102 protein-coding genes, 1 tRNA gene and 1 riboswitch (2 of these 104 only partly in view) are annotated in these 114,536 nt (G+C 67.8%); of the genes, 50 read left to right on the top strand and 53 right to left on the bottom strand.

Annotated features, from left to right (window positions below; translation table 11 throughout):
• Positions 1–1,101, top strand: partial view of a hypothetical protein gene (locus ACYVLV_RS18885; protein WP_460812783.1) — the 3' portion only. Its footprint begins 1,119 nt before the window's first position; the window shows 1,101 of its 2,220 coding nt (coding positions 1,120–2,220); its start codon lies beyond the left edge, outside the window; it ends in the stop codon at positions 1,099–1,101.
• A gap of 266 nt (positions 1,102–1,367) precedes the next feature.
• Here the strand turns inward: ACYVLV_RS18885 and groL are convergent, their stop codons facing one another.
• A complete protein-coding gene (gene groL, locus ACYVLV_RS18880; RefSeq protein ID WP_460812780.1) occupies positions 1,368–3,002 on the bottom strand; it encodes a chaperonin GroEL in 1,635 nt (544 codons plus the stop codon).
• 286 nt (positions 3,003–3,288) lie between these two features.
• Positions 3,289–4,155, bottom strand: coding sequence for a hypothetical protein (locus tag ACYVLV_RS18875; RefSeq protein WP_460812778.1), 867 nt, complete (start codon positions 4,153–4,155; stop codon positions 3,289–3,291).
• A 138-nt stretch (positions 4,156–4,293) separates the two neighbouring features.
• Here ACYVLV_RS18875 and ACYVLV_RS18870 point away from each other — a divergent pair, with 138 nt between their 5' ends.
• A complete protein-coding gene (locus ACYVLV_RS18870) occupies positions 4,294–4,638 on the top strand; it encodes a YciI family protein (RefSeq protein WP_460812775.1) in 345 nt (114 codons plus the stop codon).
• A 37-nt stretch (positions 4,639–4,675) separates the two neighbouring features.
• Positions 4,676–5,905 carry an RNA polymerase sigma factor gene (locus tag ACYVLV_RS18865; protein ID WP_460812773.1) on the top strand — a complete coding sequence of 410 codons (1,230 nt, stop codon included), beginning with the start codon at positions 4,676–4,678 and terminating at the stop codon, positions 5,903–5,905.
• On the opposite strand, the gene ACYVLV_RS18860 is transcribed toward ACYVLV_RS18865, so the two are convergent.
• From ACYVLV_RS18860 to ACYVLV_RS18835, 6 genes are all read right to left on the bottom strand, one after another.
• The gene (locus ACYVLV_RS18860; protein WP_460812771.1) at positions 5,902–6,039 is read right to left on the bottom strand and encodes a hypothetical protein; all 138 of its coding nucleotides are present in this window, start codon (positions 6,037–6,039) and stop codon (positions 5,902–5,904) included. The genes ACYVLV_RS18865 and ACYVLV_RS18860 overlap by 4 nt on opposite strands.
• 417 nt (positions 6,040–6,456) lie before the next feature.
• Positions 6,457–6,732 carry a MoaD/ThiS family protein gene (locus tag ACYVLV_RS18855; protein WP_460812767.1) on the bottom strand — a complete coding sequence of 92 codons (276 nt, stop codon included), beginning with the start codon at positions 6,730–6,732 and terminating at the stop codon, positions 6,457–6,459.
• 48 nt (positions 6,733–6,780) lie between these two features.
• Complete coding sequence (thrC, locus tag ACYVLV_RS18850; protein WP_460812763.1) at positions 6,781–8,097, bottom strand: threonine synthase; 1,317 nt, start codon at positions 8,095–8,097, stop codon at positions 6,781–6,783.
• A gap of 9 nt (positions 8,098–8,106) precedes the next feature.
• Positions 8,107–8,251, bottom strand: a riboswitch (SAM riboswitch).
• An 87-nt stretch (positions 8,252–8,338) separates the two neighbouring features.
• Positions 8,339–9,184, bottom strand: coding sequence for a trehalose-phosphatase (gene otsB, locus ACYVLV_RS18845; RefSeq protein WP_460812759.1), 846 nt, complete (start codon positions 9,182–9,184; stop codon positions 8,339–8,341).
• Between the two features lie 77 nt (positions 9,185–9,261).
• Complete coding sequence (locus tag ACYVLV_RS18840; protein ID WP_460813088.1) at positions 9,262–9,711, bottom strand: LytR C-terminal domain-containing protein; 450 nt, start codon at positions 9,709–9,711, stop codon at positions 9,262–9,264.
• Between the two features lie 66 nt (positions 9,712–9,777).
• Positions 9,778–10,089 carry a DUF3263 domain-containing protein gene (locus ACYVLV_RS18835; RefSeq protein WP_460812755.1) on the bottom strand — a complete coding sequence of 104 codons (312 nt, stop codon included), beginning with the start codon at positions 10,087–10,089 and terminating at the stop codon, positions 9,778–9,780.
• Between the two features lie 128 nt (positions 10,090–10,217).
• Between ACYVLV_RS18835 and ACYVLV_RS18830 the strand changes: the two genes are divergently transcribed.
• The 5 genes from ACYVLV_RS18830 to ACYVLV_RS18810 all read left to right on the top strand — a co-directional run bounded on the left by ACYVLV_RS18830 (position 10,218) and on the right by ACYVLV_RS18810 (position 17,555).
• Complete coding sequence (locus tag ACYVLV_RS18830) at positions 10,218–11,642, top strand: alpha,alpha-trehalose-phosphate synthase (UDP-forming) (protein ID WP_460812753.1); 1,425 nt, start codon at positions 10,218–10,220, stop codon at positions 11,640–11,642.
• An 81-nt stretch (positions 11,643–11,723) separates the two neighbouring features.
• The gene (locus ACYVLV_RS18825) at positions 11,724–12,908 is read left to right on the top strand and encodes an alpha/beta fold hydrolase (protein ID WP_460812751.1); all 1,185 of its coding nucleotides are present in this window, start codon (positions 11,724–11,726) and stop codon (positions 12,906–12,908) included.
• Positions 12,909–12,987: 79 nt separating this feature from the next.
• The gene (locus ACYVLV_RS18820; protein ID WP_460812748.1) at positions 12,988–14,334 is read left to right on the top strand and encodes an MFS transporter; all 1,347 of its coding nucleotides are present in this window, start codon (positions 12,988–12,990) and stop codon (positions 14,332–14,334) included.
• Positions 14,331–15,806, top strand: coding sequence for a pyridoxal phosphate-dependent decarboxylase family protein (locus ACYVLV_RS18815; RefSeq protein WP_460812746.1), 1,476 nt, complete (start codon positions 14,331–14,333; stop codon positions 15,804–15,806). Before ACYVLV_RS18820 ends, ACYVLV_RS18815 begins: the two co-directional genes overlap by 4 nt.
• A gap of 264 nt (positions 15,807–16,070) precedes the next feature.
• Entirely contained in the window at positions 16,071–17,555 is a 1,485-nt protein-coding gene (locus tag ACYVLV_RS18810; protein ID WP_460812743.1) for a pyridoxal phosphate-dependent decarboxylase family protein, read from the top strand.
• On the opposite strand, the gene ACYVLV_RS18805 is transcribed toward ACYVLV_RS18810, so the two are convergent.
• The 3 genes from ACYVLV_RS18805 to ACYVLV_RS18795 are packed head-to-tail and all read right to left on the bottom strand — an operon-like array spanning position 17,552 to position 19,835.
• Complete coding sequence (locus ACYVLV_RS18805) at positions 17,552–18,520, bottom strand: carbohydrate kinase family protein (RefSeq protein ID WP_460812741.1); 969 nt, start codon at positions 18,518–18,520, stop codon at positions 17,552–17,554. The genes ACYVLV_RS18810 and ACYVLV_RS18805 overlap by 4 nt on opposite strands.
• A complete protein-coding gene (locus ACYVLV_RS18800; RefSeq protein ID WP_460812739.1) occupies positions 18,517–19,173 on the bottom strand; it encodes a class II aldolase/adducin family protein in 657 nt (218 codons plus the stop codon). The genes ACYVLV_RS18805 and ACYVLV_RS18800 overlap by 4 nt, the downstream gene beginning before the upstream one ends.
• Entirely contained in the window at positions 19,170–19,835 is a 666-nt protein-coding gene (locus ACYVLV_RS18795; protein ID WP_460812737.1) for a TetR/AcrR family transcriptional regulator, read from the bottom strand. The genes ACYVLV_RS18800 and ACYVLV_RS18795 overlap by 4 nt, the downstream gene beginning before the upstream one ends.
• Positions 19,836–19,905: 70 nt before the next feature.
• On the opposite strand from ACYVLV_RS18795, the gene ACYVLV_RS18790 reads away from it, so the two are divergent.
• The 5 genes from ACYVLV_RS18790 to ACYVLV_RS18770 all read left to right on the top strand — a co-directional run bounded on the left by ACYVLV_RS18790 (position 19,906) and on the right by ACYVLV_RS18770 (position 25,749).
• Positions 19,906–21,435: a flavin monoamine oxidase family protein gene (locus ACYVLV_RS18790; RefSeq protein ID WP_460812734.1), complete on the top strand. Its 1,530-nt coding sequence runs from the start codon at positions 19,906–19,908 to the stop codon at positions 21,433–21,435.
• The gene (locus tag ACYVLV_RS18785) at positions 21,432–22,496 is read left to right on the top strand and encodes an SMP-30/gluconolactonase/LRE family protein (protein WP_460812732.1); all 1,065 of its coding nucleotides are present in this window, start codon (positions 21,432–21,434) and stop codon (positions 22,494–22,496) included. The genes ACYVLV_RS18790 and ACYVLV_RS18785 overlap by 4 nt, the downstream gene beginning before the upstream one ends.
• A 32-nt stretch (positions 22,497–22,528) precedes the next feature.
• Positions 22,529–23,428, top strand: a complete 900-nt coding sequence (locus ACYVLV_RS18780; protein WP_460812730.1) for an SMP-30/gluconolactonase/LRE family protein — start codon at positions 22,529–22,531, stop codon at positions 23,426–23,428.
• Between the two features lie 39 nt (positions 23,429–23,467).
• Positions 23,468–24,172 (top strand): uracil-DNA glycosylase, encoded by a 705-nt coding sequence (locus ACYVLV_RS18775; protein WP_460812728.1) that lies wholly within the window; start codon positions 23,468–23,470, stop codon positions 24,170–24,172.
• Between the two features lie 89 nt (positions 24,173–24,261).
• Positions 24,262–25,749, top strand: a complete 1,488-nt coding sequence (locus tag ACYVLV_RS18770) for a PAS domain S-box protein (protein ID WP_460812726.1) — start codon at positions 24,262–24,264, stop codon at positions 25,747–25,749.
• On the opposite strand, the gene ACYVLV_RS18765 is transcribed toward ACYVLV_RS18770, so the two are convergent.
• The 3 genes from ACYVLV_RS18765 to ACYVLV_RS18755 form a co-directional block, all read right to left on the bottom strand.
• Positions 25,746–27,065, bottom strand: coding sequence for a flavin-containing monooxygenase (locus tag ACYVLV_RS18765; RefSeq protein WP_460812723.1), 1,320 nt, complete (start codon positions 27,063–27,065; stop codon positions 25,746–25,748). The two genes, ACYVLV_RS18770 and ACYVLV_RS18765, sit on opposite strands and share 4 nt — an antisense overlap.
• Positions 27,066–27,069: 4 nt before the next feature.
• Positions 27,070–28,677, bottom strand: a complete 1,608-nt coding sequence (locus tag ACYVLV_RS18760; protein ID WP_460812720.1) for a succinic semialdehyde dehydrogenase — start codon at positions 28,675–28,677, stop codon at positions 27,070–27,072.
• Between the two features lie 76 nt (positions 28,678–28,753).
• Positions 28,754–30,382, bottom strand: a complete 1,629-nt coding sequence (locus tag ACYVLV_RS18755; protein WP_460812717.1) for a GMC family oxidoreductase — start codon at positions 30,380–30,382, stop codon at positions 28,754–28,756.
• Positions 30,383–30,532: 150 nt separating this feature from the next.
• On the opposite strand from ACYVLV_RS18755, the gene pdxY reads away from it, so the two are divergent.
• Positions 30,533–31,384, top strand: a complete 852-nt coding sequence (pdxY, locus tag ACYVLV_RS18750) for a pyridoxal kinase PdxY (RefSeq protein ID WP_460812714.1) — start codon at positions 30,533–30,535, stop codon at positions 31,382–31,384.
• A 104-nt stretch (positions 31,385–31,488) separates the two neighbouring features.
• Here the strand turns inward: pdxY and ACYVLV_RS18745 are convergent, their stop codons facing one another.
• The 10 genes from ACYVLV_RS18745 to ACYVLV_RS18700 form a co-directional block, all read right to left on the bottom strand.
• Positions 31,489–32,238, bottom strand: coding sequence for a sulfotransferase family protein (locus ACYVLV_RS18745; protein WP_460812712.1), 750 nt, complete (start codon positions 32,236–32,238; stop codon positions 31,489–31,491).
• Positions 32,239–32,312: 74 nt separating this feature from the next.
• Positions 32,313–32,385 (bottom strand) — tRNA-Thr (locus tag ACYVLV_RS18740).
• A 42-nt stretch (positions 32,386–32,427) separates the two neighbouring features.
• Positions 32,428–33,153 carry an SDR family NAD(P)-dependent oxidoreductase gene (locus ACYVLV_RS18735; RefSeq protein ID WP_460812710.1) on the bottom strand — a complete coding sequence of 242 codons (726 nt, stop codon included), beginning with the start codon at positions 33,151–33,153 and terminating at the stop codon, positions 32,428–32,430.
• 98 nt (positions 33,154–33,251) lie between these two features.
• Positions 33,252–33,827, bottom strand: coding sequence for a hypothetical protein (locus ACYVLV_RS18730; protein WP_460812707.1), 576 nt, complete (start codon positions 33,825–33,827; stop codon positions 33,252–33,254).
• Between the two features lie 2 nt (positions 33,828–33,829).
• Positions 33,830–35,503, bottom strand: a complete 1,674-nt coding sequence (locus ACYVLV_RS18725) for a choice-of-anchor P family protein (protein WP_460812704.1) — start codon at positions 35,501–35,503, stop codon at positions 33,830–33,832.
• Positions 35,500–36,207 carry an ABC transporter ATP-binding protein gene (locus ACYVLV_RS18720; protein ID WP_460812701.1) on the bottom strand — a complete coding sequence of 236 codons (708 nt, stop codon included), beginning with the start codon at positions 36,205–36,207 and terminating at the stop codon, positions 35,500–35,502. Before ACYVLV_RS18720 ends, ACYVLV_RS18725 begins: the two co-directional genes overlap by 4 nt.
• Positions 36,204–36,986, bottom strand: coding sequence for an ABC transporter ATP-binding protein (locus ACYVLV_RS18715; protein WP_460812699.1), 783 nt, complete (start codon positions 36,984–36,986; stop codon positions 36,204–36,206). Before ACYVLV_RS18715 ends, ACYVLV_RS18720 begins: the two co-directional genes overlap by 4 nt.
• Positions 36,967–39,054, bottom strand: coding sequence for a branched-chain amino acid ABC transporter permease (locus ACYVLV_RS18710; RefSeq protein ID WP_460812696.1), 2,088 nt, complete (start codon positions 39,052–39,054; stop codon positions 36,967–36,969). Before ACYVLV_RS18710 ends, ACYVLV_RS18715 begins: the two co-directional genes overlap by 20 nt.
• A gap of 113 nt (positions 39,055–39,167) precedes the next feature.
• Positions 39,168–40,673: an ABC transporter substrate-binding protein gene (locus tag ACYVLV_RS18705; protein ID WP_460812692.1), complete on the bottom strand. Its 1,506-nt coding sequence runs from the start codon at positions 40,671–40,673 to the stop codon at positions 39,168–39,170.
• A 91-nt stretch (positions 40,674–40,764) separates the two neighbouring features.
• Positions 40,765–42,240: an ABC transporter substrate-binding protein gene (locus ACYVLV_RS18700; protein WP_460812690.1), complete on the bottom strand. Its 1,476-nt coding sequence runs from the start codon at positions 42,238–42,240 to the stop codon at positions 40,765–40,767.
• A 420-nt stretch (positions 42,241–42,660) separates the two neighbouring features.
• On the opposite strand from ACYVLV_RS18700, the gene ACYVLV_RS18695 reads away from it, so the two are divergent.
• Entirely contained in the window at positions 42,661–43,623 is a 963-nt protein-coding gene (locus ACYVLV_RS18695) for a hypothetical protein (protein ID WP_460812688.1), read from the top strand.
• A 99-nt stretch (positions 43,624–43,722) separates the two neighbouring features.
• Here ACYVLV_RS18695 and ACYVLV_RS18690 read toward each other — a convergent pair whose 3' ends face one another.
• Genes ACYVLV_RS18690 through cysS form a run of 3 tightly spaced genes read right to left on the bottom strand, consistent with a single transcriptional unit; the run spans position 43,723 to position 47,630 of the window.
• Positions 43,723–45,237, bottom strand: coding sequence for a metallophosphoesterase (locus ACYVLV_RS18690; protein WP_460812686.1), 1,515 nt, complete (start codon positions 45,235–45,237; stop codon positions 43,723–43,725).
• On the bottom strand, positions 45,230–46,177 hold the full coding sequence (rlmB, locus tag ACYVLV_RS18685; RefSeq protein ID WP_460812684.1) for a 23S rRNA (guanosine(2251)-2'-O)-methyltransferase RlmB: 948 nt from the start codon (positions 46,175–46,177) through the stop codon (positions 45,230–45,232). Before rlmB ends, ACYVLV_RS18690 begins: the two co-directional genes overlap by 8 nt.
• Complete coding sequence (cysS, locus tag ACYVLV_RS18680) at positions 46,167–47,630, bottom strand: cysteine--tRNA ligase (protein WP_460812681.1); 1,464 nt, start codon at positions 47,628–47,630, stop codon at positions 46,167–46,169. Before cysS ends, rlmB begins: the two co-directional genes overlap by 11 nt.
• A 341-nt stretch (positions 47,631–47,971) precedes the next feature.
• Between cysS and ACYVLV_RS18675 the strand changes: the two genes are divergently transcribed.
• Positions 47,972–49,270, top strand: coding sequence for a C39 family peptidase (locus ACYVLV_RS18675; protein WP_460812679.1), 1,299 nt, complete (start codon positions 47,972–47,974; stop codon positions 49,268–49,270).
• Positions 49,271–49,428: 158 nt separating this feature from the next.
• On the opposite strand, the gene ACYVLV_RS18670 is transcribed toward ACYVLV_RS18675, so the two are convergent.
• Complete coding sequence (locus ACYVLV_RS18670; protein WP_460812676.1) at positions 49,429–50,202, bottom strand: SDR family NAD(P)-dependent oxidoreductase; 774 nt, start codon at positions 50,200–50,202, stop codon at positions 49,429–49,431.
• A complete protein-coding gene (locus ACYVLV_RS18665) occupies positions 50,199–51,785 on the bottom strand; it encodes a molybdopterin-dependent oxidoreductase (protein ID WP_460812674.1) in 1,587 nt (528 codons plus the stop codon). Before ACYVLV_RS18665 ends, ACYVLV_RS18670 begins: the two co-directional genes overlap by 4 nt.
• Positions 51,786–51,948: 163 nt before the next feature.
• Here ACYVLV_RS18665 and ispF point away from each other — a divergent pair, with 163 nt between their 5' ends.
• Genes ispF through ACYVLV_RS18650 form a run of 3 tightly spaced genes read left to right on the top strand, consistent with a single transcriptional unit; the run spans position 51,949 to position 54,109 of the window.
• On the top strand, positions 51,949–52,452 hold the full coding sequence (gene ispF, locus ACYVLV_RS18660; RefSeq protein ID WP_460812671.1) for a 2-C-methyl-D-erythritol 2,4-cyclodiphosphate synthase: 504 nt from the start codon (positions 51,949–51,951) through the stop codon (positions 52,450–52,452).
• Positions 52,449–53,378, top strand: coding sequence for an alpha/beta fold hydrolase (locus ACYVLV_RS18655; RefSeq protein ID WP_460812669.1), 930 nt, complete (start codon positions 52,449–52,451; stop codon positions 53,376–53,378). The genes ispF and ACYVLV_RS18655 overlap by 4 nt, the downstream gene beginning before the upstream one ends.
• Entirely contained in the window at positions 53,375–54,109 is a 735-nt protein-coding gene (locus ACYVLV_RS18650) for an IspD/TarI family cytidylyltransferase (protein WP_460812667.1), read from the top strand. The genes ACYVLV_RS18655 and ACYVLV_RS18650 overlap by 4 nt, the downstream gene beginning before the upstream one ends.
• Here ACYVLV_RS18650 and ACYVLV_RS18645 read toward each other — a convergent pair.
• Positions 54,073–54,696 (bottom strand): 2-C-methyl-D-erythritol 4-phosphate cytidylyltransferase, encoded by a 624-nt coding sequence (locus tag ACYVLV_RS18645; RefSeq protein ID WP_460812665.1) that lies wholly within the window; start codon positions 54,694–54,696, stop codon positions 54,073–54,075. The two genes, ACYVLV_RS18650 and ACYVLV_RS18645, sit on opposite strands and share 37 nt — an antisense overlap.
• A 178-nt stretch (positions 54,697–54,874) precedes the next feature.
• Complete coding sequence (locus tag ACYVLV_RS18640) at positions 54,875–55,360, bottom strand: CarD family transcriptional regulator (protein WP_460812663.1); 486 nt, start codon at positions 55,358–55,360, stop codon at positions 54,875–54,877.
• A 198-nt stretch (positions 55,361–55,558) separates the two neighbouring features.
• On the opposite strand from ACYVLV_RS18640, the gene ACYVLV_RS18635 reads away from it, so the two are divergent.
• From ACYVLV_RS18635 to ACYVLV_RS18625, 3 genes are all read left to right on the top strand, one after another.
• Positions 55,559–56,506, top strand: coding sequence for a UbiA family prenyltransferase (locus ACYVLV_RS18635; RefSeq protein WP_460812661.1), 948 nt, complete (start codon positions 55,559–55,561; stop codon positions 56,504–56,506).
• A 74-nt stretch (positions 56,507–56,580) separates the two neighbouring features.
• Positions 56,581–57,153: a hypothetical protein gene (locus ACYVLV_RS18630; protein ID WP_460812659.1), complete on the top strand. Its 573-nt coding sequence runs from the start codon at positions 56,581–56,583 to the stop codon at positions 57,151–57,153.
• Between the two features lie 11 nt (positions 57,154–57,164).
• Complete coding sequence (locus tag ACYVLV_RS18625; RefSeq protein WP_460812657.1) at positions 57,165–57,908, top strand: phosphoglyceromutase; 744 nt, start codon at positions 57,165–57,167, stop codon at positions 57,906–57,908.
• Between the two features lie 461 nt (positions 57,909–58,369).
• On the opposite strand, the gene phoU is transcribed toward ACYVLV_RS18625, so the two are convergent.
• Positions 58,370–59,026, bottom strand: coding sequence for a phosphate signaling complex protein PhoU (phoU, locus tag ACYVLV_RS18620; protein WP_460812653.1), 657 nt, complete (start codon positions 59,024–59,026; stop codon positions 58,370–58,372).
• A 122-nt stretch (positions 59,027–59,148) separates the two neighbouring features.
• On the opposite strand from phoU, the gene ACYVLV_RS18615 reads away from it, so the two are divergent.
• The 3 genes from ACYVLV_RS18615 to ACYVLV_RS18605 all read left to right on the top strand — a co-directional run bounded on the left by ACYVLV_RS18615 (position 59,149) and on the right by ACYVLV_RS18605 (position 62,181).
• Positions 59,149–60,366: a sensor histidine kinase gene (locus ACYVLV_RS18615; RefSeq protein ID WP_460812651.1), complete on the top strand. Its 1,218-nt coding sequence runs from the start codon at positions 59,149–59,151 to the stop codon at positions 60,364–60,366.
• A complete protein-coding gene (locus ACYVLV_RS18610) occupies positions 60,363–61,040 on the top strand; it encodes a response regulator (RefSeq protein ID WP_460812647.1) in 678 nt (225 codons plus the stop codon). The genes ACYVLV_RS18615 and ACYVLV_RS18610 overlap by 4 nt, the downstream gene beginning before the upstream one ends.
• Before the next feature lie 241 nt (positions 61,041–61,281).
• Positions 61,282–62,181 carry a DMT family transporter gene (locus ACYVLV_RS18605; protein WP_460812644.1) on the top strand — a complete coding sequence of 300 codons (900 nt, stop codon included), beginning with the start codon at positions 61,282–61,284 and terminating at the stop codon, positions 62,179–62,181.
• Between the two features lie 27 nt (positions 62,182–62,208).
• Here the strand turns inward: ACYVLV_RS18605 and ACYVLV_RS18600 are convergent, their stop codons facing one another.
• Positions 62,209–62,937 (bottom strand): FliA/WhiG family RNA polymerase sigma factor, encoded by a 729-nt coding sequence (locus ACYVLV_RS18600; protein ID WP_460812641.1) that lies wholly within the window; start codon positions 62,935–62,937, stop codon positions 62,209–62,211.
• 143 nt (positions 62,938–63,080) lie between these two features.
• Positions 63,081–63,590 (bottom strand): RsiG family protein, encoded by a 510-nt coding sequence (locus tag ACYVLV_RS18595; RefSeq protein ID WP_460812638.1) that lies wholly within the window; start codon positions 63,588–63,590, stop codon positions 63,081–63,083.
• Positions 63,591–63,872: 282 nt separating this feature from the next.
• Here ACYVLV_RS18595 and ACYVLV_RS18590 point away from each other — a divergent pair, with 282 nt between their 5' ends.
• The 4 genes from ACYVLV_RS18590 (at position 63,873) to ACYVLV_RS18575 (ending at position 67,946) form a co-directional block, all read left to right on the top strand.
• Positions 63,873–65,363, top strand: coding sequence for a putative bifunctional diguanylate cyclase/phosphodiesterase (locus ACYVLV_RS18590; RefSeq protein ID WP_460812635.1), 1,491 nt, complete (start codon positions 63,873–63,875; stop codon positions 65,361–65,363).
• Between the two features lie 76 nt (positions 65,364–65,439).
• Positions 65,440–66,003, top strand: a complete 564-nt coding sequence (locus ACYVLV_RS18585) for a hypothetical protein (protein WP_460812633.1) — start codon at positions 65,440–65,442, stop codon at positions 66,001–66,003.
• 177 nt (positions 66,004–66,180) lie between these two features.
• Positions 66,181–66,615 (top strand): response regulator, encoded by a 435-nt coding sequence (locus ACYVLV_RS18580; RefSeq protein ID WP_460812631.1) that lies wholly within the window; start codon positions 66,181–66,183, stop codon positions 66,613–66,615.
• A complete protein-coding gene (locus ACYVLV_RS18575; RefSeq protein ID WP_460812629.1) occupies positions 66,612–67,946 on the top strand; it encodes an EAL domain-containing protein in 1,335 nt (444 codons plus the stop codon). The genes ACYVLV_RS18580 and ACYVLV_RS18575 overlap by 4 nt, the downstream gene beginning before the upstream one ends.
• Positions 67,947–67,986: 40 nt before the next feature.
• On the opposite strand, the gene ACYVLV_RS18570 is transcribed toward ACYVLV_RS18575, so the two are convergent.
• The gene (locus ACYVLV_RS18570) at positions 67,987–68,523 is read right to left on the bottom strand and encodes a type III secretion system chaperone family protein (RefSeq protein WP_460812626.1); all 537 of its coding nucleotides are present in this window, start codon (positions 68,521–68,523) and stop codon (positions 67,987–67,989) included.
• Positions 68,520–69,803 carry a D-inositol-3-phosphate glycosyltransferase gene (mshA, locus tag ACYVLV_RS18565; RefSeq protein ID WP_460812623.1) on the bottom strand — a complete coding sequence of 428 codons (1,284 nt, stop codon included), beginning with the start codon at positions 69,801–69,803 and terminating at the stop codon, positions 68,520–68,522. Before mshA ends, ACYVLV_RS18570 begins: the two co-directional genes overlap by 4 nt.
• 189 nt (positions 69,804–69,992) lie before the next feature.
• Here mshA and ACYVLV_RS18560 point away from each other — a divergent pair, with 189 nt between their 5' ends.
• Positions 69,993–70,790 carry an SDR family NAD(P)-dependent oxidoreductase gene (locus ACYVLV_RS18560; RefSeq protein WP_460812621.1) on the top strand — a complete coding sequence of 266 codons (798 nt, stop codon included), beginning with the start codon at positions 69,993–69,995 and terminating at the stop codon, positions 70,788–70,790.
• Positions 70,791–70,832: 42 nt separating this feature from the next.
• Entirely contained in the window at positions 70,833–71,522 is a 690-nt protein-coding gene (locus ACYVLV_RS18555; protein WP_460812618.1) for an aspartate/glutamate racemase family protein, read from the top strand.
• 307 nt (positions 71,523–71,829) lie between these two features.
• On the opposite strand, the gene ACYVLV_RS18550 is transcribed toward ACYVLV_RS18555, so the two are convergent.
• Both ACYVLV_RS18550 and ACYVLV_RS18545 read right to left on the bottom strand, forming a co-directional pair.
• Positions 71,830–73,074, bottom strand: coding sequence for a M4 family metallopeptidase (locus ACYVLV_RS18550; protein WP_460812616.1), 1,245 nt, complete (start codon positions 73,072–73,074; stop codon positions 71,830–71,832).
• Positions 73,075–73,117: 43 nt separating this feature from the next.
• Positions 73,118–73,792: an HD domain-containing protein gene (locus tag ACYVLV_RS18545; protein ID WP_460812613.1), complete on the bottom strand. Its 675-nt coding sequence runs from the start codon at positions 73,790–73,792 to the stop codon at positions 73,118–73,120.
• A gap of 274 nt (positions 73,793–74,066) precedes the next feature.
• On the opposite strand from ACYVLV_RS18545, the gene typA reads away from it, so the two are divergent.
• The 3 genes from typA (at position 74,067) to ACYVLV_RS18530 (ending at position 78,922) form a co-directional block, all read left to right on the top strand.
• Entirely contained in the window at positions 74,067–75,971 is a 1,905-nt protein-coding gene (gene typA, locus ACYVLV_RS18540) for a translational GTPase TypA (protein WP_460812608.1), read from the top strand.
• A 262-nt stretch (positions 75,972–76,233) separates the two neighbouring features.
• The gene (locus ACYVLV_RS18535; RefSeq protein ID WP_460812606.1) at positions 76,234–77,238 is read left to right on the top strand and encodes a TIGR03617 family F420-dependent LLM class oxidoreductase; all 1,005 of its coding nucleotides are present in this window, start codon (positions 76,234–76,236) and stop codon (positions 77,236–77,238) included.
• A gap of 46 nt (positions 77,239–77,284) precedes the next feature.
• On the top strand, positions 77,285–78,922 hold the full coding sequence (locus ACYVLV_RS18530) for a sensor histidine kinase (protein WP_460812604.1): 1,638 nt from the start codon (positions 77,285–77,287) through the stop codon (positions 78,920–78,922).
• Positions 78,923–78,946: 24 nt separating this feature from the next.
• Here the strand turns inward: ACYVLV_RS18530 and ACYVLV_RS18525 are convergent, their stop codons facing one another.
• From ACYVLV_RS18525 to ACYVLV_RS18510, 4 genes are all read right to left on the bottom strand, one after another.
• Complete coding sequence (locus ACYVLV_RS18525; RefSeq protein ID WP_460812602.1) at positions 78,947–79,537, bottom strand: rhomboid family intramembrane serine protease; 591 nt, start codon at positions 79,535–79,537, stop codon at positions 78,947–78,949.
• Positions 79,538–79,606: 69 nt separating this feature from the next.
• The gene (locus ACYVLV_RS18520) at positions 79,607–81,781 is read right to left on the bottom strand and encodes an arylsulfotransferase family protein (RefSeq protein WP_460812600.1); all 2,175 of its coding nucleotides are present in this window, start codon (positions 81,779–81,781) and stop codon (positions 79,607–79,609) included.
• 140 nt (positions 81,782–81,921) lie between these two features.
• A complete protein-coding gene (locus ACYVLV_RS18515) occupies positions 81,922–82,830 on the bottom strand; it encodes an LLM class flavin-dependent oxidoreductase (protein WP_460812598.1) in 909 nt (302 codons plus the stop codon).
• Positions 82,831–82,895: 65 nt separating this feature from the next.
• A complete protein-coding gene (locus ACYVLV_RS18510) occupies positions 82,896–83,744 on the bottom strand; it encodes a patatin-like phospholipase family protein (RefSeq protein ID WP_460812595.1) in 849 nt (282 codons plus the stop codon).
• Positions 83,745–83,866: 122 nt separating this feature from the next.
• Here ACYVLV_RS18510 and ACYVLV_RS18505 point away from each other — a divergent pair, with 122 nt between their 5' ends.
• Genes ACYVLV_RS18505 through ACYVLV_RS18495 form a run of 3 tightly spaced genes read left to right on the top strand, consistent with a single transcriptional unit; the run spans position 83,867 to position 86,502 of the window.
• Positions 83,867–84,634 (top strand): dihydrofolate reductase family protein, encoded by a 768-nt coding sequence (locus ACYVLV_RS18505; protein ID WP_460813085.1) that lies wholly within the window; start codon positions 83,867–83,869, stop codon positions 84,632–84,634.
• Complete coding sequence (locus tag ACYVLV_RS18500) at positions 84,631–85,527, top strand: dihydropteroate synthase (protein ID WP_460812592.1); 897 nt, start codon at positions 84,631–84,633, stop codon at positions 85,525–85,527. The genes ACYVLV_RS18505 and ACYVLV_RS18500 overlap by 4 nt, the downstream gene beginning before the upstream one ends.
• Before the next feature lie 57 nt (positions 85,528–85,584).
• Entirely contained in the window at positions 85,585–86,502 is a 918-nt protein-coding gene (locus ACYVLV_RS18495; RefSeq protein WP_460812590.1) for an alpha/beta hydrolase, read from the top strand.
• Here the strand turns inward: ACYVLV_RS18495 and ACYVLV_RS18490 are convergent.
• Together ACYVLV_RS18490 and galE are read right to left on the bottom strand one after the other, a co-directional pair.
• Positions 86,471–87,097, bottom strand: a complete 627-nt coding sequence (locus ACYVLV_RS18490) for a TetR/AcrR family transcriptional regulator (protein WP_460812587.1) — start codon at positions 87,095–87,097, stop codon at positions 86,471–86,473. The genes ACYVLV_RS18495 and ACYVLV_RS18490 overlap by 32 nt on opposite strands.
• Positions 87,098–87,223: 126 nt before the next feature.
• Positions 87,224–88,228 carry a UDP-glucose 4-epimerase GalE gene (gene galE / locus ACYVLV_RS18485; protein ID WP_460812583.1) on the bottom strand — a complete coding sequence of 335 codons (1,005 nt, stop codon included), beginning with the start codon at positions 88,226–88,228 and terminating at the stop codon, positions 87,224–87,226.
• Positions 88,229–88,423: 195 nt separating this feature from the next.
• Here galE and ACYVLV_RS18480 point away from each other — a divergent pair, with 195 nt between their 5' ends.
• Complete coding sequence (locus tag ACYVLV_RS18480) at positions 88,424–89,875, top strand: sugar transferase (RefSeq protein ID WP_460812581.1); 1,452 nt, start codon at positions 88,424–88,426, stop codon at positions 89,873–89,875.
• Between the two features lie 327 nt (positions 89,876–90,202).
• Here ACYVLV_RS18480 and ACYVLV_RS18475 read toward each other — a convergent pair whose 3' ends face one another.
• A complete protein-coding gene (locus ACYVLV_RS18475; RefSeq protein ID WP_460812577.1) occupies positions 90,203–90,979 on the bottom strand; it encodes a hypothetical protein in 777 nt (258 codons plus the stop codon).
• 1,261 nt (positions 90,980–92,240) lie between these two features.
• Positions 92,241–93,113, bottom strand: coding sequence for a glucose-1-phosphate thymidylyltransferase RfbA (gene rfbA, locus ACYVLV_RS18470; RefSeq protein WP_460812573.1), 873 nt, complete (start codon positions 93,111–93,113; stop codon positions 92,241–92,243).
• Between the two features lie 23 nt (positions 93,114–93,136).
• On the opposite strand from rfbA, the gene rfbB reads away from it, so the two are divergent.
• Together rfbB and ACYVLV_RS18460 are read left to right on the top strand one after the other, a co-directional pair.
• Entirely contained in the window at positions 93,137–94,135 is a 999-nt protein-coding gene (gene rfbB, locus ACYVLV_RS18465) for a dTDP-glucose 4,6-dehydratase (RefSeq protein ID WP_460812569.1), read from the top strand.
• 64 nt (positions 94,136–94,199) lie between these two features.
• Entirely contained in the window at positions 94,200–95,600 is a 1,401-nt protein-coding gene (locus ACYVLV_RS18460; protein ID WP_460812567.1) for a sugar nucleotide-binding protein, read from the top strand.
• Here the strand turns inward: ACYVLV_RS18460 and ACYVLV_RS18455 are convergent.
• The 7 genes from ACYVLV_RS18455 to ACYVLV_RS18425 all read right to left on the bottom strand — a co-directional run bounded on the left by ACYVLV_RS18455 (position 95,587) and on the right by ACYVLV_RS18425 (position 102,278).
• Positions 95,587–97,410: a polysaccharide biosynthesis protein gene (locus tag ACYVLV_RS18455; protein WP_460812564.1), complete on the bottom strand. Its 1,824-nt coding sequence runs from the start codon at positions 97,408–97,410 to the stop codon at positions 95,587–95,589. The two genes, ACYVLV_RS18460 and ACYVLV_RS18455, sit on opposite strands and share 14 nt — an antisense overlap.
• 107 nt (positions 97,411–97,517) lie before the next feature.
• Entirely contained in the window at positions 97,518–98,996 is a 1,479-nt protein-coding gene (locus tag ACYVLV_RS18450) for a tyrosine-protein kinase domain-containing protein (protein WP_460812560.1), read from the bottom strand.
• Positions 98,997–99,092: 96 nt separating this feature from the next.
• Positions 99,093–99,467, bottom strand: coding sequence for a phosphomannose isomerase type II C-terminal cupin domain (locus tag ACYVLV_RS18445; protein ID WP_460812556.1), 375 nt, complete (start codon positions 99,465–99,467; stop codon positions 99,093–99,095).
• A gap of 111 nt (positions 99,468–99,578) precedes the next feature.
• Positions 99,579–99,860 (bottom strand): DUF2516 family protein, encoded by a 282-nt coding sequence (locus ACYVLV_RS18440; protein WP_460812554.1) that lies wholly within the window; start codon positions 99,858–99,860, stop codon positions 99,579–99,581.
• 192 nt (positions 99,861–100,052) lie between these two features.
• Positions 100,053–100,679, bottom strand: a complete 627-nt coding sequence (locus tag ACYVLV_RS18435; protein ID WP_460812550.1) for a hypothetical protein — start codon at positions 100,677–100,679, stop codon at positions 100,053–100,055.
• Positions 100,680–100,702: 23 nt separating this feature from the next.
• Positions 100,703–101,113: a helix-turn-helix domain-containing protein gene (locus tag ACYVLV_RS18430; protein WP_460812547.1), complete on the bottom strand. Its 411-nt coding sequence runs from the start codon at positions 101,111–101,113 to the stop codon at positions 100,703–100,705.
• A 178-nt stretch (positions 101,114–101,291) separates the two neighbouring features.
• Positions 101,292–102,278 (bottom strand): asparaginase, encoded by a 987-nt coding sequence (locus ACYVLV_RS18425; RefSeq protein WP_460812543.1) that lies wholly within the window; start codon positions 102,276–102,278, stop codon positions 101,292–101,294.
• 41 nt (positions 102,279–102,319) lie between these two features.
• Between ACYVLV_RS18425 and cysC the strand changes: the two genes are divergently transcribed.
• The 10 genes from cysC to ACYVLV_RS18375 all read left to right on the top strand — a co-directional run.
• Entirely contained in the window at positions 102,320–104,209 is a 1,890-nt protein-coding gene (gene cysC / locus ACYVLV_RS18420; protein ID WP_460812539.1) for an adenylyl-sulfate kinase, read from the top strand.
• Positions 104,206–105,219 (top strand): sulfite exporter TauE/SafE family protein, encoded by a 1,014-nt coding sequence (locus ACYVLV_RS18415; RefSeq protein WP_460812537.1) that lies wholly within the window; start codon positions 104,206–104,208, stop codon positions 105,217–105,219. Before cysC ends, ACYVLV_RS18415 begins: the two co-directional genes overlap by 4 nt.
• 9 nt (positions 105,220–105,228) lie before the next feature.
• Positions 105,229–106,464 carry a mannose-6-phosphate isomerase, class I gene (manA, locus tag ACYVLV_RS18410; RefSeq protein ID WP_460812535.1) on the top strand — a complete coding sequence of 412 codons (1,236 nt, stop codon included), beginning with the start codon at positions 105,229–105,231 and terminating at the stop codon, positions 106,462–106,464.
• Between the two features lie 185 nt (positions 106,465–106,649).
• On the top strand, positions 106,650–107,564 hold the full coding sequence (cysD, locus tag ACYVLV_RS18405) for a sulfate adenylyltransferase subunit CysD (protein WP_460812532.1): 915 nt from the start codon (positions 106,650–106,652) through the stop codon (positions 107,562–107,564).
• A complete protein-coding gene (locus tag ACYVLV_RS18400) occupies positions 107,564–108,850 on the top strand; it encodes a sulfate adenylyltransferase subunit 1 (protein WP_460812529.1) in 1,287 nt (428 codons plus the stop codon). Before cysD ends, ACYVLV_RS18400 begins: the two co-directional genes overlap by 1 nt.
• A gap of 152 nt (positions 108,851–109,002) precedes the next feature.
• Complete coding sequence (locus ACYVLV_RS18395) at positions 109,003–109,611, top strand: acyltransferase (RefSeq protein ID WP_460812525.1); 609 nt, start codon at positions 109,003–109,005, stop codon at positions 109,609–109,611.
• Between the two features lie 321 nt (positions 109,612–109,932).
• Complete coding sequence (locus tag ACYVLV_RS18390) at positions 109,933–111,024, top strand: DegT/DnrJ/EryC1/StrS family aminotransferase (RefSeq protein ID WP_460813083.1); 1,092 nt, start codon at positions 109,933–109,935, stop codon at positions 111,022–111,024.
• Complete coding sequence (locus tag ACYVLV_RS18385; protein WP_460812523.1) at positions 111,024–112,022, top strand: Gfo/Idh/MocA family protein; 999 nt, start codon at positions 111,024–111,026, stop codon at positions 112,020–112,022. Before ACYVLV_RS18390 ends, ACYVLV_RS18385 begins: the two co-directional genes overlap by 1 nt.
• Positions 112,022–113,317, top strand: a complete 1,296-nt coding sequence (locus tag ACYVLV_RS18380; RefSeq protein WP_460812520.1) for a nucleotide sugar dehydrogenase — start codon at positions 112,022–112,024, stop codon at positions 113,315–113,317. Before ACYVLV_RS18385 ends, ACYVLV_RS18380 begins: the two co-directional genes overlap by 1 nt.
• An 863-nt stretch (positions 113,318–114,180) precedes the next feature.
• Positions 114,181–114,536, top strand: partial view of a glycosyltransferase gene (locus tag ACYVLV_RS18375; RefSeq protein ID WP_460812518.1) — the 5' portion only. The gene runs 40 nt beyond the window's last position; 356 of the gene's 396 nt are visible here — the first part of the coding sequence; the start codon lies at positions 114,181–114,183; the stop codon falls past the right edge of the window.

Raw genomic sequence — 114,536 nt, 5'->3', positions numbered from 1 at the left:
AACGCCGCAGGCAGGGTCTCGTTCCAGATCGCGATCGGTCGCGACAGCGGCTTCAACAGCAACCCCATCGTGACCGCGACTCTGACGGCGGTCGCAGGCGACCTGTCCGAGAACGGGACTGCCGACTGGGACTCGACCAACCCCCTCAGTGGAGGCGCGGTCAAGATCGTGCTCTCGCCGGCCAGCGAGCAGGAGAACCCGGTGAACCCCACCGTGGCTGCTGACCGCACCTACTACGACGTCTTCACCACCGACCAGTTCGGCAACCCGGTGATCGGAGAGCCCGTGGAGCTCCGCTACAGCGGAAACCTGGACGACTGGGACTACAGCGAGGACTTCCTGGAGAGTGACCTCGACCAATCCGGTGACTTCTGGGTCGTCTCGTTCGAGGCCGCCGAGATCACCGTGAAGGGCACGTGGAACGCCCCGACCACCACCTACAGCGACACCGCCGGCGCCACCACGTCGAGCACCAAGGACCTCACGGGGTCGGCCACCGCCTCCTTCTACGAGCTCGACTTCGACCGCGCCAAGTTCTCCCTGGGCTCCTCACCACGGGGCAAGATCGCGCTCAACAAGCCGGTCACCCAGATCGTTCGGGTCATCGACCACCTGGGCAACCCGATCCGCGGTTACAAGGTCCGGTTCTTCCGCAACGGTCCGGACTCCGATTCAAGTGAGGCCCGCGCCACGCGGATCACCAACGCGAGAGGCGAGGCGCTCTACACCTTCGTCGCGTCCGTGTTGGGCAAGGCGCGAATCACCGCCGAGGTCAGCGACGGCGTCGACGTCCGCACGCTGTCCCGCACGGTCCGAATCGGGTTGCCGGTGCGGGTGAAGCTCCGCCCGGTCAGCAGCCGCGGCTCCCATGACCGGATCAAGGTGAAGGCGAGTCGATCCGCAGCAGGCGCAACGGTGAAGATGTTCCGCTTCGTTCGCGGGAACCTCCGCTCGGCCGGCAAGACCCGGTTGAACCGCCGCGGCAACGCGGTGTTCCGCGTCCGTGACCGCAACGGTCGCCAGCGCACGGCGTACATCGCGAAGGTGCAGTCGACGTCCACCACGGTCAGTGCCACCTCAAAGCGGATGTGGCTGCGCTGATCGGTCAGCCATGAGCGAACCGAACTACTGACAGAACAAACCGGAATCGCCACGAAACGGCCTGTTTCGACCGTTTTTCGGTCCTTCTGTCAGTAGTTCGGCGGAGAGCACCACCGCAATGCAGAACGGCCCCCGCTTACGCGGGGGCCGTTCTGGTGTTGCTGGTCAGACGGGCTTACTTAAAAGCCCATGTTGATGGGGCTTCTTCCCCTCCACTCGTCAGGCACTACCCCTCGTTCCTCGGGGTGCGCCCTCCTCGCTTCGGCTCAGAAACCCATGCCACCCATGTCGCCCATGCCACCGGACGGGTCGCCCATCGGGGCGGACTTCTCCGGCTTGTCGGCGATGACGCACTCGGTGGTGAGGAACAACGCGGCGATCGAGGCGGCGTTCTGCAGAGCAGAGCGGGTCACCTTGGCCGGGTCGATGATGCCCTCGGCGATCATGTCGACGTAGTCGCCGGTCGCGGCGTTGAGGCCGTGACCGGGGGTCAGGTTGCGCACCTTCTCCGACACGACGCCGCCCTCGAGGCCGGCGTTGATCGCGATCTGCTTCAGCGGGGCCTCGGTGGCGTAGCGGACGATGTTCGCGCCCGTAGCCTCGTCCCCGGTGAGCTCGAGCTTGGCGAAGGCCGCGTCAGCAGCCTGCACGAGCGCCACGCCGCCACCGGCGACGATGCCCTCTTCGACGGCCGCCTTCGCGTTGCGAACGGCGTCCTCGATGCGGTGCTTGCGCTCCTTCAGCTCGACCTCGGTGGCCGCGCCGACCTTGATGACCGCAACGCCGCCGGCCAGCTTGGCCAGGCGCTCCTGCAGCTTCTCGCGGTCGTAGTCGGAGTCGGACTTCTCGATCTCGGCGCGGATCTGGTTGACCCGTCCCTCGATCTGACCGGCATCGCCGGCACCTTCGACGATGGTGGTCTCGTCCTTGGTGATGACGACCTTGCGGGCCTGACCGAGCAGCTCGATGCCCGCGGTCTCCAGCTTGAGGCCGACCTCTTCGGAGATGACCTGGCCACCGGTCAGGATCGCGATGTCCTGCAGCATGGCCTTGCGACGGTCACCGAAGCCGGGTGCCTTGACGGCCACAGACTTGAAGGTGCCACGGATCTTGTTCACGACCAGGGTCGAGAGGGCTTCGCCGTCGACGTCCTCGGAGATGATCATCAGGGGCTTGCCGGACTGCATGACCTTCTCCAGGAGGGGCAGCAGGTCCTTGACGTTGCTGACCTTGGAGTTGGCGATCAGGACGTAGGGGTCCTCGAGCACGGTCTCCATGCGCTCGGGGTCGGTGACGAAGTACGCCGAGATGTAGCCCTTGTCGAAGCGCATCCCCTCGGTCAGCTCGAGGTCCAGCCCGAAGGTGTTGGACTCCTCGACCGTGATGACGCCTTCCTTGCCGACCTTGTCCATCGCCTCGGCGATGATCTCGCCGACGGTGGAGTCAGCAGCCGAGATCGAGGCGGTAGCAGCGATCTGCTCCTTGGTCTCGATGTCGATGGCCATGTTGGAGAGCTGCTCCGAGACGGCCTCGACGGCCTGCTCGATGCCGCGCTTGAGACCCATCGGGTTCGCGCCGGCCGCGACGTTGCGCAGACCCTCGCGGACCATGGCCTGGGCCAGAACGGTCGCCGTGGTCGTGCCGTCTCCGGCGACGTCGTCGGTCTTCTTGGCGACCTCCTTGACCAGCTCGGCGCCGATCTTCTCGTAGGGGTCCTCGAGCTCGATCTCCTTGGCGATGGACACACCATCGTTGGTGATCGTGGGGGCACCCCACTTCTTCTCGAGAACGACGTTGCGGCCCTTGGGCCCGAGGGTGACCTTGACGGCGTCGGCGAGCGTGTTCATGCCACGCTCGAGACCGCGCCGGGCCTCCTCATTGAAGGCAATAAGCTTTGACATAACTCCTGCGATCTCCTCGCTGGAAGAGTGTGGACGATCCAGTTCGCTGCCCGCGACGGACGACCAGGCCGACCCGACGTTCCCTTCACGTCGACGCTGCTGATCTCAACTCCCCGGATCGGGGTGGTGGCACTCTCATGCTGAGAGTGCCAACTCAAGTTTTAGCACTCGGCAGGGTCGAGTGCAAACGCCAGCCCCCGTCATCTCGCGAGTCGGCGCTAGTTTTCGAAGTAGCGCCGACTGGAGCCTCTACGAGCGTCAAGTTGCGCCGACTCGGCGGTGGGTACTACTCGTCGGGGTGGCCGAAGCGATCGCGCAGCACGTTGCGCTTGTTGCTGCCCTCGTCGTTGACGCCCTTCTCGATGATCACCAGGTTGTGGAAACAGTGCACGGCGACCACGTGTCGGTCGGAGTACGACGGGGCGTAGTCCTCGTCGAGGAACTCCTCGTGGTTGAGCCCGTCGATCAACTGTCGGACCAGCCACATCGTCGTACCCTCCGCGTCTCGATCGATCTGGCCGCCCCACTCGGGCCAGTACGACGTCTGGGTGTCCTCGATGGCGTAGACCGCCCCGTCGGGCAGCAGCGGGAACAACATCGCGAAGGTGGCGATGATGTCGGCGGGGACGTGGCTGCCGTCGTCGATGACGACCATCGGGGCACCTTCGTCCTCGATGATCTGGTGCAGCACCGACTCGTCGGTCTGCGAGCCGATCACCGTGCGCACCCGGGGCTCGTCCACGAAGGACTTGTCCTCGATGTCGAGCCCGATGATCTGGGCCTGCGGGAAGAACCACTTCCACATCCGCAGGGAGCCGCCACCCTTCTGGTAGCGGTCGTAACCGCCGACGCCGATCTCCAGCACGGTGATCGCCTCACGCCGCAGGTGCCTGAAGTAGCGCTGGTAGTGCGGGGTGTAGAAGTGCGTCCCGTGCTTGTCGGTGCGGAACTCCGTCGCGAGTTCGGTCAGGTTCATCTGCCGCAGACGCCGTCGCTCCTTCTGCCCCTTGGTGAGGTACGTCTGATCCTGGGCGCCCTTGGACAGTCCCCCACCCCCTTTGTTGCCACCCTTCTTGCCACTCTGCTTGGCGGGTGACTCCTCCGCTGCGGCAGGGGGTGCTGACTTCTCGGGCTTACGTCCAGGCGATCTCACGGGGACACCTTAGGAGGTCGACGACCGGCTCAGCGCACACGTTCAACGAAGTTTCCTCGAGATCGCTGTCGAAATGCCCTCCCCTCAGCCGTCATCGAGGTGTCAGACTCAGTCACCTCCTCACAGTTTGGGCCCGCTATGACGTCCTACCTTCTTCTCATCCACGGCGACGAATCCGCCTACGACACCATGACCGAAGACGCGCTGAACCATCTGATGGGCAAGCACGGAGAGTTCACCGAGGCGCTGACCAGCCGCGGGCACTCGATCGTCGCGGCCGCCGAACTCACCTCCGCGAAGGAAGCCACCGTCTTCCGCGGCCCGCAGTCGATCACCGAGGGTCCGTACGCCGAGACCGCAGAACAGATCGGCGGGTTCTACTTCGTGGAGACCGACAACCGTCAGGACTTCCTCGAGTGCGCGCGCATCCTCGCCGAGGTGCACCCCGACCTCGAGATCCGGGCCGGCGCCGAGCACGGCTGAGGCCGCGCCTCCAGACAAGCCAGACACATTGGACACGTTGGATGCGCTCGAGACGACCTGTCGCGACGAGTGGGGCCGGTTGCTGGCCCTGCTCGTTGCGCAGTACCGGCGCCTGGACCTCGCCGAGGATGCCCTCGGCGACGCCTTCGAGGCCGCTGCCCGGCGCTGGCCGGTGGACGGCGTACCCGACAACCAGCCGGCGTGGTTGCTCACCGCTGCCCGTCGGCGGGCGGTGGACCGGTTGCGCCGGGAATCCGTGGCCACCGACAAGTTCCCGCTGCTGGTCGTCGAGGCCGGGCTGCAGGAGCGGAGCGCGCGCGTCGTGTTGCCGGCAGGAGATCAGGGAGGTGTGGAGGTCATCGACGAGCGTCTGCGCCTGGTGTTGTTGTGCGCCCACCCCACTCTTGCGCCGGAGTCAGCGGCGGCCCTGACGCTGCGGTTGGTGATGGGTGTGCCGACCGCGGACATCGCCCGACTCTTCCTCGTCTCCCCCGCCACCATGTCGGCCCGCCTCACCCGCGCCCGTAAGCGACTGGTCGGCCAGGACTTCACCATCCCGGTCGGCCCCGCTCTCCTGACCAGGGTCGGCGCGGTGGCCGACATCGCCTACCTGGCGTTCACCGCCGGTTACGCCCCCGGCACCGGACAGGACGTCCTACGGGTCGATCAGGCCGGTGAGGCGATCCGCCTGGTCCGGGTGATCCGGGAGGTGGTGCCGCCCCAGGCCACCGTCGGTCCTGATCTGGACGCCCTGTTGGCCCTGATGCTGTTGCAGCACTCCCGCCGCGAGGCCCGCGTGGGTTCTGACGGTGGGTTGGTGCTGCTCTCCGATCAGGATCGCCGGCGTTGGTACGCCGGGGAGATCGACGAGGCCGTGGCGCTCCTCAGCCCGTGGGTGCACGCCCCGGGGACGGCGTACCTTCTCCAGGCGCTGATCGCGGCTGAACACGCCCTCGCCCGCGACGCCGCGTCGACGGATTGGCCCCGCATCTGCGAGAGGTACGCCGAGTTGGAGGCGCTCACCGCGTCACCGGTCGTGCGTCTGAACCACGCGGTCGCGCGAGCCGAGGCGGATGGGCCGGAGACGGGTCTGCGGATGCTGGAGGGGTTGAGCCTGCCCGGGCACCGGTTGCCCGCGGCCCGCGCCGAGTTGCTGCTGCGCAGCGGGGCGGTCGAGGCCGCGAAGGTGTCCTTCAGGGAGGCCATCGACCTCTGCGCGAATGCGGCCGAGAGCGATCATCTGGCCCGACGGATGACCTGCTGCTAGCGCGGCAGGGTGACGCTGGTGATGTCCCCGGCGTCGATCCGGGCCGTGGTCGTGGAGCCCTGCCCGTCGGTGAACCGGACGGTCCGCGCGAAGGGGGTGCCGTTTGGTCCGGCTCGTTGCCCAGCGAGAGCCACTTCACCGGGACTCCGGCCTCCAGCAGGGTGCGCGCCTGACTCACCAGCATGTCCCCGTACGACGTCTCGGCGTCGGTGCGCAGCGCACCTCCTCGCAGCGTCCCGGTGGTCTTCATCTCCGCCGGCGCGGACCAGGCGACGGCGTTGACGGCCAGGTCGTCGCCCACGAGCGGCGCGATCTCCTCAAGCAGAAGCGCAGCCGCGGCCTGGGGGCCGGGTGTGCCTGGGTGCCGTCCCAGCGCCAGGTCCACAGGGTCGGGCTGAAGTCGGTCGACGACAGGGGCAGACGCGCGAGGTTGAGGTGGGCGCCGTAGCGGTCGGTGGGGTCGAAGAGGGCCCGGATCGCGGGCCGGTTCCCCGTGAGGAGCCCAACCGAGAGCCGATGCTAGCGTCCCGCGAGCCCGCGCCGCTGAGTTTTCAGCCGCCCGCGACCGCCGGGATGATGGAGACCTGGGAGCCAGCCGGGGTGGCGGTGTCGAGGTCGTCGAGGAACCGCACGTCCTCGGAGCCGACGTAGACGTTGACGAACCGACGCAGCTTGCCGTTGTCGTCCAGGACGCGGGCGCTGATCCCGGCGTACTGACTCTCGAGATGCGCCAGGACGCCGCTGAGGGTCTCACCCTCGGCGGTGACCTCGGACTCGCCGCCGGTGTAGGTGCGCAGGATCGTGGGGATGCGGACAGACACACTCATGGGTTCTCCTCGTTCGGTGGTCTCGACCAGCAGGCCGGATACAGCAGGCTAGATCCCGGTCGCGACGAAGGCGTCGTAGGACGGATCGATGGTGGCGCGGGCCCCCACCGAGTCGGCGACGGCGTCGAGGGTCTTCAGACCCATGCCGGTGTTGATCACGACGGTCTCGGCGGTCGGGTCGAGCTGGCCGGTCTCCACGAGCTTCTTCAGTACGCCGACCGTGGTGCCGCCGGCGGTCTCGGTGAAGATGCCCTCGTTGCGGGCGAGCAGCAGGATGCCCTCGCGCACCTCGTCGTCGGTGATGTCCTCCACCGCGCCGCCGGTGCGGCGGCAGACGTCGAGGACGTAGATGCCGTCGGCGGGGTTCCCGATGGCCAGGGACTTGGCGATCGTGTCGGGCTTGACCGGGCGGATCGCGTCGACGCCGGCCTTGTAGGCGACGCTGACCGGGGAGCAACCGGTGGCCTGCGCGCCGAAGACCTTGTAGGGCTTGTCCTCGACCAGGCCGAGGGTGATCAGCTCCTGGAAGGCCTTGTCCACCTTGGTCAGCTGGGAGCCGGAGGCGACCGGGATGACGATCTGGTCGGGCAGCCGCCAGCCGAGCTGCTCGGCGATCTCGTAGCCCAGGGTCTTGGAGCCCTCGGCGTAGAACGGCCGGACGTTGACGTTCACGAACGCCCAGCCCTCCTGCTCGCCGGCGATCTCCGAGGCGAGCTTGTTGACGTCGTCGTAGTTGCCGTTCACCGCGACCAGCGAGTCGGTGTAGACCGCGGAGTTGACCTGCTTGGGCTTCTCCAGGTTGCTGGGGATGAACACCACGGTCTTGATCCCGGCCCGCGCACCGGCGGCGGCGACCGCGTTGGCCAGGTTGCCGGTGGAGGGGCAGGCGAAGACCTTGGACTTGAACTCGACCGCGGCGCTGAGCGCACAGGCGACCACGCGGTCCTTGAAGGAGTTCGTCGGGTTGGTCGAGTCGTCCTTGACCCACAACTTGGTCATGCCGAGCTCGGCGGCCAGGTTGCGCGCCTCGAGCAGTCGGGTGAACCCGGGCTCCATGTTGGGGCTCTGCTCGATGTCGTCCGGCACGGGCAGCAGCGCCTTGTAGCGCCAGATGTTGGCCGGACCGGCGGCGATCTCCTCGCGGGTTATCGCCGGGAAGTCGTAGGCGACCTCGAGGGGGCCGAAACACTCCGGACAGGCGTAGTGCGGTCCGAGGGCGACCTGGTGGCCGCACTCCCGACAGGCCAGGTTGGTGGCGTTCCCGAAGGCACCGGGGCGAAGGATCGGACCCTGACTGGAACCCTGACTCGAACCCGGCTCGGCTCCGGGGTTCTCGACGTTCTGCTCGACACTAAGGGCGCTCATGAATCCTCCTTCTCATCTTCCCCGGGCGAATCTCGCGGTCGGGACGGAATTAGCACCGTTTCCGCGACCGTCCGACAACTGGTCGGAACAGGGATCTCTCGCGGCGGTTGCCGGGACGTCGACGGGCCGTACCCTCAGTCCCTCTTGATGAGCTGTTCCGAGATTAGATGAATTCGTCTCACAATGTGTACTCGGGTATCACATGTTGGACGTGGCCTGTGCCACGTTCGCCCTGTGACGGTCAGTGACGGGCGGCGCGAACGTCGCGAAGGAACGTCTCGAGCAGCGCGAGTACGCCGTCCGGCCCGTCGACCACGATGTCCACCAGCGATCGCAGCGGGCTGGTGAGTGAGGCGTCGGAGCTGACCCGCAGCGTCGCGAGCCCCGCCCCGGCCAGATCATCGAGCGCCTCGAAGGCCTCGATGTCGCCCAGATCGTCACCGGCGAACAGGAAGCCGCTCACCCCGGTGTCCGCGACCAGTTCGCGGATCGCGTGACCCTTGTGGGTCCCGGCACCGCGGACCTCGACGACCTGCTTGCCCGGCTCCACGCTCAGATCGTGGCGCTCAGCCAGGTCGCGCAGTTCGGGAAGCACTCGCTCGAAGGTCTCCTGCGGATCAGGGAGCCTCCGGGTGTGGATGGCTACGGCCAGTCCCTTGCGTTCGACGAAGGCCTCGGCCGCCCCGACCCGCTCGAGCACCCCGGGCAGTTCCTCCTCGAAGGCGGCCAGCCCCGCGGGCGGAGCAGCGCTCTGGATCCGCCGATCCGAGGAGGACCAGCGCTCGTTGCCGTACTGGCCCACGACGTAGAGGTGTCGGTCGGCGGCCTCCAGTGCGTCACCCAGCTTCTCGAACCCGCCGAGATCGATGGCCTGTTGGGCCGGGCGACCGGTGACCACCGCCACCGCTGCGACCTCCCCGGCCAGGTCGAGCAGGATTCGCCGGGCCCCGGGATGGATGGTCGCGGCCTCCGGGTCCTCCACGATGTGGGCCAGGGTGCCGTCGAAGTCCAGTCCGATCACCGACGTGGCAGCGGCCTGGACCAGGGCGGCGTACTTCGCCTCGCTGTTCGGTCCGTCCTCGTCCACGGCCCTCACTCAACCATGTGACGTCTGGGGCACCTCGCAGGGCTGTACGCCGGTCCGGCCGATACCCGAGGCGTCGGTCAGTTCAGCTCGCCGGTGAGGATCAGCGTGAGCCGGTCGCTGCGCATCGGATCCACCGCGGTGTTGGTCCGGTCGATGCCCAGATCCAGGGCGAGGAGTTCGCCGGCCCGCTTGAGTCGCGGCGGGTAGTAGACGGTCGTGGTCGGGATGGTCCCGACCCAGTTGTCGGAGCCCACGACCTGCCAGCCCGCTCCCGTGGCGCGCTCGGCCACTCCGCCGGCGAGTCCGGGGATGTTGGAGTTGTTGTAGACCTCGACGTAGATCTTGCCGCGCTTGATCGCGGGCGGTGTGGGCTTCGGCTTCGCCGTGGGCTTTTCGGTGAGAGGAGCAGCCGGGGTCGCGGTCGCCTGCGGCTGGGCCGCCGGGATGACCTCACGCTCGGTGGGCTCGGCGTTGCGGGTGGCCATGAAGGCCACAGCGGCCATGAACACCGCGATGATGCTGAGCATCACGACCGGGGAGGGGAAGACTGCGCTACGCGGCCGACGAGGGGGAAGACTCGAAGACATGGCGGCTCAGACCTCGAAGCCGAGGCGGCGAGCCGAACGCTGACGCTGACGCTGGGACCGCAGACGGCGCAGCCGGCGCACGAGCAGCGGGTCGACCTCGAGGGACTCGGGCCGGTCGATCAGCGCGTTGAGGACCTGGTAATAACGCGTCGAGCTCATGTCGAACTTCTCGCGGACCGCGGTCTCCTTGGCGCCGGCGTACTTCCACCACTGGCGCTCGAAGTCGAGGATGTCGCGGTCCCGCTCGCTGAGGGTGGACGTGGCCGTGTGGCCTAGGTCCTCGGGCCCGGTGTTCGGGTTCTCGCGTTGGGCTTCCATGCGTCCATCTCCCACAAGTCGTCGTCAGGGGCCACTCTAGACCGGAAACCACACGGATGTCATTCGCCTCGCGTGATCGTCGGGTCGCGCAGTTATCTCCCTGCCCTCGTTGCTTCTATGGTGGGCACGTGTCCGACCTCGTGATCGTCGCCAATCGCCTGCCCGTGGATCGCGTTGTGCTCAGCGACGGGACCCCTGGTTGGCGGCGCTCCCCCGGCGGGCTCGTCACGGCCATCGAACCGGTGATGCGCGCCAACGACGGATCCTGGATCGGCTGGCCAGGAGGCACCGAGCAGGACCTCGAACCGTTCGTCGACGACGGCATGCACCTGGTGCCGCTGGGGATGACCGCCGAGGAGATCGAGAACTTCTACGAAGGCTTCTCCAACGGAACCCTGTGGCCGCTCTACCACGATGTCGTGGCCAAGCCGGAGTTCCACCGTGAGTGGTGGGACTCCTATGTGTCGGTCAACCGGCGCTTCGCGCAGAAGGCGGCCGAGATCGCCTCGAAGAACGCCACCGTGTGGGTGCACGACTACCAACTCCAGCTGGTGCCGCAGATGCTGCGCGAGATGCGGCCGGACCTGCGGATCGGTTTCTACCTCCACATCCCCTTCCCCCCTGCGGAGCTGTTCCAGCAGTTGCCGTGGCGTCGCCAGATCCTCGAGGGACTGTTGGGCGCGGACCTGCTCGGCTTCCAACTCCCCGGCGGGGCGGGCAACTTCGTTCGGTTGGTGCGTCAGCGCGTGGGCCACAAGACCCACCGGGACCTGGTCTATCTCCCCGACGGCCGCACCGTGCGCGCAGCCGCCTTCCCGATCTCCATCGACGCCAAGGGGTTCCAGGAGCTGGCCCAGACCGACGCCGTGGCCGCTCGGGCTGCCGATATCCGCCAGGCGCTGGGCAACCCCCGCAAGATCTTCCTGGGCATCGATCGTCTGGACTACACCAAAGGCATCTTCGCCCGGCTTCGCGCGTTCAGCGAGTTGATCAAGGACGGACACTTCGACGTCGAGGACGCGGTGTTCGTGCAGGTCGCGGTCCCCTCACGGGAGCAGGTCGAGCAGTACCGCATCCTGCGTGACGAGATCGACCGCCTCGTCGGCCGCATCAACGGCGAGTTGGGCCGCATCGGTCGGCCCGCGATCTCCTACCTGCACTCCTCCTATCCCCGCGCTGAGATGGCGGCGCTCTACCGGGCCGCCGACATCATGTGCGTCACGCCGTACCGCGACGGGATGAACCTGGTGGCCAAGGAGTACGTCGCGTGCCGCTTCGAGGACGACGGAGCCCTGGTCCTCTCGGAGTTCGCGGGCGCCGCGGCGGAGCTGCGCCAGGCCTGGCTGGTCAATCCCTACGACATCAACGGCATGAAGGCCGCCATGCTCGAGGCCTACAACGCCGACGAGAAAGAGGTGACCCGGCGGATGCGCGCCATGCGCAAGACCATCAGCCAGCACGACGTCGCCGCCTGGGCCGACAGCTTCATGCTGGGGCTCTCCGAGGAGGGCGGTCCGCACGGGAAGACCGTCAGGCCCGCGCGACGATCCTGAAGCCCCGCCACCATCCCCGGGGGGCGGCCGCGGTCGTGGGCCTACCGACGAGAGTGCCCGTTCCGGGGGTAGATTCCCCCCATGGACTTGATCCCGAAACCTGATCAGGTCGTTGCGGCGGCCGGCAATGTGGCGCACAAGCTGTTCTACGGCGGCCTCGCCGACCTCCGCCCCATGCCGCGGACCCTGATCGACGAGGGCAACCTGCGCGAGGTCTACCACTACCGGCCCGCCGCCACCGCGCAACAGACCGGTGACCCGGTCCTGCTCGTGACCCCCCTCGCGGCACCGGCGATCTGCTTCGATCTACGCCGAGGGTGCTCGTTGGTCGAGCACTTCGTGAGGGGCGGGCGGCCGACGTACCTCGTGGAGTACGGCCAGGTCTCCTTCAAGGACCGCAACCTCGGGATGGAGCACTGGATCGACGAGGTCGTGCCGACCGCGATCCGGGAGGCCTCCGCGCACGCCGGGGGACGTCCGGTGCACGTGATCGGCTGGAGCCTGGGCGGGATCTTCTCGCTGCTGGCCGCCGCCGACAACCCCGACCTGCCGATCGCCTCGATCAGCGTCGTGGGGTCCCCGTTCGACGTGAGCCTGGTGCCGATCGTCGCGCCGCTGCGGCCACTGCTCAACCTCAGCGGCGGCGGGGGGTTGATCACCCGCGGCTACCAGGCCTTCGGCGGCGCCCCCAAGCCCCTGGTCAAGTGGGCCTTCCAGCTCTCGTCGTTCCAGAAGCTGGTGACCAAGCCGATCGCCATCGCGACCCACATCGACGACACCGAGTTCCTGGCGCAGATCGAGGCGGTCGATCACTTCACCGCCAACATGATCGCCTACCCCGGCCGCACCTTCGGGCAGCTCTACCACCGCTTCTTGAAGGGCAACGTCCTCAAGACCGGCAGCTTCGAACTCGACGAGCGCACCATCGCGATCAGTGAGATCAAGGCTCCCGTGCTGATCTTCGGCGGCGCCAACGACGGCATCGCACCCATCAAGGCCGTCCAGGCCGTGGCCCCGCTGCTGACCGGTTCGGAGGAGGTCCGCTTCGAGATCGTGCCGGGCGGACACCTGGGGATGCTCACCGGTCGCGCGGCGCGTCATACGACCTGGACCGTGATGGACGAGTGGATCTCGCAGTGGTCCGGCCCCGACGAGACACACGAACCGGGGGAATCCGCGGGCGAGCCCGGCGCCACGTCCGGGGACGAGATCGGCACCGGGAAGCGCCGCTACAGCTCGAAGGGCTCGCGGGCCCTGTCGAAGTAGGCCCCTGGGAGAAGCGCCGCCGAAGATGCCCGCCGCAAAGTAAAGAAATACCGGGCACCGTGCGATTAGGGTCACGCCCATGAGTACGACGGTCCCGGCCCCGGGCCTCACCAGGAGCGTCCGGTTCGGCTACGGATCCGGCTCGGTCGCGACCGGCGCGTTCGGCACGGTTCCGGGGCTGATGCTGCTGCCCTACCTGACCGACAGCCTCGGCATCGCCGCGCTGACGGCCGGGTTCATCGTGATCCTGCCCAAGGCCTGGGACGTCATCCTCAACCCGATCGCCGGGCGGATCAGCGACCGGCACCAGGACCCCCGCGGACCGCGGCGGCCGTTCCTGCTGCGCGCCGGGATCCCGCTGGCCATCACCTTCGCCCTCATCTTCGCCGCCCCCGACATGGGCTCCCAGGTCGCCGAGGCCGCCTGGGTGCTGGTGGCGTTCCTGGCCTGCGCCACGGCGTACGCGTTCTTCCAGGTGCCGTACGTCTCGATGCCGGCGGAGATGACCTCGTCCTACGACGAACGCACCCGCCTGATGACCTGGCGGGTGGCGATCCTCGCCTTCACGATCATGCTCGCCGGTGCCACGGCGCCGATCATCCGGGACGCGGTCGGCGGCCGGAACGGCTACCGGGTGATGGGCGTCGTGATGGCCCTGATCATCCTCGCCGGAGTGTTCAGCTCCTACCGCGGAACCCGTGACGCTCCCATCGGCGCGGTCAGCGCCGGAGCCGGGAGCCTGCGCGACCAACTACGCATCGTCGCCACCGCGCGTGACTTCCGACTGCTGTTGACCACCTTCATCCTCCAGGCCCTCGCGGTGGGCTGCATGCTGGCCGGCGTCGACTATCTCGCCGGGGACGTGCTGGGTCGCGACGGCGCCACGACGATCCTGTTCGTCTGCTTCGTCGGCCCCGCTCTGCTGCTGACCCCCGCGTGGTCGAACCTGGGCGGGCGGATCGGGAAGAAGCAGGCCTACATCGCCTCGTCGCTGGTGCTGGCGACCGGAGCCGCCCTGGCCGCGATCGCCCGCGTCACCCCCGACGGTTTCGTCTTCGCCGCTGTGGCCCTGGTGGGGGTCGGGTACGCCGGGTGTCAGGTCTTCCCCCTCGCGATGTTGCCCGACGCCGCAGCCGTCGATGCGCGGCGCACGGGATCGAACCGGGCGGGGGTCTACACCGGCGTGTGGACCGCCGGCGAAACCCTCGGGCTCGCCCTGGGCCCCGGACTGTTCGCGGTCATGTTGGCCATCGGCGGCTACCGCTCGAGCACGTCGGGCCAGGTCGAGCAGGTGCTGCAACCCGACTCGGCGCTCACCGCGATCACCGTCGGATTCTCCGTCATCCCCACCCTGCTGATCCTGCTCAGCCTCTGGTGGCTGTCCCGTTATTCACTGAACGCACTCGACGTCGAAGGAAACCCGTGAGTCATCACCCCACCCCTATCGGTGCCCGCCTGGACGCACTGCAGGCCGAGGATCTGCCGATCCACACCGGACGGACCCTGGCCTACGTCTACGACTCCGGTCTCGCCGAGGTCGACCGCCTGGCCGCGGCTGCGGTCGGGCAGTTCGCGGCGTCGAACGGCCTGGACCCCACCGCCTTCCCCAGCATGCTTCAGATGGAGAACGACCTGGTCGGGTTCGCCGGGCGGTTGCTCGACGCCCCCGAGGGGTACGTCGGTTCGGTGACGTCCGGCGGGACCGAGTCGGTGCTGTTGGCGGTGCAGGCGGCCCGCGACGGCGCGACCCTGCCGGCCGGGACCACGCCGGTGATGGTCCTGCCCGACACCGCGCACTCCGCGTTCCACAAGGCTGCTCACTACTTCGGGGTCGCGACCCGCGTGGTCCCCGCCGGTCCCGACTTCCGCGCGGACGTCGAGGCGACCCGAACGGCTCTCGACGAAGCCGGCGATGCAGTGGTCCTCGTGGTGACCAGCGCTCCGTCGTACGCGCATGGCGTGGTGGACCCGGTCACCGAGATCGCTGCCCTGGCCGCCGAGCGGGGCATCCGCTGTCACGTCGACGCGTGCATCGGCGGGATGGTGTTGCCGTACGCCGCGCGGCTGGGTCGCGAGGTCCGACCGTGGACGTTCGCGGTGGACGGGGTCACCTCGATCTCGGTCGACCTCCACAAGTACGGCTACACGCCCAAGGGCACCTCGATCCTGTTGCACCGCACCCCTGCGTTGCGGCGTACCCACTTCTTCGCCTGGGCCGACTGGCCCGGCTACACGATGCTGAACACCACGGTGCAGTCCACCAAGTCCGGTGGTCCACTGGCCGGCGCGTGGACGGTCGTCGAGACGATCGGGGACGAGGGCTATGAGTCGTTGTGCCGCGACACCTTCGAGGCGACCGACCGGATCGCGGCCGGCATCAAGGCCGCCTCCGCCCTGCGGCTGGTGGCCGAACCCGACTCGACCCTGATCGCCTTCACCACCGATGCCTCGTGTGACCCGTTCACCGTGGTGGACGAGATGAACGTGCGTGGGTGGTACGTCCAACCGCAGTTGTCCTACCTTGGCCAACCCGCCAACATCCACCTCTCGGTCAGCGCCGCCACCCTGCCCCACGTCGAGGAGTTCCTGACGGCGTTGGACGAGTCCGTCGCCGCCGCTGTCGAAGCTGGACCGGTCGAGGTCGACGCGGGGGTCGCGGCATACGTCGCCGCCCTGGACCCGCAGGGTCTGACCGATGCCGACTTCGACGGTCTCCTCCAAGCCGCGGGCCTGATCCCCGAGACACCGGTCGCGGGCGAATCGGGCGACAGCGGGGACACGTTGAGCCTCCCCACCCGGCGCGCGGGCATCAACGCCCTGCTCGACCTCGCCTCCCCCGCCCTGCGCGAAGCCGTCCTCATAGCCTTCCTCGATCGCCTCTCCCGCCCCACCCCCTAACCACGAAGTTCGCCAAATGGGGCTCCCAAGTTCGCCAAATGGGGCGCCGAGGTACGCCGAATGGGGTCGTGTCCCCATCTGACGAACTTCGTGTCCCCATCTGACGAACTTCGCGTCCCCATCTGACGAACTTCGTGTCCCCATCTGACGAACTTCGCGTCCCCATCTGACGAACTTCGCGTCCCCATCTGACGAACTTCGTGAGGAACAGCCATGGAGGGGTACGACGCACCTAGGGTGGGGGGTCTCGCCCCTGGAGGACATATGTCGGACGCGCTCGACCAGCTCAGAGAGCTGCAGGCCCAGGACCTCCCGATCCACGGGGGTCGGTCCTTGGCCTACGTCTTCGACTCGGGGCTCGAGGCGGTCCAACAGGTCGGCGCCCAGGCGGTGGCGGCGTACGCCGGGTCCAACGGTCTGGATCCCTCGGCCTTCCCGAGCATGCTGACCATGGAGAACGAGCTGGTCGGTTTCGCCTGCGACCTGGTCGAGGCACCACCCGAGGCGGTCGGAACGGTCACCTCCGGGGGCACCGAGTCGATCATGCTGGCCGTCCAGGGTGCGCGTGACGCGCGACCCGACATCAAGACCCCCAACATGATCCTTCCGGCGACCGCTCACGCGTCCTTCTTCAAAGCGGCCAACTACTTCAAGGTCGAGCTCCGGGTGATCTCGGTCGACGATCACTTCCGCGCCCAGGTGGGACCGATGGCGCAGGCGATGGACGACAACACCGTCCTGGTCGTCGCCTCGGCCCCCTCCTACGCCCACGGCGTCATCGACCCGATCGCGTGGCTCGGCGCGGCCGCCGCTTCGCGCGGCGTACCGCTGCACGTCGATGCCTGCATCGGCGGCTGGGTGCTGGCGTACGCCGACCGCATCGGGCGGGTCAAACCCTCCTGGAACTTCGCCGTCCCGGGGGTCTCCTCGATCTCGGTCGACCTACACAAGTACGGCTACACCCCCAAGGGCGCATCGATCCTGCTGCACCGCGATCCGGCCGGTCGTCGACCGACGTACTTCGCGAGCGCGGCGTGGCCCGGCTACACGATGATCAACACCACGATGCAGTCCACCAAGTCCGGCGGCCCCCTCGCGGGGGCCTGGGCAACGGTCAGGACCGTCGGTCACGAGGGGTACGCCGAGCTCGCCCGCGACTGCCTGGACGCCGTCGACCTCCTCGTCGCCGGCATCGAGAAGATCGACGGCCTCAGCCTGGCCGTGAAGCCTGACTCGACCCTCATCGCGCTGGTCGCCGACGAGACCTGCGATGTGTTCACCATCGCCGATGAGATGGTCGAGCGCGGGTGGTACGTCCAACCCCAGATGGCCTGGCGGCAGACCCCGCCCACGCTGCACCTCTCGGTCAGCGCCGCCACGCTGCCCCTGGTCGACGAGTGCCTGGAGACCCTGAGCACCGCGGTCGACGTGGCCCGCGAGACCGGTCCGGCCACGGTCGACTCCCAGGTCCTCGCGATCCTCCAGTCCTTGGTCCCCGAACACCTCACCGACGACGACTTCGACGCGCTGCTCGAGGCGGCCGGGCTCACCACCGAGGCTCAAGCAGCCAGCCCCACATCAACACCCGCCTCGGAGACCGTTCTCCCAGGCTCCCGTCTGCCCACGCGGATGGCCCCGATCAACGTGCTGCTCAACCGGGCCGCGCCGCGCCTACGGGAGGCGATCCTGGCGGCCTACCTCGACCGACTGTTCCGACCGGTCCGCACCGCGCGACCCGGTCCTCGCTAACCGACCGAGCTGACCGAGCGGACCGACCGAAGTACCCACTCCAGGTCGTAGGCGCCCGCGTCGGTGCCCAGGCCCCGCGCGACCTGAGCCGCCGTCGCGCATCCCAGCGCCGCCGCCTCGACCGGCGGATGGCCCAACGAGAGCCCTCGGAGGAAACCGGCGGAGAAGGCGTCACCGCATCCGGTGGTGTCGATCAGGTCCTCCGGGTCGATCACCAGCGCCGGCACCTCGGTCACTCCCACCCCGTCCACCACGAGCGCGCCCCGTGCGCCACAGGTGACCGCGACACACCCGGCCCCCGCGGCCACCAGAGTCTGGGCCCCCTCGACCAGGCTCTCGGTGCCCGTGAAGCCCAGCACCTGCTCGTCGTTGGGGAGCAGGTAGTCGGTCTCCGGCAACGCCGGCGCGATCCACGCCAGCATGTCTGGATCCCCGGGCGCGAGGATGTCCATGGATGTCGTGGCCCCCAGCGAGCGGGCCAACGCCAACAGTTCCGCGGCCGCCTCGCCGCCGAGGAACTCCGGTCCACCGAGGTGCAGGTGGGTGATACCGACCAGCGCCTCGCGATCCAGATCCTCGAGGGTGAACGCGCCGTTCGCGCCGATGCAGTGCCACGCCGGCCGGTCCCCGTTCGGCCGCACGGGGATGACCGACCCGGACGTCTGCGCGTCGTCCTTGCCCACCAGACCGGAAACATCCACGCCCTCGCGCTCCAGCAGCGTCCGCAGCAACTCACCCGACGGATCGGTCCCCACCGCACCGAAGGACAGCACGTCGGCACCGAGTCTGGACAGCACGAGGGCGGCGCCCCCCGCCGTACCAGCCGGGGAGAGGCGGATGGTGTCGACCAGCGCGCCGTCGGATCCCGGCGGGATCGATTCGATGCCGATCACATGCGTGTCGAGGACGTGTACGCCGACCGCGGCCACGCGCATGACGGGCCGGGGGATGGGGGGCTGATTCATGGGTTCTCCTGGACGGTGCCGTAGCCACGCTCGAGTGCGGCGAGGACCACCGCGGTCTGTTGTTCCTCGGTCAGGACACGGGGGGTCCCGAGCGTGCTGGCCCGGTGGTGCAGGGTCGCCAGCCACTCCAGCAGCAGGGCGTTCTCGACCGCTTGGTCGAGTCCGGCACCGATGGCGACCGAGCCGTGATTGGCCATCAGGGCCGCCTGTCGGCCGACCAGCGCCTCGCGGACGTTCTCGGCCAGTTCGCCCGTCCCGAAGGTGGAGTACGCCGCCACCCTGACCGGGCCACCGAGGGCCAGTTGTTGGTAGTGCAGCACCGGTAGTTCATCGAGGACACACGCCACGGCGGTCGAGTACGGCGCGTGGGTGTGCACCACCGCCCCCACCGCTCCGATCGGCCCGACGTACAGCCCCAGGTGCAGGTCGACCTCGGAGGTCGGGACCAACCGCCCCTCGAGAATCTCCCCGCTCAGGGACACCGCGGTCACGTCGTCGGGCCGGCAGTCGGCCAACACCACCCCGGTCCCCGTCACCCAGATCCGATCCCCCTCACGCAGGCTGAGGTTGCCGGCGGTGCCGACCAACAGGCCGGCCTCACCGAGCCGTCGGGCCGCGGTGGCGACCTGCTCGCGCGGCGTCGTCGAGGTCATCGAGTCGCACTCGCGGCGTACCGCTCGAGATAGGCGATCAGCATGCAGGTGCCCTCCTCGACCAGCGCGGGGTCGCCACCGGGATCGACCTCGTAGGCGAGCTGGAAGACCCGATCACCGATGTCGACGGCCAGTCGGGCCGCGAGCTCGGTCAGCTCGGGGCCGACCACCCCCGCGTCCACGGCGACGGCTCGGAGAGTCGCCGCCACCCGCTGGTTGTGTTGGCGTCCGAACTCGTGGACCGCGACGTTCGTGCGGCCGCGCAGATAGATCTCGACGAAGGCGCGGCGGCGGTCGTAGACAGCGACGAAGGCCCCCAGCGCCGTTCGGATGAACTGCTCCACGGTGGGCCGGCCGTGCTGCGCGATCAGGGCCCCGACGTCGGCGATCAGCTCCTCGTCCATCTCGGCCATGTCGCGTTCGGCCAACGCGAGAAGGACGCCCTCCTTGTCGGCGAAGTACTGGTAGAGCGAAGCCACCGGCACCTGGGCGTGGGTGGCGATCGCCCGCGTCGTCAGCGCCTCCACCCCCTGCTCGACCACCAGGACGGCGGCACTGTCCAAAAGGCGCGCGACGCGCTCCCGGCTGCGGACCTGTCGCGGCTCCCGCCGCCGGGTCGCGGGCTCGGGGGACCCGGGATCTGGTTGCGCTGCGCTGGACACGTGTCCGAGGGTAGGGTACGAATCGCAAACCTGACACACGTTTACGTTTATGGATCCATGGGGGCTCCTGATGAACGATCTGTACCCGCACCTGCCCGAGGATCTGTCCCGCCGAGGCCTCCTGGGTGGCGCCGCGTTGGGCGGGGTCGCCCTGGGCTCGGGTGCCTGGGCCGAACTCGCCGCCGACGCCGCCGGGCGTGGCCCGCGGGGCCTGCAGGGATCCCTCCCCCGCGAGGTCGACGTCGTGGTCGTCGGGGCCGGGATCGCCGGACTCGTGGCCGCCCGCAAGGTCGCCAGAAGCGGCCGCTCGGTGCTCCTCGTGGAGGCCCGCAACCGGGTGGGCGGCCGGGTGCTCAACCACCGCCTCGACGCCGGCGCCACGATCGAGGCCGGCGGCGCCTTCATCGGGCCGACCCAGAACCACATCGCCGGTCTGGCTCGGAACCTGAAGGTCAGGACCTTCGCGGAGTACAACACCGGCCGCAGCGTCTACATCTCCTCGACCACCGGCCGCCAGGAGTACTCCGGCACCGTCCCGCCGGATCCGACCATCCTCCCCGACGCCGCGATCCTGCTCCAGCGGATCGACACCTACGCCGCCGAGATCGCGGTCGACGCACCCTGGACCCATCCTCGCGCCCGGGAGTGGGACGCGATGACGCTGGGCGACTTCATCCGCCGCAACTCCCTGAACGCCGACGGCGTCGGCAACCTCATCAAGGCCTGGTCCCAACCCGGGTTCGGTGCCGACCCCGATGAGCTCTCCTTCCTCTTCACCCTCTGGTACGTCGCCTGCTCGGGCAACGAGCGCAACCCCGGGACGTTCGCCCGCAACTCCGAGACCGCCAACGGCGCCCAGGAACGTCGCTTCATCGGCGGCTCCCAACTCATCCCGCTACGGCTGGCCCGCCAACTCGGGGACATCGTGGCCCTGCGCGCACCGGTGCAGAAGATCGTGCAGCGCAACGGTCGCGCCATCGTGCACACCCGCCGCGGCACCGTGCGCGCCCAGCGCGTCATCGTGGCGGCCCCGCCGCCGTTGGTGCTCGACATCGACTGGTACCCCCAACTCCCGACCAAGCGTCGTCGTCTGATGAAGAGCCTCGAGATGGGCTCGCTGATGAAGTGCGACGCGGTCTACGCCAAACCGTTCTGGCGCGAGGCCGGGCTGAACGGCTTCGGGATCAGCGACGCCGGGGCGACCCGCGCGGTCTTCGACAACTCCCCTCCGGACGGGACTCCCGGAGTCCTACTCGCCTTCGTGGGTGGCTCCACCTGGGAGCGCGTCGGCCGGCTCCCCCGCGACCAACGTCGCCGGGAGGTGCTGGCCGGGTTCGCCGAGATGTTCGGCGATCAGGCGCTGCACCCCATCGAGTACACCGAACAGGACTGGACCCAGGAGCGCTGGACCCAGGGTGGCCCCACCGCCCTGCACACCGGCAACAGCTCCATGGTGCGCTTCGGTCCCGCCATCCGGCGGCCCCACGGTCGGGTGCACTGGTCGGGCACCGAGACCGCGACCTACTGGTCGGGCTACATGGACGGCGCGGTGCGCTCCGGAAAGCGCGCCGCCACCGAGGTCCTGGACCGGCTCCGATGAGGGCCCGTCTGCTGGTTCTCACCGCCGGTCTGGTTTGTGCTCTGGTCCTCCCCGCGGGGACCGCCCCGGCCGCGGCCCCACCGGCTTCCCCGCCCAAGTGGACCACCTCGGTGTTCTCCCTGGTCGGCTCACCGGGCTACCCGGCGTACGTGATGAAGCACCGCAACAGCCGGGTGTACGCCGGCACCTACGTCAACTCAGACTCGACGGCCCGCTCGCGGGTGCGCGAATGGACCCAGCAAGGTCGACTGCTGCGTTCCTGGGCGGTGCCCGGGCAGATCCGCGACGGCTCCCACGGCATCCAGGTCGCCAACCAGACCCGCGACGGCAAACTGATCCTGCTGGAGACCTCCCGTCGGGCCATCATGACCCTCGACACCGACACCGGGCGCTTCCGCACCATCGCGCGGCTTCCCGCCGGAGCGGTCCCGAACTACGCGACCTGGGGGCCGAAGAAGGCGCTCTACGTGACCGACTACGCCCAGGGAGTGATCTGGAAGGTCAAACGGAACCGGAAGGTCAAACGCTGGTTCGCCTCCCCCGCCCTGCAGGGCGTCGGCGGGTTCGGCACCACCGGCATCGGCTTCCGCACCGGTCCCAACAAGCACGACCTCCTGATCAGCCAACAGACCAGCGGCAGCGGACCCGCCGACCCCACGAGGGGCTACCTCTACAGTCTGGCGGTGCGACCGCGCGGCGCCCCGGGACGGTTGAAGGTGCTCTGGACCTCGCGGTCCACCGATCTGCCCGACGGCTTCGGCATCGGCCGCTCCGGACACATCTATCTGGCCAACGTCGGCCTCACCAACCAGTTGGTCGAACTGACCGCACAGGGGGTCGAGATCGACCGGTTCCCCCGTGCCCCGTTCAGCGGCGAGAACGGGTCCCCGGTTCCGTTCGACAACCCGTCGAACATGACCTTCGACGGCACCAGCGTCCTGGTGGCCAACCAGTCCGCGATCGCCGGCGACCCCTCCCACCAGGCGATCCTGCGGGTGGAGATCGGCGAGCGGGGACGGCCGACGTACCTCCCCCGGAAGGCGTACTTCTTCAAGCGGTGACGGGCGCCACACGCGGTGCTACTTTCGCAGGCATGACCCGTGAACTGAGCACCCTGACCTCCGGCGGCCACTTCTACGAGAGCCCTCGGTGGCACGACGGCCGGTGGTACATCTCGGACTTCTACGCCCACACCGTCTCCGCGATCACCCCCGAGGGCGAGGTCGAGGTGTTGATGGAGGTGCCCGGTCAGCCGTCGGGGATCGGGTGGTTGCCGGACGGGTCGATGCTGGTGGTCTCGATGAAGGAGCAGCACGTCCTGCACCGCTCCACCGACGGCGAGGTCACCCACTACGCCGACCTCAGCGCCCACTGCGGCGGCAAGGCCAACGACCTGGTCGTCGACGTCCACGGGCGGGCCTTCGTCGGCAACTTCGGCTTCGACCTGATGGGCGGCGCCGACCCCGAGCCGGCCAACCTGGTGCGCATCGACCCCGACCGGTCGGTGCACGTGGCGGCGCAGGACGTCTACTTCCCCAACGGCGCGGTCATCCTCCCCGACGAGGTCACCCTGGTGGTCGGCGAGACCATCGCCTGCCGCTACACCGCTTTCACCATCGCCGACGACGGGTCCCTGACCGACCGGCGGGTCTGGGGGCAGATCTCCCCGCCGCCCCCGCTCGGGTCGATGATGGAGATGCTGACCGTCGGCGGGGTCGCCCCCGACGGATGCACCCTGGACGCCGAGGGTCAGATCTGGGCCGCCGACGCCCTGGGCAACCAGGTGGTGCGGGTCGCCGAGGGCGGCGAGATCACCGACCGGATCGCCATGCCGGAGGGCCTGGGTGCGTTCGCCTGTCAGCTCGGCGGACCGAACGGCACCACGCTGCTCATCTGCTCGGCCCCGGACTTCTCCGAGGACGCTCGCGCCGCGGCCGCCGAGGCCGTGCTGTTCACCGTGGACGTGGGGGTCGCGGCCGCCGGTCGCCCCTGATGGCCGAACGGTCGGGGAAGGCTGCCTAGTCTGGCCGCCATGAGCACCCTAGCCGGACTGGTCGATCAGGGCCTGATGGCCCCGGACTGGGCCGAGGCCCTCCATCCGGTCGAGGATCGGATCGCGGCCCTCGGTGAGTTCCTGCGCGCCGAGGTCGCAGCCGATCGCCCCTACCTCCCGGCGGGCGAACGCATCTTCCGGGCCTTCGAGCGCCCCTTGTCGCAGGTGCGGGTGCTCATCGTCGGCCAGGACCCCTACCCGACCCCGGGCCATCCGATCGGGTTGAGCTTTGCGGTGGAGGGCGACGTACGGCCCCTTCCGCGGAGCCTGGCCAACATCTACCGTGAGCTCGCCGACGACCTGACCGACATCCCGGTCACTCCCCCGCCCCACGGCGACCTGACCGCGTGGGCCGATCAGGGCGTGATGCTCCTCAACCGGGTCCTCACCGTGCGACCCGGCGAGGCGGGCTCCCACCGCAAGCAGGGGTGGGAGGAGGTCACGGCCTGCGCGATCGAGGCGCTCGTACGCCGCGCCGGGGCCGGTCAACCGCTCGCGGCGATCCTCTGGGGCCGGGACGCCCAGTCCCTGGGGTCGATGCTCGGACCGGTGCCCCGGGTGGAATCAGCGCACCCCTCACCGCTCTCGGCACGGCGGGGTTTCTTCGGCTCCCGACCGTTCAGCCGGGTCAACGCCCTGCTGACCGACCAGGGATGCGCCCCGATCGACTGGGCCCTGGCCTGACCCTGTGCTGCCCCTGTGCTGACCTGGCCGGAACGGACGCTGGGTGACGAGGCTCACGTGACACGGACGTCACCGGCTACTGTGCTGCAATGAAGGGTGCGAACTCTCCGCCGAGGGGGCCGGCTGAACTCGGCCTGTCCGATGCCACGCGCCTGATCTCGCAACTCATCGATCACGCCATCATCTCCCTGGACGTCAACGGGGTCATCGAGTCGTGGAACCCCGCCGCGCAACGCCTGGTCGGCTACACCGACTCGGAGGCGATCGGTCGGCATTTCTCGGTGTTCTACCCCGACGCGGACCAACAATCGGGGCTTCCCCAACAACTGCTGCAACAGGCCGCGGCCGAGGGTCGCGCCGAGCACACGGGGTGGCGGGTCCGCGCCGACGGGAGCCGCTTCTGGGGCGACGTCATCATCACCGCCCTGCACGACGACGACGGCGATCTGATCGGCTTCGGCAAGGTCACCCGGGACCGGACACAGCAGCACGCGCTCGAGGAAGACCTCCGTCGTAGCGAGGAACGACTGCGGCTCCTGATCGAGCAGGTCAGCGACTACGCCATCATCGCGCTGTCTCCCAACGGCCTGGTCGAGTCGTGGAACCTCGGTGCGGAACGCCTCAAGGGCTACACCCACGACCAGGCGATCGGCATGCACTTCTCGGCCTTCTACACCCCCGAGGACCGCTACGTAGGTCTTCCGCTGCAGCTCCTCGAGACGGCTCGCGACGAGGGCCGCGTGGAACAGACCGGGTGGCGGGTCCGCGCGGACGGGACCCGGTTCTGGGCCGACGTGGTCATCACCGCCATCCACGACGGGGAGGGTGAGCACACCGGATTCGCGAAGGTCACCCGGGATCTTTCCGCCCGCCGTCGGTACGACGAGGCGCGTCAACGGTTCTTCGCCACCTTCGCCCACGACTTCAAGACTCCGTTGTTCGCGATCTCGGGGTACGCCGAGATGTTGCCGATGGTTCAGGGCGCGGAACGTGACAAGTTCCTGGCCAAGATCATGAGCAACGCCCAACGGCTCTCGGCGATGACCGACGAACTGGTCGATCACTCCCGGTTGCGGTCCGAGGAGCCGGAACCGGTCATCGAGTGGTTGGACACCGCTGGCCTGGCCCGGGACGCGGTGGCCGTCCTTCGCCCGGGGCTGGGGGCCGAGCGCGTGCGTGTCGACGCCCCGTCCCTGTCCTTCGCCGGAGACCGCAACGCCATGCTCCGCATCCTGGACAACCTCGTGAGCAACGCCCTGAAGTACTCGACCCACTCCGGCGCCCCGGTGGTGATCGATGCCGCGCTCGATGGCGACGCCGTGGTCATCAGCGTGTCGGACTCGGGTCGTGGCATCGCCCCGGAGGACCTGCCGCTCATCTTCGACGAGTTCGAGCGGGGAGGGCTGGCCGAGGACGACGGCGGCTCCGGCCTCGGACTGACCAGCGTCAAGGCGCTGGTCAATCGCCTCGGCGGGCAGATCGACATCTCCAGCGAGGTGGGGGTCGGGACCACCGCCGCCATACGCCTGCCCGGTCGGGCGTCCAGTGACGCCCAGCAGCAGGGTTCGGGGACCTAGCGGACGTTCGCGAGCCGTTCGCGCACCGACCCCAACGTGGCCAGGTAGGTCTCGACCTCGACGTAGTTCGCGTGCCGCTCGGACCTCACGTAGCTCCGCCCGCCCTTGAGGTCGGGCCGATGGGTCGCCTTGAGGTCGGCCAACACCCGGGCCCGCTCGCTGTTCGGGTCGGCGGTCACGTCGGACACGATGAGCTCGGCCATCCGGTCGAAGTTCGCGTACGCCGCCGAGGCGAACTCCACGAAACCCAGGACCGCCAGGTGTGGTTGGCGGCGAGCGAAGATCCCGAGGTACAGGTCCGGTCGGCCGTCGCGCTGATCCAGGACACCCTCGGCGAGGAAGGGGCAGGCGTGGTGGTAGCCGGTGGCCTGGATGATCAGGTCGATGCGCTCACGCGACCCGTCGACGAAGACGACGTCCTGCCCGTCCAGGCGGGCCACGTCCGCCTTCGCCCGGCAGTCCCCGTGTCCCAGGTAGTGCAGGATCTGAGTGTTCATGATCGGGTGCGCGTCGAGGAGCCGGTGGTCGGGGCGAGGCAGCCCGTACTGCTCCGGACGTCCGTTGATCACTCGTAGCAACCCGGCGAACAACGGCCGCTGTAGCCGCCAGGGCAGCCGAGGACCGGTCTCGGCGAACACGTCGGTCGGTTGTCCCATGATGTGTTTGGGCAGGAAGTGGTAGCCGCGACGCAGGCTCAAGAAGGCCTGGTCCGCGGCGAAGGCAGCGTCGCAGGCGATGTCGACCCCGGAGTTCCCGGCCCCCACGATCAACACGCGGCGACCGCGGAACTCCTCGGTGGACCGGTAGGTCGCCGAGTGCCGGATCTCGCCGGTGAACTCGCCCGACCAGGTGATCTCGTTGCGCTCCCAGGTCACCCCGTTCGCGGCCACCAGGTAACGCGCCGAGCGCTGCTCCCCGTCCGCGAAGGTGAGCCGCCAGAGCCCATCGGTCGAGGTCTCCGCGCTGAGCACCTCGCTGCGGAAACGGATGTGTCGGCGCAGATCGAACCGGTCGGCGTACGAGCGGATGTAGCCGAGCAGTTGCCGGTGGTTCGGGTAGTCCGGGAACTCCTCGGGCATCGGAAATCCGGGGAACCCGGAGTGGGTCTTGGAGGAGATGAAGTGTGCCGACTCATACATCGGGGAGCCGGGGGCGTCGATGTCCCAGATCCCGCCGACGTCCCCGTGGCGTTCGAAGACCTCGAACGCGACACCGGCCTCGTGCAGTCGCCGCGCCAGCAACAGCCCCGCCGGGCCGGCCCCGACGACCGCGACGTCGAGGACCGGTTCGGCCGACCCCGTCACGGACGCAGCCACGGGACTAACGCATCCCGGTCTTACGCATCACCTTCAGTGAGATCAGCATCTGCTTGGCGTAGGACTCGAAACTCTGGCCGGGCTGCGGTCCCATCACACCGTGCTTCTTCAGCACCCCGACATTCTGGACGTCGGTGTACTTCAGCAGCCCCTGGTCGCCGTGCCGAGCGCCCACGCCGGACTGCTTGACCCCACCGGAGGGGGTGCCCTTGGAGGCGTACGCCGTGGCCAGGATGTCGTTGATGTTGACGTTGCCCGACTGGATCCGGCGACCGACCGCCTCGGCGGCCGCGAGGTCCTCTCCCCACACCGAGGCGTTCAGGCCGTACTCGGTGTCGTTGGCCAGGCCGACGGCCTCGTCGACGGTGAGGTAGGAGTGCAGCGCAACCACCGGACCGAACGTCTCGCACGAGCCCGCGAGCATGCCCTTCGTGACGCCCTCGAGGATCGTCGGCTCGAAGAAGGCCGGCCCGAGGTCGTCGCGCCGACGACCACCGGTGAGCACGGTCGCCCCCTTCGCGACGGCGTCCTCGACGTGCGAGGCCACCCGTTCGCGGTGGTCGGCGGAGATCAACGACCCCACGTCGGCGGAGAAGTCGTAGGTCGCGCTGATGTTCAACGCCTGCGTCGCGGCGACGTACTTCTCCTTGAACTCGGCGTAGACCGATTCGTGGAGGTAGATCCGCTCGATGTGCATGCAGATCTGGCCGGTGTTCCCGAAAGCGCCGAAGATCGCGCCCTTGACCGCCTCGTCGATGTCGGCGTCCGGGAGCACGATCATCGGGTTCTTGCCGCCCAACTCCAGGCAGCACCCGATCAGGTTGCGCCCGGCACGTTCGCCGATGACGCGGCCGGTGGCGGTGGAGCCGGTGAACATGACGTAGTTCGCGTTGTCGATCAGGGTCGGACCGACGTCCCCACCCTCACCGCACACGACCTGCATCAGCCCCAACGGCAGACCGGCCTTCTCGAGCAACTCGACCCCGAACAACGGAGAGAGCGCGGTCTTGTTGTCCGGCTTGACCACCACGCCGTTGCCGGCGATCAGGGCCGCGACCGCATCGGACAACGCGGTGGCGAAGGGGAAGTTCCACGGCGAGATCACCGCGACCACACCCTTGGGTTGGCGGATCTCGGTCGAGCTCGACACCACCGGGACCGGTCCGCCGCGTTTGGTCGGGGCGAGCAGTTTGGGTGCTCGCTTGAGGTAGTAGCTCATCACCATCGGCGGGTCGCAGCTCTCCTCGAGCGCCATCCGACGATTCTTCCCGCTCTCGACCTGGATCAGGTCGGCCGTGGTCTGCGCGTGGTCGAGCAACAGGCTGTGGGCCTTCTTGAAGACCGCTAACCGCTTCTTCAGCGGCCACTGCGACCACTCACGCTGGGCCGAGCGGGCCTTGAGGAACGCCTTCTCGATGTCGGCCGGTGTCGACTGCGGCAGCTCGACGAGCACCTTCCCCGAGTAGACCTCCGTGAGCGGCCACGTCCGGCCCGAGGAGCCCGGGACCCGGGCGATGAGTCGTTCCAGCAACTCCGGCGTCACGCTGGCTGGGCGTTCCGGCGCAGAGGCACCGGATCGGGAGGTGTCGGAGAGGTGCTGGGTCTGCGTCATGGCGGTCCTCGGCTGGTCCTTCGCTGGGTCAGGCTGATTCGAACTGGTCGGGCTGGATCGGCTGATTGCGGTGGGGTCAGGCGGAGCCGAGGATGATCTCGGCGCCACGCTCCCCGATCATGATGGCCGGAGCGTTGGTGTTGCCGCCGGTGATCGACGGCATGATCGAGGCGTCGGCGACCCGGAGGCCCTCGATGCCGCGCACCCTGAGCTGCGGGTCGACGACCGCGAGCTCGTCCACGCCCATCCGGCAGGTGCCCACACCGTGGTAGACCGAGGTCGCTCGGTTGAGGATCTCATCACGCAGGTGCTGACCGCGGATGTCGCGGCCCGGGTGGATCTCGCTCTTGATCGATCCGCCGAAGGCCTTGTTGGCCATGATCTCGCGCACCATCTCCGAGCCCTCGGTCAACACGTCGAGGTCGCCGGTCTCGGCGAGGTACTGGTAGTCGATCAGGGGGCTGGCCGTCGGGTCGGCCGACGCGAGACGCAGGGTGCCCCGGCTGCGCGGGTAGATCAGGGTGGTCAGCACCGTCAGCGCCGTACGCGGGTCCACGTCGTGACGAACCGGGGCGTCCTGGTTCGGCGAGACGTAGGCCCACGGCAACAGGTGCAGCTGCAGGTCCGGCACGTCGGTGGCCTGGGAGGTCCGCACGAAGCCCATCGCCTCGAAGACCGAGTTGGCCAGGAAGGTCGACCCCGGCCGGAGGGCCTCCTTCGCGATGCCCTTGGCGAAGAACGCGGCGTTGCCCTTGTGGGTCGAGGAGGTGCAGTGGAACGTCAGTGCGTGGAAGAGGTGGTCGTGCAGGTTGTCGCCCACGGGCAGGTCGGCCACACAGTCGATGCCCTGGTCGCGCAGGTGCTGGGCGTGACCGATGCCGGACAGCATCAGGATCTGGGCCGACCCGACGAAACCGGCCGAGAGGATGACCTCCTTGCCGGCCCGGATCGTGCGGGTGCCGCCCTTCTTGTCGGTGACCTGCACGCCGGTGGCCCGACCGTTCTCCACGTTCACCTTGGTCACCAGCACCTCGGACTGCAGTTGGAGGGTCGGCACGTCGAGGTTGTGGATGTAGCCGCGCGAGGCGCTGTAGCGCAGGCCGTCGGCCGCGTTCTGCTGCAGCCGACTGATCCCCTCCTGGGAGGCGCCGTTGTAGTCGTCGATGACGTCGACGCCGAGGGTGTCGGCGGTGGCCTGCACGAACTGCAGCGACCCCTCTTGGGGGGACTTGTTCCGGGTGATCCTGATGGGGCCGCCGACACCGCGGTAGTCGTCGGCACCGCCCTCGAAGTCCTCCATCCGTTGGTAGGAGGCGTTGACCGAGTCGGCGTCCCACCCCTCGTTGCCCTCCGCGGCCCAGGAGTCGAAGTTGGCGCGGTTGCCGCGGACGTAGACCATGCCGTTGATGGAGCTGGATCCGCCGACGACCTTGCCGCGGGGGACGGGCATCTTCCGGTCCAGCATGTGCTTCTGCGGCACCGAGTAGTAGCCCCAGTCGACGGTCTTCTTGATCTGCGGCACCGCATGCATCGGACCGATCATCCCGGGCTTCTTGACCAGGAACTGCTCGTCGGACTTGCCGGCCTCGAGCACGATCACGCTGGCTCCGGACTGAGCCAGGCGACCGGCGATCGCCGCTCCTGAGCTGCCGGAACCCACGACGACGTAGTCCGCCTCGTTCTTGTACGCCTCGCGCTTGGCCATGCTGGTGATCCTCCGCTCCTGGCACCCCGTGAAGTGAGGCACCGATGTGAGGAAACTGTAACGCGTTCTAGTTTGTCGCGTATAGCCCTTCCACGGGGCATCCACCGCCTGTGCGCTGCGTGGAGTCCGGCGGCCTGAGAAGATCGACGCGTGCAGATCCTCTCGATCCAGTCAGCAGTCGCCTACGGCCACGTCGGCAACTCCGCCGCCACCTTCCCCCTGCAGCGGTTGGGGCATGAGGTCTGGCCCGTCAACACCGTGAACTTCTCCAACCACACCGGCTACGGCGAGTGGCGGGGGCCCCTGTTGGCGGCCAGTGACGTGGCGGAGGTGATCGCCGGCATCGCGGACCGCGGGGCCTTCGCCACCTGCGACGCGGTGCTGTCGGGCTACCAGGGCGACCCGGCGGTCGGTGCGGTCATCCTCGACGCCGTGGCGACGGTGAAGGCGGCCAACCCCGAGGCGGTCTACTGCTGCGACCCGGTGATGGGTGACGTGGGTCGAGGCATGTTCGTCAGGCCCGGCATCCCAAAGTTCATGCGCGACGAGGTCGTGCCGAGCGCCGACATCGTCACTCCCAACCACTTCGAGTTGGACTTCTTGGCCGGCACGACGACCACCACGTTGGACGAGGTCCTGGCGGCGGTCGATCTGGTCCGCGAGCGCGGCCCCCGCCACGTGCTGGTCACCTCGGTGCTCCACGACGGGGTCGCCGAAGGAACCCTCGATGTGGTGGCGGTCTCCGACCAGGGCGCGTGGGCGATCACCACTCCCCTGTTGCCGGTGTCGCCCAACGGTTGCGGCGACCTGACGGCGGCCCTCTACCTGGCCCACCTGACCACCACCGGCTCACCGGCTCAGGCCCTGGCGGCGACGACTGCGTCCGTCTTCGCCGTGCTCGAGGCCACCGTGGAGGCCGGGACCCGCGAGATCCAACTGATCGCCGCGCAGGACCAGATCGCGAACCCCCCGGCCGGATTCACCGTCCGGTCACTGCGCTGATCTCGTAGCCAGACATACATATGTGCGAGGACGGGCCGACCCGTCCCACAACCACGCGGCGTCATCGAACGCAGAGTCAATTGTGTATGTCTGGCTACGACACCTCAGAGCGCAAGCCCGATGACCTCGCGCCACAGGTCGTGATCGGCCCGGTCGTTCACCTCGGAGACCGTCTGGGGTGACAGATCGATCGGCTTGTCGGCGATCCGACTGACGTACTGCTCGTGGGCGCGGGTGAACTCCTCGTCGGCGACGGCGTCGCGCTCCAGGCCCAACCACCCGAGTGCCGCACCGAAGGCGCGACCCCGGGCGTCGCCGAAGAAGTCGGAGTACTCCACGATCGCGGCCTGGTCGGGCCGCTCGCGCACGGCCCGGCGCATCCGGCCGACCTGGATGTTCCACTGGTTCGCCGCGCGCGCGCCGTCGGCGGTCTCTGGCCACTGTCGATCCTGCGGGTTCCTGGCCCTCGACTCCCACGAGTTCGCGACACCGAGGACCTCACGCACGATGAACAAGAACCGGGCGTCAGGATGGTTCTTCCACAGATGCTGCGGCCGAGCGGTGGTCATCTTGTCCCCGACGTAGCGCGCCTGGTCCCACTTGGCGTCCATCTGCCGGTAGTGCTCGGCCCACTTCGGCGAGGAGTCGGGGGTGAGGTTGGTCAAGCCGTCCTCGAAGTCGAAGAACTTCTCACGATCGGCCAACAGGTCGGGAGTGTGCTCACCGATCCGGTCGCCCCACAGCTTCTTGAACCGCTCGACACCCACCACGACGGAGGGGTGGGCCGCGAACACCGTAACCAGGGCGGTGGTCCCGGAACGGCCGATCCCGGCAAGGAAGAGTGCGGTTGCCATGGGCCGAGCATAGGAGCCGGCCGCCTACCCGTGTCCAGTCCTGTGTCCATGCCTGGATCACCTACTGCGATGCGAGCCGCGTGAGAGAATCGAACTCTCGACATTCGCTTTACAAGAGCGATGCTCTGCCATCTGAGCTAACGCGGCGTGCGCCTAGGCGCAGCGCAGATCCTATCGTTTTGCTCCCGGTCAGCTCATCCCGCCGTCGAAAGCGAGGACCGCGCCGGTGATCATCCGCGCCTCCTTGGAGGCCAGGTAGACGATCGCCGAACCGATCTCGGCCGGGGAGATGGCCCTGCCCGGGAGGTACATCAGGAGCCGCTCGGAGATCCGCGGGTTCAGGCCCTCGGGGTAGTTCGCGGCGACGCTCTCGACCATCGGGGTGTCGATCGTGCCGGGGCAGATCGCGTTGACCCGCACGTTGGCCTCGGACAGTTCCAGGGCCAGGGCCTTGGTGAGCATGGTCAGCCCGCCCTTGGAGGAGGCGTACGCCGTGGCGTAGGGCTGGGAGACGTTGCCCGCCACGGAGGAGATGTTCACGATGTTGCCCTTGGACTTCTTCAACCAGGGCAGCGCGGCCTGCATCATCATGAACGGGCCCTTGAGGTTGACCGCGAGGACCTTGTCCAACTGGTCCATCGAGATCTCCTCGAAGCGACCGAACTGGACCACCCCGGCGACGTTGGCCAGGACGTCGATGCGGTCGTGCTGGGCGCAGATCTCGATCGCCGCGTCGACCGAGGCCCGATCCCCGACGTTGCAGGGCACGTAGGTGACGCCCTCGGGGGCTCCCGGGTTGATGTCGAGCCCGAAGACGGTGTCGCCGAGGTCGCGGAACAACTCCGCGGTCGCGTAGCCGACGCCGGACGCAGCGCCGGTCACGATGACGATGCGTCCGCTGGGTGATTCGGTCATGGGAGCTCCTGGAGTGGGTGGGCGCCGGTGGGCGAGCCCGACTCTAGCAACAGAATTAGAACGTGTTCTACCTGGTGCCGCGGAGCCTCATCCGGCCATCAGGGCTTGCACACGCGGCAGGCGGTCAGCCCGGGCCGATCCCCCGCCGGCTTGAGGTCCTCGCGGTGGCCGATCAGTGAACAGTCACGGCGGTGGATAGTGGTGCCGTCACCGGCCAGGACCGGCAGCGACGAGGTGTCGGCACCCCGGTCGTTCAACGACGCCGCCCGCGAGGTCACATCGGCCAGCATCAGCAGGGTGTCGGCGAGTCGCTTGTTGGACTCACGCCCGTCGGACGCGATCCGGGCCAGCCAGGCTCCGAAGTACAAGAACCCTCCGCTGAAGGTCAGGCCCAACCCGAAGAAACCTCCGGAGAAGGCGTAGGCGTCGCGTTCGAAGTCGAAGACCGAGTTCGCCACCCCGTAGTAGCCCAAGGCGATGATCACCAGGCCCAGCGGCATCATGATGGCGCCCGCCCAGAACAGGACGATCTGGAGCAGCGCCGCGTAGTTGTCCTTCAGCGGGGCGGTCCCTGAGGATCCTGCCCGTACTCCGGCGCGGGGCAGGGTGCCCCCGGATCCCATCCGGCTGCCACTGGCGGGGGCGGTGGTGTTCGTGTCGGCGGTCGTGGTCATGGTCAGGCCTTTCGCAGGTCGGGCAGGCCGGTGTCGAGGCCATGGGAACAGGAGGAGCCGCCGCCGAGCGCGAGGACACCGAGTCGCCGGAAGTAACTGCCGAGCAGGGCTGCCCCGGCCAGACCACCGAACAGGAGGGCTCCGGGGATGGAGAAGAGTTTCGGCAGTCCGGGTGTGGCCGCCAGCGGTGTGGTGTCGACCAGATCACCCGCCGGAGCGGCGCTGAGGTCGGTGGGTACGTCGCTGGCGAGCGGCGACCCGGAGGTGCCGCCGCCTGCTGTCCCGCCTGCGCTGCCAGCGGAGCCGGCAGCACCGGCCTCCTTCTCCCCGTCCTCCTCCTCGGGCGTCTCCGGGGTCTCGACCGCGGGGAGGTCGATGGGCTGGACGGTCTCGATCGAGGAGTGAGCGGCGCCCAGCGTGACCACGAAACGGGGCGAGAAGTTCACGGCCGTCTGGAGGAAGCTCTTGAGCTCCGCGGCTTCTCCGGGGATGCCGTCGACGATCTGCCCCAGGGGAAGAGCGGACAGTTGCGACTTGAGCTGTTTGGTGTCGATGTCGAACACCAGACCCTCGACCACGGCGGTCGCGGCCGCCCCGTCCTTGGTGTACTCGGGCTTGGGGGTCTTCACCGTCACGCCGAGCTGCGTCAGCGCCTCGACCGCGTCGTCCGGCAGACCGGGGATCGGCAACTGCTGCCCACTGGCCTCGAAGCCGTTGTCACCCATCGTGAACTTCTGACCGGCCACGGACAGGGTGCCGAACTCGACGGTCCCGAAGGCGTCGGCCTTCTTGCCGTCACTCTTGGTGGTCGCCTTGACCCGCATCGCGTCGATGGTGATGACGCCACCGAGCAGGGTGACGTCGGAGACCGACGCCCGCGAGGTCGAGAACGCCAACGTGGGGTTGTACGTCGACTTCGAGACCGACGTGTAGCCGCCGAAGTCGACCAGGGCCGCGAGCTCCGGAGGGATGCCCGGCCCGGCCGCGTTGGCCGAGCGGGAGGGGGTGGACGAACTGGTGGGCGAGGTCGCACCGAGGCCGCCGGCGAACATGCTCGGCAGGCCGGGGATCTCGGGAAGTCCCGGGGCACCGCCCCCTCCAGCCTCGTCCCCGGACCCAGCGTCATTCTCGCTGCTGTCCTGGGCTTCGTTGTCGGCGGAGAAACTGGTTTCGGCGTAGGTCTTCTCCGCACCAGCACCGGTGCGCATCACCGAGCCGGGGAGCGGCTCGTTCGCCTCGAAGTCGGGGCCGGCAGGGTGGTTGGAGTTCACCTGGGCGGGGTAGCCGCTCTCTCCGAGGGCGGAGGGAAGGCCGACGCCCTCGATGAAGGTCTTGAACCCCTCGCCGACCGGAGCGCCGGGCCACAGGTAGCTGGCCCGGCCGCGCGAACTGCCGGTGTCGGCGGTGACCTTGGTGTAGCCGAACTCGATCTCGGCCTGGGGCTCGTTCGGGATCGGGATGGTGGGCTCGAAGATTTCCATCTGGACCGGGGCGCCCCAGGACTCGGCGGCGTACCCGCTGAAGGCGGGCTCCTCGGCGGCCCCAGCTGCGGGTGGGGACACGGGCGCGGCGGCTGCAGCGCCACCGGCGCCCAGCGGAAGCACGGCGCCGGCGACCGCGGCGGCGGCCAGGGGCAGGGTGATTCGTTGGATCAGGTGCGTGGTCGACCGCTTCATGCGGCACCTCCCAGGATGACGTCGGACATGGTTTCCATGATTTCTCCCGGTTCTCCGGAGGCCACGACTCGGCCTCCGGTCATGACGGCCGCGTAGTCCGAGACGCGAAGGGCGGTGCGGGCGAACTGTTCGATACAGAGGATCGAGACGCCGCTGGCCGCGATCTGGCCGACGGTGTCGTAGAGCTCCTCGACGATCAGGGGCGCCAACCCCATCGAGAGCTCGTCGAGGAGGAGCAGCGCCGGGTCGGAGGCCAGGGCCCGCGACATGGCGAGCATCTGCTGCTCGCCACCGGACATCGTCCCGGCCAGTTGCTTGCGTCGTTCGAGAAGACGCGGGAAGTAGGTGAAGGCGGTTTCGAGGACCGCCTCGGCCGAGACCCCGGCGTACGACATGAGTTGGAGATTCTCCTCGACCGTGAGGTTCGGGAAGACCGAGCGACCTTCGGGGACCGTGCACAACCCGAGCCGTGACAACTCCTCGGGCGAGGCGTCCTTGACGTTCACGCCGCCGAGATGGATGTCACCGGAGGTCTGCTTCTTCTGGCCGCTGATGACCGAGACGAGCGTGGACTTGCCACCCCCGTTGGGTCCGAGCAGGGCCATGACGGCGCCCTTGGGCACGGCCAGGTCGACCCCGCGCAGGACCTCGATCCGGCCGTAGGCGGCACGGATGTCGACCACTTCCAGGATCGGAACACTCATGAGGTCACCGCCGGTAGGTCGACCAGGGTGTCGTCGTGAGACTCGCTCTCGTCCTCGGCGGAGTAGCCGAGGTAGGCCTTCTGGACCCGGGGGTCGGCGCGGACCGCGGCCGGTTTGCCCGAGGCGATGATGGAGCCGAAGTCGAGGACGTGGATGTCGTCGCAGACGCTCATCACCAGATCCATGTCGTGCTCGACCATGACGATCGCCTTGCCCTCTCCGGCCAGGGTGCGCAGCAGGCGCCCGAAGTCGTCGGTCTCAGACTCGTCGAGTCCCGAGGAGGGTTCATCGAGCAGCAGGATCTTGGGGTCGCCGGCCAGGCAGCGGGCCAACTCCAGGAGTCGGGCGGTGCCGGTGGGGATGGAGTCGGCACGGTCCTCGGCGTACTCCGCGATCCCGACCCGCTCCAGCAGGGCAGCGATGTCGGACTTGGCCGGGGAGATCAGACCGCGTACGCCGCGGTGGATGTCGAGCGCGACGCGGACGTTCTCCTTCACCGACAGCGAACCGAAGGCCTCGAGCCGCTGGAAGGTGCGGGCCATCCCCATCTTGGAGCGGCGGTGCACCGGCGCGCGGGTGATGGTGCGCCCGTTGAAGCGGACCGCTCCGCGGGTCGGCTTCTGTAGGCCGGTGATGACGTTGAAGCAGGTGGTCTTGCCCGCTCCGTTCGGGCCGATGAGCCCGGTGACGACACCGGCCTCGGCCTCGAAGACCGCCTCGTTGACCGCGGTCACGCCGCCGAACTGGACCACGACGTGGTCAACCTCGAGAAGAGCCATGCGGATTCACCTCCCCCACATTCGCGGCGGCGCCCGGTTCTGCGCTCACCGGACCCACGGCGACCAGTTCGCCCGTGTCGTCATTGGCATCACCGTGGGGGTCGGTCCCGGGACCCCGGTGCTTGGCTGCGTGCGGGGTCGACACGGTGACGACCGTCTTGCGCTGGATGCGGCCCAGACCGGGCAGCTTGGGCATCCGGCCGGCGAGCAGGGGTGCCCCCCGGTCGCCCAGCAGGTCGCGGAGTCGGTGGCCCAGCTTGAACAACTGGTTGGCCAGTCCGTTCGGGTCGCGGCCCAGGGCCACGGCGCCGAACCCGATGATGGCGAACATCAGTCCGGCGATCTCCGGGCGCTCGCTCTGGAAGACCGGCAGGAGCATCAGGCCGATGCCGCCGAGCGTCGCCCCGGTGATCGAGGTGACGCCGAAGACGACGGCAAGCAGCAGGAGCGGCAGACTGTTGAAGTACTGGAAGTCGGCGCCACCGACGCCCTGACGCAAACCGGCGAACAAGGCTCCGGCCAGGCCGGCGATCGAGGCCGACAGCCCGAAGAGTCCGACCCGGAACCACCTGGCGTCGAGGCCGAGCGTGCCGCAGGCTGCAGGACTGTCCCGCAGCGCGATGAGCATCCGCCCCAGCACCCCGCGGCGTAGCACGAGCACCCCGAGGGCGACCACGACGAAGAAGGCGGTCATCACCACGACGTACGCCGCGGTCGACTCGATCGTGTAGCCGGCGATCGAGAGACGCTTGGCCTCCAGCAGACCACCGAACCCGAACGCGAACTCGGCCTGGAAGACCAGTTTGTCCATGATCACCGCGAAGGCGAGGGTGGACAGCGCGAGGTAGAGCCCCGTCAGCCGCAGCACCGGCAGTGCGACCAGTGCGCCGACCACTCCGGCCGCGAGGGCGGCGATGAGCAGTCCGATCAGGTTGGGCTGGTCGATCTTGGCGTAGGTCAGGGCACCGACGCCGGCGAAGGTGAGTTGCGCGAGCGAGACGTGGCCGCCGTACCCGGTCAGCAGGACCAGGGACAACATCACCATGGCGTACGTCGCGGCGGTACCGACCAGGAGCAGTTTGTCGTCGGCCAACCCACCGGCGAGGACAGCGACGAAGAAGATCAGCCCGCCACCCCAGGCCAGCGACTGGGGAAGGGAGGGCAGCGGCGCGGACACGATGCCCTTGACCTGCCCGATCCGCAGTTGCGCGGTGGGCAGCAGGATGATGACGGCGAACAGGAACAGCGCGGGGATGACCGGAACGATCTTGGTGAAGGCGCTGTCCGGGGGGATGTAGCCCTGGGAGTACGACGTCAACAGGCCCAGTCCCATCGCTCCGGCGAAGGTGAGCGGCAGGCTCCGCAGCCGACCGACCATCGCGGCGGCGTAGGCGTTGATGACCAGCAGGGTCAGCGCGAAGTAGTCCAGTTGGACCGTCGAGGCGAGCAGGATCCCTCCCAGGGCGGCCAGCGAGATGCCGATGGCCCAGGACAGTGCGCCGACCCTGTCGGGGTTTCCGCCGAAGAGTTTGAGCAGCTCGGGGTTGTCGACCGAGGCCCGCATGGCGGTGCCGATGCGGGTCTTGTTGAGCAACAGATAGAGCCCGACGGCAACGACTATCGAGGCGAGGATCGTGATGAGTTGATGGGCGGTGATGAAGGCGTCACCGATCTGGAAACTCGTCTCGGGGAAGAAGAACGGCAGCGGCCGCGAGGCAGGCGGGTAGACCTGCTGGGCCAGCCCGATCAGCCCCACGAAGAGCCCGACGGTGACCACCAGGGTCACCCCCACCGGGGCGTCGCCGAGTCCGCGGGCGATGAAGCGGTGCACGAACCAGCCGATCGCCGGTGCGACAACGCCCAGCACCAGGATGAGCGACAGCCAGACCGGCAGGCCCTGGCGTTGGCTGAAGTCCCAGAAGACGAAGGCCATCAACATGCCGAAGGCGCCGTGGGCGATATTGAAGATCCGGGTGGTGGTGTAGGTCAACACCAGACCACTCGCAGCGATCGCGTAGGCCGCCCCGGTGAAGAGGCCGGGCAGCCCGTAGGCGATGAGCTTGTCCATGAATCAGTCTCTCTGAGGGGGTGCGCAGGCGGGTGACCGAGACGGACGAGGTGGAGGGGTCGAGCGGGTGGGGATTCTGGCTGTCCGAGTTCCGGCGGTCGAGGTTCTGGTGGTCATCCGGTCGTCACCCCGTTGCAGGAGTACTTCGATCCGCCGACCGGGTTCCACTTACCGCCCTTGAGCTGGATGAAGCGCCAGCACTCCCCGGTCTGCTTGGGTCCCACCTGCTGCGGGGACGTCAGGCCGTTGGCGGTCCAGTTCTTCGTGCCACGGATCTTGTCGATGAGGGTCTCGCGGCTCAGGTCGCCCCCGAGCTCGTTGGCCAGTTGGGTGAAGAGTCGGGCGGCGGACCAGCCGAAGACCCCGAAGAAGGCCGGGTCCGCGCTGGGGTTCACCTGGCGCAGGTAGTTCAAGTAGAGCCCCATCTCCGGATTCGAGGCGGCCTCCTCGAAGGGGACGAAGTTCGTGTAGACGATGGTGCCGTCGACCGCGGACCCACCCGAGGAGACGTACTCCGGGTTGTAGTCGGTGGGGTCACGCATGTAGATCTTCGGGGTGTAGCCCTGCTGGGCCATGGCCTGCCGCAGTCGCACCGACTGCTGGTAGGCCCCCGTCCAGAAGACCCCTTCCACGCCGCGGTCCTTCAGCTGCTGGACGTACGTCGCGTAGTTGAACTCCGAGACGTCGATGGGCTGCACGTAGAGGAACTTCAGCCCCCGCTTGGTCATCGCGCTGACCTGGAGCTTGGCGTTCTGCACGGCCGCGCCGGCGTTGATGTAGAGGAAGGCCATCTTCTGGGCGGAGGAGGGGTAGTTCTTCTTGATGAAGTCCGGGGTGGCGTTGTTCACCTGGCCCGGGTTGACCGATTGGGCTCCGAAGCAGATGGTGCAGGCGGAACGCTCCGTGGTCACCGAGCCCCCGCGCAGGTCCGGTAGCCCACAGGACTGCGTGACCGCGGCGCCGCCGGAGTCGAAGGCCGAGACCGAGCCGATCATCGCGAAGACCTCCTTGCACGCCGCGGTGTAGGCCTGCTGGTCAGCGGCCGCGTCGGTGCGGGAGTCGTAGGTCTTCAGCGCGAGCTTGCGCCCGCAGATGTCGGAGGTGGCGTTGAAGTACTTCACGAACGCCTTCGTGCCGTCCTGGGCGGTCTCGAAGAGACCCGGCACCGGGCCGGAGATGTCCGAGGAGTTCCCGATCGTGATCGTGCTGTCGGTGACACCCGGGCCGTTCTTGAACCCGTCACATGACCCCGACTTCGACTCGTCGACCGGAGCCTCACCGCCGCCTGCGCTCCCGCCGGTGCCGCCGTCGCCCGCTGCCGGGTCGCCACCGGTGGTGCCACCTGCGTCGGTGGCGGTCGTCGTACCGCCCCCGGCGTCGAGGGAGCCGCCCGAATCCACCGAACCGGGGTCGGTGCCGACCCCCGCGTCGCCCGGAACCGTGCCGTCCAGCGCCACGTCTCCACCGCCCGCGACACCTCCACTGAGGGTGCTGCCGCCGCCGTTCGCCGAGGCGACAGTGCTCGGGTCGATCTGGGATCCGCAGGCCGCCAACGTCAGGGCCAGTGCGCCCGCAATCGTCGCTGCGAGGGTGATCGACCCTCGGGGGATTCTCCGCACCGACACTCCCGACCTCGAGTAAAACTAGAACACGTACTACTTCTAACGATCATGGCGCAAAAAAGTGACGCGGGACACGTCTTCGGCAAGGTCAGCCGGCGGTGGTCCCGTTGCAGGTGTACTTCGTGCCGCCGATCGGAACCCACTTGCCGCCCTTGAGCTGGATGAAGCGCCAGCAGTCCCCGGTCTGCTTGGGGCCCACCTGCTGCGGCGAGGTCAGTCCGTTCGACGTCCAGTTCTTGGTGCCGCGGATCTTGGCGATCAACGACTCGCGGGTCAGATCCCCGCCGAGCTCGTTGGCCAAGGTGGCGAACAAGCGGGAGGCCGACCAGGCGAACGCCCCGAAGAACGCGGGGTCCGCGCTGGGGTTCACCTGCCGCAGGTAGTTCAGGTAGAGGCCCATCTCCGGATTCGAGGCGGCCTCCTCGAAGGGCACGAAGTTCGTGAAGACCACCGTGCCCTCGACCGCGGACCCCCCGGAGGAGACGTACTCGGGGTTGTAGTCGGTGGGGTCACGCAGGTAGAGCTTCGGGCTGTAGCCCTGCTGAGCCATGGCCTGGCGCAGGCGCACCGACTGCTGGTAGGCACCGATCCAGAAGACCACCTCGACGCCGCGGTCCTTCAACTGCTGGACGTACGTCGCGTAGTTGAACTCCGAGACATCGATGGGTTGGACGTAGAGGAACTTCATGCCCCGCTTGGTCATGGCGTTGACCTGGGACTTGGCGTTCTGCGCGCCCACGCCGACGTTGATGTAGAGGAAGCCCGCCTTCTGATAGGAGGCGGCGTAGTTCTTCTTGACGAAGTCGGGGACCGCGTTCTCGAACTGGCTCGGGTTCACCGACTGGGCGCCGAAGCAGACCGTGCAGGCGGAACGTTCCAGGGTCACCGAACCTCCGCGCAGGTCAGGCAGGCCACAGGACTCGGCCACCGAGGCGCCGCCGGAGTCGAAGGCCGAGACCGAGCCGACCATCGCGAAGACGTCCTTGCACGCCGCGGTGTAGGCCTGCTGGTCGGCGGCCGCGTCGGTGCGGGAGTCGTAGGTCTTCAGCGCCAGCTTGCGCCCGCAGATGTCGGAGGTGGCGTTGAAGTACTTCACGAACGCCTTCGTGCCGTCCTGGGCGGTCTCGAAGAGACCCGGCACCGGGCCGGAGATGTCCGAGGAGTTCCCGATCGTGATCGTGCTGTCGGTGACGCCCGGGCCGTTCTTGAACCCGTCGCATGACCCCGACTTCGACTCGTCGACAGGTTCCTCGCCGCCACCGGCCTCGGCACCGCCAGCGTCTCCGCTGGTTGGGCCGCCATCGGTGGTGCCACCGGTGTCGGTGGCGGTCGTCGTACCGCCCCCGGTGTCGAGGGAGCCGCCCGAATCCACCGACCCGGGGTCGGTCCCGACCCCGGCGTCACCGAAGTCCTCGACCCCGCCCGCAGCGACGTCGCCGCTCCCGGCCACCCCGCCACTCACGGTGCCGCCGCCACCGTTCGCCGAAGCGACGGTGCTCGGGTCGATCTGGGACCCACAGGCCGCCAGCGTCAGAGCGAGCACACCCGCGACGAACCCAGCCATGGGACGCGCTGCGTAGATGGTCGGTCGAGTACTTCTGGGCACAGTGGCCCTCCAGACAGGGAGACGAGCGGGGAGGTGAGTGAGAGGCGAAACGGGAGGCGAACGGAAGGCGAAATGGGAGGCGAAATGGGAGGCGAAAACTAGAACAGGTATCACTACAACGACCGCCCCCACCAAAGGTGACGCCCACCACTCCCCACGAAGTTCGCGAGATGGGGACGCGAAGTTCGCGAGATGGGGACGCGAAGTTCGCCAGATGGGGACGCGAAGTTCGCCAGATGGGGACGCGAAGTTCGCCAGATGGGAGTCGTGGCTAGACAGCGGCCCGCCAGATCTCCACAGGCGACCACGCTTGGCCCGATCTCCACAGAGCGGCCTCGGGCCCCGGCGCGACTTCGTTGATCGGGGCATAACCATGGGATGAACTCATTGCCATCGTCCCCCTTCGGCCTATCCGACCTGCCCAGCCTGGGACTGACCCGGGACCAACTACGAGCCCTGGTGAAGGCTGGCGCCGTTCGCCGGATCTTCTACGGTGTCTACCTTCGAACCGATGTTCCCGACACGATCGAAACCCGGGCCGCGTGCGCGGCGTACGCCCTTCCTGAGCACTGTGTCGTGAGCGACCGGTCAGCCGCCTGGCTTCATGGCGTCGACACCTACGACATCGCCCAGAACGCGGGATACCCCCCGCTCGAGATCGTCTCTCGAACCGGTCATCCCCCCACGAGCCGGCCAGGGGTACGAGGCGGCAAGCGGGCGTTGGCTGACGAGGACGTCATGACCCTGCATGGAGTGAAGGTGACGACCCCGCTGCGTACGGCGTGCGATGTCGCCTCGCTGCACGGACGTCTTGCCGCCATGGCCGTCCTGGACCAGTTCTGCCGACTGCATGGCGTGACCGGGGCAGACATCGCAAGAACCCTGCCACGACTTGTGGGCCGACGGGGCGTCAAACAGCTTCGGGAGTTGGCCCCCTACGTCACTCCACTGGCCGAGTCACCCAGCGAATCGTGGACCAGGCTGAGTGCGATCGATGCTGGCTTCCCACCTCCGCAACCACAAATCTGGGTCTACGTGGAAGGCGTCGGATGGGTGCGCCTGGACATGGGTTGGGAAGAGCCCAAAGTTGCATTGGAGTACGACGGCGAGGAGTTTCACTCCTCCCCCGCAGACCGAGAACACGACCAGCGCCGCCGCGAGGCGCTAGCAGCGGCAGGCTGGATCGTCATCGTGATTCGTAAAGACGGATTCTCCGGCGCCGGACTGGATCGCTGGATGGGCGAGCTGCGGCGGGCCTTCGCCGAGCGCCAGCCCCGCCGACCCGCGAAGCGGAAGTACTCCCGCGGCGAGTCGCGGCCGCCGTACCACCGCACATCCTGACGAACTTCGCGTCCCCATCCGACGAACTTCGCGTCCCCATCCGACGAACTTCGCGTCCCCATCTGGCGCACTTCGCGGGGCCATTTGGCGAACTTCGTGTCAGTAGGTGAGGGGGACGTAGGGCTCGACGCGGAAGTTTCCGTTGGTCTGGAGCAGGACGGACTGGATACCGGCGGGGGTGCCGTCCTCGGCGTAGGTGAGCAACATGATCTGGGCGGTACGCCGCAACTTGCTCCCGATCGCCAGGGCGTACGCCGCACCGCCGGTCGTGCCGGTGGTCAGGGAGTACCCGATCTGGTTCTCGGGTCCGATCACCGGGGTGGGACCGACCTGCACGTGCAGGTGGCCGCCGACCACGAGGTCGACACAGCCCCGCTCGAGGGCCGCCTTGCCGAGGTTGGGGTCGTGCACCAGCACCGTGTTGACGCGGTCGTCGGCCTCGTCGGCCGCACAGGCGGCATCGGCCAGCAGGTCGCCCACCTCACCGAAGCTCAACCCCGTCGCGTCGCGCCAGGTGCCCAGTCCGCTGGAGCGCGGGTCGTTGACGCCCAGCAGACGCGAGCCGCCGGGTCCGTCGACGACCTCGCCGTCGAGGACCTCCCACCCGTCCGCGGCCATGTAGTTCGTCACGAACGTGCCGTTGTCGTGGTTGCCGGCGACGGAGAAGCGCTCGTCGAAGTCGGAGAACGCGGCCGTGACCGAGTCCAACGAGAACGCCTCCCACTCCTTCCCCGACGAGGTGTCATCGCCCGCATCGAACACCGCCGTCGCGCCAGCGACGTCGGCCACCGCCCGCGCGACCGGGTCCATCCCGATGTTGTCGTGCCGGTCGGAGACCAGCGCCACCACGGTCTCCCCCTCCTCGGGCTCGCGCAACTCCAGGTCGGCCGCCGACTCGACCGCCGCGGCATAGAAGGTCTGGCTTCGTTCGTAGGTGTCGATGGCACTGTCGATCAACCGCCGGGTGCCGTACGTCGTGACGTCGCCCAGGATCTCGACCCCGGCCGCCTGTTCGGGGACCTGGACCGAGTCGCCCAAGAACTCCTGGAGCGGGATCCACTCCCCCTCGTCCACCCTTGGCTCGTCCCCACGCCAGGGAGACCAGGACGCCACCACCAACGAGACGACCACAGCGAGAGCCAGCAGGCCTCGCGGATGGCGCAGACCCGCGAGCAGTTCACGCCGACGCGCTCGACCCAGACCGATGAACAACCCGATCGGCACCAGCCCCAGCGCCGCGCCCCGAACCAGGGCGTCGACGGCCATCACCGACACCGCGTCGCCGATCTTGGCCTGGGCACCTTCGGGTTGGGAGCCGATCAGGGCGTACCGCTCGACCAACGCCTCGGTCGTGGGCGCTTCGGTCTTGCCGAGTTGGATGTCGAGTCCGATCGGCAGCGGCGACTCGATCCGGAAGTCCGGCAGCACCGGTCCGGTCCGCAGCACGACGCTGTCGCCCAGTTGGGGGCTGATGATCGCGTCGTGGCTCGCGACCGTGACCTCACGACTGCTGTTGAGGAACAACAACACCGTGGCGGCAAGCGCCACGACGAACCAGACCGCGACGTACGCGCCGCGGACCAGCCACTTCCTCCGAGAAGTCGGTTCAGCCACGCGCCTGGGAGATGCCGTAGAGGGCCACCGAGGCAGCCACACCTGCATTGAGGGACTCCACCGAGTTCAACATCGGGATCGACAGCAACTGGTCGCACGTCTCGGAGACCAGGCGACCCATCCCGCCGCCCTCGGACCCGATGACCAGCACCAGCGGCCCGTCGGCGAGGTCGAAGTCGGGCAGGCTGACGTCACCGTCGGCGGCCAGACCGACGACCATGCAGCCCTCGTCCTGGTAGGCCTTCAGCTGACGGACCAGGTTCACGGTCTGCGCCACGGGGATACGGGCGGCGGCTCCGGCGCTGGTCTTCCACGCCGAGGCGGTCATCCCGGCTGCGCGGCGCTCGGGGATCAGTACGCCGTGGGCGCCGAACGCGGCCGCGGAGCGGACGGTGGCGCCGAGGTTGCGGGGATCGGTCACCGAGTCCAGCGCCACGATCAGCGGCTTCTCGCCCTGTTGCTTGGCCAGGTCGAGCAGGTCGTCGGGGTGGGCGTACTCGTACGCCGGGATCCGCGCCGCGAGGCCCTGGTGGACCGCCCCGGCGGTCATCCGGTCGAGCTCGCCCTTGCTGACCTCCATCAGGCTGATCCCGCCGTCGGTGGCGAGCTGGAAGGCCTCCCGCAGGCGGCCGTCGCGCTCGGCACCCTCGGCGACATACAGCGCGTTGACCGGCACGCCCTCGCGCAGCGCCTCGACCACCGAGTTGCGTCCGGCGACCCACTCGGCGTCGCTGCCCTTGCGGCGCGGACGGGTCGCGGCGGCCTTCTTGGCGCGCTGTTCGGTCTTCGCGGCAGCGTGCGCCTTGTGGTACGGCCGGTCCTTCGCCTTCGGCGTCGGTCCGCGGCCCTCGATCCCGCGCTGGATCCGGCCACCGGACCCGGCGGTGGGCTTCTTGGAGCTCTTGCGGATCGAGCCCTTGCGTTGCGAATTACCCGCCATTGGTACCACTTCCATTCGTTGATGCCACAGTCCATCGGGGGCCGGACGGGGTGTCCTCCACCTCGATGCCAGCGCGTTTGATCTGGTCACGGATCGCGTCCGCGCGAACAAAGTCCTTCTCGGCCCGAGCCCGGGCCCGATCCTCCAGCAACGCCGCGACGAGTACGTCGAGCGCTTGGGTCAGTCCCGCCGCCTCGCCGCCGTCCGCGGAGGCCCACGCCGGGTCCCCGGGTCGCAAGCCGAGCACGTCGAGCATCGCCAGGACCGAGGCCACGGTCCCCCGCAACGCAGCAGTGTCGGCGGCAGCGCCCTCGGCCAGCAGAGCGTTGCCCTCGCGAGCGACCTCGTGGATCGCCGCCACCGCGGCCGGGGTGCCGAGGTCGTCGTTCATGGCGCTCACGAAGTCGGCGCACAGCATGCCCGGCTCGGGCAGCTCGCCCAGCACGGAGGCCGCCCGGTCCAGGAAACCCTCCAGCCGGCGGTAGCCGACGGCTGCTTCCTCGAGCGCCTCGAAGCTGAACTCCACGTGGGAGCGGTAGTGCGCGGCCACAATGTAGAACCGCAACTCCACACCGCGCACCCGCTCCAGCACCGCGGGCACCAGCAGCGAGTTGCCGAGCGACTTGCTCATCTTCTCGCCGGCCGTGGTGATCCACGCGTTGTGCATCCAGTACGACGCGAAGTCGTGTCCGGCGGCGCGCGATTGGGCCTGCTCGTTCTCGTGGTGGGGGAAGCGCAGGTCGACTCCGCCGCCGTGGATGTCGAAGGCGGTGCCGAGGTACTTCCCGGCCATCGCGGAGCACTCGATGTGCCATCCCGGTCGACCGCGGCCGTACGCCGAGGGCCAGGAGGCCGTCTCCGGCTCGGAGTCCTTGCGGCCCTTCCACAGCGCGAAGTCGCGGGGGTCACGCTTCCCGCGGGGGTCGGCGTCGCCGGCCGCCTCGAGGTCGTCGAGACGCTGACGCGTCAGTTCGCCGTACGCCGGCCACGACTTCACGTCGAAGTAGACGTCCCCATCACCGGCGCCATCGGCGTCTTCCGCTGCGTAGGCGTGCCCGCGCTCGATCAGGGTGGCGATGAGTTCGAGGATCTCGGGGATGTGGCCGGTCGCGCCCGGTTCGTAGGTGGGCGGCAGGACGTTGATCGAGGCCAACGCCGAAGTCAGCGCCCGGTGCATGTCGTAGGCGAGGTTGAACCAGGGTCGACCCTGCTCGGCGGCCTTGGCCAGGATCTTGTCGTCGATGTCGGTGACGTTGCGGATCAGCGTGACGGCGTACCCCTGGTGGGACAGCCAGCGCCGCAGGACGTCGAAGTTCACCGCGGAACGCACGTGACCCACGTGCGGTTCGGACTGAACCGTCAGACCGCACACGTAGACACTCGCCCGCCCCTCGGCGAGGGGGACGAAGTCGCGAATCTCTCGCGTCGCGGTGTCGTAGAGCCGGAAGGTCATTCCGCAGAGTCTAGGAGTCCGGGCCGGTTGTTGCCTCATCGTGCCGCTCAGCCGTGTCGATGACGTGCGCGAGGTCCTCAGCGCGGGGGGTGGCTCTCGCCGAACTACTGACAGAACAATCGAAAACCGGCTCAAAATCGGCCTGATCGGGCCATTTCCGCCCGATCTGTCAGTAGTTCGGCGGACATGACTCGCCGTCGGTCGCGAAAGACCGGCTCGTCCGGAGATTTCTTGCGCCTATGACGAGGTGACAGAGAAACCCGTCCCGCCAACGCCGCGGCCGGTCAAACGAACGATTGAAACATGTGACGGATGGGACTCCTGTGATTTACGGTGTACCGGTGCGTCCCTTCCTCGCCGCCGCCATCACGCTTGCGTTCAGCGCCCCCGTGCTCGCCGCCGTTCCCCCCGTTTCCGCCGCCCCGACTAGCGCCCCGATCAGTCTCTCGGCTGCCGCCGCTGCAGACTCCTCCAGCCGCCCGGTCGCCTACACCCAGTGGGACGGCGGTCGGCAGTTCCGACAGGGCAGCTTCGCCAAGACCCGGGTGATGAAGGGCCGTCTGGTCCTCGGCGCCGGCAAGAAGGCCCCGACCTACCAGCGCCGCTACTCCGGACGCTCCTACGACCAGGGCAAGTGGACCTCACCGTGGGTGACCCCGAACTTCGGGTTGACCGAGCTGATCCCGTCCTGGGACGCCAAGACCCCTGGTGACACCTGGATCGAGATCCGGGTCCGGGCGCGTACGGCGTCCGGCGGCGTGGGCAGCTGGGACGTCATGGGCCGCTGGGCCTCCGATGACCGGTGGATAAAGCGCACCACCAAGAGCGGACAGGCCGACGACCTCGGCCGCGCCAACGTCGACACCTGGCAGACCACCGGCGGAACCGCCGTGGCGGCGTACCAGGTCCGCGTGCAGTTGATGCGCAAGCCCGGCACCAAGAACTCCCCCAGCATCGACGTCATCGGCGCCGCCGCCTCGCGCCTGACCGGTGCCGAACCCACCACCTCCCGACCCGGCTCGGCCGCGGGCACCGTGCTGGACAACGTGCCGCGCTACTCGCAGATGATCCACACCGGCCACTACCCGCAGTGGGGCGCCGGCGGTCAAGCCTGGTGTTCGCCCACCGCGACGTCGATGGTGCTGGGCTCCTACGGTGCCCTCCCCCCGGCCGGGGCCTACGGCTTCGTGCCCGGCGGGCACCCGGACCCCTGGGTCGACTCCGGCGCCCGAGCGACCTTCGACTACGACTACGACGGCACCGGCAACTGGGCCTTCAACACCGCCTACGCCGCCACCCTGACCAAGAAGGCCTTCGTCACCCGCCTGCGGAACCTGCGCGAGGTCGAGGACTTCATCCAGGCCGGCATCCCGATCATCGCCTCGCTCTCCTGGAAGCGCGGCGACCTCACCAACGCCGCGGTCGGCGCCTCCAACGGCCACCTGATGGTGATCGTCGGCTTCACCTCCAACGGCGACGTGGTCGTCAACGACCCGGCCGCCTCGTCGGCTTCGGGGGTACGCCGCACCTATGACCGCGCCGAGTTCGAGCGCGCCTGGCTGACCACGAGTTCGCGGGGGACGTCCTACGTCATCCGCGACGGCGCCCACCCCCTCCCCGCCTCCCGCGGCAACTGGTGATCGCTGGTTGAGGTGCGAGGGCCCCCAGGGCCCGAGCCTCGAAACCACGCCCCCGATCCCACGAACGTCCCCCGTCCGCGGAACCAGGTTTCGAGGCTCCTCGCCTAGCGGCTCGTCACACCTCAACCAGCGTCTGCGCTTCCACGCCTTGGCGGTCGCTAGACCCCGTACCCACCGTCGACGTCGAGCTTCTGTCCGGAGATGAAGCCGGCGCGGTTCGAGGCCAGGAAGCACACGGCTTCGGCCACGTCGGTGGCCGACCCGAATCGGCGTAGCGGGATGTTGCCGCGGGTGACCTCGAGGGCGTGGTCGTCGAGTTCGCCCGACGCGATCAGTCCGGCGGCCATCCCGTCGGTCAGCATGCCCGGCCCGACCGCGTTGACCCGCACCCCGAAGCGGCCCTCTTCGGCCGCGAGGGCCCGGACCATCGCCTCGACCGCTGCTTTGGGGGCCGATGAGAGGCCGTCGCGCACAGGGAACCGGGAGGTGGCGGCGGTCGTGATGGCCACGATCGACCCCTGGGCCTCCCGCAGCGCCGGCAACGCCGGGTGCACGCAGGCGAAGAACCCCGCGGCGTCGGCGGCCAGTTGGGCGGCCATGTCGGCAGGGGCAACCCGGGACAGGTGCTTCATCGGGACGTGCGGGCCGGCGGCGTACACGAGCGTGTGGAGGCCTCCCCGCTCGGACACGACGTCACCGACGACCTGCGCCGCGGCGTCGGTGTCCCCCAGATCCAGTTGGTACGCCGCACCCGCGCCGACGTGCGGTGCCACCGGGGCCGTACGCCGATAGGTCACCGCGACCTCGCAGCCCCGCTCGGCCAACATCGCGGCCACCGCGGACCCCAGCCCTCCGTTGCCGCCGATCACGAGGGCGACCCCGGCCCGGTCGCCAAAGTCATGGGTCGGGTGATGGGCCGTGTCGCGGCTCATACGGCCTGGAACTCGATGGTGTGCCACCCGGTCGCCCCGTCGGGCAGGACGTCGGCGACCGCGCCGGTCTGGACGAGACCGTTCTGGTCGGTGGCCCGGACGCGGACCAGGTGGGTGCCGGCCTCGACGTCCACCTCGGCCTTCCACTGCACCCACGCGTCGATCACGGAGTTGTCGGCGATCTGGGCGGACCGCCACTCGCCGCCGTCGAGGGCGTACTCGACGGCTTCGATCCCGGTGTGTTGCGACCAGGCGGTCCCGCCCAGGGTGAGCTTGCCGGCGGGCACGGTCTCGCCGAACCGCGGCACCTCGACCCGGGAGGCCATCTTGACCGGACCGAACTCGCCCCACCCCTTGTCGGTCCAGAACGCGCTGATGTCCTCGAACCTCGAGACCTCCATGTCCACCACCCACTTGGTGGCCGACACGTAGCCGTAGAGCCCGGGCACGATGGTCCGCACCGGGAAGCCATGGTCGATCGGCAACGGTTCGCCGTTCATCGAGGTCGCCAACATCGCGTTGCGGTCATCGGTCAGGGCCGCGAGCGGCGTACCGCACGTCCAGCCGTCCGCGGACGTCTGCAGCACCGCGTCGGCCCCCTCCAGGGGTCCGGCCTCGGCGAGGATCTCGGCCAGCCGGGCGCCGCTCCACCAGGCGTTGCCGACCAGGTCGCCACCGACCTGGTTGGAGACACAGTTCAGGGTCACCCAGGCCTCGGTGGTCTCGCGGGCCTCGAGTTGCTCGAAGTTGATGACGATCTCGCGCTCGACCATCCCGTGGATCCGCAACGACCAGTCGGCCGGCTCGATGGTGGGCTTGATGATCGCGGTGTCGATCAAGTAGAAGTCCTCGGCCGGAGTCATCCACGGGACGATCCCGTTGACCCCGATCACCGCGCTGGTCGGCACCTCCGGCTCAGTGACCCCGGACAGGCGCAGCAACCGTCGGGTCTCCTCGACCTGTCGTCGCCCGGCCCCCACGAAACGTCCGACGACCCCGACGACACCGGACGCGGCCGCGATGACGCCGATCCCGATCAGGAACCCTCGACGGCTCGCCTCGCGACGCGGCAGGACGTTGGCGTCACGGTCGGCACGCTCGATCCGGCGGGCTCGTTCGGTGAGGTAGGACAGGACGGCCGTCCAGGTGATCAGCCCCACCAACACGGGGATCACGTCGGACAGTTCCGACCCGCCGCGGGAGAGGGTGGCGTACGCCGCGATGCCCGCCAGCGCGGCGAACCCGACCATGGCGGCCCACGACCGCGACCGCGCCAAGAGACCGACGGCGGCCGAGGCGAGGATCAGGAAGGTCAGGATCCCGGCCACCAGGAGCGGCTTGTCCTTGGTGCCGGCGGCCTGGATGGCGCTCTCGGCGGCGGCGCCGGGGGTCAACCGGATGATGAGTTCGGCGACCGCGACGACCGGGGACTCCCGCACGCCCATGATCGCGGCGGCCATGTAGCTGGTCGCCAGCCCGCTGAGCCCGGCAACCACTCCGCACAACGCCCAGATCGCCCACGTCCGGATGCCCGCGGGCTCGGGTCTGCGGTCGGCGTCGGTCGATCCTTCGCTGATCGTCACGGCGTACTCACTTGCGTCATACCTCCATTGTGGCGGGTGGGGGTCCGTAAAGCGGCGCTCAGTCCTTACGTCCGGCTGACGGAGGCCGTTGCGGCGCCGCGGTTGCGTTCCGAGGCGCGGGAAGTCCCAGGCTCCGGGCGGGTCCTCGGGCATGATTCGTCGGATGCAGGACATCCGGATTGGTCTGGGGACCGACGTACATCGACTCGTGGCCGACCGCCCCCTCCATCTGGCCGGACTGTCCTGGCCGGGCGAACCGATGGGTCTCGAGGGGCACTCCGACGCCGACGTCGCCGCGCATGCCTGCTGCGACGCCCTGCTTTCCGCGGCGGGGTTGGGCGATCTGGGGTCGAACTTCGGGACCTCCGAGCCCGAGTGGTCCGGCGCCTCCGGGGCCGCGCTGCTCAGCGAGACGGCCCGACGGGTCGCCGCCGCGGGGTACGACGTGGGCAACGTCGCCGTCCAGGTCATCGGCAACCGGCCCAAGATCGGTCCTCGCCGGGCCGAGGCCGAGGCGGCACTGTCCGCTGCCGCCGGCGGACCGGTCACCGTCTCCGCCACCACCACCGACGGGCTCGGGTTGACCGGCCGCGACGAGGGGATCGCCGCCATCGCCACCGCCCTGATCAGCCGGCGTACGCCGCGAGAGGACTCCCCCGCTTCATGAAGACCTACGACGGCCTCGAACTGCACGTGACGGCCCGTGGCCCCGCCGACGCGCCCGTGACCGTGTTCCTGGCTCACTGCTGGACCGCGGACGAGGCCGACTGGCACTACCAGGTCCGCGATCTGCTGACCCACTTCGGCCACTCCATCCGACTGATCACCTGGGACCACCGGGGCCACGGCCACTCGAGTGCCTCACCCGAACGCTCCTGCACGATCGAGAACCTCGCCCGCGACCTGACCGATCTGATCGACCTGTACGCACCGACCGGGCCGGTCGTCCTCGCCGGGCACTCCATCGGCGGTATGACGATCTCGGCCCTGCCTGCGCTGCGCCCGGATCTGGTCGACCGGATCGCCGGGCTGCTGTTCGTGTCGACCTCCTCGGGGCGCCTGAACACCGTCAACCTCGGCCTCCCCGAAACCGGTCCCCTGGTGAAGTCGCAAATCCCCCGGGTGCTGGCCCTGCGCGCCCGGATGCTCTCGCGCAGCACCCGCCGCTCGTCCCCCACCATCGAGCGTCTGGTGGTCAAGCGGTTCCTGTTCGGCACCTCGCGTCCACGTGACGTCGGCCTGGTGGTGGATCAGCTCATCAACTGTCCGCCGGAGACCTTCTCGGGGTTCTACCGCGACTTCATGCGACACGAGCGGACCGATCTCCTGGCCGCCTACGACCGGATCCCCACCACGGTCCTGGTCGGCAGCCGCGATCTGCTTACCCCACCGGTGCACGCGCGGCGCATCGCCAACCACATCCGCGGTGCCCGCCTGGTCGTGGTCCCCGGCGCCGGTCACATGCTTCCCCTCGAGTGCGACCGGCTGGTCTCCGACGAGCTGATCGCCCTGGTCGCGGGAGCGGTAGTCCCTGACGTTTATGCGACGACACGCCGTACGAAGTCGCACAAACGTCAGGGACTATCCCGGTGACGACCCCCGACCTGAGCGCCGCCGTCGTGGTGCTCGCCGCGGGCACGGGAAGCCGGGTGGGAGCCGACCGCAACAAGGTGCTGCTCGACCTGCTGGGGCGCCCGATCGTGGCCTGGTCGGTCCGCGACGCCCTGGCCTGCGCAGAGGTCGAGGTGGTGGTCGTGGTCGTCCACCCCGACGAGGAGGCCACCGTCGCCGCGGCCCTGGCTCCCCACCTCGAGGAGGACCCCCGCGACCGCGAGGTGATCCTCGTCCCCGGCGGCGCGACGCGGCACCAGTCCGAGCAGGCCGCGCTACGGGTCCTGGCCCCGCGCATCACCGCGGGAGAGATCGACGTCGTCGCCCTCCACGACGGCGCCCGGCCCCTGGCCGGCAGCGACCTGCTCACCCGGGTCCTCGAAGCGGCCCACCAACGGGGCGGGGCGCTGCCCGTCGTACCCCTCGAGGGTCTGGTGACCCGGACCGGCCGGGCGGCGCCAAAGCCTGTGGCCGGGGTGCAGACCCCGCAGGCGTTCCGGGCGGGACCGCTGCTGGAGGCCTACGACCGGGCCGCGGCCGACGGTTTCGAGGCCACCGACACCGCAGGCTGCCTGGAGCGGTACGCCGATCTCGAGGTGGTCGCCGTACCCAGCACCCCGCACAACCTCAAGGTCACCTTCGCCGAGGACGTCGCCCTGGTGACGTCCCTGATCGCTCAGCGTTCGGCCGGTACGCCGCCCGGCCGGGTCTGAGCGGTCAGCGCCGCCAGCACCTCCACATCCTCGGGGCTGCGGACCCGTCGGCCTTCCGGCGGCGCCTGGGTGAAGGTCACCGGGAACCGGGCCGCCAGGGCCTCGACGAGCTCGGCGAAGTCCCACGAGGGCAACGCCTCGAGGTCCGCGACGACCGCAGCGGGCAGCACGATCGGGGAGGCCACCGCCCAGAGATCCTCGCGGTCGACGGTGGCGCCGGCCAGGTCACCCTGGATCTCCTTGACCGTGTCGGTCACCGGGCGTACGCCGACCACCACCGTCCCGGTCTCGATCGACTCCGCCAGGCACTCGGCGATGAAACTGCCGGGGGTCATCGGGCACAGGCTGTCGTGCAGCACGAACGGCTCGTCGGCCGCCACGACCCCGGCCCATTCGGTGCCCAGGTCGATGGGGGTCACCCCGGCCTCGCCCAGCGCCCAGGAGGAACAGGCCACCAGAGCTTCGCCGTGGATCAGCGAGAAGGGCAACGACCCCCGGTCGAACTCGACGATGGTCCCGAGCGTGGGCGGCAACTCATCGGACTCGTCCCATTCGACCATCTCGACCATCTCGACCCCGGTGTCCATGGGCCCACCCTAGTCGCCACCCAGCGACCGCCCCCGCCGCGATAGTTCCTGACGAAATGGTGGTCGAATCGCTCGTTTGATCACCATTTCGTCAGGGACCACCGCGCATCGGGAGCCCGGAAATGCCGATAGCCCCCGCCGAAGCGGGGGCCATCGAAAGCTGAGACTCAGCGGTGGATCAGGAAGCGAGAACCTCGTCGAGGATGATCTCGGCCTTGTCCTCGTTCGTCTGCTCGGCCAACGCCAACTCGGAGACGAGGATCTGGCGAGCCTTGGCCAGCATCCGCTTCTCGCCGGCGGACAGGCCGCGGTCACGCTCGCGACGCCACAGGTCGCGCACGACCTCGGAGACCTTCATGACGTCGCCGCTGTGCAGCTTCTCCAGGTTGGCCTTGTAACGACGCGACCAGTTGGTCGGCTCCTCCACGTGCTCGGCACGGAGGACGTCGAAGACCCGGTCCAGGCCCTCCTTGTCCACCACGTCGCGCACTCCGACCAGGTCCAGGTTGCACGCAGGAACACGCACGACCAGATCCTGCTGAGCAACGATGCGCAGAACCAGATACTCCCGGTCCTCGCCCTTGATCTTCCGCATCTCGATGTCCTCGATGACTGCGGCCCCGTGATTGGGATAAACAACCGTTTCGCCGACGGTGAAATTCATAGGTGATGTGCCCTTTCTTCGACCCCCATCCTAACACGTGTTCCACACGACACTTTCGTCGTTTCTGCAGGTCAGAGGCCCAAGCAGGTATTGACAGGAAGGGTTTCCTGTGGTGGCGGGCCCTGGTCGGGAGGACGGGAGGCAGGCAATCCGCGGTTCCGGTCGGCTATTTGCCTCTCATTGGGGATACTGCCTGACATGGCCTCACTCAAGCGCCTGCGGCGGCGTACGACCGCCACTTCAGTCACCCCAGCCCCTTCCGCACCAAGCGACCCGGAGGCGTCACCGTCCACCCCGTCCGGGCGCAGCCCCGGCGGCGGTCTGACCACCCTGCGGCGTACGTCGGCCACCGCCGGCTCCTCCGCCGCGAAGGCGAGCAAGGTGGCAGCGCTCACCGCCGGTCGGACCGGCCGCACCGTCGCCCGACGGGCCGGCCTGGGCCAGGCGTGGCTCTACGTCCTGGCCGCCCACCCGCTCCAGGCGCTGCTCACCGCGGTCGGCGTCGCCGCCGCGGCCGCCCTCATCGAGCGCCCGGCCCGCGAGATCGCGGTCGTGTTCCTCACCGTCGTGGTCGGCCAGACCATCCTGGGGTGGCACAACGACATCGTGGACCGGCACCGCGACGCGCGGCACCTCGAGGCCGGGCGGGCGTCGCAGAAACCCATCGCCGACGGCCGCCTGGAGGTGGGCAACGTCTGGTTCGCCCTCATCTGCGCGGTGCTGCTGGTGGTGCCGTTGTCGGTCTCGACCGGCGTAACCGCGGGAAGTTGCTACCTGCTCTCGGTGGCGGTCGGCCTGGTCGGTCACCTGGTCCTGCGCCGCGGGATCTACTCCTGGATCCCGTGGGCGATCGCCTACGCCCTCCTGCCGGCGTACGTCGCCTTCGGCGGTTGGGGCGGCAACGCCGAGGGTGAGTCCCCCCAGGTGCTGATGACGCTGCTCGCCGCCGCACTCGGTGTCGGGGTGCACACCATGCGGGCGTTGTTCGGTCTGGTGGCCGATCACGAGGACGGCTGGACCTACTGGCCGCTACGCCTCAGCCTGCGCCTCGGCGCGACCAAAATGCTGCTGGCGACCATGGCCTATCTGGCCGTTCTGGTGGTGGCGATCCTGATCACCGGAGCCACCGTGGGACTCCGGCAGTGACCGCCCCGGGACGAACCGCGCCCAGTCCACTACGCTGACCCCACCGTTCGACCACGACCTGTGAAGGCCATTCGATGTCTCTTCGACGCCCTGTAGCGCTCGCCACCGGCGCACTCCTCCTCGGAGCGCCCGCTCTGACCGCCTGCGGATTCGACTATCCGACCAACCGGGTGAACACGATCACCAACGGTGTGTCCGATCGCGAGAAGACCGTCTACGTCCTCAACGCGCTAGTCGTCGCCTCCCGCCCGAACTCAGGGACGGTGATCACCACCCTGTCGAACAGCAGCAACCGGGACGCCGTACGCCTGACCTCGGTCACGGCCACGAACGGTCAGCCCCTCGAGGTCATGGGCGACGCCGATGTGGCCCTCCTGCCGAGTGCTGCCGCGAACCTGGCCAGCAACCCGACCCTGCGGGTGTCGGGTGACTTCGAGGCCGGTCAGTTCATCCGGCTGACCTTCGCCTTCGACAACGGTGAGCAGACCACCGTCCAGGTCCCCGTCGTCACCGACTGCGACGAGTACGACGGCCTCGACGCGGCCCCCACGCCGGAGAGCACCGAAGGCGCCATCCCGTTGCCCGAGTACGAATGCGGTGTCTCGGACGAAGTGGGCGGACATTCCGAGGACGACCAAACCGAGTAGAGGACCCCGCGATGACCTACACCCTGATCCTGCTCCGCCACGGCGAGAGCGACTGGAACGCCAAGAACCTCTTCACCGGGTGGGTTGACGTCAGCCTGACCCAGAAGGGTCGCGAGGAGGCGGTGCGGGGCGGTCAGTTGCTCGCCGAGGCCGGGGTGCTGCCCGACGTCGTACACACCTCTCTGCAGCGCCGCGCCATCAACACCGCCGCGATGGCGCTCGACGCGGCCGACCGGCACTGGATCCCGGTACGCCGCTCGTGGCGCCTCAACGAGCGGCACTACGGCGCCCTGCAGGGCAAGGACAAGAAGCAGACCCAGGAGGAGTACGGCCAGGAGCAGTTCATGCTGTGGCGCCGCTCCTTCGACACCCCTCCGCCGCCGCTGGACGACGACTCGGAGTTCTCCCAGGTCAACGATCCGCAGTACGCCGACCTCGGCGACGACCTGCCGCGCACCGAGTGCCTCAAGGACGTCATCGTCCGGATGCTGCCCTACTGGGAGGGCGAGATCCTGCCCGACCTGCGTGCGGGCAAGACGGTCCTGATCGCGGCCCACGGCAACAGCCTGCGCGGCATCGTCAAGCACCTCGACGGCATCTCCGATGAGGACATCGCCGGCCTCAACATCCCCACCGGGATGCCCCTGGTCTACGAGCTCGACGACGACTTCTCCCCGGTCACCCCCGGTGGCCGCTACCTCGACCCCGAGGCCGCCGCCACCGCCGCTGCGGCAGTCGCAAACCAGGGCAAGTAGCCCGCCGTACGCCGCTGCAATCGCCGCCACGCCGCAGGTTGAGGTGCGAGGAGGCGCTAGCCGACGAGCCTCGAAACCCGGCTCCGTCAACGCGAACCTCCGGTGACGGGGTTCGCCTCCAGCACGAGACTGAGCTCCGGGGTGTTTACGTGCCGTCCGGGTTGTGTGCCTGAGAGCGGCCCTCAGACAGGTCCTGGGCACACGACCCGATGGGTCGGTGTCAGGTCCCCCCGCGCGAAGTGGGTCGTGTGCCTCAAACCCACCGATCAGGGGTGCTCAGGCACACGACCCGAGTCCAGACCCCCGACCAAGGCCCCCGAGGATCTCCGGTCAAGCGAGCGCAGCGAGCGAAGGCCGGACCGAACAACCGCGAGCGCAGCGAGCCTGGTTGTTCGGAACAGAGAATGCGGGGAGCGCAGCGACCTCCCAGCCTTTGAGGCACGCAGTGCCTAGAGCGAAGCTCAGGACTTGATCGTGCGCGGGTTCTGCCCGGTCACGACGAACACGACGCGCTTGGCGATCGAGACCGCGTGGTCGGCGATGCGCTCGTAGTAGCGGCCCAGCAGGGCGATGTCGACGGCCGCCTCGACGCCGTGCTCCCAGGAGTCGCTGAGGAGTTCGGTGAAGTTGGTGCGTCGCAGCTGGTCCATCTCCTCATCGGCGCGGCCCAGGGCGATGGCGGCCTCGACGTTGCGGGTGGCGATGATGTCGCTGACGCGCGCCACCATGGTCTCGGCGACCTCACCCATCCGGGCCAGGGTGGGGCGGATCTCGTCGGGTACGGCGATCTCGGGCAGCCGCAGCCGGGCGATCTTGGCCACGTGGACCGACAGGTCCCCCATCCGTTCGAGTTCGGTGACCATCCGCAGGGCGGCCACGACCGTGCGCAGGTCGCCGGCGACGGGCTGTTGCAGGGAGAGGATCGAGAAGGCCGCCTCCTCGAGTTCTTCGCGTTCCCGGTCGATCAGTTCGTCACCGGAGATCACGCCTTCGGCGATCTCCCCGTCACCGTTCAACAACGCCTGGGTCGCCAGTCCGACCGACCGTTCCACATTGCGGCACATCGTGGCGAGGTCGGCGAAAACGGCATCTAGTTGGTCTTGAAAGGCTTCGCGCATGTCCTTGACATTAATCGTCGTGAACGCACGGGGCACGTTGGGTACGTGAACGAGCGGTGAACGTTCGGCGGCGTCGGCGGTCGTTGGTCCCTGTGGGTGCCGCGCGGTCGTACCATCCAGGAGTGGATCCGACGACGCAATCCTTCATCGCGGCTGCGCTGGGGGCACTCCTGGCCGGCGGGGCAGTGTTGGCGTGGCACATCAGCGATCGGCAGCAGACCCGACTGCCACACGTCGAGCAGCCCATCGTGCCCGCCGGGGTCGCGGCCGTCCTCTCGGTGTTGCGCAGCAGCGCGGTGGTGATCGACGACGGTGACGTGGTGCTCAAGGCATCGGCGCCGGCGTACTCCTGGGGCCTGGTGCGGGGCATGCGCCTGGAGTCGAGGGAGTTGACCGAGCTGGTCACCCAGGTACGCCGAGACGGGCAGATCCGGGAGACCGAGTTGGTGATGGCTCGGCGGCACGCCCCGGCGCGACACGTCAACGCGCGGGTGGCGCCCCTGGGGTCCCGGCTGATCCTGGTGTTGGTGGAGGACCGCACCCGGGAGCGCCGTGTGGAGGCGGTACGCCGCGACTTCGTGGCCAATGTCAGTCACGAACTCAAGACCCCGGTCGGGGCGATCCGGCTGTTGGCCGAGGCCGTGCAGGACGCCTCCGACGACCCGGTGGCGGTGGAGCGGTTCGCCGGCCGGATGCTCACCGAGAGCGACCGGCTCTCCAAGTTGGTCCAGCAGGTCATCGAGTTGTCCCGGTTACAGGGCGACGAACCCCTCGATCGGCCGCGACCGGTGGGTCTGGACGAGGTGATCAAGATGGCCGTCGACACCAGCGCGATCGAGGCCGGGAACAAGCGGATCTCGGTGGTGAGTGGTGGAGCCCCCGGGTTGGAGGTCTACGGCAACGAGGAGCAGGTGACCGCCGCGGTGGCGAACCTCGTCGCGAATGCCGTCACCTATTCCGAGCCGGATTCGATGGTGGCGCTGACGACGAAAACCGACCACGGTTCGGTGGAGATCTCCGTGGTCGACCAGGGCATCGGGATCCCCCGCACCGAGATCGAGCGCATCTTCGAGCGCTTCTACCGCGTCGACCCGGCCCGGCACCGCTCGACCGGCGGCACCGGGTTGGGCCTCTCGATCGTCAAGCACGTCGCGGCCACCCACGGGGGCGACGTACGCGTGTGGTCCGAGGAGGGTCAGGGCTCGACCTTCACCCTCTCGCTTCCGGCCGCCCCCAAGCAGGACAGCATCACGACACCCGCAGCCGCGACAGCGGAGATGACGAAGACCACGGACACCCCATCCTCGAGCACCACCCCACCACTGAAGGAGAACCCGTGACGCGGGTACTGGTCGTCGAAGACGAAGAGAGCTACAGCGATGCTCTGTCCTACCTCTTGCGCAAGGAGGGCTTCGAGGTCGCGATCGCGGCGGACGGCACCACCGCACTGAGCGAGTTCGAACGCAACGGGGCCGACATCGTGTTGCTCGACCTGATGCTTCCTGGAGTCTCCGGGACCGAGGTATGCCGCACGATCCGCCAGACCTCGAACGTCCCGGTGATCATGGTCAGCGCGAAGGACGACGAGGTCGACAAGATCGTCGGCTTGGAGTTGGGCGCGGACGACTACGTCACCAAGCCCTACTCCCCGCGCGAGCTCGTCGCCCGGATTCGGGCGGTGTTGCGGCGCGGAGCCGACCCCGACCAGGTCTCCGACACCTTGGAGGCCGGCCCGGTCCGGATGGACGTCGAGCGACACGTCGTGACCGTGGACGGTGACGAGCAGCGGCTGCCGCTCAAGGAGTTCGAGCTGCTCGAGATGTTCCTACGCAACCCGGGTCGCGTCCTGACCCGCGGCCAGCTGATCGATCGGGTCTGGGGGTCGGACTACGTCGGGGACACCAAGACCCTCGACGTCCACGTCAAGCGCCTGCGCGCCAAGCTCGAACCCGAGCCCAGCGAGCCGAAGTACCTCATCACCGTCCGCGGCCTGGGCTACAAACTCGACCTCTGATCCCCCCACGAAGTTCGCCAGATGGGGCGTCGAAGTACGCCGAATGGCCCCACGAAGTTCGCCAAATGGGGCGTCGAAGTACGCCGGATGGGGCGCCCTGGGCTTAGGCCCCCCATCTCACGAACTTCGCGTCCCCATCTCACGAACTTCGTGGGGCCATTTGGCGAACTTCGTGGGGGATGGAAGGTGGATGACTGAAACCCGCGAGGTGTGGGGGTACGCCGGGCGCTAGCGTCAGCGCGTGACCGATCGCCCCTGGCTGCCTCTTGCTGCCGTAGCCACCACCTTGTTCCTCTGGGCCTCGGCCTTCGTCGCCATCCGGTACCTCGGGGACGACTTCTCCGCCGGGCCGTTGTCGTTGGGTCGGCTGGTGATCGGATCGGCGGTGCTGGCCGTTGCCGCGCTGAGTCGCGGCGTACCCCATCCGACCCCGCGGCAGTGGGTCTCGATCGCCACCATCGGCGTCTTGTGGTTCGCGATCTACAACGTCGCCCTCAACGAGGGCGAACAACGCGTCGACGCCGGGACCGCGGCGATGCTCATCCAGGTCTCCCCCGTCCTGATCGCCTTCCTGGCGGCGGCGTTCCTGTCCGAGAGGTTCACCGGGTGGCTGGCCGGCGGGCTCGTCGTGGCGTTCAGCGGGGTCGCCCTGATCGGGCTGTCCACCTCCTCCAGCGGCGACCGGGACCTCATCGGGGTCGGGCTGTGCCTGATCTCGGCGGTGGCGTACTCGATCAGCCTGATCCTCCAAAAGCCCCTGGTCGCCTCGCTCCCCGCCGTGCACGTCACGTGGCTGGCCTGTTCGGTCGGGGCCCTGGTCTGCCTGCCGTTCGCCGGCACCCTGGCCTCCGAGGCCGCGGCGGCCCCCACCTCCTCGCTGCTCTGGGTCCTCTACCTCGGCATCTTCCCGACCGCGATCGCGTTCACCACCTATGCCTTCGCCCTGAACCACATGAGCGCCTCGTCGCTCGGCGTGACGACGTACCTCGTGCCGCCGATCACCATCGTGCTCGGCTTCGTGTTCCTGCGCGAGACCCCTCCGACCATCGCGTACGCCGGGGGCGCACTTGCGCTTCTCGGTGTTGCGTTGGCACGACGCAGGCCGCGCACCAAGGCCGAGCCAGCGCCGCAACCCGCCTAGCGGTCGACCCGCCCACGGGATCGCGACTCAGGCGCTGAGCGTGCCCGCGAGCGCGTCCCGCAACGACTTGGTCGCCCGCGACCGCAGTTGGCTGATCCGGGACTCCGTGACGTCGAAGACCTGCCCGATCTCGCTGAGGGTCAGGCCCTCGAAGAAGTACAGGGTGATCACGATCTGGTCCCGCTCGGGGAGTGTGCGCAGGGCGGCGATCAACGCCTCCCGGGTGCTCTCGTCCTCCAACGCGGCGTCGACGGCCGGCGCGAGGTCGTCCAGCGCGGCCAGTTCCTCCTCATCGACCCGCACCACACCGGAGGGTCGCGCCCGGGCAACCCGCAACTGCGCCACATCGATCCCCGCGGCCGCGCAGATCTCCTCGTCGGTCGGCTCCCGGGTCAGGTCGTGACGCAACTTCTCCGACACACGCTCGATCTCGCGGAGCCTGCTCCGCACCGAGCGGGGCACCCAGTCAGTGGCCCGGATGCTGTCGATGATGGCTCCGCGGATCCGCGGCACGGCGTACGTCTGGAAGGTCCAGCCCCGCTCGGGGTCGAACTTCTCGATCGCGTCCATCAACCCGATCAGACCCTCCGAGACGAGGTCCGCCGACTCCACGCTCAGCGGCAATCCGCCGCGCACGCGACCCGCGACGTACTTCACCAGGGGTGAGTACTGCAGGACCAGGTGGTTGCGCAGCCCCGGATCACCGGTCGACTTGTAGTCGCGCCACAACTCCTCGATCGACCTGTCCGAATCCACGCCGCGCCCCCGAATAACCGACTGTCACACACCGACGCCTCATCCCTGCGCCGACCCCGAAAACCCTAGTGGGTCCTCGACCGATTCACCGGCGAAGCCGGCACCACACAGAAAAAGCCGCCGCCGCTCGCCGAATCAGCGGACTAGCCCGCCGTCAGAATCTCCAGGGCCCGGGCCGGTTCCTTGCGGTAGCGCACGATCAACTCGGCGGTGGCCTCGTCGATGCGTTCGTGCAGCCCCCGCCGGTATGACGTGAGCGTCGCCTCGGCACCCGCCAGCCGCTCGAGCGCATCGGCGGTTCCTTCCTCGTCGTCCGGGACGGTCCACACGCTCTCGAGATCCGGGAGTTCGGGGAGCGGATCAGCCGCTCGGACCCGGTGCAGCGCCGAGCGCATGTGCCCACTGCCGGTGTCGCCGAGCACCCGTCCCAACTTCTCGATGTCGATCACCGCATCGCCGAGGTTGCCGGCCCGGATCAGGTCGACCCGGGCGTGGATCAGCCGGCGCCAGTAGGAGATGCGCTCCTCCTCGGACCGCAGCCGTTCGCGGTACTCCCGCAACTCCCGCAGGCTCACCTCGGCCAGGTGCGGGGACGCGGTGGCGGCGAACACGGTGCGACGCTGCCCATCGGCGGGGAGTGAGGGGTCGTCCATGGCCCCAGATTAGTGCGAGCCGACGGACCCCACAGGACAACGGGCCCCACTCCCCGGTCCGCCGGGCTGCAGAAGATTTCCGCGCACCATCCCTCAAGTGACCGGGTCGCCCAGCCGACAACCCTGGTGACCACCCATCCGAACCGCCGCTCGACCGGAGATCACCATGGCCGCCACCGTCCCGCGACGTGCTGCTGCAAGCCTCGCCCGGGCGCTCGCGACCGGCCGGGTGACATCGCCCGCGATGGACCGTCACCGGGTGCGTCCCCGACCCGCGGCTCGATGATCAACTCCGTTCCGACGCTGGCCGGCGACGGCCCCAACACCTCGAGACTGCGTCGGGTCCTCAAAGGCCTCGGCTTCGATCACACCGACCCGCTGACCGGTCTCGAGCGCGCCGAGCGCCTGGCCAGGCGCGGGCCCCGGATGCTCGCCGAGGCGACCGTCGACCAACAGTGCGCCCTGCTGATCCTCGACCTGGACCACTTCAAGCAGATCAACGACGCCGCCGGTCACCTGGTGGGCGATGAGGTACTGGCCGCGGTCGGTCCCCGCATCAGCGCGTGCCTGATGCCCGACGATCTGGCGGTGCGCCTGGGCGGGGACGAGTTCGCCGTCCTCACCGCGCCGGCCAACGACAACGGCTGGGTCGAAGGTCTGGCTCAACGACTGATCGAGGCGATCAGCCAGCCGGTCATCGTGGAGGACCTGGAGTTGAACGTGTCCGCCTCGGTCGGGGTGGCCCTCAGCTCACGAAGCAGCACCCTCGAGCAGCTGAGCCGAGCCGCCGACCAGGCGATGTACGCCGCCAAGGCCTCCGGACCCGGGCAGTGGCGCCTCTGCGCGGACAACCACGGCGAGGACGAGCGCGCGGACCGGTTGATCCACGACCTCGCCCAGGACCCCGGGGCCGCGCAGATCACCGTTCACTACCAACCACAGATCGACGCCCGTGACGGTCGCATCGTCGGTTTCGAGGCGTTGGCTCGCTGGGAGCACCCCGAGCTCGGAACGGTGCTTCCGCACGACTTCATCTCGCTGGCCGAGCGCAACGGCCTGATCGGACCCATCAACCACGCGATCTTCGGAACCGCGCTCCACGACCTCCCTGCGCTGCATGCGGTGGCTCCCGACGCCCGGTTGTCGTTGAACATCGCCTCACGGCACCTGATGAGTCGCAGCCTCGTACAGGATCTGCGCGACCATCTGGTCGCCTCGGCAGTCGACCCCGCGACGGTGACCCTGGAGATCACCGAAGCGATCACCCGCGGCTCACCGGAGCAGTGGGAGGTCCTCGACGACCTCCACCGACTCGGGGTCGCGGTCGCCATCCGTGGCTTCGGAGCGAACCAGACCGCACTGAGTGCCCTGTGGAGCAGCGAGGCGGTCAGCGAGGTCAAGATGGATCCCGCGTTCGTCCGGGACGCGGTCACCGACGCCGAGTCCGCTCGGCGGTTCCGAGCGGCCACCGGGGCCGCCAAAGGACTGGGCTTGCGGGTCGTCGCCCAGGGTGTCGAGGAGCGGCGGGCCGCGGTGTTGGGGACCGACCTCGGCTTCGACGTACTCCAGGGGTTCTGGGTCGCCGAAGCGGCCGACCTGCCCTCGATCCTCGCCTGGGCCACGGCTTGGCCCGAGCACCGTGCCGAACGGCTGTCCCCCCACAGTCCGGCCGAACTCCTCTCGTCGCCCGTATCGCCTACGCCGCCCGGGCTCCCCGCCCCCCGGGAGCCCGCACCACTCGAGCCCCGACCGCAGACCACCGCCACCGACTGACCCCCGATCCCCCGCGCTTCGTCGCACCCCCCACCGCACCCCCTCATCACCCCCTGCCCCCGCAAGGACCACTCCGATGCCTCTTTGGACCTTCCTGCTCACCCTCCTGGCCGTCATGGTCGTCATCACCCTGACCGTGCTCGCCCTGACCGGTCCGGGGCCTGGATCGATGCCGCGGGGCCGCCACGCCAGTCGGGCCGACCGGGCGCACCCCCTCCACGCCGTGACCCCCCTGCTGTCCTCCCTCGCGCCCGAGGACCAGACGGAGGACGACACGGAGGACGACACGGAAGACGTGGAGGAGGACGCGGAGAAGGAGGAACCCGGCGACCCGGCGAACCCGGACCCCTCGCTCGACCGACTCAGCCACCGTGAGCGAGCGACCGCGCTGGCCCGGGCCGGTGATCTGCCCGCCGCCGCGGCCGCCCAGTGGTCCGCCGATCTGGAGGCCCTCGGCTTCGAGCCCGGCGCCCTCATCGCCCCACGGACGGCACGCCTCGAAGACACCCCTTCCACCGACGACGGCTCGATGCTCCTCGACCGGGGTCGGCGCCTGCTCGCCTCGCTGGCCGGACCCGCGACCCGCGGCCGCACCCTGTACGCCGACCTGTCCCGTTTCGGCCCCCGCGTCCCGCGGTGAGCGACCTGCCTCCACGACAAGATCTCCGTCCTCGACGCCGCACAGTGGTCTAGACCAGAGGTGTCTCATCGGCAGGACTTTCGGCACTCGGGGCCGAGACACGATTGACTGCCTAAACACCTCCCTCCCCCGGTCGTCGTTAAAGCATCGACAGGTGTCCCCCACTCGGAGTCCCCCATGCAGCCAGCCGTGCTCGTCGTCGGTCAGTCGCTTTCGCGGCTCGAGGCGACCCGAGACGCGCTCGACCAGGGCGGACTCACCAATCCGGTGGTCAGCGTCCGCGACGCGCCGATGGCCCGCGCCTACATCCGCGGCCACGCGCCGTACGACAACCGCTCCGCCTACCCGCTGCCCGCCGTGGTCGTCACCGATCTGACGCTGGCCGACGGCAGCGGACTCGACGTGTTGCGGTCCGTCCGCAGCCACCTGTCGCTGCGGCGTACGCCGGTCGTGGTCGTTTCCGACGGCGCCTCAGCGGCCGAGATCTCCGAGGCACAGCTCCAGGGTGCGACCGCCGTCCTGTCCCACCACGTGGCGGCGGACGTCCTCCTCGGTGTCATCCGGGACGCCGGGGTGCCGTGGAGCGTCAGCCGGATGGAGGCGCCCGGATGAACGACGCCACCGTCGCCCTTCTCTTCGGTCTCGACCAGCACGGGGCGAGCTTCCCGACCACGCCTCCCCTGGTCGCCGCGGTCTCCGCGCTGCGCGCCCAGCACTGCAACCGCGAACAGGTCCTCGTCCTGGTCGCGGTGACGCTGACCAACGCCGACGAGATCGCCGACACGCACGGAGCCTCCGGGCTCGAGACCCTCACCGCCGAGCTCGGCCGCCGCGCGCTGCGGCACCGCGACTCACCGGTCCGACTGCTGCGCGCCTCCCCGCTCGGAGGCTTCCTGATCGCCGTCGTGGTCGATCAGGACGCCGAGAAGGCTCAGGTCGAGGCGGTGCTCGCCGACGTACGCCGCCTGGTCACCCTGCCCCGCGACGACGTCTGGCCCGTCGTCACCGCCGGGGCCACCCGTTGCCTGGAGGGCGAGCCGGTCTGGGACTCCATCCGCGACGTCCGCGCCACCGTGTTGCAGGCCCGTGATCACCCGGGTCGCACCCGGTGGCACCTCGACCAACCGACCACTGCGCCCGACGCGGTCAGCCTGGTGCGGGACCTCGCCCGCGCCATCGACTACGCACCCGAGCAGATCGCCCTGGCCTACCAACCCGTCCAGGATCTGAGCAGCGACACCGTCGTAGGTGCCGAGGCGTTGCTGCGCTGGCACCACCCCACCCGCGGCGTGGTCCGCGCCGACCACGCCATCGAGGCGGCCGAACGCACCGGTCTGATCGTGCCGCTGGGGCGCCTGGTGCTCGAGGAGGCCGTGACCCAGGCTGCTTCGTGGATCGGACGATTCGGGCCCGGGTTCCAGATGCACGTCAACGTCTCCCCCGTGGAACTGCGCGAGGACGACTACGTCGACCACCTCGCCAGCCTGCTGTACGACGCGGGCCTCTCGCCGAGCAATCTGATGTTGGAGATGACCGAGACCGCCGCGATGAGCGACGAGCAACAGGTCCGAGCCACCATCGCCGAGCTGCACGAGCTCGGGGTCGGACTCGGGATCGACGACTTCGGGACCGGCTACTCCTCGATCGAGAACCTGCGCACCCTGCCCTTCGACACCGTGAAGCTGGACCGCTCGCTGGTCTCCGGCATCGACGTGGGGCCCGAGAACTTCAAGATCGTCCGCGCCGTGCTCGACCTGGCCGCGGCCCTGGGCGTGATGGTGGTCGCCGAGGGCATCGAGCAGGCGATCGAGGCCTCGCACCTGCGGACCATGGGCTGCCAGTTCGGGCAGGGCTATCACCTGGGTCGGCCCGTCCCCGCCGCGGACTTCGGGGCTCGGACCCGGGAGCCGCGGCACCTGCGGCAGGACATCCGCAGCGCCTGATTCGGGGCTGATTCTGGCCTACATCTGAGCAGGCCAGAACCTACTTCGGGCCGGACTCCAACCAGCCCCGGAAGGCCTCGAGGTTCGCGGTCGACTCGCCGCGATCGGTGCGCCAGTCCCACTCCTTGCGGATCGCCGTCCCGAAGCCCAACTCCAGCAGGGTGTTGAACGATTCGTCGGCGTAGGTCAGCACCGATCCCAGGAGCCGGTCCAACTCGTCCTCGTCGATCATCGACAGGGGCAGCCGGGCGTCGAGGTAGATGTCGCCCGCGGCGTCCACGGCGAAGGCCACGGCGTACATCTTGAGGTTCCGCTCCAGACACCAGCGGTAGACGACCTCGTGGTTCTCGTCGGGCTTGCGGCAGACGAACGCGTGGACGCCCAGGGCGTGCGCGCCGACGTCGAGGCGCACCGGTGTCTGCAGCTTCCGCTCGCCGGGCAGGGCCAGGGAGAAGACTCCGGGGGCCGATTCGTCGTACTCCATCTCGTGGGCGTCGAGGTAGTCCCGCAGCACCCGCACCGCCTGGGGTTCGGGCTCGACGGGGCCTTCCCCGACGGGGCTGTCGTGCTCGGTCATCGGGCTGCTCCGATCGTCGGGACCGGACTCGAGGTCCCCATGGACTCCCGGGCCCGGGAGTAGAGATCCACGGTCCGCGCCGCGGTGGCCTCCCAGGAGAAGTGGGCGGCCTGGTCGAGCGCACCGGCGGCGAGTCGGGTCCGCAGACCGTCCTCGGTCAGCACCCGGGCCAGGGCGGTGGCCCAGTCGTCAGGGTCGTGGCCGTCGACCAGGAGCCCGCTGTGCCCGTCGCGGACCACGGTGGTCAGTCCGCCCACGGCGGCGGCGACCACGGGGGTGCCGCACGCCTGGGCCTCGGCCGCGACCAGCCCGAAGGATTCGTTGTACGACGGCACCGCGACCAGCGTCGCCGCCGAGCACCACGTCGCAAGAGTCGACTGATCGACCGGCGGGACGAAGCGCACGACGTCGGTGATCCCGAGCTCGTCGGCCAGCGAGGCCAGGGCCTGGGGTCGCTCCAGACCGCTTCCCGAGGGACCGCCCACGACCGGGACGATCAGGCGGTCGCGCAGGTGCGGTTCGCGTGCGATGAGCCGGGCCACCGCGCGCAGGAGTACGTCGGGCCCCTTCAGCGGCTGGATCCTCCCGGCGAACATCAGCACATCGGCGTCGCGGGGCAGGTCGAGCTCCGCGCGGGCCCGCACCTGGTCCGTTGGCCGGAACACGCTCAGGTCGACCCCGGGGTGGACCACCTCGACGCGACCGGGGTCGGCGTCGTACAGGTTGATCAGTTGCTTGGCCTCGTCGTCGGTGTTCGCGATCAGGAGGTCCGCTGCTTCGACGACCTGCTGCTCTCCGATGATCCGGGCCAGGGGTTCGGGGGCGTCACCGAGGGCGAGGGCGTCGTTCTTGACCTTGGCCATCGTGTGCATGGTGTGGATCAGCGGGACGCCCCACCGGTCGCGGGCCAGGGCGCCGACCTGCCCGGAGAGCCAGTAGTGGGAGTGCACGGCGTCGTAGTGGCCGACCGCCTGCTCGGCCTCGGCGCGCAGCACCTCGCGGGCGAAGACGCACAACTGGGCCGGCAACTCGTGCTTGGTGAGCCCCTCGAAGGGGCCGGCGTGGATGTGTCGGACGGTCACGCCGTCGCTGTGTTGCACCATCGGTTCGAGCGCGGAACTCGTGGCGCGGGTGAAGATGTCGACCTCGATCCCGCGGGCGGCCAGCCGGCGGGAGAGTTCGATGACGTAGACATTCATCCCGCCCGCGTCCCCGGTGCCGGGTTGGTCCAGCGGGGAGGTGTGCAGGCTGATCATCGCGATCCGACGAAGGTCTCCCACGTTCGATCCTCCTGCTGGTGGCTGGGCGCCCGCTCAGGTCTCGGGCAACGATCGTTGTAGTGAACCGACCGGACGCCTCGATCATTCCCGAGCCTGCGTCGCGATCTCGCGGGTTCGTGCCGCAGAAAGCGCCTCCGCGGTCGCTCGGGAGGCGCTCCTTGCGTCACGAACCTGGGAGAGAATGCATCCATGAGCCACAACTCCCCCGCCAACCCCGCCAGAGCCACCTCCACGCGCCGTCCGCTCGCCGTCGTCACCGGCGCCAGCAGCGGCATCGGGGCGGCCACGGTCCGCCAACTCGCCGCCGAGGGCTTCCACGTCGTCTGTGCGGCGCGGCGTACCGACCGGGTGGAGGCGTTGGCGACCGAGGTTTCCGGTACGCCGATCTCCTGCGACGTCACCGATGCCGAGTCGGTGACCCGGTTGGCCGCGCTCGTCGAGGAGCTCGGGGACGGTCGTCTCGACGTACTGGTCAACAACGCCGGCGGCGCGTTCGGGGCCGCCCCGGTCGCCCAGGCCGACTCCGAGGACTGGCGCCGGATGTATGAGGTGAACGTGATCGGGCTGATGCAGGTCACCCGTGCCCTGCTGCCCGCGCTGATCGCCAGCGGGGCCGGGGTGATCCTCAACGTGGGGTCGACCGCGGGGCGGGTCGCCTACGAGAACGGCGGGGGCTACACCGCGGCGAAACACGGCACCCAGGTCGTGACCGCGACGCTGCGGCTGGAGCTGTTCGACCAACCGGTCCGGGTGTGCGAGATCGCGCCGGGGATGGTGCAGACCGACGAGTTCGCGCTGGTGCGGTTCGGGGGCGACCAGGAGAAGGCCGACGCGGTGTACGCCGGAGTCGAGAACCCCCTGACCGCCGACGACGTGGCCGACGCGATCGTGTGGATGGTGACGCGGCCGGCCCACGTGAACATCGACGAGCTGGTCATCCGCCCCCGCGCCCAGGCCGCACAACACAAGGTGCACCGCACCTCCTGACACCACTCCCGAGAAACGGACGGGTCTGAGAGACTGGCGCCCATGCAGACCATCGGACTCGTGGGCGGCCTCAGCTGGGAGAGCAGCGCGGCGTACTACCAGGCACTCAACCTCGGCGTCGAGCAACGACTGGGCGGGCTCAGCTCGGCCAAGACCGTGATGACCTCGGTGGACTTCGCGGAGGTCACCGCGCTGCAGGAGCAGGAGCGCTGGGACGACGTCGCCCGCATCCTGGCCGCGGCAGCCCAGTCGGTCGAACGCGCGGGCGCGGACTTCCTGATGCTGTGCACCACGACCTTCCACCGCGTCGCCGAACAGGTCCAGGAGGCGGTCGACCTGCCGCTGCTGCACCTCGGTGACGTCGTGGCTCAGGCGTGCCTGGACCAGCGGGTCGAGAACGTGGCGTTCATCGGCACCAGCTTTGCCATGTCGCGCACCTTCTTCACCGATCGCATCTCCAGCCACGGCCTGACCGTCGCTACCCCCGACCCCCGCCACCACGACATGATCAACCGGATCATCTACGACGAGCTGGTCCACGGGAAGGTCCTCGACGAGTCCCGCAAGGCCCTGGTCGGCCTGATCGACGAGTTGTGGGACGCCGGCTCCGGCGGACTCATCCTCGGCTGCACCGAGCTCGAGCTCCTGCTCCACCAGGCCGACTCCGAGATCCCGGTCTTCGCCGGCACCAGCCTCCACGTCGAAGCCGCCCTGGACCGCGCCCTGCGCTGAGTCGGCGTGTGTTGACGCTCGCATGCCGGTGAGTCGGCGTGTGTTGACTCTCGTTCTCCGGTGAGTCGGCGTGTGTTGACGCTCGAACGGGCCCGAGTCGGCGCGTCTTCGAAAACTAGCGCCGACTCGGCGTACCGGCACTCGCTCGGGTCGTGTGTCTGAGCACTCCCTATGGGCCGGGCTCAGGCACACGACCCCGCTCGCACGACAGGCCACCGCCGGCCACCCATCGGGTCGTGTGCCCAAGGCCCACCCCGAGGTCGTCGTCAGGCACACGACCCGGACGGCACAGCAAGCAAGCAAGCGGTCAACCCAGGACGAGGCGGACGATCTTGGAGAGGTCCTCGGTGAGGTCCTGCTGCTGGACCCGACAGTGCTGGCCGTCGAGGTCGAACTCGTAGGCGAAGTGGTCGGGCAGGGGCCGGCCCTCGTTCAACCGCTCCGGGTCGACGCGCTTCATCACCGCCCGCAGCTCCTCCCCGCGTTCGTCGTGGGCCAGGTCGACGCTGGCCTCGACCGCGCGTCCGATGAACCCGCCGGTACGCCGCACCCGGACCTGGCCGTCCCCCAGGACGCCGACCTCGTGCCAGGCCGCGCGCACCGCGTCCTCGTGGGGTCCGGCCTCGAGCAGGGTGGCGCGGGCGAAGGCGGCGAAGTCCGCGTCGGGTGAGACGTGGTCCCCGGTCAGGGCCCGGAACCAGATCGCCCCCGCACCCTCTGCCGCGGAGCCGCCGATCGACCGCGCCGCCAGATAGAACGCCCGGTTGGGGATGCCGGAGTTCAGGTGCACCCCACCGTTGTCGTCCTCGGTCACGATGTAGTCGTCGACGTGCCCCACCTGCGGGTCGGCACCCAGCGCCGGATCGTCGTACGCCGTCCCGGGAGCCGCGAGATCCCGCAACCCGCGTGCGGCGAGCCCTGGGAGGAACAGTCCGGCGCCGATCAGCCAGTCCCCGTCCTCGACGCTCTGCCCCAGGACCCGTTGCTTGAGGCACGTGGCGAACACGTCGGAGACCGACTCGTTCAGCGCACCGGATTGGTCGCGGTAGACCAGCCCGGCGGCGTACTCGGTGACCCCGTGGGTGAACTCGTGGGCCAGGACGTCGATCGCGGCGGTGAAGCGGCCGAACACCTGCCCGTCACCGTCGCCGAAGACCAGTTGCTCGCCGTTCCAGAACGCGTTGTCGTAGTCGCGGCCGTAGTGGACGGTCCCGAGGACCGCCGCGCCGCGACCGTCGTAGGAGGACCGGCCGTAGACCTCGTCGAAGAGTTCGAGGCACGCCTCGATCCCGGCGGCCGCCTCGTCCACGGCGTCGTCCCCGACCGGAGGCGCGCCCGCCGCGCGCACGGGCCGACCGGGCAACACCTCGGTGTTCCCGGCGTCGTGCACCGTCCAGGCCTCCGCGGCAGGTCGCAGCAGACGGGCGGTGCCGATCGTGCGCGCCGTACGGAACTGGTGGTCGGTGGACAGCGTGCGTTCGGCGGCAGGGGTCGACAGGCGCCGCAACAGATGGGGCGGCACGATGCCGCAACGCCCGAGCGTTTTGGTCATGCCCCACGGTAGACCTCCTCCGAGGGGTTCCGGAAGGGTCAGTTCACCAACGCAGGACCGGAAGCGGATTCCGGGCGCCGGACCGCACGTGCCGGATGCTGTGGCCCACGATGAATCGGTGGAAGCCGGGCGTGGGCAGGTCCCGCTTGAGCTGGCGATGAGCCCTCCACCCGAGCGTCCCGGGGTAGGCGCCCATCATCACGAACTGCCAGTCGGCGCGGCGGAAGGCGTCCACGAGGTCGGCCTCGCCCGAGGTTCCCCGCGTCGCGCTGGTCGAGGTGCGAGCCACGCCAGGCCCGCCCGCCGCGCTGGTCGAGGTGCGAGGGCCGCCAGGCCCGAGCCTCGAAACCAAGCGACCACCACTCCCAACCCGAGTGATCTTGTGGTGGTTCTCGATCAGGCGGGTGACCAGCGGGACGAGGTCGGCGTACCCCTCCCTCTCGCAGTACGCCGCCGCGAGGGTCACCGAGGGCTCCAGGTAGTCGATGGTCCCCTCGGCGAACAGGCCGAGGTCGTGGAAGGCCGCGGCGATGCCCAGCGCCCGGTCGTGGCGGGCCGCCGATTCGGGGGCCAGCGCTCGGGCCACGTGGGCGACGTACAGGCAGTGGTGTCGGTAGATCCGCAGGTGCTCACCGATCGCGTCCGCGAAACTGTCGAGGATCGGGTCGATCACGAGGTGCGGCGCACCGGGCGCCGCCGGCAACTGGGGGGCGGTCATCTCGCCATTCCACCACGCCCCCACACCTGTCCCACCCCAGCGATAGTCCCTGACGAATTGGTGGCTCCAGGGCAAAATTCACCACCACTTCGTCAGGGACTATCCTCCTCTGAGCGACCCGAGGGCGCACGCACCGCAGGGTGTCGTGCCTCACAGGCAGGCTCCTGCACGCACGACAATGCCGGAGCCGATGGCTTGCGCCCTTAGACTCGCGCTCTACCTGCGGGCCCATCACGCGCGCCCGCGCACTCAATCGGAAGTGAACTACTCGCGTATGTCTGAAACCACGCCCGCTGTGACCAGGTCGGCCAATCTGCGCAATGTCGCGATCGTGGCGCACGTCGACCACGGCAAGACCACGCTGGTCGACGCGATGCTGCGACAGGCCGGCGCCTTCACCGCGCACGAGGCCGAGAGCGTCAACGAGCGGGTCATGGACTCCGGCGACCTCGAGCGCGAGAAGGGAATCACGATCCTCGCGAAGAACACCGCCGTGCACTACGCCGGTCCCGCCGCCGAGGGCAAGCCGATGACCATCAACATCATCGACACCCCCGGCCACGCCGACTTCGGTGGCGAGGTCGAGCGCGGCCTGTCCATGGTCGACGGCATCGTGCTGCTGGTCGACGCCTCCGAGGGTCCGCTGCCCCAGACCCGCTTCGTGCTCCGCAAGGCCCTGAACGCCGACATGCCGGTCATCTTGGTGGTCAACAAGACCGACCGGAACGACGCGCGTATCGCCGAGGTCGTCGATGAAACCTACGAACTGTTCATGGACCTGCTCGACGACAGCCACAGCCAGGACGCCCTGGACTTCCCGGTCGTGTACGCCTCCGGTCGCGCGGGCATCGCCCACCTGACCCAGCCCGCGAACGGCGAGATGCCCGAGGGCGACAACCTCGAGCCGCTGTTCAAGACGATCCTCGACACGATCCCCGCGCCGAAGTTCACCGAGGGCGCGCCCCTGCAGGCCCACGTCACCAACCTCGACGCCTCCCCGTTCCTGGGTCGCCTCGCGCTGGTCCGCATCCACGAGGGTCACCTGAAGAAGGGCCAGACCGTCGCCTGGATGCGCCGCGACGGTGAGGTCAAGAACGTCAAGATCACCGAACTCCTCATCACCGAGGGTCTGGTGCGCAAGCCCGGCGAGGAGGCCGGTCCCGGTGACATCGTCGCCATCGCCGGTATCCCCGACATCACCATCGGTGAGACCCTCGCCGACGTCGACAACCCGGTGGCTTTGCCCCTGATCCACGTCGACGAGCCCGCGATCTCGATGACCATCGGCACCAACACCTCCCCGCTGGTGGGCCGCATCAAGGGCGGGAAGGTCACCGGCCGTCTGGTCAAGGACCGCCTGGACGCCGAGCTGATCGGTAACGTCTCCCTGCGCATCCTGCCCACCGAGCGCCCCGACGCCTGGGAGGTACAGGGCCGCGGCGAGCTCGCGCTGGCCATCCTGGTCGAGCAGATGCGGCGTGAGGGTTTCGAGCTCACCGTCGGCAAGCCCCAGGTCGTCACCCGTGAGGTCGACGGCAAGGTCCACGAGCCCTACGAGCGCCTGACCATCGACGCGCCGGAGGAGTACCTCGGCACCATCACCGAACTGCTGGCCAGCCGTAAGGGCCGCATGGAGCAGATGACCAACCACGGCACCGGCTGGGTCCGGATGGAGTTCATGGTCCCCGCGCGTGGCCTGATCGGCTTCCGCACCCAGTTCCTCACCGACACCCGCGGAACCGGCATCGCCCACGGCATCTCGGACGGCTACGAGCCCTGGGCCGGCGAGATCCGCTCGCGGGTCAACGGCTCCCTGGTCGCGGACCGCAAGGGTGCGGCGACGGCGTACGCCATGACGAACCTGCAGGAGCGGGGCACGATGTTCGTCGACCCGACCACCGAGGTCTACGAGGGCATGATCATCGGCGAGAACTCCCGCGCCGACGACATGGACGTCAACATCACCAAGGAGAAGGCCCAGACCAACATCCGGTCGGCCTCCTCGGACAACTTCGAGAAGCTGGTCCCGCCGCGCAAGCTGTCGCTGGAGCAGTGCCTGGAGTTCTGCCGCGACGACGAGTGCGTCGAGGTCACCCCGGAGATGGCCCGGATCCGCAAGGTCGTCCTGGACGCCAACGAGCGCGCCAAGACCGCGTCGAAGGCTCGCAAGGGCAAGTAGGTCGCACCGCATCGACCACCCTCAGGCGTCAGCCTGGGGGTGGTTTCTGCTTGTTCGGGGGTACGTCGGCCTGCTGATTGCGCTGATACCGCGACCTGCGTTGTGGTCGATATCCGGGCGCTTGATTCGACCACAACGCAGGTCGCGAGGCGTTTGCTCCCCGACGAGCCAGACATACCCGGTGGCGTTCGTGCTGAGCCGGCGCACCTCACCCACCCGCGGCTGACTAGAACTTGTTCTAATTACGCTCTAGGCTGCGGCCATGCTTCTCGACCTCCAACTCGACGCCCGCCCCGACCAGGCCGCGGCCCGGGCCCAGGAGTTGGCCGCGACCGGCGTGGCTGGCCTGTTCACCTTCGAGGGTCCCCACGACGTCTTCCTTCCCCTGGCCGCCGCCGCCGGGGTCACCGACGTGGACCTGATGACCAATGTGGCGATCGCGATGCCGCGCAGCCCCATGCACCTGGCCAACGCCGCCTGGGACCTGCAACTGATGACCCAGGGACGGTTCCGACTGGGCCTGGGATCGCAGATCCAGCCCCACATCGAGAAGCGGTACGGCGCCACGTGGAGTCCGCCCGCCGCCCGGATGCGGGAGATCGTGCTGGCCGTGAAGGCGATCCTGACCTCGTGGCAGGACGGCACCCGGCTGGACTTCCGCGGTGAGCACACCCGCCACACCCTGATGCCACCCACCTTCATCCCCGGGCCCAATCCCTTCGGGCGCCCCCCGGTGTTGCTCGGCGCGCTGGGGCCGCTGATGACGCGAACCGCCGCGGAGGTGGCCGACGGACTGCTCGTGATGCCCTTCCACAGCCACGCTCACCTGCAGGAGCGCACCCTCCCGGCCATCGAGGAGGGCCTGGCCCGGCGCGCCGACGACGCCGGGGACTTCACGATCTACCCGCAGGCGATCTGCGCCCTCGGGCGGACCGAGGAGGAGTTGGCCACCGCCACCCTCGCGGTGCGTGGCCTCCTGGCCTTCTACGCCTCCACCCCGGCGTACCGCTCCGTCCTGGACGTCGAGGGCTGGGGTGAGATCCAACCCGAGCTCAACACGCTGTCCAAGACCGGGGACATCATGGCGATGATGGATCTGATCACCGACGACATGATCGACACCATCGGCATCCGCGGCACTCCCGAGGAGTGCGCCGCCGAGATGCAACGCCGCTTCGGTGGGTTCGCGGACCGGGTCTGCACCTACTTCCCCGGTTACGACCCGGGTCACGAGCTGATCCACGACTTGGTCACATCGCTCAGATAGCCCACAAACGACTCCGAGATCGGGTCTGGTCGTGCAGACTTCAACCATGACGACCCTGGCCGCGCTACCGCAGACGCGTGTTGGCCGCGCGCCCTGGGTGGCGGCCGGCCTGCTGTTCGCAGTGACCGCTGTCCTGCTGATGAACCCGGACATGCCCGTGGGTCAACTGGACGCCTTCCTGCCCGCCTTCTTCGCGGTGGTCATCGTGGGCGACCTGCTGACCTCGGTCGTGCTCGTCGAGCACTATCGCGCCGGCGGCGGCCCGCGGTCCCTGGCCCTGTCGTGGGCCTACGTCTTCTCCGGCGGGGTGGTCATCCTCCACACCCTCGTCTTTCCCGGCGTGATCACCGAGACCGGCCTGTTCGGGGCCGCCCCGAGCAGTGCACCGTGGATGTGGGCGGCCACCCACGTCGGTTTCCCCATCCTCCTCGCCGTCGCCCTCGCCCCGTGGCCCGACCGGTTCGAGGGCTGGATCTCCCGGATCGACCGCCGGGCCCGACGCATCTTCGCCACCCACGCGGTCATCCTGGCGGTCGTCGCCGGTCTGGGACTCCTAGCGACCGTGGGTTCGGCCCGCCTCCCCGTCATCATCGTCGACGGCGATTACAGCATCCTGACCCAGACCTACGGCCCCTGGATCGGGGCGATCAACGTGCTGGCGTTGCTCGCCGCCGTTGCCGGGGTCGCCTCCCGTTCCGGACGGCAGCTCGGGGTCGAGACGTGGGCACTCGTGGCCGTGGCCGCCGCGGCCAGCGACGCCGGTCTGGTGCTGCTCGCGCAGGGCCGCTTCACCTCCGGGTGGTACGGCGCCCGCGCCATGGCCCTGACCGCCGCCATCGTGGTCCTGATCTCGATGCTCGTGGAGTCCGGGCGCCTCCAACGGCAGATGCAGACCTACGCCCGGCAACTGTCCCTGCAGAACGACGAACTTCTCGAGGCCCAGGGCCTGCGCGACCACCTCATCGCCGTGGTCACCCATGAGATGCGCACTCCACTCGGGGGGCTACGGGGCTACCTCGAGGTGCTCCATGACGGCGAACTGAACGGACCGTTGCCCGCCGAGATGGAGGGCCAACTGCCAGCAGGGGTACGCCGCGCCCAGGACCGCTGCCTGATGCTCACCCACCGCCTCACCCTGCTCACCGAGGACCTTCTGGCCGTCGCCAGTGCCAAGCACGGTGGCCTCGTGGTCCAACCCGCCGATGTCGACCTGGCCGGCGAGTTGAGCCTGTGCGCGGCGGGGTTCCCCGATCTCGACCTGCGCATCGACTGCAGCGACACGATCACGGTCCGGGTCGACCCCCTCCGCCTCCAGCAGATCCTGGCCAACCTGGTGACCAACGCCGCGAAGTACGGCACCGAGCCCATCACCCTGCACGCCGGGAGCCGCGACGGGATGGGACTGATCGAGGTCTCCGACGCCGGCACCGGGGTGCCGGAGGACTTCGTCCCGTACCTCTTCGAGCGTTACAGCCGCGCCCCGGGGGCCACCGCCACCGGCTCCGGTCTGGGACTGTCGGTCGTGCGGGACCTGCTCGACCTGCACGGGGGCTCGATCTCCTACGTCCCCGAGACCCACGTGTTCGAGGCGCTGCTGCCCTTGGCCGCGCCGGCTCTCAGCATCGTGCACGAGCCGGTCGCCCACCCGCCGACGAACGCATCGGACCAGTCCACGGCCTCGTAGCGGGACCGACCGGGTCCGCGGCGATCACTTCCGTCGCGAGGGCGTCCGGTCGCTGAGCATCGCGGCGGCCAGGCCACCGCCGATGGCCCCGAACAGGTGACCCTGCCAGGAGACTCCCGGTTGCCCGGGCAGGACCCCGAACAACAGTCCGCCATAGAGGAAGACCAGCACCAGGCCGAGGATGATCTGGCCTGCGTTGCGGGTGAAGGCGCCCCGCACGATGAGGTAGACCAACCATCCGAACACCAGCACCGAGGCGCCCAGGTGCACCTCGTTGCCCGGTGCGATCAGCCAGACCCCGATCCCGCCGACGACCCAGATGATCGCGGTGGCCGTCCACCCCTGCGAGATCCCGGAGACGAACACCAGGAAGCCCAGCACGATGACCGGCAACGTGTTGCTCACCAGATGGTCGAACCCGGCGTGCAGCACCGGCGCGAACAGGATGCCGACCAGACCCTCGTCCGACCGGGGCTGGACGCCGTACTGGTCCAGGGAGCGCGGTAGGACGGCGTCCACGATCTCCAGGACCCACAGCAGGGCCACGAAGGCTCCCACGTGGACTCCGGCGCGGACCCAGGTGGCGGGTTCGTGGGCGGTACGCGTGCTGCTCATGGGTCCAGTCTGGCCTGCGCGCCCAACTCGTCGGGCGGAAGCGGCGCGGGCCCCATCTTCAGCCCCTCGTCAGCCGATCGCCTTCAGCACGTGCGACATCCGGTCTCCGGCTCCGGGCTCCGAGACCGAGGACGTCTTGACGACCTGGCGCCACCGGTCACCGCGGGAGACCCGGTTGAGGCGCTTGCTCTTGATGACGAGCTTCGCGGTGCGGCCCGGGGCGACGGCTCCGGTGCGGTAGGTGCCCTTCTTGACCTGCTGGGTGACGTTGCGGCCACCGACGAAGAACTTGGCCACGAAACCCTTACGACGCGGTGCGGCCTGCACGGTGAAGGAGTCGGCGGCGTTGCCGTCGTTCTGGACCTTCACCACGGTGCGGACCGTGCCGTTGATGTCCGGGATGCGGCGTACGACGCGCTGCCCGGTCGCGCCGTAGCGGTCGTTGCCGACGAAACCGTTCCCGGGGATCTTCATCCGCAGGTCCGGCTGGTAGTCCCCGATCACGGTGTAGGTCCGTCGCACGGTGGTGGAGTTGCCCGCGCCGTCGGTGGCGGTGGTGGTGAACTCCTTGGTCCCGGCGCTCGAGGTGTCGAGGAGCTCCCCGGAACCGGTGCAGGACTGGAGGGTCGACCCGCCGACGTCGGTGCAGGTCGCGGCGGCGTACACCTGCTGTCCGAGCTCATAGGTGGCGCCGACCCCCGGGGTGAAGACGGCGACCTCGGGGTCGATGGCGTCGAGGTCCTCGGCCGCCGGGAACGGGGTGGACCGGTAGGTGGCGTACCGCTTGCTGGCTTCGGGCTCGTCGTGCTGGACCTCCCACAGCACCTCACCCGTCGGGTCGATCTCGGCGGCGACGGCCTGCCGGATGGCGGCGTACCCGATCAGGGTGTTGCCGTTGTCCAAACGGATCGCGCCCCCGGCGAAGAGACCGAAGTAGCCCGGGCTGTAGTCCCACACCAGGGTGGCCGTCTCCTGGGTGGCGGGGTCGGTGTCGACCTCGCCGAGGTCGTACTCGGTGACACGGGTGCTGCCCCGGGCGACCGTGTCGCCCTCTGGGTCGGCCGGGTCGATGCACAGGACCGGACCGAAGCCCGAGACCGAGCCGTTGTCGTAGATCAGGATGTTGCCGTTGGGCAGTTCGGATGCGGTGTGTTGGGCGCACGGTCCGCCGGGGAACGGGTCGTCGGCGAAGTCGAAGTCGCTGTTGCGGCCCCCGAGGCGCCAGACGACATCGCCGGGGGCGAAGCCGTCGTGGGCGGTCCTGGCGATCTTCAGCACCGAGGAGGTGTGGCGGAAGGAGGCGAGGAAGTCCCCGTCGGCCATCTCGACGAGCGAGTTGATGTGGGCGTAGTCGCCTGCGTTCGCGGTCGGGTGGACCGTCTCGTCGAGCAGGTCCTCCCGACTGTTCCACTCGAAGACGATGTTGCCGGCCGGGTCGAGCTCCTGGATGACGGCGTCGGTCAGGTCGGCTGCGGCGTCGTACTCGTAGGCGAGCAGCACCGCCGACCCGTCCGGTCGCAGGATCGAGTCGTGGTTGTCGGTGTTGACCAGACCGACCGTTTCGTGGCGATCGACCTCGGTGAAGGTGCGGTCGAGTTCGACCAGGGTGGCGCCGGTCCGACCGGGGGAGCTGGTCAACCGCGAGGCGGAGTACGACCCGTTGGGCTGGACCTTGAGGTCGATGACCCCTTCCGCGGAGGCCAGCACGTGTGCGGGCACGGCGTTGCCGTCCACGACGGTTTCGAAAGAGGCACCACCGTTGCCGAAACGGTTCAGGGTGAGACCGACCAGGCCGGGGGCGCGTCCGGGCTTCTCGGCGACCGTGGTGGTCAGCTCGGGGAACTCCTCGGGCAGGAACACGAACGCGTACGCCGCCGACTCGGCACCGTCCTGCACGATCACCGACACCTCGTCCCCGGGCTCGAGGCCGGTCACGTCGGTGGGGCCGGCGCTCGGCCAGCCGTTGATCAGGACCGCGGCGCCGGGCCCGGCGCTCACCTCGACCGTGACGGCACCATCGGTGGTGGGACCGGTGGTGATCGCGTAGCGAGACACGGCCGAGTCGAAGTCGGGGTACGTCGCCACCCCGACCCCCGTCACGCTGATACCGGTCACGGCCACCGCGGGCAGAGCACTGCTCACGACCGGCGCCGCCGCGGCCCCGCCACCGGCGAAGACCACCGCCGTCGGTAGCGCCAGAACTGCGGTCACGGCTGCGCTCAACACGGCTACGCGTCGGATCATCGAGTCCCTCCCCAGGGTCACATCGTCGGCAGGATCGGTGCCGACTCCACGAGGGTAGGTCAGATCACCGACACCCGCTGATCAACCTCGCGTGACGACCGAAACCGCTGTCCCCCGAGCGTGACCCTCTAGTCCACCCGCTAGCCCACGACGGCGGCGATCTCCGCCACCTGGCGCACGTCACTGGAGGTGGGGATCAGCTGCACCTCGTGGGCGCCCACGTCGGCCAACCGGTCCAGGAGGGTGCGCAACTGGGTCGGCGTACCGGCGAATCCGGTGGTGGGGGCCATCGCGTCGACCCACTCGACCGGTAGCCAATTCATGTAGTGGCGCAGGTGGCGGTGGATCTGGTCGCGGGCCCGCTCCGCTCCCCCGGCTCCGCCGTCGTCCAGGGCGACCCAGAAGGAGGTGGTCAGCCGTGGCGGCGGGCGGCCGGCGTCCGCCCAGGCGCTGCGGGTCAGGTCGAACAGTGCGCCGACGGCAGCGACGTCGAGGTCGAGGGTGACGCCCGCGAGCCCGTCGGCCCAGTCCGCGGAATGCCGGATCGTCTTGGGTCCCAGGGTGCCGACCATCAGCTCCGGGCCGTTCGTCTGGTGGGACGGCGGCCCAACGGGGAGTACGGCGTCCACGACCCTCTCGCCGGACCACACCCGGCGCATGGTGGCGACCCGGTCGGCCAGCTGCGCCATGGTGCGCGTGGAGAGATCGGCGCCCGCCGCCCGGTAGTCCTCCTCGCGCCCACCCACGCCCAGCGCGACGCTGAGTCGTCCCCGACTGAGCTGGTCGGCGGTGGCCAACGACTTGGCCAGCAGCACCGGGTCGTGGAACTGCGGCACGATCACCGTCGTGGCGATCCGGACCCGGGAGGTCCAGGCCGCGACGGCGCCCAGCAGGGTCAGGGTCTCGGGGTTGTCGAAGGCCATCCGCTCCCCGAAGCACACCGAGGCAAAGGGGCCGGCATCGATCGCGCGCGACCAGGCTTCGAGCACCGCGGGCCCGTCGCCCCACAGGTCGGGCTCCATCACGGGCAGGGTCAGGCCGATCTCCATGGCCGCACTCTGGCAGACGGCGCCCCCGCGGCGGGCGCCTTCCGGACGATCAGCGATCGGCGAGGTCAGAGCCGGTGCAGGTCCTCCAGCAGGTACGCCTGGTCACCGCTCGGGGGCGCGGCGGCCAACCAGGCCTTCGTCGAGCCGTAGGCCCGCTCGATCAGCTCGGCGGCCCGGCTGAAGTCGGTGGGGCTGACGTCCAGCGGGCACAGCGGCGGCACCACGCGCAGGTCGTAGGTGTCCTGGAACTCCTCGATGTCGCGCTGCAGTCGCCGGTTGATGAGCAGGCTCACCGAGTGCAGGACGATGGCGAGCGCACCGGTCGGCGCCTCGTCCAACCCGCAGGCGATCCCCGCCGGCAGCACCCAGATCGTGTCGGCCCCGCTGTCGATGGCGTGCGAGATGGGGGTGTTGTTGACGACGCCGCCGTCGATGTACGGCGTGTCGTCGATCTCGATCGGCGGGTACACCCCCGGGATGGCCGCGCTGGCCAGCACCGCCTCGACACTGTCCCCGGTCGACAGGGGGTTGTCGACACCGGTGAGCAGGTTGGTAGCGACGACCTGGAGCGGGATCGGGGCGTCCTCGAGACGCTCGAACTCGACGTACCGGCTCACGATCTTGCGCAGCCCCGAGATCGGGACCAGGTTGTCGCGGCGGCCCAGGAATCCGAGCAGACCGCCGAACAGGTCGATGGGGAACACGTCCGAGCGCCGCATCTGCACCCAGACGTCCGCCAACTCCTCCACGCCCTCGGGGCTCCACCGGCTCGACATGAAGGCCCCGTTCAGGGCGCCCACCGACGTACCGACGATGAAATCGGGGCGTACCCCGTCCTCGACCAACGCGCGAAGCATCCCGACCTGTACGGCGCCGAGGTTCGCGCCGCCTGACAACACCACGGCAGTGACCATGGGTCGAGCCTAGGGCGCGTCGGGGCGGCGGTGACCTGGCAACCCAATCGGGCGCCGGTTCGGTACCTCACGCACCGCCACCCCGCCCCAGCCACACCCCCACTAGATTCGTAGGCGTGAAGATGATCCTGGGACCGAGCACCGGAGACCTGACCCCCGACGAGGTGGCCGACGCCTACCCGTGGCCGGCCGACGCCCGGTGGGTGCGCGCGATGATGGTCACCACCCTCGACGGGGCCGCCGCAGGACCCGACGGCCTGAGCGGATCGATCTCCTCCTCGGTCGACCGCGACGTGTTCGACGCCGTACGCCGCTTCGCCGACGTCGTCCTGGTCGGCGGCGGAACCTTCCGCGCAGAGGGCTACGGCCCGATGACCGCCAAGGAGGGCGACGCCGAACGCCGCAAGAAGGCCGGCCAGTCCGCCGCCCCCACCCTGGCCATCGTCAGCGGGTCGCTGAATCTCGACTGGGACAGCCCGACCTTCGCCGAGAGCACCCACCGGCCGATCGTGTTCACCGGCCCGATGGCCGACCACCCCGCCGACTCCAAGACCCTGGCCCGCGCCGAGGCCACCTGCGACATCATCTCGGCCCGCGAACCGCACGTGTCGCCCACCTTCATCGTCGACCAACTCACCCAACGCGGCCTGCGCCGCATCGTGTGCGAGGGCGGACCGAGCCTGCTGGAAGGAATGGTTGCCGCCGACCTCCTCGACGAAGCCGACATCACCCTGTCCCCCGTCTTCGCCGGCACCGCCCAGACCCCACGCACCGACGCACTCGAGGAGGTCAGCGGCTTCGACCTCGCCCACGTCCTGACCGCCGAGGGCTTCCTGATGAACCGGTACGTCAAGCCCACCTCGGACGTCACCACGAATGACACCGCGTGATCGATCTGCGCTCCCTGGCCCGCCTGGCCGCGACGTACGCCGACGACCTCGACCACGATGTCGCCCCCCTCCAGATCGGCGACCGCAGCATCGACACCGACACCGAGCCGGCGCTGATGGGCGTGATCAACCTGTCGCGCGACTCGACGTACCGCACCAGCATCTCGACCACGCATGAGAGCGCGATCCGACGCGGCCGCACCCTGACCGCCCAGGGCGCCCACTGCGTCGACCTCGGCGCCGAGTCGACCCTGCCCACCTCCGCTCGGGTCGACGCCGACGAGCAGAACTCCCGGGTCGTCCCCGTCATCGAGGCGCTCAGCGCCGAGGGCATCGCGGTGTCCATCGAGAGCTACGAGACCGAGACCGTCCGCGCCGGCCTGCGCGCCGGGGCCCGGCTAGTGAACCTCACCGGGTCCGTGGACGACGACGCCATGTTCGACCTCGCCGCGGAGTACGACGCCACCGTGGTCCTCTGCCATGTGTACGGCGGCCACGCCCGCGCCCTGGACACCACCGAGGTGGAGGCCGACCCGGTCCCGATGATGCTCGACCAGTTCGCCGTCCGCGTCGAGAACGCCCGCACCCGCGGCGTACGCCACCTGACGATCGACCCCGGCATCGGCTTCCAGTTCCGCCAACTCACCGACCCCGTCAACCGGATCCGCCACCAGGGCCAGGTGCTGATCAACTCCTTCCGCCTACGGCGCCTCGGCCTGCCGATCTGCCACGCCCTGCCGCACGCCATCGACCTGTTCGAGGAGGAGATGCTCCAGGGCGAGGGCTTCTTCGCGGTCCTCGCGAGCCTCGGCGGCACCGGGATGTACCGCACCCACGAGGTCCCCCAGGTCGCGGCCGTCCTCCGCTCGATGCACACCCTCGCCGTCGACTGAGCCGACCAACCGGGACGCCACCCATCCCACCCAGCACAAGAGGGCTAGATTCCAGCCATGTCTGTTGACCCGGGAATCGCCGTCCTGCTCGACCTCATCGCCAACTCGGGCTACCCGCCCATCCACGAGGCCACTGTCGAGGAGGCCCGCGCGGGCTTCCGGGCCATGACGTGCGACGGGGTGACCCCCGACCAGGTGGTCGCGGTGGGTTCGGTGGAGAAGGCCGACGCCGACGGCGTACCCGCCCGCATCTATCGCCCCACCGGCGAGGGCCCGTTCCCGACGATGGTCTACATCCACGGTGGCGGGTTTGTGATCGGCGACCTCGACACCCACGACCAGACCTGCCGCCGGATCTGCGCCGGCGCGGACACGGTCGTGGTCTCGATCGACTACCGCCTCGCCCCCGAGCACCTGTTCCCCGCCGCGGTCGAGGACACCCTGACCGCCGTGGACTGGGCCGCTGCGAACCTCGCCACCCTGGGCGGCAACGACGTCCTGGCCGTCGGAGGCGACAGCGCCGGAGGCAACCTCTCGGCGTACGCCGCCCAGGCGCGTCCCGACACGGTGACCGCGCAGGTGCTCATCTACCCCGCCACCCACGTGGTGGGCGACTACGCCTCACGGGCGGAGAACGCGACCGGCTACTTCCTGGAGTCCGCGACGATGGAGTGGTTCTTCACCAAGTACCTCGGGGACAACGCCGACGTCGACCTGAACGAGGCCCGCCTCTCCCCCATCTTCGGCGAACTCGCCGGAGTGGGGCGCGCGATCGTGGTCACCGCACAGTACGACCCCCTGCGCGACGAGGGTGAGGCGTACGCCGACACCCTGGAGGCGGCGGGGGTCGAGGTCGACCGCACCCGCTACGACGCCATGATCCACGGCTTCATCGACATGGGGCCGCTGAGCCCCGCGGCCGCCGAGGCGACCGATGATCTGGTCAGGCGGATTTCTGCGCTGCTGCACCGCTGAGCAGGAAGTCGACCGTACGCCGCGCGCGGGCGGCCAGGTCCTCGTCGCTCATCGGGTCGGCCTCGCTGTCCAGGCGCAGGGCCTGCATCGTGATCGACCCGCACACGCCGTGCACCAGGTCGTCGCAGTCGACGCGGGGGTCGAGCTCGCCGCGCTCCACGGCGCGGTCGAACATGGGACGGATGCCCTCCAGGCGACCCCAGAACATCTCCTCGCTGGTCGCGCGCCACGGTGAGTCGATCGCCGTGGCGTCGACGGCCAGTCGCAGCGAGGCCCACCCGGTGGGACCGGTGTAGAGGCGGAAGAGGTTCAGCGCCAGGGACTCCAGGTCGCCGCGCAGGGACCCGGTGTCCACCGCGCACACGGACTCGGAGTGGCTGGTGACCGCCTCGAGCAGCAGGGTGTTCTTGTCGGTCCACCGCAGATAGAGCGTGGATTTGCCGACCTTGGCCCGGCGGGCCACGCCGTCCATGGTGAACCCGGCCCAGCCGCGGTCGGCGTACTCCTCCAGAGCAGCCTTGAGTACGCGTGCATCGGCGCCGGGGGTCCGGGGTCGCCCGCGACCGCGGCTCTTCGTCTGTGTTGAAGTGGTCATGGAAAAAGTAGAACAGCGTGACGAGGGTATTCGGGGAAGTTCACAAGACCTTACGATCTCGTCCCTATATCACGGGGCCTTGGTTCTGGCCAGGGTTGAACACCACAGAAAAAACCGTCGTTACCGCTACTCGTATCCGAGGATCTCTTGGCGCTTCGCCCCCCAGGCGAGCGCGGAGGCGATGGCGTCGTCCAGCGACAACTCGCTGCGCCACCCGAGCAGTTCGGCGGACTTGTCCACGTTCGCGAACGCTCCGACGGCGTCGCCGGGACGCGGCGGGGCCTCGGCGACGGGCACCTTCGAGCCGAAGACGGCCTCGAAGGAGGAGACCAGTTCCCGCACGGTCACCCCCTCCCCGGTGCCGACATTGATCACCGTGCTGGTCGACCCGACGGTGGCCAGCACCTGATCGAACTGTTCGACCGCGCGCACGTGGGCGCGCGCGAGGTCCCAGACGTGGACGTAGTCGCGGATGCCGGTGCCGTCGCGGGTGGGGTGCTCGACCCCGGTGATGGTGAAGGCGTCCTTCTGGCCGCGGGCGGCCATCACGAGCTGACCCAGCACGTGGGAGGGCTCGCGGACGTAGATGCCGGACTCGAGGTCCGGGTCGGAGCCGATGGGGTTGAAGTAGCGCAGGATGATCGCGCGCAGGTCGGTGGCGGCGGCCAGGTCGGTCAGGACCATCTCCATGACGCGTTTGGTGCGGGCGTACGGCGAGGCGGGGTCCAGCGGGTCGACCTCGGTGACCTCGAAGTCGTCCTTGGTGGCGTAGAGGCTGGCCGAGGAGGAGAACAGCACCCGCGGCATCCCCAGGGCGGTCAGTTCGTCGAACATGTCCAGGGACTTGGCGACGTTGTTCTGGTAGTACTCGTAGGGCTTCTCCATCGACTCCGGTACGACGATCAGCGCGGCCATGTGGATCGTCGCGTCGATGTCGGGGTGCTCGGCGGCGATGCGGCCCAGCAGCTCGCGGTCGGCGATGTCGCCCTCGTAGAAGATCCGATCCTTGACGAAGACCCGCGGTCCGGACTCCAGGGAGTCCAGGACGACCGGCGTGTGCCCGGCCTCCTCGAGGGCCTTGCAGGTGATGGAACCGATATAGCCGGCGCCGCCGGTGACCAGGATCTTCATGCGCGGCAGCCTAGTCGGAACCCGCGATGTTGCCGAGGAGTGGATCATTCGTGACCCATCTGAGCACCCAATGCACCCTCATCGTGGCCCGAACCGCTCTAAGATGGATGTTGAATCAGGTGCCCTCACCGCCGATTAAACGTCTGTCATCTCAGACTGGCATCGTGAGGGGCAGCGAACCAGTGTGAGGACACGATGACCATTCTTGAGGAACTGCGGGCCCGCAGTGACACGAGAACACCCTCACGAGCTTTGCGCTACCTGCCCGCCACCGCGTTCCTGGTCGATCTGATCATCATCGTGACCTGCGTGTCGGCCGCCGTGATCGGCCGGTCACGGTGGCAGATCTTCGAGGTCGACACCCGGGTCGATGAGTTCGTGGGGATCTTCGCGATCGTCACCGTGCTGCTGTGGATGGCGATCAACCTCGGCTTCGGCGCCTACGCGACCAGCGTGTTCGTGGCCGGACCCGATGAGTACAAACGCATCACGCGCGCCACCCTGTTCACCTTCGGCTTCCTCGGGGTCGCCTGCTTCCTGGCCAAGTTCCCCCTGGCCCGCGGGTTCTACGTCCTGGCCTTCGCCTTCGGTCTGCCGGCCATCGTGCTGGGCCGACTGTTGTTGCGGCGTACCGTCCACCGCGCGCACCGGCGCGGGCACCTGCTCAGCCGGGTCCTGATCGCCGGGTCCGCCACCCACATCGACGAGATCGCCGGCGTCCTGCGCCGCGAGTCCTGGCTCGGCTACGACCTCCTGGGGGCGCTGACCCCGGCCGGTTCGGAGCCGACCACCCACGGCGGCGTACCCGTGATCGGCACGACCGACGAGATCCTCTGCCAGGTCGAGGCCCTGAAACCCGACATCGTGTTCTTCGCAGGTGGGGCGGTCAAGACCTCCGAGGACCTACGTCGCCTCGCTTATGAGTTGGCCAAGGCCGACGTCCAACTGGTCGTCGCCCCCAGCGTGACCGACGTGAGCAGCGACCGGGTCCGGATCCGCCCGGTCGGCGGCCTCCCCCTGATCCACGTCGACCCGCCGCGGGCCAGCGGGATCTCCCAGGTCGCCAAACGTCTCTTCGACATCGTGGGCTCCTTCCTCGCGATCGTCGTGTTCAGCCCGATCCTGCTCGGCATCGCCCTGTGGGTACGCCGCGACGACGGCCCCGCCCTGTTCCGCCAGACCCGCGTCGGCAAGGGCGGAGGCGAGTTCGCCTGCCTGAAGTTCCGCAGCATGGTCACCAACGCCGAGGAACTCCTCGCCGACCTCCACGCCGCCGCCGGCTACGAACGCGGCCTGTTCAAGATGCACGACGACCCCCGCATCACCGGCGCCGGCCGCTTCCTGCGGAAGTACTCCCTCGACGAACTGCCCCAACTGTTCAACGTCCTGCGCGGCGAGATGAGCCTGGTCGGCCCCCGCCCCCCGCTGCCCGCCGAGGTCGCGCAGTACGAGAAGCACGTCGAGCGCCGCCTCGACGTCCGCCCCGGCCTCACCGGCCTGTGGCAGGTCTCCGGACGATCCGACCTCACCTGGGAGGAAGCCGTACGGCTGGACCTCTACTACGTCGACAACTGGTCGATGCTCCAGGACCTCAACATCATCGCCAAGACTGTTCGGGTTGTGTTGACGTCTGACGGTGCGTACTAGTTGGTTGCCAACTGGCGGCGCTAATCGCCTGCCCAAAGTCTCGGCGGCTCCCATAAACGGATAGCGTCTCCGCCCGTGCGCAGGATCGGGGTAAAGGAAAGAGCCTTGCTGAAACGACTTGCCCGGGTCTTTCAGCAAGGTGCCCGTGCGTCGAGGCGCGAACACCCTCCTTTACGCCCCGTTCCCCGTAACAGGACTGCTCGATGATGGCCGCTTCGCATCAGGTGCACTTCCACGGATGCTAGTGGAGTTGCCTAGAGAGTCCTTGGTGGGTCGGGCGGCCCCTACTCGCAATGCGGAATTCCAGGATGTTCCGCCGGCGTTCGGTTAGGGCGTCACCAGTGCGCGGGCATGAGCCGGGCCGACCAACCGCTCGCAGTCAGGCATCCACTTGGCCTGCACGAAGTCCTCGTAGAAGTCAATGGCTGCCACCGCAGGAGTGATGGCTGCATCATCGTTGTCCTTGAGATAGTTGCTGAACCACGTGACGACTGACCGTTTGAGTTCATCTTGCGCTTCGCCTTCTGCAAGGGGCTCTACGACGGTGTTCGCCATCGCCGTCAGAACCTTCTTTCCGTAGGCGTCGCTCGATGGATCGACGCCCCAAGGCACCTCTGGGATGAGGCTGTGGTATTGAGCGCGGACGCTTCCGCGGAGCACGTCCAACAGAGCGAAAAGTCTTGACGATTCTGCTTCATCAGCGCCGGTAGCTCTGACCAAGGCGCGGAACTCACCAGCTGCACCGGCCAGCTTGTAGTCGATTTCATGGGCGCGCCTTTCCCCAGAGCCTCTTTCGTTTAACAACCACGCGAAGCGCGCTGACACCAAGGCGGCGTTGTCGTCTTCGCCCATGCCGGGGTCGGCCCACCATGTGCGGACGTCCCCGTACTGCTCCTTCCAGTAAACTTGCAGAGCAGCCCGGTACTCACCGAGTAGTGACTCAATCTGAGCGGCCTTCTCCAGGACTCGGTCAGCGCGACCGGACCGATACTCGAGCTCTGAGCGGACAACTGTCTTGCGGGCGATATTCACGGCCATTAGTCCAAGAACGGTGGCGACGGTAACTCCAGCAGCGGCGGCGAGAGCGGAAATCGGTTCCCACATACGTGGTCACATCCTGTCGGGGGGGGTGGGGGGATGCGCGATCGTCTGAGGACCGTGCACGTGTTCGGATCTTCCTTGGCCGCGCAGGGCCGGTGATGCCAGTCGCTCCATTCGGTGGCCGACGCTAGGCCGGGAGCAAGACCGTCGGTGAGCGTGGCGACAATGGCACGGACGCCAGGCTGCACATACTGATGGTGGTCTGAATGCGGGTCTTCATCGGCTGGGAGCCCATTCGTGGCCCCACCGTTTGACGGATCCGGCAGGCTTCCATCGAAGGGTTCTACTTCGACCTGATCAGGTCATCTTGGACCACCGGCGTCGGTATGGCTAGGGCCCACTCCAAGCCCCGATCTATTGCTCGGCTCCCAGTCAACGCAGATTGTCTTCGCGTTTCTGGCCAAACCTGGGACTCGACCGGCACCCGGCGGTTGGATCCGAATCCCTTAGAGATCGTGTGGCGCTTCTAGCCAAGCGGTTGTTCGTCTCGTGGTGCGGCACGACGGTGCGGTGCTGATCGCCGAAGGACTGTACTCGTTCGCCGATCACAACCACCCCGCGTATAGAGCCGAGTGCCGCTGGTCGGCTGGTCTGCTGGTCCAGTGCCAGGAAAGTGGTCCGCACACCGAACTTCCCCGACGCCCCACTGCGTATCAAGTCCCGGAACACCCAACGTGCAAGGATCCGGGCGTGGCGAAACAGCGGGTTGAAGCGACCGAGGATGAGCGGCGAGCCATCGAGAATGCTGTCGACGCCGGAGACATGCCGAGAGCCCGTGAGTTAATCGCCGCCGTCCGTCGACGGCGGACCAAACCGGGGGTCAAGAAGGCGCGCGCTCGCAACCCGCCGAAACGGACATCCCTCGGGGTAGAGACAGCACCGGCCCAACCCACGGCTTCCCGACGCCGTAACGATGCGACGCGTTCACCTCTCGCATCACGAAAAACGACTAGGTCCAGGCTGTGTCTTGATTGCGGAAGAAACTTCAAAGCTAACTCCGCTGGACGCCTGCCGGCTCATCGAAGTCTCACGCACAGAGGTCGATGCCGCGGCGGTGGAGTCAAAGTGGCCAAGGTCCAGAACAGGTCGCAATCACGCAGCATCCGCACCGTCTCTGGTGGCCTGCCTGGCCTCGGCAAGCGGCGATAGAGCCCTTCATTGAAGCTCGCCGAGCGTTGTTCTAAGCCCGGCGCACTTGTCGCCTAAGCGGGAGGGCGGCCATGTCTGAACCCTCCGCTCCGCGCAGAGCCTGGCAGGCGACCCCCTACCGAACCCCCTCTTCCACCAACTCCAACAGATACCGTCCGTACCCGCTCTTCAACAACCCCTGCGCCTGAGCGACCAACGCGTCGTCGTCGATGAACCCCATCCGCCAGGCGACTTCCTCGGGTGCACCGATCTTGGTGTCTTGCCGCTTCTCGATGGCGCGCACGAAGTTGCTGGCGTCGTTGAGGTCCTCAAAGGTTCCGGTGTCCAACCAGGCCGACCCGCGTGGCAGCACCTCGACCTGGAGGCGTCCCTGCTCGAGGTAGATCCGGTTGAGGTCGGTGATCTCGAGTTCCCCACGAGACGAGGGCTGCAGGTCCTTGGCCATCGCGACGACGTCGTTGTCGTAGAAGTAGAGGCCGGGCACCGCGAAGTGGCTCCTCGGATTCTCCGGCTTCTCCTGCAACGAGACCGCCTTGCCATCGGCGTCGAAGTCCACGACGCCGTAGGCCGAAGGGTCGGCCACCCGATAACCGAACACGGCCGCCCCGTCGACATCGTTGTACCGCCGCAGCCGGGTGCCGAGACCCGAACCGTGGAAAATGTTGTCGCCCAAGACGAGTCCGACCTTGTCGGAACCGATGTGCTCCTCCCCGATCACGAACGCCTGCGCCAGCCCGTCCGGGGAGGGCTGGACGGCGTAGGTGATCGAGATCCCGAACTGCGACCCATCGCCGAGGAGGCGTTCAAAGGGTTCCGCCTCGTGGGGGGTGGTGATGATCAGTATGTCTTTGATCCCCGCCAGCATCAGCGTGGTGAGGGGGTAGTAGATCATCGGTTTGTCGTAGATCGGCATCAACTGCTTGCTGATGGCGAACGTGATGGGATGCAACCGGCTACCGGTGCCTCCGGCCAGGATGATTCCGCGCATGGGCAGACCCTAGACTGCCGAGCGTGCAACGCATCCTCGTTACCGGCGGAGCCGGCTTCATCGGAAGCAATTTCGTCCACTACCTCGTCGAGAACACCGACGTCGAGATCACGGTGCTGGACAAACTCACCTACGCGGCCACCCGGGAGGCGATCGACGGCCTCCCCACCGACCGGGCCACCCTGGTCGTGGGCGACATCGCGGACCCCGCGACCGTGGACCCGCTGGTGGCCTCCCACGACGCGGTCGTGCACTACGCCGCGGAGTCGCACAACGACAACTCCCTCGACGACCCCAGCCCCTTCATCACCACGAACCTGATCGGGACCTTCGTCATCCTCGAGGCATGCCGTAAGGCCGGCACCCGCCTGCACCACATCTCGACCGACGAGGTGTACGGCGATCTCGACCTCGACGACCCGACCCGCTTCACGGAGGACACCCCGTACAACCCCTCGAGCCCGTACTCCGCCACGAAGGCCGGGTCGGACCACCTGGTGCGGGCCTGGGTGCGCAGCTTCGGCCTCCAGGCCACGGTGTCGAACTGCTCCAACAACTACGGCCCCTGGCAGCACGTGGAGAAGTTCATCCCTCGCCAGATCACCAACCTGATCTCCGGGGGCCGGATCAAGCTCTACGGCGACGGACTCAACGTCCGCGACTGGATCCACGCCGACGACCACTCCTCCGCGGTCTGGACGATCCTCAACAAGGGTCGGATCGGCGAGACCTACCTGATCGGCGCCGACGGGGAGCAGACCAACCTCGACGTGGTCCGGATGCTGCTGCGCCACTTCGGCCGCGACGAGAACGACTTCGACCACGTCACCGACCGCGCCGGCCACGACCGCCGCTACGCCATCGAGTCAGCCAAACTTCGCACCGAGTTGGGCTGGGAGCCCACCTACGGCGACTTCAAGGCTGGCCTGACCGCCACCATCGCGTGGTACCAGGCCCACGAGGACTGGTGGCGCCCCCACAAGGACGCCACCGAGGCCGCTTACGCCAAGAAGGGCCAGTAGTGACTCCGCTGGTTGAGGTGCCAGGAGCGCCAGCGACGAGCCTCGAAACCAAGGAAGGCCCACGATGACCGGACCACGCGCAGAACAAACCCCCATCCCCGGCCTCCTCGTCGTCCACCTCGACGTCAAAGAAGACGCCCGCGGCTGGTTCAAGGAAAACTGGCAGCGCGAGAAGATGCTGGCCCTAGGTCTCCCCGACTTCGGACCCGTCCAGAACAACATCTCCTTCAACACCGCCCGCGGCGCGACCCGCGGTATCCACACCGAGCCCTGGGACAAGTTCGTCTCCGTCGCCAACGGCTCCGCGTTCGCCGCCTGGGTCGACATGCGCGAGGGTGACTCGTACGGCGCCGTCTTCCACATCGAGCTCACCCCCGCCGTCGCGGTGTTCGTGCCCCGCGGGGTCGGCAACAGCTACCAGACGCTCGAGGACGGGGTGGCCTACACCTACCTGGTCAATGAGCACTGGCGTCCCGCGACGCCCTACCCCGCGCTAGCCCTGGACGACCCGACTGCTGCGATCCCGTGGCCGATCCCGCTGAGCGAGGCAGAGATCTCCGAGAAGGATCAGAACAACCCCACCCTCGACAACGCCGCCCGGATGGCGCCCAAGAAGACCCTGATCATCGGATCCAAGGGACAACTCGGCCGTGCCCTGGCCGTGGAGTTCCCCGACGCCGACCAGGTCGACCTCGACGAGCTTGACGTCACCGACGCCACCGCCGTGGCGCAGTGGCCCTGGTCGGATTACGCGTTAATCCTCAACGCGGCCGCCTACACCGCTGTGGACGCCGCGGAGACCCCCGAAGGCCGGTCCAGCGCCTGGGCCGCCAATGCGGCCGCACCGGCCGCCCTGGCCCGCATCGCGGACGCCCACCACCTGACTTTGGTGCACTACTCGACCGACTACGTCTTCGACGGCAGCGACTCCGGCCCCGAGGGCCACGACGAGACCAAGCCCCTGGCGCCGCTGGGGGTCTACGGGCAGACCAAGGCCGCGGGTGACCTCGCGGTCGGCACGGCCGCCCGCCACTACATTCTGCGCACCTCCTGGGTGATCGGGGAGGGCAACAACTTCGTGCGCACCATGCGGTCGTTGGCCGAGCGCGGCATCTCCCCCAGCGTGGTCGACGACCAGACCGGACGTCTGACCTTCACCGACGAACTGGCCCGCGCCACGAAGCACCTGGTGCAGTCCGGGCCGCAGCAGGCGCCGTACGGCGTCTACAACTGCACCAACGCTGGTCCGATCGTCTCCTGGGCCGAGGTGGCCCGCGAGGTGTACGCCGCCTCCGGCCGCTCCACGGAGGACGTTACGCCCTGTAGCACCGAGGAGTACGCCGCCGGCAAGGACATGGCCCCTCGCCCAGCCCACGGGGAACTGAACCTAGCCAAGCTGACGACGACCGGGTTCGAGCCGAGCCCGGCCGCCGACCGGCTTCGGGACTACCTCAGTTCGATGTAGGGGTCGAAGAAGACACTAGGTCGGCGGGCCCGACCACGTTCTCCTCGATCACCGAGACCGGGAAGCACAGCTTCGCCATCGCGTCCCGAACAACTCCGGCGCTGCCCGTCAGGGGCAGGTCGTCGACCTCGCTGTCCGAGACGGTCGGGACCGGCACGTGGGAGACCATCGGGTGGATGCGGTACTCGAACTCCGCCTCGTCGTCCCCGAAGAGCTCCTCGTGCATTTTCTCGCCCTCGCGCAGACCAGTGAACTCGATCTTGCAGGGGGTCCCGGACTGCTCGATGAGCTGATGCGCGACGTCGAGGATCCGGATTGGGTCGCCCATCTCCAGCACGAGCGCCTCGCCGGCCTTCCCGAGCGCGGCGGCCTGCACGACGAGTTGGCAGGCTTCCTCGATGGTCATGAAGTAGCGGGTGACGTCCGGGTCGGTGACCGTGATGGGTCCCCCGTTGGCGATCTGGTTGGCGAAGGCGGTCAGCACCGATCCTCGGCTACCGAGCACGTTGCCGAACCGGACCGATAGGTAAGTACCGTCCGCGGTGGCGGCCCGTTGGGCGGTGACTCGCTCGGCGATGCGCTTGGAGTAGCCCAGCACCGAGCAGGGGTTGGCGGCCTTGTCGGTAGAGACGTTGACGAAGGTGTCGACGCCGACGAGGTCGGCTGCGTCAAGCACGATACGGGTGCCAATGACGTTGGTCTTGATTGACTCGGCGGGGTACTGCTCCAGCATCGGCAGGTGCTTAAGAGCCGCGGCGTGGAAAACGACGTCGGGGCGGCGATCGGCGAAGATCGCATTGACCGCGGCAGCATCGCGGATGTCGCAGAGCACGACCTCGTTGGAGTCCAGCAGCGCGCGCCCGTGAATGGAGAGTTGCAGCGCGTGCAGCGCAGACTCGTCGCGGTCGAGCATGATGAGCTCAGCAGGACCGAAGCGGTGGATCTGACGACACAGTTCAGATCCGATCGAGCCACCGGCACCGGTGACCAGCACCTTGCGGTTCTGGAGGTAGCCGGCGATAGCGGCAACGTCCGTGTCCAACTGATTGCGACCCAGGACGTCGGTGAGGTTGATGTCGCGCAGGTCCCGGATACCGATCTCGTCGGTCAGGAGTTGGGTGCTGGCGGGGAGCACCTTGACCTGCAGGTCGGCCTCCAGCGCCTGCAGGCGCAAGCGGTTGATGGTCGCCGCAGATGCGCTGGGCAGCGCCAAGATGACGGTGCCGACCTCCATCTGCTCGGCTTTTTCGGCCAGTTGGTTCGTGGTGCCGATGACCGGCACCTGACGCACCCGACGACGACTCTTCGTCGGGTCGTCATCCAGCAGGCCTACCGGGCGCCACTGCAGGCTGGGGTCGCGATACATCGAGCCGATCAGTTCGCGGCCGGCCTCACCGGCCCCGACAACCAAGACTCGGGTCGCCTTCTCATCCTGCATCTTTTCGTCGTCCATCTCGCGCCAACGACGCCAAGCCGCTCGGCTCCACGCCATCGCGACCAAAGCCCCGACGGTGGCGGTGGCGGGGACACTACGCGGGAGCCACACGGTGGCGAGGTTGATGGCGGACACCGTCACTCCTACACCCACAACGACAGCTCCCAGGAGAAGCATCTCCTCTAGACTGGCCACTTGCGCCCGGCCATGGTGCAGCATGAAGGCCCGCGAGACGACCAAGAACGCGACCGCGGTGATCGAGGCGACGCCGAGGACTGCGAGCCACGGGACGGCGCCGGCCTCACCGTCGTAACGTAGCCAGGAGGCCACCACAAACGCTGATATCAGGGCGACGACGTCAAACACAACGGACACCAGCGTGCGGTGGCGACGGACAAGCGTGACGACATTCATGAACATTGCTCCAGACTCATATCCGGACCGAGTATGCCCCGATTCGCGATAATTAGCACGCTCGAGTTTCAGGGAGTAACAGAATCCGCTTCGTTCTTGCGCGCATGCTGCACCTTGGCTCGCTTTCCCGAGCCTTTGACAGACTTCTTCGTTTCCCCGCCCTCGCCGGCTGTTTCGGCCAAGGGCTCGTAGGAGTAGCCGTAGCCGTAGCCGTAGCCGTAGCCGTAGCCCGAACGCGTCTTTTTGACCGGCACGAGGTTGATCACCACCCCAACGCACTTGGCGTCAACAGCGTCGAGACGCTCCAAGGAGTGCATCAGCTGGTCCCGGGTGGTCTTACCGTGTCGAACGACCGCGAGCATGCCGTCGGCCTGTGCCGCCAGCAGGGCTGCGTCGGTGACCGGCAGCAGTGGTGGGGCGTCGATGATGACTACGTCGAAGCGATCTCGTAGCTCGCGGATCATGTCGGTCATCGCCTGAGATTGCAGAAGCTCTGAAGGGTTGGGCGGGAGCGGGCCACACGTCATCACGTGCAGCTCGGTGCCCGGCAGGGGCTGCAGCGCGTCGTCGAGCGACACCTTCCCGATGAGCACGTTGGTCGTGCCCACCGAGCCGTCGAGCCCGAGCCTTTTCGCCGTGGTGGGACGGCGAAGGTCACACTCGACGAGCGCCACCTTCTGCCCGGCCTGAGCCAACGTGACGGCCAGATTCACTGCCGTCGTTGACTTACCCTCGCCCGGAAGAGAGGACGAGATCACGAAAACGCGAGCATCGCTGTCTACCTCCACGTATTGCATGTTGGTGCGCAACACCCGGAACGACTCAGCCCACGGCGTAGCTGCGGCCAGCGCCTCCGCGGGTAGGAGTTTGACTGCCTCGGCGTCCACGTTGATATGACCCAGGATCGGCGCGCCAGCAACTTCAGCAACGTCTTCGGCGGAGGAGACAGTGGTGTCCAGCAGATCCCGGACCACCGCAAGTCCGACGCCCAGGAGCAGGCCAAGGACGATACCCAGACCAATGTTCCGCACCGGGTTCGGGCTGACTGGGGCGTCGGTGACTACCGCGTTATCGGAGATCGTGGCCGTAACCAGCGGGTTCGTCTTCCCGCGAGGGGTCTCGTAATCCTCGATCTGGCCGCTCAACGCCTCGGCATAGGCCTGTGCGATGTCGCGGGCAACAAAGGCGTCGGGGTTGGTCGCGATGATGTTCAGACTCACCGTCTCAGGTATGACTTGAGCCCTGATCTGGGCCATCAAGACATCGGCCTCGATCTCGCCACCGAGATTGGTGGCCACCTCTTGCGCAAGCTTCCGGTTGTCGACCAGGACGGCGTAGGTCGACATCTTCTGGGTAGCGAAGTTGCCACCCTGGACTAACTCACCGGTGTTCGACGCGGTGATGGATACATAGAGCTGAGCACGAGACTCGTACTGAGGAGTCGTCTGCCAAGTCACCAGCGACGCCGCGCCAACGACGACCAGCAGGGTAGCCACCACCAGCCTCCACCGCCGGCGAAGTGTCAGCCAGTAGTCCTTGAGTTCCACGCTCATCCTGTCCGTCGTTTGATGGCGCGACTGTATGCCGACCAGCGGTCACGATAACCGCTGGAGCGACCCCGTGCCGAACCCGTCCGAGGCAGCCTACGCGGAGGGAGCGAGTGCCCCAGAATCCTTACGCCCGTAATCATCCTCGAGTCGGCAGATGTCGTCTTCTCCCGTGTAGGCACCCAATTGCACTTCGATTATCACCAACGTGTCCTTTTCGTCGTTAGCGATGCGGTGAGCCTGTCCGACCTCGATATCTACTGATTGTCCAGGGGCCGCTGTCACGACTTCGCCGTCCACGAGACAGGTGGCTCGTCCGACAACAACGGTCCAGTGCTCGGCGCGGTGCTCGTGGGTTTGGTACGACAACCGGCATCCTGAGTTGACGACAATGCGCTTGACCTTGTAGCCGTCGCCTTCGTCCAGGACCTCCCAGGAACCCCAGGGACGCTCTTGGAACTCACCGATCATGTCGCTACCTCTTCGTGGGGGTGACCTAAGCGGGGGACTTCGGTCTGCGCAATACGGTAGCGTCCGAAAGGGTCCGCATCACCCGAATCTCAGAAGCTTGCGCACCCGCGACTACCGACGCCGAAGTCCAGCGAGCGCCGGACGCACATCGACCAGGAACACGATGGCCGCCACCGTGAAGGCGATGTTGAAGATAAACAGGCCGATCGGAAGCAACTGCAAGAGCACCGCCAGACCAAGAATGAGCGACCAAGCAGGCTTGGTCAGCTTGCCCGCGGCTTCGTACGACTCAGCCGAGTAGAGTAGCGAGTTCACGAAGGCGAAGATCTTCACCGCGAGCAGCACGAAGAACACCAGGACGTAGACGCTGTTCTGCAGATCGAAGATGTTCATCGTCTCGGAGTCTATCGACCTTGCTGGCGGATCCCGCATCTGCTGGTCGAGCCCCTCGAATCCGCTCCCCCGCAGAACGCGAACGACCCCCGAGGCTCATACCCTCGGGGGTCGTTCTCTGGAGCAGGTCCTACAGCATCAGAAGAGTGTCAACTGCTCCTCCGACGACTCACCAGGTGAGTCAGTTGCTCTTCAGTTGCCAACCTTCGCGGCGGCGTCGGTCGTGGCGTCGACGGCCTTCGTAGCGGTCGTGGCCGCGGTGGTGGCGGTCGCCTTGGCGCTGCTCTTGGCCGGGGCGCTGGCCTTCTTGGCCGCAGTGGTGGACTTCTTGGCCGCGGACTTGGTCGCGGTCTTCGTGGTCTTGGCGGTCGACTTGGTGGCCTTGGCCGCCTGGGTCTTGGTGGTCTTCGCCTTGGCCGTAGTGGTCTTCGCCGAGGACACGGTGGCCTTGGTGGACTCCTGCTTGCGGATGCGGGTCACCAGGGACTCGCCGCGCTTGGCCAGGTCGCCGTAGGCGCCGGTCACGGTGGCGACGTTCTCGTCAACGAGCTTGGAGACCTTGTCGGCCTGGCTCTTGGCGTCGTTCTGCAGGGCGGCGACGCGGGCCTCGACGGCGGCGCGGCGGGCCTTGGCTTCCTTCGTCACGGAGTCGACGTCGATGCTCTTGACGTTCTTCTGCACGCCAGTGAACTTCTTCTGGACGTCGGCAACGGTCTCGCGGACGTACTCGACGACCAGGTCGGTCGCGCCGACACCGGCGTAGAGGGGCTTGGCGACAGGGGCGGGGATCTCGAGGGTGGTGATGTCGAACTTGGCCATGATGGCCTCCTTATTGGTCGGGGTCACTCAGGTTGAGTGGTTTGCGGTGGGCTGGTGCCCTCATCGGCCTTCGGGACCGCCTTGCCGGCGGGGAAGAAGGACGAGTAGACATCGAGGAGCAGTTGCTTTTGTCGCTCATCGAGAGCGGAGTCGTTGAGCACGGCGATTTCCACCGTCGTACCGACTCCGTCCTCTGGGCTGACGATTCCCGCGCGGATGTAGAGCTGTTCCGCGGAGATCCGTAGCGCCTTGGCGATCGACTGCAGCACCTCGGCCGAGGGCTTACGCAGACCACGCTCGATCTGACTCAAGTAGGGATTGGAAACACCAGCCTGTTCGGCGAGCTGACGAAGCGAGAGTCGCGAGGCGACACGTTGCTCCTTCAGATACTCACCGAGCGACTCAACGGCGCTTCCGATCTTTCCTTGGGCCATGCGTCCATAGTGCTTGCTGGAGTTAGCAAAACGCAAACTCAGCTAGCGTGATGTCGTTCACACCCGTCCGCAATTCGCTTAGCGAGGCGCGCAAGCCATACAGCCGCTGGTTGAGGTGCAAGGAGCCGCTAGGCGACGAGCCTCGAAACCAAGGCAGCACAACGCCGACCCCACCACGTCACAAGCAAGCCCGGATCTCCCCCACCCGCGCTCCCCCACCGAATAGCGGATGCTCCCCAGTCTCCCGAAGAGCCACCCCATCAACCCCAGGCTCCTGATCAACCCCAGCCCGCACCAGCGCAGCGGCCATCACAGTGGGCCGCGCCCGAGCACCACCATCGTCAATCTTCAGGGCAAACGCCCGACCGTCCGGAAGCGCAACGGCATAGCAAGCCTCAGCACCCGCCTTGCCGATCGCACCTGGGATGGCGGTCAGCAGACGCCGCTCATCCCGGTCGGTCCCCGAGGTCATCTCCGGATGTCCACGGATTGCATCGGCAACCCGCCGCTCAGACCCGCTCTCGGCGATGGCTAGGCGGCGAAAGGCCCGAGCCAGGCCGGTCAGCGAAGTGGACAGCAGAGGCGCCCCACACCCATCGACAGCCACGGTGTCGACCGTTTCACCCGTGCACTCGACGAAGGTCGCGAGGATGGCCTGCTGCAAGGGATGGCTCGGATCGAGGTAGGTCGCGGTGTCCCAACCGTTCACCACACAGGTCGCGAGCATCCCCGCGTGCTTGCCGGAGCAGTTCATCGCCACCGACGAGCGCACTCCGCCGGCAAGGCGGTAGGCGTCGCGCACCTCATCCATCATCGGCCAGTCGAGTGGCGCCTGGAGCGTCGACTCGTCCAGACCTGCACCCATCAGGATTCGCCGCGCTCCCTCGAGATGGAAAGGCTCACCCGAGTGCGATCCCGCCACCAGCGCCAGCAGGTCCGGAGGCAGGTCAAGTCCGGCGCGGACCATGGCTAGCGCCTGGATGGGCTTGTTGCATGAACGCGGGAGCACCTGCGACTGTGCATCCCCGACCGCCCAGCCGACGTCGCCCGCAGCATCAAGGGCCACAACTGACCCGTAGTGATGCCCCTCCACGAATCCGGAACGGACGATCTTGGCGACGATCGCGGGCCCCGTAGCGCCGGGGTCGATCTCAGTGGCAGTCATGCTGCGGAGGCTACTCATGCGGTGAGTGGCAGGATATGCGCGTGTCGACTCCCGCCGTGCCTCAGTTTTGCCCGAGTCCACGAGAGTTGGAGGACCTCGAACTCCTACTCAGCGGCGCTCTCACTCCGCTTACGACCTTCAACGAGCCCGACTCCGTCATCACGCTGACGCTGCCCGAGGATCTGGAGTCCGCCTCCGAGATCGAATTGGTTGACCCGGAAGGGCTGCCTCTCGCCCTCTGGCACGACGACGGGCAGTTGACCCCGCTCAGCGCTGCCTCACATGGCCCATTCCGGCGACTTCACCTAAGTCCCGCACAGGTCCGCGAGCAATACGCTGGCCGCACGTTCATCCCGGTCACCGATGCCCTGACGGACACCCAACTGGACCAGGTCCTGGCTGTCGACGGACCAATCGCATTCCTTGCCCTGATGGGTGCTGGCACCCCAGCCCTCTCCCCCGTGGCCCTGCTCCGAGCCACCTCTGAAGTCGCCCACCACCTAGGGGCCGCCGTGGTGGCCGTCCCCCTGGCATCTCACGGGGAAGCCGAGACCGATCACGATCTCGGGGTTCAGGTGGTCAACACCTACGCCCACACCGATCCTGTCGTGGCTCTCACCGACGGCGGCGAGATCCTCCCCGAGCTGATGGACATCGTCGCGTCAGATCAACCGCCAGCAGACCGCCGGGGCCTCGTTCTCTTCTTCACGGGACTCTCCGGCAGCGGCAAGTCGACCCTGGCCCAGGCCCTGATGGACCGCCTCCTCGAACAGGGCGGACGCACCGTCACCAGCCTCGACGGCGACGTAGTCCGCCGCAATCTTTCGGCCGGGCTCTCCTTCTCCAAGGCCGACCGCGAGACCAACATCCGCCGCATCGGCTGGGTCGCCGCCGAGATCTCCCGCCACGGAGGGGTCGCGGTCTGCAGCCCCATCGCCCCCTTCGAAGAAACCCGCCAACAGGTCCGAGCCATGGTCGACGACGCCGGCGGCGCCTTCTTCCTCGTTCACGTCGCCACCCCTCTCGAGGAATGCGAGCGCCGCGACCGCAAGGGCCTTTACGCGAAGGCCCGCGCCGGCGAGATCCCCGAATTCACCGGCATCTCATCCCCCTACGAAGAGCCCGACGACGCAGACGTCCATGTCGACACCACGGGCCGCTCCATCGACGAGGCCCTCGCCGATGTCATCGAAGCCCTCGAAGAATCCGGTTACCTCTCCCTCACCCCACCAGTTGCCACCCCACCAAGGCGAGCCGCAAAGCCGGGCAACGAGACTCCGGTTGCGCCGGCTGTGGCATCTGCGCCGGTTGAGGTGCGAGCGCAGCGAGCCTCGAAACCAAGCGACCCCCAGTCGAACGAGAGCGCAGAGGCCCCCCTCAACATCCTCTTCGTCTGCACCGCAAACATCTGCCGCTCCCCCTACATGGAACTCCGCGCCCGAGCGCTAGCCACCGAACTAGGAGCAGCCGACTCTCTCAACTTCTCCGGCGCTGGAACCCACGGCTTCAACGAACACCCCATGGACTCGACGATGGCGGAGGCCTTGGCCCAACGCGACACCACGACCGAAGGCTTTTCCAGCCGCCCCCTGACAAAGGCGCTGATCGCCGAAGCCGACCTAGTGCTCACCGCCGAGGGATCCCACCGCAGCTTCATTCTGGACGACCATCCAGGCGCCTTTCGGAAGGTCTTCACCCTGGGACAGTTTGCGGCCGCCGCCGAAGCAGCCACCACCTCAGACTCTGGAATCTCAGGACGAGACCTCATCACAAGCGTCGGACAGCGCCGCGGAGGCGCTGACCGCAGCCTCGACATCGCCGACCCCTACCGTCGCGGACCGGACGCAGCCGAAACCTGCGCCACACAGATCGACGAGTTGCTGCGCGTCGTGGTCCCCGCACTCGTCGGATCGGCAAGGATCACCCCATGAGCGAGATCCTGACCTCCGAGTTCCCGGCCATCCTCGCGGCCGGCTTCTTCGTCGGCATCGTCGTCGGGCTCACCGGCATGGGCGGCGGCGCCCTGATGACCCCGGCCCTGATCTTCCTCGGCGTCGGCAGCACCGCCCAGATCGTCACCGCCGACCTCACGGCCGCCGCGATCTACAAGACCGGCGGCGCGATCGTGCACTCGCGTGAAGGTTCACCCAACTTCCAGCTGGCCAAGTGGCTGATCATCGGCTCGGTGCCCACAGCCTTCATCGGGCCCTACCTCGTCCACGGTCTGACGGACGACGAAGCGCAACTCGAGTTCGTCCTCAAGCTCGCCATCGGCTTCGCCCTCCTCTTGGCCGCCTCGACTTATGCCGCACGGCTCTACCTCAACCTGCGCAAAATTCGCGCAGGCGGCGACGAGGGCGACCCCAACCCGCCACTCCGGATCGTCCCCACCATCCTTGTGGGTGCCCTGGGCGGCCTGCTGGTCGGCATCACCAGTGTTGGGTCCGGCTCAGTGATCATGGTCGCCCTGCTGATGCTCTACCCGGGCCTGTCTGCGGTGAAACTGGTCGGCACCGACCTCGTCCAGGCGGTTCCGCTAGTACTAGCGGCCGCGATCGCCAACATCTTCCTCAACGACGGACTCGACCTGGCGCTGACGATTCCCCTCGTTTTGGGATCAGTGCCGGGCACCATACTCGGCTCGAAAATCGCCCCGAGAGTGCCGCAGTCCTACATCCGTCGCGCCATCGTGGTCGTCCTGACCATGTCCGGTGTCGCGCTTCTCGACAAGTCCGGGTGGTCCGTCATGGGAGCTGAAGAGACCTACCCCGTCGCTATCGGCCTGGTGGGGGTGGCAATGGTCGTACTGGTCCCCCTCATCTGGGGTCTTCTTCGCAAGGAACAAGGCCTCCCCATGTTCGGTGCACCAACTGTCGCGGAACTCGAGGATCCCAGTCACGCTCGCCGCGTTCGACCACGCAAGGGGAACGGCAACCGCTAGCGTCACGCCGTGCACCTCCTGACCAACCCGATACGCGACTACGCATGGGGCTCCACCTCCCAGATGGCCGAGTTTCTCGGCACGACAGCCACCGGGAAACCGCAAGCCGAACTATGGATCGGCGCTCATGACGGCGACCCGTCCTGCCTTGATGACGGTCGCCTCCTCAACCACGCCATCACTGATGACCCTGACCACATCTTGGGGAAACGCGTCCACGACCTGTTCGGAGACCGGCTCCCCTTCTTAATGAAAGTGTTGGCCGTCGAGCAACCGCTGTCACTTCAGGTCCACCCCAGCGGAGAACAAGCCAGGATCGGGCACAACCGCGAGTCCGACGACGGGATCTCGATGGATGCCGCGCACCGCAACTACAAGGATCCGTCACATAAACCAGAGTTGATCTATGCCATCACCCCATTCGAGGGCCTCGCCGGATTCCGTGAGGTCGACAAGACTGCGGCGCTCCTGCGACTGCTCAACCTTCCCTGGGCCGACACAGTGGCCGATCGCCTCTCGCCAGGACCGTCTTCCCAATTATTGCAAGAGGTTGTTACCGACACCCTCGCGCTGCACGGCAAGACCCTGGCCCGTCTTCTGGGAGACACAGAGATCGCCGCGCGTCATGCCCAAGCGCGAGTTCGCCGTGAGGGATTGCGGCACCGCGCCCGTGGCGGGGGTGACCCGTTGGGCGTCAACCGGGAAGCGATCCGCGTCTTTGGACGCGTTGCCGATCTGGCCAAGCAATACCCTCAGGACCCCGGTGTGTTGGTGACGCTGCTGTTGAACAACGTGCACCTGGCTCCTGGTGAGTCCATGTTCGTCAATGCAGGCGTGGTGCACGCCTACTTGTCCGGATTCGGTGTCGAGATCATGGCCTCATCCGACAACGTTCTTCGAGCTGGGCTCACCCCCAAACACATGGATGTCGACGAACTTCTGGCAATCACCAACTTTGTGCCCATGCCCCCGCCCCGATGGGAGGCGTCCGAGCGCACCGACGATTTCGCTTACCTAGAGCCGCCGGTCACCGAGTTCGCCCTTACCGTCGGTCGAACACCCATCCGCCGGCTACCGCCAAGCGGTCCACGCGTGCTCTTGGTTCTCCAAGGAAGGGTGCAAGTCTCCACCGAGGCTCAGACCCTCAACGTCAGGCACGGCGAAGCCGTGCTCATTCGCCACGACGACGGACACTTCGAGATTCAGGGCGACGGCCAGGTCGCAATAGGCGCCGTACCCGCGTAGACGCCCGGCCGCTGAGTCAGCCACCAGAATCTCGCCCGATAGGGGCTCGGCAGCGATTGCTCCTCAGATCGCAACGCCCACCCAGCACGTCAGGTTCGTGAACGGTCCCGGTGATGGCTACCATATGGTCGGCCGCGCCCACTGTGGTGCGCCCTCGTTCTATCGCCGACACAGATAAGGCAACGATGACGTCCACGCACGCCGACTACCGGCTGAGCCAACTCGACCAGTTGGAAGCAGAGTCGATCCACATCTTCCGTGAGGTCGCCGCCGAGTTCGAGAAGCCCGTCCTGATGTTCTCCGGTGGCAAGGACTCCATCGTGATGCTCCGCCTCGCGGAGAAGGCCTTCTACCCGGCCAAGATCCCCTTCCCCATCCTGCAGGTTGACACCGGCCTGGACTTCCCCGAGGTGATGGAGACTCGCGACAACTGGGTCAACCGCCTGGGCGTGCGGTTGGTCGTCGCCAGCATCGACGACGCGATCGCCAGCGGTGCGGTCATCGACGACGGCAAGACGTCTCGCAACCGTATGCAGATCGGCACCCTGCTCAACGCTATCGAGGAGAACGGCTTCACAGCCGCCTTCGGTGGCGGTCGTCGCGATGAGGAGAAGGCCCGCGCCAAGGAGCGCGTTTACTCCCACCGCGACGAGTTCGGCCAGTGGGACCCGAAGATGCAGCGCCCCGAACTGTGGAGCCTGTACAACGGTCGCCTCCACGAGGGCGAGCACATGCGGATCTTCCCGATCTCCAACTGGACCGAGCTGGACGTCTGGGACTACATCGGCCGCGAAGGTATCGAGATCCCCAACATCTACTTCTCCCACCAGCGCAACGTCTTCGTCCGCGACGGCATGCTGATGAGCGAGACCCCGCTCAACCCGCTGAAGTCTGGCGAGACCGTCGAGGAACGCACCGTCCGCTTCCGCACCTGTGGCGACATCACCCTCACCGGGTGCGTGGAGTCCACCGCATCCACCATCCCCCAGATCATCGACGAGATCTCGATCGCCACCCTCACCGAGCGTGGCGCCACCCGAGGCGACGACCGTTTCTCCGAAGCAGCCATGGAAGACCGCAAGAAGGAAGGCTACTTCTGATGAGTGCCACCCCCACCGAGTCCACCGCTACCAACATGGACCTCCTGCGCTTCGCCACCGCTGGCTCTGTCGACGACGGCAAATCCACCCTGATCGGGCGACTGCTGCTCGACTCCAAGTCGATCTTCGCCGACCAGTTGGAGGCTGTTGAGGCGACCAGCCAGTCCAAGGGGTACGACCACACTGATCTTGCGCTGCTGACCGACGGCCTGCGCTCCGAGCGGGAGCAGGGCATCACCATCGATGTTGCCTACCGCTACTTCGCCACCCCGGCGCGCAAGTTCATCATCGCTGACACCCCCGGCCATGTGCAGTACACCCGCAACATGGTCACCGGTGCCTCGACGGCCGACTTGGGTCTCGTTCTTGTTGACGCCCGCCAGGGTTTGACTGAGCAGTCCCGCCGGCACGCGGTGATCCTTTCACTGCTCCGGGTCCCTCACCTCGTGCTCGCAGTCAACAAGATGGACCTCGTCGACTTTTCTGAAGAGGTCTACGAGAAGATCCACGCCGAGTTCACCCAGTTCGCCACCAAACTGAACATCCCCGACCTCGAGGTCATTCCGATCTCGGCGCTGGCCGGCGACAACGTGGTCAATCGCTCCGAGAACATGGACTGGTACTCCGGTCCCACCCTGATGCACCACCTCGAGCACATCCACGTGGCCTCCGACCGCGACCTCATCGACGCTCGGTTCCCGGTGCAGTACGTCATCCGCCCCAAGTCCGATGAGCACCACGACTACCGCGGCTACGGTGGGATGGTGGCTGGTGGAGTCCTGAAGCCCGGCGACGAAGTTGTCGTCCTCCCTTCCGGTATGACGTCAAAGATCGCGGGCATCGATCTCCACGATCAGGAACTTGACGAGGCCTTCCCGCCCATGTCGGTGACGGTTCGCCTTGAGGACGACGTCGATGTCTCCCGTGGCGACATGATCGCTCGCGTCAACAACGCGCCTGTCCCTTCTCAGGACATCGACGCAATGATCTGCTGGATGGCCGACGCCCCACTGAAACCGCGTCAGAAACTGGCGATCAAGCACACGACCCGCTCGGCGCGGGCCTTGGTGAAGGACATCCAGTACCGCTTGGATATCAACACCCTCCACCGCGATCAGGACACCAAGGAACTCGGTCGCAATGAGATCGGGCGGGTCCAGCTACGCACCACAGTCCCGCTGTTGTGTGACCCCTATTCAAAGAACCGCACCACCGGTTCCTTTATCTTGATAGACGAGGCCACTGGTGTGACCGTCGGCGCCGGCATGATCAACAGCGCTGGTTAATCAAACTCGGCGTGGGATTACTATCGTGACTGTTCTCAGCCCACCCCCCCCTTTCGTCACTCCTAAATAAGGCTCAGCCACCTAAGCATTATCCTGTCGTTCAGAAGCGCGACCGGCTCCTACATAAGGCACTCTCGGAGGTCACTTAAGTTATGACTGTGCGAATTGCCGCGAGCGCCGAAGTAGATCAGACTGCCGAAGTAGGCGCGGGTTCATCTGTTTGGCAGCTGGCGCAAATCCGCGAGGGAGCGCGCCTCGGCGAAAATTGCGTCATCGGCCGTGGCGCCTATGTCGGTAGTGGTGTCACCCTGGGTAACAACTGCAAGGTGCAGAACTACGCGCTCCTGTATGAGCCAGCCACGTTGGACGATGGCGTCTTCATCGGGCCCGCGGTGGTATTGACCAACGACGCCTATCCCCGGGCCATCAACCCCGACGGCTCCATCAAGTCCGCCTCCGATTGGGAGCCCACCGGAGTGGAGATCCACACCGGTGCAGCCATCGGCGCCCGTGCAGTGTGCATCGCTCCAGTGACGGTCGGCGCTTGGGCTCTGGTTGCCGCCGGGTCTGTTGTTGCAGAGGACGTTCCCGCCTATGCACTCGTCGCCGGAGTCCCAGCACGCCAGTTGGGCTGGGTCGGTAAGACCGGGCACCGACTGACGGAGACTGCACCCCACCACTTCACCTGCCCCGACACCGGCGAGCAGTACATCGAAACCGCCGGTCAATTGGCTGCAGAGCCGCGAGAGGAGCAGACGTGAAGTTGCTCAGTGTCGTAGGGGCGCGTCCCCAGTTCGCAAAGATGGCGCCTATTGCTCACGCGGCGGAGCGGACTGGGGTAGAGCACTTCGTGGTGCACACCGGTCAGCACTACCCGGCACCACCGTCAGGCCGGAGACCGAGTGGGTCGAAACTCTCAAGGATGGCTGGAACGAGCTCGTTGATGACCCTGCCTACATCGCGTCGAGCGCCCTGCGACGGCGCCCTGAGCAGCCCCGTGACGCTCCGTACGGGGGCGGGCAGGCTGCCGACACCGTCATCCCAAAATCTCGTAGACCGTCAGCCCTCACCTAGGAGCACCAATCGTGACTGAATTCATCCCTCCCGCCAAGCCACTCATCGGCGACGAGGAGCGTGCGGCCGTTGACCGCGTCATGCGCTCGGGCATGATCGCCCAAGGTCCCGAAGTCGCCGCGTTCGAGAGGGAGTTCTCGGAGCACTTCGGTCTCGACCGTGCATGCGTGGCCGTAAACTCCGGCACCTCGGGTCTGCACCTGGGTCTACTTTCCTGTGGTGTAAGGGCCGGCGACGAAGTGATCGTCCCCTCCTTCACGTTCGCCGCGACCGCGAACTCCGTCGCGCTGACCGGCGCCACGCCAGTCTTCGCTGATATCGACCCAGTGTCCTTCTGCCTAGATCCCGTGAGCGTCGAGGCTTCGATCACCGAGCGCACCGTCGCGATCATGCCGGTGCACCTCTACGGCCACCCTGCTGACATGACCGCGCTCCACGAGATCGCCGACCGCTACGACCTCAAGTTGTTCGAGGACGCCGCCCAGGCACACGGGGCGTCGCTGCACGGCACGCCGGTCGGTGCGTTCGGTGACTTCGGCATGTTTTCGCTCTACCCGACCAAGAACATGACCTCTGGCGAGGGGGGCATGGTGTCCGTCGGCTCCGGGGAGATCGAACGCACCATGCGGCTCTACCGCAACCAAGGCATGGAACGTCAGTACGAGAACGAGGTCGTGGGCTTAAACAACCGCATGACCGACATCCACGCTGCCATCGGTCGCGTGCAACTGACGAAGGTCGGCGGCTGGACCAGGACCCGTCAGGAGAACGCCGCCTTCTTGACTGCAAACATCGAGGGCGTCCAGGCGCCGAGCGTGGCCGACGGAGCCGTGCACGTCTACCACCAGTACACCGTCCGGGTGCCTGAAGGACGCAATCGTTTGGCTGCTGCGCTAAAGAATGAGTACAACATCGGCTCAGGCATGTTCTACCCGACTCCCAATCATCAGTTGGCGCCGTTCCAGGTCGACGTCGACCTCCCGGAGACGGCCAGCGCCGCCCGCGAATGCCTCTCACTCCCAGTGCACCCCTCGGTGGACCAGGCAGGTCTCGAGCGAATCGTGCACGCCGTCAACACCCTTGCAAAGGCTGGTTCTTGATGTCTGATCTCCGCGTAGGCCTCGTCGGCATTGGCATGATGGGCCGCAATCACGCCCGGGTGCTGCGATCGATCGATGGACTCAACCTCGTGGCTGTAGCGGACCCCGCTGGCGACATACACAACATGGCCGGGACCGCGGAAATTGTCGACACCGTGGCCGAGATGATCGCTGTTGGTATCGACATGGCGGTGGTCGCTACCCCCACCGTCTACCACCTCTCGGCAGGGCTTGAGCTGGCCGCCGCCGGGGTGCACACCCTGATCGAAAAGCCCCTTGCCACCGACGGCCCCGAGAGCAAGCAACTCGTAGAGGCATTCGAAGCGGCTGGGCGGATTAACGCGGTTGGTCACATCGAGCGTTGTAATCCTGCGCTCGTGGCCCTGCGCGCCCGACTGGACAACGGCGACCTAGGCGAGATCTACCAAGTGGCCACCCGACGCCAAGGCCCTTTCCCCAACCGGATTGCCGATGTCGGCGTGGTCAAGGACCTCGCCACCCACGACATCGACCTGACCGCTTGGGTGCTTCAGGACAAGTACAAGAGCGTCTCTGCCCATACCGCCCACAAGAGCGGCCGTCCCCACGAGGACCTCATCTCCGTGACGGCCAGAACCGATGGTGGCGTCGTGGTCAGCCACCTCGTCAACTGGCTTTCCCCACTCAAAGAGCGTCTCACTATCGTTACCGGCGAGAAGGGCGCTTTCGTGGCCGACACCTTGAACGCTGACCTCACATTCCATGAAAATGGTCTCGTCGCCACCGAATGGGACCGGATCTCAACCTTCCGCGGCGTCACCGAAGGTAATAGCACTCGCTTCGCGATCCCTAAGCCCGAACCCCTCAAAGTACAACACGAATCCTTCCGAGACGCGGTCCTCGGCGTCCGCCAGCAGGTGGTCACCATGAGAGAAGGGATGCGCACTGTCATGGTGGCCGATGCCTGTCTGATTTCAGCCCGCGAAAAGCGCACGGTCTCCATCGAACAGGGCTTCTGATGCGTATTGCCGTGATCGGCATGGGAAAAATCGGACTTCCTCTCGCGGCGCAATTCGCCGAGAAAGGAAACGACGTCGTCGGAATCGACGTGAACACCAGGACGGTGGACTCCATCAATGCCGGCGAAGTCCCCTTCCCTGGCGAAGCGCACCTAGACGAATACATCGCACGCTTGGTCCCCAGCGGCAGGCTCAGGGCCACAACAAACTATGCAGACGGAATCCCCACGGCCGATGTCGTTGTGGTGGTAGTGCCGTTGTTTGTCGATACGGACGGCGAGCCAGACTTCGGTTGGATGGACGCCTCAACACGCGACCTCGCGGAAACCCTCACTCCTAGAACATTGGTGAGTTATGAAACCACCTTGCCTGTGGGGACGACTCGAAACCGTTGGAAGCCAATGATCGAGGAGATCAGCGGCCTCGCGGAAGGCACAGACTTTGACCTAGTCTTCTCTCCCGAGAGGGTTCTTACCGGTCGCGTATTTCGGGATCTTCGCGCATACCCGAAGCTCATTGGCGCTCTCTCGCCGGCAGGCGCCGAGCGAGCGCGAGCGTTCTACGAAGCAGTTCTTGACTTCGACGAACGACCCGATCTGCCTCGCCCCAACGGGGTCTGGGACCTCGGCACGGCCGAGGCCTCCGAGTTGGCCAAGCTTGCCGAAACCACATACCGCGATGTCAATATCGGGCTGGCTAATCAATTTGCTCTGTTCGCTGAGAATGCCGGCATAGATGTGCACCATGTAATCGACGCCTGCAACTCGCAACCCTTCAGTCACATTCATCAGCCGGGCATCTCCGTGGGTGGTCACTGCATCCCGGTCTACCCCAGGCTTTATCTCCACAACGATCCGAATGCTTCCATCGTTTCAGCAGCCCGACAAGCAAACTCCGCGATGCCGGCCCAAGTCGTGCAACGAATCGCTCGAGAGTTTGGTGATTTAAACGGCTTAAAGGCGACGGTGTTAGGTGCCGCGTATAGAGGAGGGGTTAAAGAAACTGCTTTCTCCGGCGTCTTCGAAACCGTCACGCACCTAGAGGCTGCAGGCGCAATGGTTACCGTGCACGACCCCATGTACAGCGATGACGCATTGCTAGAACTGGGACTTGCGCCGCATCACCTCGGCGAAGAAACGGACATTGCTATTCTGCACACGGATCACCGCGAATACGATTCCTTGAGCGCCAGCGACTTTCCCGGGCTACGTTTATTCGTTTATGGGCGCCGGCACACCACGAAATCTTTCGGGGACGTCGATGTGCTTTCACTCGGCATTTCTTCCGCGCTCTGAGGTGGGCAATCGATGAAAGCGCGGACTGAGTTTTCAGACCCGCGCGCACTTCGGGTATCCAACCGGGCGACAGTCTTGGCCGCCGGCGTTGCACTCGCGCCCGCGGGGGTTGGGACCAGCGGTTACCTGATCTCGTCATCAATGTGGGTGCTCTTGTCTAATATGCTAACTCTCGTAACCGTCGCACAGAGAGAAGCAAGTTGATGCCTAATTTGGCCATCGGCCCCGCGAACTACGCAGGCCAAGCGCATCAATGGGCCGCTGCTGCCGAGTCACACCTACAACTGGAGTCGCGTTCCTTCAGTTACCGAGCTCGTCCATTTGGGATTGGCCCGGGCCCGGCCTTTACGTTCTTCGCAGACGACCAATACCCTCATCCCAGAACGACGACCGCGCTGGGGAGACGTTTGCGTCGTCGAAAACTTGGGCGCATGAGTCACGTAATGCTCGATGGATTCATTCCAGTAGGCGCGAAGGTTGGCGCCGCCATTGACGCTGACGTTGACTACCTGACAGGCCGCGACGTGCGCGTAGCCCTGATATCGCATGGCTCCGATCTGCGTCACCCGGAGGAGCATCGCGCCCTGTTCAGCCACTCATACTTTGATCACGCCGACGCCGCGTGGACTAGCGTCATGCGCGACGCGGTAGAGAGAAATCAGGAATCACTACGACGCCATCCACACGTGCCCCTCTTCGTTAGCACCCCCGATCTCCTCCTGCACCAGCCCCAAGCAAAGTGGTTGCCACTTTGCGTAGAACCAAGCATGCTGCGCGCTGTACCAGCGCCGCTGCTAGAAAGGGCTCGGCCCCAGGTACTTCACATCCCGAGTCGGCGAAACCCACCCATCAAGGGAACGAACTTGATCGAGCCCGCTCTGCGTCGACTCGAGGCGCAAGGACATATCCAATACGTTTCACCAAGTTCGGTTACTCACAAGAAAATGCTGTCGCTCGTGGCTAAAGCCGACATCGTGGTTGACCAAGTTCTCACTGGGTCCTACGGATTGACGGCGGTCGAAGCAATGTGCTTGCAACGCGTCGTTGTAGGGGCAGTTTCGACGCAGGTGCGAGATGTGATGCCGTCCGCACCGCCGGTTGTCGACGCGACTCCGGACAGTCTGGAGGATGTCATCATGGAGATAATCGAGCACCGTTCCTTTTTTGTGGACTTGGCGCAGCAAGGACGCGATTTTGCGGAGACATGGCACAACGGTCG

This window comes from Nocardioides salsibiostraticola (genome assembly GCF_054783655.1).
Note: the sequence above shows the minus strand (reverse complement) of the source record. Positions and strands in the feature narration are given on the sequence as shown.

Coding starts and splice junctions, on each gene's coding strand:
- ACYVLV_RS18560 (WP_460812621.1), top strand. CDS start 69,993: ATGAGCCACAACTCCCCCGCCAACCCCGCCAGAGCCACCTCCACGCGC.
- ACYVLV_RS18425 (WP_460812543.1), bottom strand. CDS start 102,278: ATGACTGCCACTGAGATCGACCCCGGCGCTACGGGGCCCGCGATCGTC.
- ACYVLV_RS18760 (WP_460812720.1), bottom strand. CDS start 28,677: ATGACGCAGACCCAGCACCTCTCCGACACCTCCCGATCCGGTGCCTCT.
- ACYVLV_RS18435 (WP_460812550.1), bottom strand. CDS start 100,679: ATGGCCAAGTTCGACATCACCACCCTCGAGATCCCCGCCCCTGTCGCC.
- ACYVLV_RS18790 (WP_460812734.1), top strand. CDS start 19,906: ATGAACGATCTGTACCCGCACCTGCCCGAGGATCTGTCCCGCCGAGGC.
- ACYVLV_RS18490 (WP_460812587.1), bottom strand. CDS start 87,097: ATGACCACTTCAACACAGACGAAGAGCCGCGGTCGCGGGCGACCCCGG.
- ACYVLV_RS18735 (WP_460812710.1), bottom strand. CDS start 33,153: ATGACCGAATCACCCAGCGGACGCATCGTCATCGTGACCGGCGCTGCG.
- ACYVLV_RS18635 (WP_460812661.1), top strand. CDS start 55,559: ATGGCCTCACTCAAGCGCCTGCGGCGGCGTACGACCGCCACTTCAGTC.
- ACYVLV_RS18755 (WP_460812717.1), bottom strand. CDS start 30,382: ATGGCCAAGCGCGAGGCGTACAAGAACGAGGCGGACTACGTCGTCGTG.
- ACYVLV_RS18800 (WP_460812739.1), bottom strand. CDS start 19,173: ATGACCTCGACGACGCCGCGCGAGCAGGTCGCCACCGCGGCCCGACGG.
- ACYVLV_RS18575 (WP_460812629.1), top strand. CDS start 66,612: ATGAACGACGCCACCGTCGCCCTTCTCTTCGGTCTCGACCAGCACGGG.
- thrC (WP_460812763.1), bottom strand. CDS start 8,097: ATGAGCGCCCTTAGTGTCGAGCAGAACGTCGAGAACCCCGGAGCCGAG.
- ACYVLV_RS18745 (WP_460812712.1), bottom strand. CDS start 32,238: ATGGCAACCGCACTCTTCCTTGCCGGGATCGGCCGTTCCGGGACCACC.
- ACYVLV_RS18440 (WP_460812554.1), bottom strand. CDS start 99,860: ATGAACATCTTCGATCTGCAGAACAGCGTCTACGTCCTGGTGTTCTTC.
- ACYVLV_RS18550 (WP_460812616.1), bottom strand. CDS start 73,074: ATGACCAAAACGCTCGGGCGTTGCGGCATCGTGCCGCCCCATCTGTTG.
- ACYVLV_RS18530 (WP_460812604.1), top strand. CDS start 77,285: ATGACGACCCTGGCCGCGCTACCGCAGACGCGTGTTGGCCGCGCGCCC.
- ACYVLV_RS18715 (WP_460812699.1), bottom strand. CDS start 36,986: ATGGCTCTTCTCGAGGTTGACCACGTCGTGGTCCAGTTCGGCGGCGTG.
- ACYVLV_RS18785 (WP_460812732.1), top strand. CDS start 21,432: ATGAGGGCCCGTCTGCTGGTTCTCACCGCCGGTCTGGTTTGTGCTCTG.
- ACYVLV_RS18770 (WP_460812726.1), top strand. CDS start 24,262: ATGAAGGGTGCGAACTCTCCGCCGAGGGGGCCGGCTGAACTCGGCCTG.
- ACYVLV_RS18520 (WP_460812600.1), bottom strand. CDS start 81,781: ATGATCCGACGCGTAGCCGTGTTGAGCGCAGCCGTGACCGCAGTTCTG.
- ACYVLV_RS18805 (WP_460812741.1), bottom strand. CDS start 18,520: ATGAATCAGCCCCCCATCCCCCGGCCCGTCATGCGCGTGGCCGCGGTC.
- ACYVLV_RS18780 (WP_460812730.1), top strand. CDS start 22,529: ATGACCCGTGAACTGAGCACCCTGACCTCCGGCGGCCACTTCTACGAG.
- ACYVLV_RS18700 (WP_460812690.1), bottom strand. CDS start 42,240: ATGGCTGGGTTCGTCGCGGGTGTGCTCGCTCTGACGCTGGCGGCCTGT.
- ACYVLV_RS18825 (WP_460812751.1), top strand. CDS start 11,724: ATGGACTTGATCCCGAAACCTGATCAGGTCGTTGCGGCGGCCGGCAAT.
- ACYVLV_RS18835 (WP_460812755.1), bottom strand. CDS start 10,089: ATGGAAGCCCAACGCGAGAACCCGAACACCGGGCCCGAGGACCTAGGC.
- ACYVLV_RS18655 (WP_460812669.1), top strand. CDS start 52,449: ATGAAGACCTACGACGGCCTCGAACTGCACGTGACGGCCCGTGGCCCC.
- ACYVLV_RS18475 (WP_460812577.1), bottom strand. CDS start 90,979: ATGTGGGAACCGATTTCCGCTCTCGCCGCCGCTGCTGGAGTTACCGTC.
- ACYVLV_RS18430 (WP_460812547.1), bottom strand. CDS start 101,113: ATGGCCCAAGGAAAGATCGGAAGCGCCGTTGAGTCGCTCGGTGAGTAT.
- ACYVLV_RS18525 (WP_460812602.1), bottom strand. CDS start 79,537: ATGAGCAGCACGCGTACCGCCCACGAACCCGCCACCTGGGTCCGCGCC.
- cysS (WP_460812681.1), bottom strand. CDS start 47,630: ATGACCTTCCGGCTCTACGACACCGCGACGCGAGAGATTCGCGACTTC.
- ACYVLV_RS18385 (WP_460812523.1), top strand. CDS start 111,024: ATGTCTGATCTCCGCGTAGGCCTCGTCGGCATTGGCATGATGGGCCGC.
- cysD (WP_460812532.1), top strand. CDS start 106,650: ATGACGTCCACGCACGCCGACTACCGGCTGAGCCAACTCGACCAGTTG.
- galE (WP_460812583.1), bottom strand. CDS start 88,228: ATGAAGATCCTGGTCACCGGCGGCGCCGGCTATATCGGTTCCATCACC.
- ispF (WP_460812671.1), top strand. CDS start 51,949: ATGCAGGACATCCGGATTGGTCTGGGGACCGACGTACATCGACTCGTG.
- ACYVLV_RS18855 (WP_460812767.1), bottom strand. CDS start 6,732: ATGAGTGTGTCTGTCCGCATCCCCACGATCCTGCGCACCTACACCGGC.
- phoU (WP_460812653.1), bottom strand. CDS start 59,026: ATGCGCGAAGCCTTTCAAGACCAACTAGATGCCGTTTTCGCCGACCTC.
- ACYVLV_RS18710 (WP_460812696.1), bottom strand. CDS start 39,054: ATGGACAAGCTCATCGCCTACGGGCTGCCCGGCCTCTTCACCGGGGCG.
- ACYVLV_RS18555 (WP_460812618.1), top strand. CDS start 70,833: ATGCAGACCATCGGACTCGTGGGCGGCCTCAGCTGGGAGAGCAGCGCG.
- ACYVLV_RS18625 (WP_460812657.1), top strand. CDS start 57,165: ATGACCTACACCCTGATCCTGCTCCGCCACGGCGAGAGCGACTGGAAC.
- ACYVLV_RS18480 (WP_460812581.1), top strand. CDS start 88,424: ATGACCATTCTTGAGGAACTGCGGGCCCGCAGTGACACGAGAACACCC.
- ACYVLV_RS18670 (WP_460812676.1), bottom strand. CDS start 50,202: ATGAGCCGCGACACGGCCCATCACCCGACCCATGACTTTGGCGACCGG.
- ACYVLV_RS18535 (WP_460812606.1), top strand. CDS start 76,234: ATGCTTCTCGACCTCCAACTCGACGCCCGCCCCGACCAGGCCGCGGCC.
- ACYVLV_RS18460 (WP_460812567.1), top strand. CDS start 94,200: ATGACCGGACCACGCGCAGAACAAACCCCCATCCCCGGCCTCCTCGTC.
- ACYVLV_RS18725 (WP_460812704.1), bottom strand. CDS start 35,503: ATGAAGCGGTCGACCACGCACCTGATCCAACGAATCACCCTGCCCCTG.
- ACYVLV_RS18515 (WP_460812598.1), bottom strand. CDS start 82,830: ATGGAGATCGGCCTGACCCTGCCCGTGATGGAGCCCGACCTGTGGGGC.
- rfbA (WP_460812573.1), bottom strand. CDS start 93,113: ATGCGCGGAATCATCCTGGCCGGAGGCACCGGTAGCCGGTTGCATCCC.
- ACYVLV_RS18720 (WP_460812701.1), bottom strand. CDS start 36,207: ATGAGTGTTCCGATCCTGGAAGTGGTCGACATCCGTGCCGCCTACGGC.
- ACYVLV_RS18495 (WP_460812590.1), top strand. CDS start 85,585: ATGTCTGTTGACCCGGGAATCGCCGTCCTGCTCGACCTCATCGCCAAC.
- ACYVLV_RS18870 (WP_460812775.1), top strand. CDS start 4,294: ATGACGTCCTACCTTCTTCTCATCCACGGCGACGAATCCGCCTACGAC.
- ACYVLV_RS18545 (WP_460812613.1), bottom strand. CDS start 73,792: ATGACCGCCCCCCAGTTGCCGGCGGCGCCCGGTGCGCCGCACCTCGTG.
- ACYVLV_RS18630 (WP_460812659.1), top strand. CDS start 56,581: ATGTCTCTTCGACGCCCTGTAGCGCTCGCCACCGGCGCACTCCTCCTC.
- ACYVLV_RS18585 (WP_460812633.1), top strand. CDS start 65,440: ATGCCTCTTTGGACCTTCCTGCTCACCCTCCTGGCCGTCATGGTCGTC.
- ACYVLV_RS18570 (WP_460812626.1), bottom strand. CDS start 68,523: ATGACCGAGCACGACAGCCCCGTCGGGGAAGGCCCCGTCGAGCCCGAA.
- ACYVLV_RS18595 (WP_460812638.1), bottom strand. CDS start 63,590: ATGGACGACCCCTCACTCCCCGCCGATGGGCAGCGTCGCACCGTGTTC.
- ACYVLV_RS18695 (WP_460812688.1), top strand. CDS start 42,661: ATGAACTCATTGCCATCGTCCCCCTTCGGCCTATCCGACCTGCCCAGC.
- groL (WP_460812780.1), bottom strand. CDS start 3,002: ATGTCAAAGCTTATTGCCTTCAATGAGGAGGCCCGGCGCGGTCTCGAG.
- ACYVLV_RS18510 (WP_460812595.1), bottom strand. CDS start 83,744: ATGGTCACTGCCGTGGTGTTGTCAGGCGGCGCGAACCTCGGCGCCGTA.
- typA (WP_460812608.1), top strand. CDS start 74,067: ATGTCTGAAACCACGCCCGCTGTGACCAGGTCGGCCAATCTGCGCAAT.
- ACYVLV_RS18415 (WP_460812537.1), top strand. CDS start 104,206: ATGAGCGAGATCCTGACCTCCGAGTTCCCGGCCATCCTCGCGGCCGGC.
- ACYVLV_RS18730 (WP_460812707.1), bottom strand. CDS start 33,827: ATGACCACGACCGCCGACACGAACACCACCGCCCCCGCCAGTGGCAGC.
- ACYVLV_RS18820 (WP_460812748.1), top strand. CDS start 12,988: ATGAGTACGACGGTCCCGGCCCCGGGCCTCACCAGGAGCGTCCGGTTC.
- ACYVLV_RS18645 (WP_460812665.1), bottom strand. CDS start 54,696: ATGGACACCGGGGTCGAGATGGTCGAGATGGTCGAATGGGACGAGTCC.
- rlmB (WP_460812684.1), bottom strand. CDS start 46,177: ATGGCGGGTAATTCGCAACGCAAGGGCTCGATCCGCAAGAGCTCCAAG.
- ACYVLV_RS18505 (WP_460813085.1), top strand. CDS start 83,867: ATGATCCTGGGACCGAGCACCGGAGACCTGACCCCCGACGAGGTGGCC.
- ACYVLV_RS18810 (WP_460812743.1), top strand. CDS start 16,071: ATGTCGGACGCGCTCGACCAGCTCAGAGAGCTGCAGGCCCAGGACCTC.
- ACYVLV_RS18640 (WP_460812663.1), bottom strand. CDS start 55,360: ATGAATTTCACCGTCGGCGAAACGGTTGTTTATCCCAATCACGGGGCC.
- ACYVLV_RS18775 (WP_460812728.1), top strand. CDS start 23,468: ATGAGCACCCTAGCCGGACTGGTCGATCAGGGCCTGATGGCCCCGGAC.
- ACYVLV_RS18580 (WP_460812631.1), top strand. CDS start 66,181: ATGCAGCCAGCCGTGCTCGTCGTCGGTCAGTCGCTTTCGCGGCTCGAG.
- ACYVLV_RS18400 (WP_460812529.1), top strand. CDS start 107,564: ATGAGTGCCACCCCCACCGAGTCCACCGCTACCAACATGGACCTCCTG.
- ACYVLV_RS18445 (WP_460812556.1), bottom strand. CDS start 99,467: ATGATCGGTGAGTTCCAAGAGCGTCCCTGGGGTTCCTGGGAGGTCCTG.
- ACYVLV_RS18395 (WP_460812525.1), top strand. CDS start 109,003: ATGACTGTGCGAATTGCCGCGAGCGCCGAAGTAGATCAGACTGCCGAA.
- ACYVLV_RS18380 (WP_460812520.1), top strand. CDS start 112,022: ATGCGTATTGCCGTGATCGGCATGGGAAAAATCGGACTTCCTCTCGCG.
- ACYVLV_RS18840 (WP_460813088.1), bottom strand. CDS start 9,711: ATGCTCAGCATCATCGCGGTGTTCATGGCCGCTGTGGCCTTCATGGCC.
- ACYVLV_RS18590 (WP_460812635.1), top strand. CDS start 63,873: ATGATCAACTCCGTTCCGACGCTGGCCGGCGACGGCCCCAACACCTCG.